This is a genomic window from Mesorhizobium sp. Cs1299R1N1 (assembly GCF_037179655.1).
GTDB lineage: Bacteria > Pseudomonadota > Alphaproteobacteria > Rhizobiales > Rhizobiaceae > Mesorhizobium > Mesorhizobium salmacidum.
In genome coordinates, this window is the sequence record NZ_JAPYKR010000003.1 from 55,794 (window position 1) to 165,818 (window position 110,025).

The following is a 110,025-nucleotide window of genomic DNA, read 5'->3' on the forward strand; positions in this document are numbered from 1 at the left end:
CATCCTGCCGGTTCTTGGTCTGATCGAGACACCGCGCAGGCTGCCGAACTCGATCACCGAGGCGGTGCTGGAGAAGAACAAGGGTGGCAGCGGACATCCGGTGGGCGCCACCGCAGCACCTGAGACCAAGGGCTGAGCGGTAGAGAATCTAAGGGGATTTGGCATGAAGAAGATTCTCACCTCGCTGGCGCTGATCGGCCTTGTGGCCGCCGGCACCGGAGTAGCAGGCACTTGGGCGTTCGCGGCCGAAGAGGCCCACAACGCGGCGGCACCGACGCATTTCCCGATCAACGAGCCGAAGGAAATGAGCTGGAGCTTCACCGGCCCATTAGGCACCTATGACAAGGCGCAGCTGCAGCGCGGCCTGAAGGTCTACAAGGAAGTCTGCTCGGCCTGCCATTCGATGAACCTGGTGGCGTTCCGCACGCTGTCGGACCTCGGCTATAGCGACGCACAGATCAAGACGCTGTCAGCCGAATACACCATCCACGACGGCCCCAACGATGCCGGCGACATGTTCGACCGTCCCGGCAAGCCGTCCGATCATTTCCCGGCGCCGTTCGCCAATGAGGAAGCCGCCGCTGCCTCCAATGGCGGCGCGCCGCCGCCGGATATGTCGCTGCTGGCCAAGGCGCGCGGCGTCGAGCGCGGCTTTCCCCAGTTCGTCTTCGATATCTTCACCCAGTATGACGCGGGCGGCCCCGACTATATCCATTCGCTGCTGACCGGCTACGACCAGACGCCGCCGGCCGGAATGGTCATCCCGGAAGGCACGCACTACAACCCGTATTTCATGTCCGCCGTGTCGCTGAAGATGCCCAAGCCGCTCTCCGACGGCCAGGTGACCTATGACGACGGGTCGCCGCAGACCATCGACCAGTATTCCCGCGACGTGGCTGCCTTCCTGACATGGGCGGCCGAGCCGCACATGGAAGACCGCAAGAAGATGGGCTTCCGCGTGCTGGTGTTCCTGCTTCTGTTCGGCGCCCTGGTCTACATGACCAAGCGCAAGGTGTGGGAAGCCGTCGCGCATTGAGCGATGCCGCAATCTGAAATTCAAGAAAAGGGCGCCGCGAGGCGCCCTTTTCTGCTTTTGAGGTGGATTGCGCCGCCACGTCTCGGCGGTGTCACATAGCCGTCACCACACATCGCGATCCTGCGGCGCTCTCATCAAAGGATCACGCCCATGAAAAGATACGCATCGCTAGCGGCAGGCCTGCTGCTGCTCGTCGTTGGTTCCACGGCCCGCGCCGAAGACGCAAAGCCCTTCATCACCAACAAGGACGTCGACCTGGCGATGATCCTGCCGCCGCCGCCAGCAAATGATTCGGCCGAGACCAAGGCCGAGCTTGGCGAGGTGCTGACCATGCAAGTCACGCGCACACCCGAAATGGAAGCCCGCGCCATCGCCGATGCCGAGGAAAACGTCTGGCGTTTCGCCGACGTCATGGGACCGAATTTCAACAAGGACAAGCTGCCGAAATTCAGCGCCTTCTTCGATCGCGTGGTGGAGACCGAAGGCGCCGTCGTCGATCCGGCGAAGGACGTCTGGAAGCGCCCGCGTCCGCACCAGCTCAGCGACCTCGTGAAGCCGGTGGTGAAGCTGTCGAGCTCCGGTTCCTGGCCGTCGGGCCATGCGACCGTCGGCACGATGATGGGCATCATCCTGTCTGACATGGTTCCGGAAAGGCGTGCCCAGATCATGGCGCGCGCGGCCGAGTTCGCCCATAACCGCATCGTCGGCGGCATCCACTATCCGTCCGACGTCGAGATGGGCAAGATTTCCGGCAGCGTCATCGCCGCGGTCCTGCTCAACCGCGATGACTTCAAGGCCGAGTACGAAGTGGCCAGGGCGGAGCTTCGTTCCGATCTCGGCATGTAAGCTTTCGCCAGCGGTCGATTTCGATGGAAAGGGGCTCCAGGCGCCCCTTTTTATGCCTGCTGCCCCGCCAACGCACAGCTTGCATTTAGGCCGTTGGCACGGCGACACCGGATTGATATTCGAATGCATGAGCGGCTGCGAGGGGCCGTCCTGATATGGCGTTTGGATTCGATGATGCGGCTGCAGGACTGTCACAACTTTTCCGATTTCCGTCGCATGGCGCAGCGGCGGCTCCCGGGGCCGATCTTCAATTACATCGATGGCGCGGCCGACGATGAGGTCACCTATCGCCGCAACACCCAAAGCTTCGAGACCTGCGACCTCGTTCCCAACGTCCTGCGCGGGGTGAGCGAGATCGACATGTCGGTGACTGTCATGGGCCAGAAACTGGCGATGCCCTTCTACTGTTCGCCGACCGCCCTGCAGCGGCTGTTCCACCATCACGGCGAACGCGCGGTCGCCAGGGCTTCCGCCAAGTACGGCACAATGTTCGGCGTTTCATCGCTCGGCACCGTCAGCATCGAGGAAACGCGCAAGATCGGCAGCGGTCCGCAGATCTACCAGTTCTATTTCCACAAGGATCGCGGCCTCAACCGGGCGATGATACAGCGGGCGAAGGCTGTCGGCGTCGAGGTCATGATGCTGACCGTCGACAGCATCACCGGGGGAAATCGCGAGCGCGACAAGCGTACCGGCTTTGCCATTCCCTTCAAGCTCAATCTTGCCGGAATGGCGCAGTTCGCGTTGAAGCCTGCCTGGGCAATCAACTATTTCACTCATGAGGGCTTCAAGCTGCCGCAGCTCGACGAGCATGTCGACATGGGCGGCGGCACGATGTCGATCAGCCGCTACTTCACCGAGATGCTCGACCCTTCGATGACTTGGGATGATGTCGCCGAGATGGTCGACCTGTGGTCAGGGCCGTTCTGCCTCAAGGGCGTCATGTCGGTGGAGGATGCCAAACGCGCCGTCGAGATCGGCTGCAGCGGCATCGTGCTGTCAAACCATGGCGGCCGTCAGCTGGACGGCTCCCGGTCGGCGTTCGACCAACTTGCCGAGATCGTGGACGCCGTCGGCGACCAGATCGACATCATCATGGACGGTGGCGTGCAGCGCGGCACGCATGTGCTAAAGGCGCTGTCGCTCGGCGCCAAGGCGGTCGGCATCGGCCGATACTACCTGTTCCCGCTGGCGGCGGCCGGCCAGCCGGGCGTCGAACGGGCGCTGGAACAGATGCGGGTCGAGATCGAGCGTGGCATGAAGCTGATGGGCTGCAGTTCGATCGGACAATTATCGCGCGAGAACCTGCGCTTCCGGTGATCAGCCGGCAAGCGGCTGGGAATGACAGGCAGCGCGTGGCCGAAAATCCTTACGCCAGTCGGAGCAATCCTTTGCCGGATGCGCTTGTCTCGACCGTCACATCGCGCTAGCCGTTGTCGGTCGCGCCGGGTTACGATCGGCCCCCGCGCCGTTTCGCTTCTGTCAGCTGGATCATCCGGAGCTGCTTCATGAAATCCTCGCTCGAAGACACGCTGCTGGCGTCGATCCGCACCATCCCGGACTATCCGAGGCCCGGCATCCTGTTTCGCGACATCACCACGCTGCTCGGCAACGCACGCGCTTTCCGCCGCGCCATCGACGAGTTGGTGCATCCCTATGCCGGGCAGAAGATCGACAAGATCGCCGGCATCGAAGCGCGCGGCTTTATCCTGGGCGGCGCCGTCGCTCACCAGCTCTCGGCCGGCTTCGTACCGATCCGCAAGAAGGGCAAGCTGCCTTATGAGACCGTGCGCGTCGCCTACAGCCTGGAATACGGGCTGGACGAGATGGAAATGCACAAGGACGGCGTCGCGCCCGGCGAGAAGGTGATCCTGGTCGACGATCTGATCGCCACCGGCGGCACGGCGGAAGCGGCGGTCAGGCTGCTGCGCCAGATCGGGGCGGATATTCTCGCCGCCTGCTTTGTCATCGACCTGCCGGATCTGGGCGGGCGCGCGAAGCTCGAAGCGCTCGGCGTGCCGGTGCGGACGCTGATCGGCTTCGAGGGGCATTGAGCATTTCTTCCTTCTCCCCCTGTGGGAGAAGGTGGCCTCGCGAAGCGAGGTCGGATGAGGGGTGTTCCAGGGAACGCCAAGGCCCCACTCCGCTGGAACACCCCTCATCCGTCTTGCCGCTGCGCGGCAATCCACCTTCTCCCACATGGGGAGAAGGAAGAAGCGCCTGCGCTACCCAACCCTCACCAGCACCGCACTTTCGAATTCCAGCACCTTGCCGCCGGTCGAATCGGAGGCCTCGCAGAGCAGCGCCAGCAACCGCCAGCCGGGGCGGGACGCGATGGGGCGGTGGGAAAGCGCCGTGCGGGTGAAGGTGATGGTTTGCCCGGCGTAGACGGGCTTCAGCCATTTCAGGTTCTTGAATCCGGGCGAGGGGCCGAATTCGGGCACCGGGCCGTCCCAGCCTTCGGCGTCCAGGCGGGTCTCCAGGTTCAGCTTCATCCAGATGGCCGCGGTGTGCCAGCCGGAAGCGCAGAGCCCGCCGAGCACGCTCTTCCTCGCCGCCTCCTCGTCGATATGAAAAATCTGCGGGTCGTATTTGCGGGCGAACGCCTTGATCGCCTCAGGTTCGAAAGTGTGCGAACCGAGTGTGACGGTCGTGCCGATGCGGAAGAATTCATCCAGCGTCATGACGCATTCCCCGCGGCATCGCGCGTCAGGAACATGACGGAGTTCTCCAGCTCGAAGACGCTTTCGCCGCGCTGGTTGACGAGTTCGCTGCGCATGGTCACGAAGCCGAGTTGCGGCTTCGACTTCGACAGGCGCCTGGCCAGAACCACGAGGTTGCCCCGCAGCGTATCGCCGGCGAGCACCGGCTTCTTCCATTTGACCTGATCGACGCCGGGCGCGCCCTGACAGGTGGAGTCCAGCAGGAAGGCATCGCACAGCATGCGCATGAACATGGCGCAGGTGTGCCAACCCGAAGCCGAGAGGCCACCGAGGATGCTGGCCTTGCCGGCCTCCTCGTCGAGATGCATCGGCTGGGCGTCGAATTCGCTGGCGAACTCGACGATCTCGGCCGCGCTCACCTGTTTGGTGCCGAGGTCGAACTTGGCCCCTTCGACGAAGTCCTCATACGCCCATGTCTTTCCGGTCATGGTCTGCAAATCCGGTTGTAGAATGCGCGATCCCTTTGGATCGGAAAACTCGGATGCAGGCCGCGGGCGGTTTGGTCAAGCCCTTTCTGCTGAGCCAGCCGGCGCGATCGGGCCCGCTAGATATCGGCCAGCGCGACCTCCAGGTCTGCGTATGCTCCAACGAGGCAATCCGCACCATGTCGCGATAGGGCAACGCCATGACTTCCGGTGCAATGATTGCCGGCGGTAAATCCGATGACGCGCATACCCGCTGCCTTGCCCGCCAAGACGCCGTTCACACTATCCTCGATCACGACGCATTCATCTGGATGAACACCCATCGTATCTGCCGCGTGCAAAAACAGGTCTGGTTCCGGCTTTCCGTTGGCGACCATGTCTGACGAAAAGATATAAGGATCGAAAAGGTCGATAAGGCCAGTAACTTCGAGTTTCCAATGCAACCTGGCGAGTGGTGTGCTCGATGCCACACATCGCGACGCGGAGAGCCGGTTGATTACATTCTGTGCGCCCGGCAAGGCCGCCAAATATTTCTGCAAGCGTTGGCTAGTGTAGTCAGCCAACTGCTCAAAAAAGCGCGGAGAGAGTGGCTTAGCTCGCTCCTGGCCAATTGCTTCGAGCTTTGCCTGCCACGTAGTGGGAGATAATCCCATAAAGGTCTGTTTATAAACGTCCGATTCGAAAATGAGCCCTGCCGATGCCAGATACTCAAGTTCGGCTGCTTGATATATCTCCTCGCTGTTCACCAGCACGCCGTCACAATCGAATATTACCAATTTCACAGACGACACTTTGGACAAAACCCTGCATTCGCATTTCTAAGTGGTGGAGTGTCGTCTCGGCTCACGTGTTGAACTTGAACATCATGACGTCGCCGTCCTGGACGACGTATTCCTTGCCTTCGTCGCGTGCCTTGCCGGCTTCCTTGGCCGCCACTTCGCCGCCCAGCGTGACGAAGTCGTTGTAGGCGATGGTCTGGGCGCGGATGAAGCCGCGTTCGAAGTCGGTGTGGATGACGCCGGCGGCCTGTGGGGCCTTGTCGCCCTTGTGGATGGTCCAGGCGCGCGTTTCCTTCGGACCGGCGGTGAAATAGGTGATCAGATGCAACAGGTCGTAGCCGGCGCGGATGACCTTGTTCAGGCCAGGCTCGTCGAGCCCAAGCGAGGACAGGAACTCCATCTCTTCCTCGTCCGAGAGCTGGGCGACTTCGGCCTCGATCGCGGCCGAGATCACCACGGTGCCGGCGCCCTGCGCGGTGGCCATCTTCTCCACGGCCCTGGTGTGCTCGTTGCCGGTCGCGGCATCGACCTCGGCGACGTTGCAGACATAGAGCACGGGATGCGAGGTCAAGAGGTTCAGGCCCTGCAGGATGCGCAGGTCCTCCGCCGAAATCCCCTTGAGCAGTATGCGGGTCGGCTTGCCGGCCTGCAGCAGCTCGAGTGCCGCCTCCATCATCGGCAATATGGTCGTCGCTTCCTTGTCCTTGCTGCCCGCGCGCTTGCGGATCTGGACGATGCGGCGCTCGATGCTGTCGAGGTCGGCGAGCATCAGCTCGGTCTCGACCGTCTCGGCGTCGGCGACAGGGTCGATGCGGCCCTCGACATGGGTGATGTCGTCATCCTCGAAGCAGCGCAGCACATGCACGATGGCATCGACCTCGCGGATGTTGGCGAGGAACTGGTTGCCCAGCCCTTCGCCCTTGGAGGCGCCGCGCACCAGGCCGGCAATGTCGACGAAGGAGATGCGCGTCGGGATGACCTCCTTCGATTTGGCGACCTCGGCGATCTTCTGCAGGCGCGGATCAGGCACCGCCACCTCGCCGGTGTTCGGTTCTATGGTGCAGAAGGGATAGTTGGCGGCCTGCGCGGCGGCCGTCCTCGTCAGCGCGTTGAAGAGCGTCGACTTGCCGACATTGGGCAAGCCAACGATGCCGCATTTGAAACCCATTTTGTCCGGTCCTATCGGGAAAAAGCGAAATTTGATGAGGGCTATGGGCGATAGGGGTTAGGAACGTCAAGCCCTGTAAGGCCACATGCGCCTGCGCTTCAGTCCTTGTTGCCGAAGAGTTTCTTCAGCATGGCGGCCATCGGGCCGGTCTCGGGCAGTTTGGCGGGCGCCTGCTGGGGGCGGGCCTGGCGGACATGGCTTTGCTGTTTCGGGCTTTGCTGTTTCGGGCTCGGCTGCTTCTGCGCCGGCTTTTCCGGTTCGACGCCCGCCTTACCCTGGACGGCAAGGGCGGCCTTGTTCATGAAGCCGGACTCGTCGCCCTTGACGATCATCGCCGCATTGTCGGCGATCGCGTCGAGCAGCGGGTCGAGCCAGTCGCGGTCGGCCTTGGCGAAGTCGCCGAGCACATGATGCTGGACCATTTCCTTGACGCCCGGATGGCCGACGCCGATGCGCACGCGCCGATAGGCGTTGCCGAGATGGCCGTCGATCGAGCGGATGCCGTTGTGGCCGCCGGCGCCGCCGCCGGTCTTGATACGCAGCTTGCCTTCGGCAAGATCGATCTCGTCATAGAAGACGGTGAGGGCGGAAAGGTCGAGCTTGTAGAAGCGCAGCGCTTCGCCGACGGACTGGCCGGACAGGTTCATGAAGGTCTGCGGCTTGATCAGGATGATCTTTTCGCCGCCGAGCGTGCCTTCGGAAATCAGGCCCTGGAACTTCTTCGACCAGGGCGAAAAGGAATGGCGGCGGGCGATAGCGTCCGCCGCCATGAAGCCGACATTGTGCCGGTTTTCAGCGTATTTCGCGCCCGGATTGCCGAGGCCTGCAAAGACAAGCATCGTCGCCTCCGGGCGTGAAAAGAGTTACTTCTCTTCGGCGGCGGGAGCCGCTTCGGGAGCCGCAACCTCGACCGTCTCTTCCGTCTCCGGCTTCATCGCCGACGAACCGGCAACGGTCGCGATGGTGAAGTCGCGGTCGGAGATGACCGGCTTGACGCCGGCCGGCAGCTTGACTGCCGAGATGTGGATCGAATCGCCGATGTCGGCACCGGTGAGATCGACGGTGATGAATTCCGGGATCGCATTGGCCGGGCAGTGGAACTCGACTTCGTGACGCACGATGTTGAGCACGCCGCCGCGCTTGATGCCGGGCGACTTGTCTTCATTGATGAAGTGCACGGGAACGTCGACGTTGACTTCGGTGTCCTTGCCGATGCGCAGGAAGTCGACATGGACAGGGAAATCCTTGACCGGGTCGAGCTGGAAGTCCTTCGGCAGGACCTGGATCTTCTTGCCGTCGACATCGATCGTGGCGACCGTGGTCAGGAACCCGCCGCCATGGATCTTGTAGTAGATGTCCTTGTAGGTGAGCGCGATCGCCAGGGGAGGCTGTCTGTCACCATAGATTACTGCAGGCACTTTACCGTTGCGGCGAACTGCACGGGCGGACCCCTTACCGACCTGTTCGCGCGCTTCGGCCTTGAGCTCGTAAGTATCGTGGCTCATGGCTTTTCCTTTCGCGTGTTATGGAGCGCCTACGGTTGGCGATGTGCCAGGCCGTAAACGTCGAAAGCCGCCAGACCTCGATGCCCGAATGCCGGAAACCGCAGCGAGCGGATCTTTGTTCGGGATCACAAGGGGAAGGCAGCCTTCCGCCGCGTTGCCTCCAAGGGTGTCTACGCGGGTGGCGGCTCTATAGCGGAAGGCGGGCAGGCGTGCAAGCGAAGGTGGGAAGGCCGTCGTTAACGGTCGCCGCTCAAGGCATCGCGCAGTGCCTGGACCTGCCGGTTCAGGGCGTCGAGCTCGGCCGGCGTCATGCCCGAGCGCTCAACCAGGGTCTCGTTCAGGCAATTGCACTGGACGAGCAGCTTGCGGCCGGCTGATGTCAGGTCGACCTGTACCTGGCGCTCGTCGGTCTGGCTGCGCTGGCGGGTCACCAGGCCGGATTGTTCCATGCGCTTGACCAGCGGCGTGACCGTGCTCGATTCCAGAGCGAGCCTGTGCGCGATCGTGCCGACCGACATGCCGTCGGCCTCGCCCAGCGCGTTGAGCACGAGATATTGCGGATAGGTGATGCCCATCTCGTCCAGCATCGGCTTGTAGGTGCGATTGATCGCCATGCTGGTGGCGTAGAGCGTGAAGCACAGCTGATTGTCCAACGGGAGAGGCACGACGCATTCCTTTGCCGATTAAACGCCTAAAATATGTACTACGAAAAATGATATCGCGATACATATTTTTTGTAGACACGGGGGTCGAGCTGCGCTAGCGATATCTATATCGCGATATTGTTTATCGCGATAGTAATCAAAAACGGAGATTGAGATGACCTCGCAGACCAAATCAGGCTCAGGCAGCGGCACGATCACCACCAAGGACGGCACGCAGATCTATTACAAGGACTGGGGAACCGGCCAGCCCATCGTCTTCCATCACGGCTGGCCGTTGAGCAGCGACGACTGGGACGCCCAGATGCTGTTCTTCCTGTCACAAGGCTACCGCGTCATAGCCCATGACCGCCGCGGCCATGGCCGGTCGACGCAGACGGATATCGGCAACGAGATGGACACCTATGCCGCCGATGTGGCTGAACTTGTCGCGCATCTCGACCTCAGGGATGCCATCCATGTCGGCCATTCGACCGGCGGCGGTGAGGTGGCGCGCTATGTCGCCCGGTATGGTGCGGGCGGCCGTGTCGCCAAGGCAGCGTTGCTCGGCGCGGTGCCGCCGATCATGCTCAAGACCCCAGCCAATCCCGGCGGCCTGCCCATCGAGGTCTTCGACGGCTTCCGTTCCGGCGTCGCCACCAACCGCGCGCAGCTTTACGTGGATGTTCCCGCCGGCCCGTTCTACGGCTTCAATCGCCCGGATGCGCAGGTTTCGCAGGGTGTGATCGACAACTGGTACCGCCAGGGCATGATGGGCGGCACCAAGGCGCACTATGACTGCATCAAGGCCTTCTCGGAGACCGACTTCACCGAAGACCTGAAGAAGATCGACGTGCCGGTGCTGGTCATGCATGGCGACGACGACCAGATCGTTCCCATTGCCGATTCGGCGCTGTTGGCCATCAAGCTGCTCAAGAAGGGCGAGCTCAAGGTCTACAAGGGCTTTCCGCACGGCATGGCCACGACCCACGCCGAAATCATCAACGCCGACCTGCTGGCCTTCTTCAAGGCCTGAATCCTTTCCGCCTGAATGGCAAAGGCACCCGCCATATGGCGGGTGCCTTTGCCTGGATACAGCTCGGATGATCTATGCGGCTGCCTGCGCCTTGCGGGCTTCCTTCATGTTGGGCAGGAACACCGTCAGCAGTCCCAGGAACGGCAGATAGGAGCAGATCTGGAAGACGAAATCGATGCCCTTCATGTCGGCGACGACGCCAAGCACGGCGGCCGCGATGCCGCCGACGCCGAAGGCGAAGCCGAAGAAGATGCCGGCGATCATGCCGACGCGGCCCGGCACCAGTTCCTGCGCGAAGACGACGATGTTGGAGAAAGCCGACGACAGGATGAGGCCGATCAGCACGGTCAGCACCATCGTCCATTCCATGTTGGCGTAGGGGAGCGCCAGCGTGAAGGGCAGGACGCCGACGATCGAGAACCAGATCATCGCCTTTTGTCCATAGCGGTCGCCGAACGGACCGCCAAGCAGGATGCCCAGCGCCGACGAGCCGAGGAAGAGGAACAGCATGACCTGCGACATCTGCACCGAAACGCCGAACTTGTGGATGGAATAGAAGGTGTAGTAGCTGGCCAGGCTGGCGATGTAGGCGTTCTTGGTCAGCACCAGCAAGGTCAGCACCGCCAAGGCCCACATCACCTTGCGGCGCGGGAAGGGCGAGACGAATCTTGCCGTCTTGCGATTGCCTTGCGCGGCGCGCAGGCGGCTGTACCAGCCGCCGACCTGCCACAGGATAACGATGCCGATTAGCGAGCCGACGGCGAACCAGGCGATGCTGGTCTGGCCGAAGGGCACGACGATGAAGGCGGCCAGCAATGGGCCCATGGACTGGCCGAAATTGCCGCCGACCTGGAACAGCGACTGCGCCAGGCCAAACCGGCCGCCGGATGCGAAACGGGCGATGCGCGAGGACTCCGGATGGAAGATCGCCGAGCCGATGCCGATCAGCGAGGCGCCGATCAGGAGGAGGTAGTAGTGCCCGGCATAGGCCAGCACGACCAGGCCGATCAGCGAAGACGCCATGCCCCAGGGCAGCGAATAAGGCATCGGCCGCTTGTCGGTAACCGCGCCGATGATCGGCTGCAGCAGGGATGCCGTCACCTGGAAGGTGAAGGTCAACAGGCCGATCTGCCAGAAGTCGAGGCCGTAATTGTCTTTCAGAAGCGGATAGATGGCCGATAGCAGCGACTGCATGATGTCGTTGATGGAGTGGCAGAGGCTCACCGCCAGGATGACGGTGAAGGCCGTCGCCTGGGCTGAAGCGTGACTGGCGGTCGCAGGCGGCGCGACGCTGGTGGCTGTCGTATCGGTCAAGATAGGCTCCGTAGTCTTTTTGGCGGTTTTTCCCGCAGGCGGTGTGGCGGGCGCTTCCCGCAGGCAGCCTTATAGTCCGGTTGCCAAGCGACTTCTTTCGTGGTTTGGTCCAATAGTTTCGCAAGTGGGCCATACCGAATGCCAAAAACCAGGGAGATTTTCGGCGCCGGCCACGCCGATCTCGAGCAATTGCACGGGCTGCGCTGGCAGTGGCTCGAGCAGGCGGTCGGGCCGGCGGTGGTGTTGCCGACCGAATATCCGGACGGCTACCACGTGCCGCACCACCACCACAGCCGCAGCCAGTTGTTGCATGCGCTGGTCGGCGTCGTGCTGGTGACGACGCGGCATGGCCGGTGGATGGTGCCGCCGGACCATGCGATGTGGATCCCGGCCGGCATCGAACATTCCGTCGAGATGCTGGGCGATGTCTCGATGCGCTCGGTCTATGTCATGCCGCAGGCGATTCCGGGCCTGCCGGAGGGCATGCGCGTCGTCGGCATCACCGACCTGATGCACAGTCTGATCGTGGAATCCGAGAAGCTGCCTCAAGGCGGCGAGCTTGAAGGGCGCGGCGGCCTGATCATGAACCTTCTCCTGCATGAGATCCCGCAATTGCCGGAGCGGCCGCTCGGCCTGCCGTTCCCGTCGGATCCCAAACTGGCGGCGCTCTGCCGGCGTTTCGTCGCCGCACCCTCGCCGCATGCGACGATCGACGAATGGGCCGATACGGTCGGCATGAGCCGGCGCTCCTTCACGCGCGCCTTCCAGCGCCAGACCGGCCTGTCGCTGTCGACATGGCGCCAGCAGGCCTGCCTGTTCGCGGCGCTGCCGAGGCTCGCCGACGGCGAGCCGATCACCCGGGTGGCGCTCGATCTCGGCTATGACAGCGTGCCGGCCTTCATCACCATGTTCAAGCGCATGCTGGGTTCCTCGCCGCGCGGCTATATGCGTGGCGCGCGCGATGCCGGCGAAGGCATGCGGCGAGCCCCGGCCCGGTTAGAGGCACAGACGCCATCGGCCTTGCCGCAGGGGTGACGGGTTTTCAGTCGAACAGGCTCGACACCGATTCCTCGGTCGCCGTGCGCGAGATGGCTTCGCCCATCAGGTCGGCGATCGAGATGACGCGGATGTTGGGCGCGTCGAGCACGCCCTGCGTCGGCTGGATGGAATCGGTGATCACCAGTTCCTGCAGCTTCGAGCCGCTGATGCGAGCGACCGCGCCGCCCGACAGCACGCCGTGGGTGATGTAGGCGGTGACGCTGGTGGCGCCGTTGGCCAGCAGCGCGTCGGCGGCATTGCAAAGCGTGCCGCCGGAATCAACGATGTCGTCGATCAAAAGGCAATCCTTGCCGGCGACCGCGCCGATGATGTTCATGACTTCCGATTCGCCCGGACGCTCACGGCGCTTGTCGACGATGGCGAGCTGCGCGTCGAAGCGCTTGGCCAGCGCGCGGGCACGCACCACGCCGCCTATGTCGGGCGACACCACCACGACATTGCCGAGCTGCTTGTATTTCGCCTTGACGTCGCGGGCCATCACCGGCACCGAGAACAGATTGTCGGTCGGGATGTCGAAGAAGCCCTGGATCTGGCCGGCATGGAGATCCAGCGTCAAAACCCGGTCGACGCCAGCGCGGGTGATCATGTTGGCGACCAGCTTGGCCGAGATCGGCGTGCGGCCGGAGGCGCGGCGGTCCTGCCTGGCATAGCCGAAATAGGGGATAACCGCCGTGATGCGCTTGGCCGAGGAGCGCATGAAGGCGTCGATCATGATGAGCAGTTCCATCAGGTGATCGTTGGTCGGGAACGAGGTCGACTGCAGGATGAAGACATCCTCGCCGCGCACATTCTCCTGGATTTCGACGAAGATTTCCTGGTCGGCGAAGCGCCTGACACTGGCCTTGCCCAGCGGGATGTTGAGATAGCGAGCGACCGCTTCGGCCAGCACCCTGTTGGAATTGCCCGCGAAGAGTTTCATGCACCGTTCCTGGTGGAGGACGGAGAGGCCTGGCGGACTCTCCTGCGCCTTTTAACCGGGCTTTTAGCGGCCCGCGCCGGTATTGCAAGCGCCGAGATCGTGAATCCGCCGGCTAAGCTCACGAAAACTGTTAGCCATCACCGACTGGCAACGGAGAGCTGCGGACTTCCGCTGATCCCTCTGCTCGTTCGAGCATCCGGATTTTCCCAAAACCGTTTTCCACTTTTGGGTTCTGGACTAGCTCGCCTTGCCGCTGAGAAAGGCCGCGAACTGGTCGATGGTCTGGTCGGCGATCGCCTGCATGGTGGCTGGCGAGACCGACTTCCAGCTGTCGGCGCCGGCGCTGTCGCCGGAACCGGTCGAAGGTGCCTTCATCTGGCCGTTGATGCGGTGCAGCCGGTTGCCGGATGGGTCGTAGACGTCCCAGACATAGATGACGGTGGTGTCCTTGCCCTCCGTCATCGCCGAGAAGTAACCCTTGAGCACATGGGTGGCGGTCTGGTCCTGGCTGCCGGCCAGCGTGATGCCGCGCTGCTTGGCACGTGTCTGCAGTTCCGCCGTCAGCGGCGTGGCGGCTTCCACCGAAGCGCCGACGATCGGCGCGATCTGCAGCCGGGTCTTCGACAGGATGGCGGCAGCCTGGGCGGAGGTGACGGGCGCGGCGGCGGGTGCGCCCGCTGTCGTGGTGGCCGTCGCGGCCGTAGATGGCGCCGGGGCGGGAACGGTGGCCGCCGAGATGCCCTGCGTTGCCGGCTGCGTCGAAGCCGCCGGCGGGGTGATGGCGGAAGGCTCGAGGACGTCCTTTGCGTTGGTGCAGGCAGCCAAAGCCAATGCCACAAGCAATGACACGGTCGTCACATGCGATCGTCTCATTTGCCTTCTAACTCCTTGGCGAAGAACGCCTCCCATTATGGATTCACTGCACGATCAAGTCGAGATCATGGCGGGACAGCGGCTTCGGCTGGGATTCGGTGGTCAGGTAGGTGCGGCCAAGCGTCATCGCCGTCTCGGTCTCGGAATCCATGATGATCATATGGGCAAACAGCGTCATGTTCGGCGCGATCGGTTCGGGATTGCCCTGGTAGAACATCGGCATATCCATCCAGGACGGCGTGAAGCGGGCCCCGACCGAATAGCCGCAGGCGTTCAGCCGATGCTTGGTCAGGCCGTGCGCTTCCATGGTGCGGGCGTGGGCGTCGAACACGTCGCCGAAGGTGTTTGCCGGCGTCATCGCCTTTTCGACGGCCAGAAGGGCGGCGCGTGCCGCATCAAACAGCTCCTGATGGCGCTTGGAGACCTTTCCGGTCAGCACCGTGCGCATCATCGGCGCGTGGTAGTGATGGAAGACGCCTGCCCATTCGAGCGTCAGCTGGTCGTTCTTGGTGAGCTTGCGGCGGCCGGCCTTGTAGCGGCACAGCAGCGCATCGACGCCGGAGCCGATGATGAACTCGTTGGCCGGATAGTCGCCGCCACCGGCGAAGATCGCGCCCTGCATGGCGGCGAGGATCAAGGCCTCGTCGCCGCCCTGCTTGATCAGCGGCAGCGCCGCGTCCAGCGCGTCGTCGGAGAGATTGGCGGCCTTCTCCGCCTTGGCGATCTCGGCCGGGCTCTTGAACAGGCGCAACCGCCCGACGATGCCGGAGGCATCGGCGATCTGGCCGAAGGTCTGCAACTGCTCATCCAGGCGGCGGCCATTATAGGCGGTCAGACCGTGAGTGTCGTATTCGACGCCGATCCGGGCGCCGAGCAGGTCGAGTTCGTTGAGCAGGTTGCGCAGGTCGACGGCCGGATTGGCGCCGTCGCGGTCGGTCCACAGCACGATGTTGTCGATGATCGAGGTCTGGCGCGCCTGGCGCAGGTCGGCCGAACGGGTCAGAAGCACCATGGAACCGTCGGCCTTCACCACCAGGCACTGGAAGAAGCAGAAGCCGAACGTGTCGTAGCCGGTCAGCCAGTACATGCTTTCCTGCGCGAACAGCAGGATGGCGTCGAGCTTCTTCTCGGCCATCTCGATCATCAGCCGGTCGCGCCGCGCGTCGAATTCCGATCGTTCAAAATGCAGCGCCATTATACCTTCTCCAAAACGATTGCCGAAACCTGCCGGCCATAATCGGGTTCCCTACGGTGCGTGGTGCGCCGGTAGGAGTAAAACAGATCTTCTTCGGCATAGGTGCAGCGGCCAAGGCCTTCGGCCGTAACGCCGGCCCTGGCCAGCCGGTCGATCGTATAGCCGTTGAGGTCGAACATCGAATGGCCGGCATGTGCCGAAGGCACGAAATATCGCGCATTTTCACTGTCGGCATCGACGAAGCGGGCGACGAATTCCGGCCCCACTTCGTAATTGTCGGGGCTGATCGAAGGGCCAAGCACGGCGAGGATGTTTTCGCGACGGGCGCCGAGGCTCTCCATGGCGGCAACGGTGTTTTCGAGCACGCCCGTGAAAGCGCCTTTCCACCCGGCATGCGCCGCGCCGATGATGCGCGCGCCGGCATCCGCGAACAGAACCGGGCCGCAATCGGCGGTCGAGGCGCCGATGGCGATGCCCGGCCGGTCTGTGACGATGGCATCGGCCTTGGGACGCTCGCCGGCGAAGGGTTCCCTGGCGATGACGACGTCGGGTGAATGGACCTGCCAGGCGGTCAGCAGATGGCTTGCGGGTACGCCCATCCAGGCGGCGACACGGGCCCGGTTCTCGGCGACCAGCGCCTGGTCGTCATCCGACCCAGTGCCGATGTTGAGGCCCCGGTAGATGCCCGTGGAGACGCCGCCGATGCGGGTGAAGTAGCCGTGGCGGATGCCTTGTGCCTGCGCCTGGTCCAGCAGCGGCGACCGAACGGGATCCGGTTTGGTCTGATTCAGCATGCGGGCGTTGTTGTCCGTGTGGGCGGTTTCGTCAAGGAAAAGCGGCCGGCGGTCCGACCGTCGTTTACCGGACGGGAGATTGGGAGGGGCAGCGACGAAAAGTCAATCCGCCGTGGCGAAGGACCTGACGGCTACGCCACGCGGAACGATGGCGAGGACCTTGAAAAGTTCACCCATGGCTTGCGGGCCGGCGAGGCGCTCGACGGCATCTGATAACTTGTCGCGTGCGGCCTGGTCGTGATCGGCGCCCAACTGGCCGGCACGCTCCAGAATGCCCATGCCGAGCAGGAAATTGCCCTGCGTCGACAGGTGGGCGTCGAGACCGTGCGCGCGCACGGTCGCTGCAAGGGCGGCGAAATCGACATGGGAGGTAAGGTCGGCTTCGCCGGGATTGGCCAGCACATCTTCGTGATTGTGCCGGCGCAAGGCCTGCAGCGTGTCGCCGACACCGGGCCGCAGATGGCCGTAGTCGAGGAACAGCCCGGCGCCGCCATGAGCGGCTATGCGCTCGGCGATGGCCGCCATCAGGGCGGCGCGGGCGGGCGCGATTTCGACGATCGCGCCTTGCGGCGCGTCGGCTGCATCCCTGGGCAGCAGCGTCGGATCGACCGAGCCGACGCCCGCGAAGAAGCAAAGATTGTCCGCATCGTCCAGGCCGACCATGCGCTCGCGCCACTCGGCGCCGGCGCGGACGAACTGGCGGATGGGCACGGCATCGAACAGTTCGTTGCCGACGATCAGCAGCGGTTGCCGCGGCAGCGCGTCGATGGTTTCGTGCCAGGAAACAGCGAATGGTGTCGCGCCGAGCGTCTGTTTCTGGATTTCCGTCAGGCGCGGGCTGGTCTCGATCATGGCGAAGGCGGCGCCATTGGCCAAGGCGGGGTCGAGCCGCGACAAGGTGCGCAGCATGTCCTTCATCAGCGTGCCGCGGCCAGGGCCGATCTCGGCGACGGTGACCGGCATCGGCCGGCCGATCGCTGCCCAAGCCTGATAGAGCCAGACGGCGACGAGTTCGCCGAACATCTGGCTGATTTCCGGCGCGGTGATGAAGTCGCCAGCCGCGCCGAACGGTTCGCGTGTGGTGTAGTAGCCATCGCGCGGATCGAACAGGCACAGCGCCATGTATTCGTTGACGGGCATCGGACCCACCGCCTCGATCAGGTCGACGATACGAGCCTTCAGCAGCGTCATGTCGCCTGCGGCTGCGCTTGCTTCACCGGCTTGGCTGTCGCCATCGCCCAGATGCCGGCCAGCACCATCGGCGTCGACAGGATCATGCCCATGGTCAGCCAGTTTGTGCCGAGGAGATAGCCGAGCTGCTGGTCGGGCTCGCGGAAGAACTCGACGAAAATTCGTGACAGGCCGTAGCCGCAGATGAAAGCGCCGCCGACAAATCGCGGCGTCTTCAGCTTGAGGCGCGAGTGGGTGAGGATGCGTAGCACCACAAACAGCACCAGCCCTTCGAGCAAGGCCTCGTAGAGCTGGCTCGGATGGCGGGTGAACGGTCCGCCATTGGGGAATTCGATCGCCCAGGGCACGTCGGTCGGCCGTCCCCAGAGCTCGGAGTTGATGAAGTTGGCGACGCGCACGAGGCCGAGGCCGACCGGCACGCCGGCTGCCACGACATCGAACAGCGACCAGGTGCGGATGCCGCGCTTAAAGGAAAACAGCGTCATGGCCAGGATGACACCGAGCAGGCCGCCATGGAAGGACATGCCGCCTTGCCAGACGGCGAAGATATCGAGCGGATGGGCGATATAGCGCGCCAGGTCATAGAACAGGACATAGCCGGTGCGGCCGCCCAGAACCACGCCGATGGCCGCCCAGACGATGAAATCGTCGAGGTCCTCCGGCTTCATCGGCGGGACGCCGTCGGGCCAGAGTTTCGGATTTGCGGCGAGCCGCTTGGCATACCACCAGGCAAACAGGATGCCGACGATGTAACCGATGCCGTACCAGTGTACCGCCAGCGGCCCGATCTGGATGAGGATCGGGTTGATGTTCGGGAAAGGCAGTGAAGCCAGCGGCAGCAGGAAATACTCGTTCAACGGGGAGCTCTCGGTTGCGATCGGCGCGGACCATGCGGCAGGGTTTTGGCAGGGTCAAGGCAAGGGCACGGCCGTCGATGGCTCGTGAACGGGATCGCTTCAAGGTCCGTCGCGCGGATGGACGTCCTCAACCCCTGGGCTTGCCGGCCACCACTTCACGCAAGGCGTCGTTGATCCTGTCCTGCCAGCCTGGACCATCTTCCTGGAAATGCTCGAGCACGGCCCGGTCGATCCTGATCGAGACAAGCTCGCGGACATTCGGGGCGGTGGAGGGTTCGCGAGGCGGGGCCGGTGCCGGCTTCTTCACCGGCTTGAAGACGGCTTCGGCGGCTTCCATCGGATTTGTCGGTCTGCGCGGGGGCGTTGCCATTGGTTATCCCGGGTTGAGCGTGCCTGAAGGGAGACGAGGGCGTCATAATAGGCGACTTGCCACCACCAAGTACAGCTTCGGAGCCGTTCGGGAGCCTCCTGTTGACGGCGGCGGTCGCCGTGCGGCTGTGCGCCAAAGCAACGCAGAGGTCGCACCAACCCCCAACGTTCTTGCATTCCTCGCGCCACGTCACTAATTCAAATCATGCAAGCGAGGATCTGCCATGTCGACCGGACCGAACCGCATTCTCGATGAATTCGCCAAGTTGATGACCGATGCCGCCGGTGCCGCTCAAGGTGTCCGGCGCGAGGTGGAGACGGCCTTCAAGGGCCAGGCGGAACGCATCCTCAACTCCATGGATGTCGTGCAGCGCGAGGAGTTCGAGGCCGCGCGCGAGATGGCGGCCAAGGCGAGAGAAGAGAACGGCAGGCTCGCCGAGCGCATCGAGACGCTCGAGGCCAGGATCGCCGAACTGACCGGTCATGCCACACCTGCGGCTCCGGCGAAGCCCAAGCCGAAAAAATAATTCGTTAAACTTTTCCACAAAGCACCAGCCTGAAAATCGCTTTGCCGTGAATCGCTTACCGGCATTGCGTGACTCTTTGTGACAGGCACCTTTCCACATGCGAATGACGCAGTGCGAAAAATTGGGCTGTTCACGCGACTCCCGATCAATAGACTGAATTTGTTGCATGATTCGGAGCAGGGGTCATGCGCCGGGCGGTGGGGTCCGGTCTGGGGTCTTTGCGTTGAGAAGTCCCGGCCGTCCGAGTTCTAGACAAGATTGTTCGTCGTGTGTGCCCCGCGGAGCGTGTGGCGCTCCCCCTGAACACAGGAAGCATTCCATGGAACTTCTCGAACTCGAATTTTCCCGCGAAATCCATCCGGTGGATGTGATCGAGCAGGTGGCCCACAACAATGACTGGTCCTTCGAACGGGCCGGCGACGACGAAATCTCGATCTCGGTTGCCGGCAGCTGGACCGACTATCACGTCTCCTTCTCGTGGATGGAGGATTTCGAGGCGCTGCACCTGGCCTGCGCCTTCGACATCAAGGTGCCGGAAACCCGTACGCTGGAAGTGATGCGGCTGTTGTCGCTGATCAACGAACAGATGCTGTTCGGCCATTTCGATCTCTGGGAGCAGGAAGGCGCGATCATGTTCCGCCAGTCGCTGCTCCTGGCCGGCGGGGTCGAACCCTCGAGCCAGCAGGTCGAAGTGCTTTTGTCCTCGGCGCTGGAAGCCTGCGAGTGTTACTTCCAGGCTTTCCAGTTCGTCGTCTGGTCGGGAACCTCGGCCAAGGACGCGCTGGCCGGCGTGCTGTTCGAGACCTTCGGCAACGCCTGAGCAAGAAGCGTTCGACATGAGTTCAAGCAAGGAGCGCAAGCCCGAGATCAGTTTTGCCGACTTCGATCGTGTCGACATCCGCGCCGGCACGATCGTCGAGGCTGAACCGTTTCCGGAGGCGCGCAAGCCGGCCTTCAAGCTGAAGATCGATTTCGGCGCCGAGATCGGCATCAAGAAGTCGTCGGCGCAGATCACCAAATATTATACGCCCGAGACTTTGATCGGCCGGCAGGTGTTCGCGGTGGTCAATTTCCCGCCGCGCCAGATCGGCCCGTTCATGTCGGAAGTGCTGACGCTCGGTTTCCCCGATGAAGAGGGCGCCGTCGTGTTGGGCGCCATCGAACGCAAGGTGCCGGACGGCGGGCGGCTATTCTGAAATAGCGGGCAGGAAGCCCCGGCAGACGCCATCACGGCGTCGCGGCCGATCGAATTGACGCGATAGCTGGAGGCCGAAACGCGCCGAGAATGGTTCCGACCGTTGCGGCCGAGAGCACAAGATGCAGGACGTCGAACGGCCACGCCAGTCCAAAATGCATCAGCACAAGGTTCAGGAAGGAAGGCGACGCCGCATCCGCCGGAATCAGGAGCAAACCTCCGACCAGGACCAGTCCATATTTGAATATGGCTACTGTCGCGAAAATGATGAGCATTATGGCGAGAAAACGCAGACGATTGTGGTCGAGCGCGCGCCAGCATCCGATTGGGTCAAACGATCCCGTCCATAGAAAATCGCCGACAAAGAGATATGTCCAGACAAGTACGAAACCGCCCGCGAACACGTTGAAGACTCCTATCGCCGACGCCCACGGCGCGACATCTTCAGGGTTGAGCGGGAGATCATGTGTGGCCAGCAGGCCGGCAACAAGCAGTCTGTGCTCGCTGGCGACAGCAAAGCCGTAAAGAAGCTGGATTGAAGCGAGAAGCAGCGCAGCCAGAAGAATGCGTTCGTCGAGCTCAAAGCGCATGCCTGGGATGGCGAAGCGTTTGACACGTTCAATGCCGCGCCGAACAACGACACGGCCATGCTCGGGCGCGTTTCCCATGCGGTCCAGAACGAATGCAAAGACCATCGCCGAGAATGGCGCGGCAACAATCGCGGAAAGCCAGGTCCCGGGGTCAAAGCCCCGCGACAGGAGCCATGTGGGCACCTGCGCCGGATCGGCAAAAAGAATAAGAGCAAGCGCCGTTAGACAGAGCGTCGTCAGAAAACAAGGAAACCATGCGGCCACAAAGAGTGGCCAAGCATTCGCACGGCAATAGTCAAACACCTTCGCAACGGTCTTGCTGATGCGCAAGACGCGACGCTTGGGCGATACGGCAGGCAACTCGTCCAGCGTTGAAATCGGCGTCAATCCCGGAGCGGACTTTACATGCAGGATAATGCACCGCAAGGAGTTGTCGCACAAGCTCTTGTAATCGCGCCTGCAAGACTAGTTAAAGCTCGCCGGTGGCGGCTCGGCTGTGTCGACCCTGTCAGGCGGCGATCGCGCGCTTCACGCCGAGCGCTTCCTCGACCGCGTCGAGAAACATTTCCGCGCTGGCCTTCCAGCTGTAGCGCATGGCGCGCTCGCGGGCCTGGTCGCGGCTGATGTTGAGAGCGGCAAGCGCCGCCTCGCGCAGGTCGTTCGAAACCGCGCCGCCAAAGCCGTCGCCAACGATGTCGATAGGTCCGGTCACCGGATAGGCGGCGACCGGCGTGCCGCTGGCCAGTGCCTCGATGATGACGTTGCCGAAGGTGTCGGTGCGGCTGGGGAAGACGAAGACATCGGCCGAGGCGTAGACTTCGGCCAGTTCGTCATTGGGACGATGGCCGAGAAAATGCGCCTGGGGATATTTGGCCTTGAGCTTGGCAAGCTCCGGACCTTCGCCGACGATCACCTTGCTGCCTGGCAGGTCGAGATCGAGGAAGGCGGAGAGGTTCTTTTCAATGGCGACGCGGCCGACGCACAGGAAAACCGGGCCGGGGAAGCCGAGGTCCTTGCGCTTGTCGGGCCGGAAATGCTCGGTGTCGACGCCGCGCGTCCAGGGCCTGAGCTTGTTGAAGCCGCGCGCCGTGAGATCGTCGGCGAGCGACTGGGTGGCGACAAGCGTGCCCTGGCCCGAATTGTGGAAATCGCGCAGCCAGCGATAGGTCCAGCTCTCGGGCACCGGCAGGCGGGCGCTGAGATATTCGGGAAAGCGGGTGTGATAGCTGGTGGTGAACGGCCGGCGGGCATTGCGGCAATAGCGCCGCGCCATGATGCCCAGCGGCCCCTCGGTGACGATGTGGATGTGGTCGGCCTTGTAGCCGTCGATCAGGCGCGCGACATGGCCGGGCGTGGTCAGCGCCAGGCGGATGTCGGGGTAGGTCGGCAAGGGCAGGGTGCGAAAGATGTTCGGGGTCAGGAATTCGACCGCGACGTCGAAGGATTTCAGGGTCTCGGTGAGCCGCTCCAGCGTGTGGACGACGCCATTGACTTGCGGGCGCCAGGCGTCGGTGACCATCAATATGCGCATGGCGGCCCTTTGCTCCGGAGGTCGGCGGTTGCCTTGAAACGATGCCGGAACGGCGACCATGCGGCCGCCCTCGCTTCGCTCCAGCGCACCCTGACGGGCACGAGGTCGAAGTGAGGCGGCAAGGACGAATCAAGTGCGGTCGCGCGATTCATGCGCACTCTTGACCATGGTTTCATGACGGGCGGATGAAGCAGGCGGTGATCCCGAAAAGTCGAAACCGGTTTTCAGGCAAGATCTTGCCCGGATAGTCAAATAGAAATCAGGCCGGAACCTTGATCACGACGCGCAGGCCGCCCATGGGACTGTCGTCGAGCGTGATGTCGCCGCCATGGCTGCGGGCGATGTCACGGGCGATCGACAGGCCGAGCCCGGTACCGCTGGCGTCAAGGTTACGGGCCGCGTCGAGCCGCACGAAGGGCTTGAACACGTCTTCGCGCCTGTCGGCCGGAATGCCCGGCCCGTCATCGTCGATGGTGACCAGAAGCGAGCCGCGGCCATGGTTGGCAGTGACCTCCACGGTGCGGGCATAGCGGAAGGCATTGCCGATGATATTGGACAGCAGGCGCGCGAAGGCGTTCGGCCGCACATGCACGGTCGGATCACCGGAAAGCGTCGTCGACAGTCTGCATTTACGCAAGCTCGCTTCCTCGCCGAGCTTCTGGAAATAGGCTTCGAGATCGAAACGTCCCGGATCCTCCGACGCCTCGCCCTTGGCAAAGGCGAGATAGCCTTCCAGCATCGACTGCATGTCTTCGATGTCCTGGTCCAGCGCCGCCTTGGTCTCGGCCTTGCCGCCGGCCAGCGCCAGCTGCAGCTTGAAGCGGGTGAGGATGGTCCTGAGATCATGGCTGACACCGGTCAGCATGGCCGTGCGCTGCTCGATCTGACGCTCGATGCGCTCGCGCATCTGGATGAAGGCAAAGCCGGCGCGGCGCACCTCCTCGGCCCCGCGCGGGCGGAAATCGCGCGGCATCGGCCGGCCCTTGCCGAAGCTTTCGGCCGCCTCGGCAAGGGCCAGGATCGGCCGGATCTGGTTGCGCAGGAAGGGGATGGCGATCATCAGGAGCACCAGCGAGGTGCCGACCATCCAGATCAGGAAAATGTGGGTGTTGGAGGCATAGGCCTGGCTGCGGCGCACGAAGACGCGCAGCACCTTGTTCTCAAGCTGGACGCGCACCTCGACGATGTTGGAATTGCCGACCGTGTCGATCCAGAAGGGCCGGTTGATCTGGCGGGTGATTTCGGCGGAGAGAACATCGTCGAGGATCGAGAAGAACGGTTTTGGACCGGGCGGCGGCAGCGGATCGGGCGGCAGGAGGTCGACCTTCAGCTGCATGCGGTCCTGCGCGATGCGGATGATGTTGGCGTAGTCGCCGTCGTGCGGGTAGGTTTCGATCAGGTCGATGATGGCGGCGATGTCGCGCACGGTGGCCTGCGACAGGCGTTGCGTCACGGTTGCCCAGTGACGTTCCATGAAATCGAAGGCGACGACCGACTGCAAAAGGATCATCGGCGCGATGACGATGATCAGCGAGCGCGCATAGAGGCGCTTGGGCATGTAAAGCGAAACGAGGCGCCAGAACCGGTTCCAGATGCGCGGCACCGCCTTGAGCGTCCGCGTGGCGCGCGCGCTCAAGCCGTCATTGTCCGGCTGTTCCAGTTCCGTGGTCGCCATTGGCTCTCTTCATCCGTCGGCGGTATTAGATCAGCATGACGTTTGGCTGAATCGTCATCCTGATCTAACTCTTTGTTGGAGCATAATCTTTTCCGAAAACCGATTCCCACTTTTCGGGATCATGCTCTTGGGCCCGCGGCCGGTATTCTATTCCACGCTGAGCCGATACCCAATACCGCGCACGGTCTGCAGCCAGACCGGGTTGGACGGATCGCGCTCGATCTTGCGGCGCAGCCGGTTGATCTGGACGTCGATGGTGCGCTCGCCGACTTCCGAATCGTCGCCGACCAGCTCGTGGCGAGGGATGGTTTCGCCGGCGCGCGCGGCGAAGATCGCCAGGATCTCCTGTTCACGGTCGGTCAGCTTCAGCGCCTCGCCGCCGCGCTTCAGTTCGCGCCTGGCGATCTGGAAGGTGTAGGGACCGAACACCAGCTGTTCGACCTTGGGCGTCGCCGCCGGGCCGCCCCGGCGCAGGATGTTGTTGATGCGCAGGATCAGCTCGCGCGGATCGAAGGGCTTTGGCAGGTAGTCGTCGGCGCCGGCCTCGAGCCCCGAGATGCGGCTGTCGGTCTCCGACAAGGCAGTCAGCATCAGGATCGGCACGTTCTTCTCGGCGCGCAGGGCCTTAGTGAGATCGACGCCGCTTTCCCCCGGCATCATGACATCGAGCACAAGCAGGTCGAAGTCGAGGCCGGCGAGCTTGCGGCGCGCCTCGCCGGCATTGCCGGCGACGGTGACGCGGAAGCCGTTTTCGGTCAGATATTGCTTGAGAAGATTGCGGATACGGGTGTCGTCGTCGACCACGAGCAGATGCGGCGCATCGTCGTCCGGTGCGGCCGCCTGGTCGATCCTCTCAGTGCTCTCCATGGCTTTTCCCTGACATTTTTGCGGACCCAACGTCGATCTGAGCTCTCAGTTCCGGATTGACCATCGCTTCGAGGAAGCGTTCCACCAAGGTCCGTTCGGCGGCACCGCAATCTTCCAATGCAGCACGGATGCGGCGCGACTGTGGCCGCGCCAGCGCCAGCGCCAGCGCACGGCCCTTGGCCGTCGGATAGAGTTCACGCTGGCGGCGGTCGCGCGGGCCCTGCAACTGCACGACGTGATCGGTGTCGATCAATTGCTTGAGCACACGCGCCAGGCTCTGCTTGGTTATCCTCAGCACATCGAGCAGTTCGGCGACGGTCAGGCCCGGTCGGCGGTTGACGAAATGCAGCACGCGGTGGTGGGCGCGGCCGAAGCCGTAATCGGCCAGGATCTGGTCGGGATCGGAAGTGAAATCCCGATAGGCAAAGAAGAAGAGTTCGATGATGGCGAAGTCGATGCCGTCCTCGCTTGTGATCGCGGTCCTGATCGGTTTTCCGGCAGGTGGGCTTTTATCCGTCATCATTTCTCCATCGGAACGGGAGATTATGTCAGTACTATTGACGTAATTTCCCTGCAATGGTAATTTTTGACAAGCTTTTGGGCGGATTGCGAACGAAAAGGCAAGGCGGGCCGGTTTTTCCGGAACTTCCTGAGTTTGCCAGAGCGCGATTATCCGCCTACGCTTCGAGACACCGGCCGGCGTCGCCAATCGCATGGCGCGGCCAAAAAAGAACACGCAACGATACTGAGATATGCGGACCGAGGTCCGCGGGAGGTTACCATGGCATCCGTTCCCTTCGATCAACTGGACGGCTTCATCTGGATGAATGGTGAGTTCGTCCCGTGGGGAGACGCCAAGATCCACGTTCTGACCCACGGCCTGCATTACGCCAGCGCGGTCTTCGAGGGCGAGCGTGCCTATGGCGGCGAGATCTTCAAGCTCAACGAGCATACCGAGCGCCTGCATGAATCGGCGCGCCTACTCGGCTTCAAGATTCCCTATTCGGTGGCCGAGCTCAACGACGCCTCGACCACGCTCCTGAAGAAGCAGGGCTTCCAGGACGCCTATGTCAGGCCGATCGCCTGGCGCGGCAGCGAGCAGATGGGCGTTTCGGCGCAGAACAACCGCATCAATGTCGCTATCGCCATCTGGCAGTGGCCGAGCTATTTCGACCCGGCGCAGAAGCTGAAGGGCATCCGTCTCGATGTGGCGGAATGGCGCCGGCCCGACCCGCGCACGGCGCCGTCGCGGTCGAAGGCCGCCGGCCTCTACATGATCTGCACCATGTCCAAGCATGCCGCGGAGGCCAAGGGCTACGCCGACGCCATGATGCTCGACTGGCGGGGCCAGGTCGCGGAAGCGACCGGCGCCAACATCTTCTTCGTCAAGGACGGCAAGATCCACACGCCCACGCCCGACTGCTTCCTCGACGGCATCACCCGTCGCACCGTCATTGGCCTGGCCAGGGATCGCGGCCTGGAGATCATCGAACGCGCCATCCTGCCGGAAGAACTGGAAGGATTCGAGCAGTGCTTCCTGACCGGAACGGCAGCGGAAGTAACCCCGGTTTCGGAGATCGGCCCCTACCGATTCGAAGTCGGCGAGATCGCCAAGAATCTCATGAACGACTATTCTATCGCCGTCCAACCCAAGCATGCTATCGCCGCAGAATAACGATAGTCACAGCTTTTCGGGCAAGCAGGGGCGGTTTTCGGGCCGCCCCTTTTATTTCAGCGTTTGTGCATTTGACTTTCGTCCAATTCGGCGTCTCTCATGATGGTGTCGGCCCGGGAGGCTGGCAGCTATGGAGGGACTAATCATATGGACATGAACACGCTTCTTCCGATCATCATTCAGATCATTACGGGCATTATTGGTGGTCAGGCGGTCGGCGCAGCGATCAAGACGGCGGCGATGGGTCAGCTTCCCAAAATCCTGGGCGGCGCCATTGGCGGTGTCGGCGGCGCGGCGATCCTCGGCAGCCTGCTCGGCCACGGTGCGATTTCTCCTGATGCGGCCGCGGCGGCGACCAGCGGCCTGGGCAGCGCGCTCAACCTGCAGAACATCGTCGGCGGCGCCGGCGGCGGCGCGATCCTGACCGGCATTCTGGGCGCGGTCATGGGCGCCATGAAGAAATAAGCCTGCCAATCTCGGGCTGGCAAAATGGGCGGCTTCGGCCGCCCATTTCTTTTTGGACACGCACTGTTTGACCTTCCGGCTGTGGACGGTTTTGACCGATGCCTCTACATGATCGCTGACACAGCGAAAGGACGATCATGGGTCAGCTCAATGCCGGCATCGTGCCGGTCACACCGTTCCAGCAGAACTGCACCATCCTGTTCGACATGGATGACAAGCACGGCGTGGTGGTCGATCCCGGCGGCGACATCGACAAGGTGCTGGGGGTGTTGAAGGACAATGCGATCACGGCCGAGGCGATCTGGATCACGCACGGCCATATCGACCATGCCGGCGGCGCCATGGAGTTGAAGGAAGCACTCGGCATCGAGATCATCGGCCCGCATGAAGCCGACAAGATGCTGCTCGACAATCTGGAGAACCAGGGCAGGCGCTACGGCGTCGGCGGTGTGCGCAATTGCGTGCCCGACCGGTTTCTTACAGAAGGCGAGACGGTGTCATTTGGCGGCCATGTGTTCGAGGTGCTGCATTGTCCCGGCCACGCGCCGGGCCATGTCGTCTACTACAACCGCGCCGCCAAATTCGCCCATGTCGGCGACGTCCTGTTTCGCGGCTCGGTCGGCCGCACCGACCTGCCGGGCGGCGACCACGCGGCACTCATCGCCTCGATCAAGGACAAGCTGTTGCCGCTTGGCGACGACATCGGCTTCATTTGCGGTCACGGTCCCGGCGGGCGCTTCGGCGAGGAACGGCGGACCAATCCGTTTTTGACCTGAATGAGATCTGGACCGGCTCCGGGTTCGAAAGTCTACAGCTTGTCGCGGCGAATAGGATTGCCCGACCTGCTGTAAACTTCTGATTATGCATGTCGTTATCCCGGAACCGAGGACACTTCCGGGCGACATGCATTAGCAAGCCGATAAAAAAAGCGCCGGCCTTGCGGTCAGCGCTTTTTGTTTGGGGCAGGGAAGCCTCAGTTGGCGGTGCAGAAATGCTGTTCGCCGTCACTGCCGGTGAAGGTGCCGGTCCGGGAATTGAAGCTGCGGTATCGGTCCGAGCAGTACTCGTACCAGCCGCGCGTCCACGGTTCGGCATAGCGGTCGGCATAGACCACCTGCGGCTCCACGTAGTAGCGGCGCACCGGGGCCGGGCGTATCCGCACGTCACGGTCGTAATAGCCATCATCGTAATAACGGTCGGAATCGGGCGGCGGCCGGTCATTGGCCAAAGCGCCACCGATCAGCGCGCCGGCGGCAAGGCCGAGAACGCCGGCCGCGACAGCATCGCCATGGCCATGGCCGTGATGGTGCCAACGGCGCCAGTCATCGGCATTGGCCGCCGAAAAGGTCCCCAGCGTGGTGGCGACCACGGCGGCGGACAGCACGGCTGTCTTGAAAATTCGGTTCATCTTGGTCTCCTTCGTGCCGGGCCGTGCAGTTTGCAGGGGATGCGGTCCGGCTTTACGAATGATTAATATGGGACCGTGGCTGAACGGGGGCTGAACGAAAATTTGACCGCACGCCTTGTTTCACGACATCAAACCCGCGCCTACGGGGCGCTGACCAGACCTGCCGGAGCCGGCGTCGGTGCGAAGCCGGCTCAGCCGACCGACAGGTTGACGGCCTTGGGTCCCTTGCCGCGCTTGTCCGGCTCGGTGTCGAACGTCACTTTCTGCCCATCTTCGAGACCGGGAAGACCCGACGCCTGCACGGCCGAAATATGGACGAAGACATCCTTCGCGCCATCATCCGGTGTGATGAAGCCGAAGCCTTTGGCATGGTTGAAGAATTTGACGGTGCCGGTCTGCGGCATGGGAAGCTCCTTTGATCCCATAAACTCCAGTCTCGGGCCGGCAAATGCCCGAATGGAAATTTGTCCTTTATTTTAGCGCTATCGGCAAGTGAAAGTTTTCCGGGCACTTGAAGCACGTGGCGCTTTAAGTGCTTGTTATGACGCGTGTCATTGGCCCGGACCGGATGAACTTCCAGATGACATGCGTTTATGCTGCGCCACGGACATGAAAAAGGCGCGACGAAAACCGCCGCGCCTTTCAAAAATCTGTCTGCCTGCCCAGGTGCTGGTCAAGCTCCTCGATCGCCCATCCGCCTGGGATGTGCGGCGCCGATCGCTCAGGCTGCGCGCAGGTTGACCGCCTTCGGGCCCTTGCCCATGCGGTCCGGCTCGACGTCGAAGGTGACCTTCTGGCCGTCGACCAGCGTGCGCAGGCCCGAGGCCTCGATCGCTGAAATGTGGACGAACACGTCCTTGGCGCCGCCGTCGGGCGTGATGAAACCGAAGCCTTTGGTCGCATTGAAGAATTTAACGGTGCCGGTCTGGGCCATTGGGGAAACTCCTTCACCCGTTCAGTCTTTGGTGGTCCTGCCCGCCACCTGGCGTCGAGGGCAGTTCCTGGTGGTTGCTTCGGCAGTCATGCATTGGCGCATGGTCAAAACCCCCCGCCGAAAAACGGGGCCGTCAGAGATTCACAGTATCGGGGAAAGGTCGTCCAAAACGTTCCGCTCTCCGGGTCGCAAATGCCCGAACACAGAATTTATCGCACGGAAACGTGAACGTTGCAAGATAGCGCCGCGGGCCGCCGCCACGAGCGCATCCCGACGCAAAAAATCGACCGATCAGAGCGTCGACCGGCTGCAAATAGGCTTCGTTGCCCGAGGGGTCATCGGCCCACGACCGCGGTCATATATAGGCCACAAGTGATGATTGCCGGCAGCGCGCGGCGAGGCCCTCACTGATCCCAGTCATTTCCCGACAGAGGCTGCGAACGGGGTTGCAATTGGCAATGGAATAGCGAGGATCATGCCATGGGCGACTGATTTAAATCTTGTTTTGATCGATATCATTGTCAGCGAACCGCCAGGCAGTCTTGGGCGGTATGGACCGAGACGGGGATCGAGGGAGAGACGATCATGAGGTTTCTTGCGGCAATCTTCTCACGGCAGGGTTTTACCATCCTGTTCCTGTCGGCAATTCTCGCCGCCTGTACGGTCGTCGTCGATGAAGGACCGGGGCCGCGCCCGCCGCGCCCTGATCCGCAATTCTGCACCAAACAGTACGAGCCGGTCTGCGCCCGGCGCGGCGGTGATCGCCAGACCTTCGCCAATGCCTGCCTTGCCGATCGGGCGGGTTACCGCATCGTGCGCGACGGCCCCTGCCGCGACGGCGGTGGTGGTGGCGGCGAGCAGACGTTCTGCACCCGCGAATACGCGCCGGTGTGCGCCCGCCGGCATGGCGAGATGCGCACCTTCCCCAACGCCTGCGAGGCCCGTGCCTCGGATTATCGCATCGTCGGCGACGGGCCGTGCTGACGGGGCTTAACCCGGCTCGCGCCTATAGCGAGTGTTTGAAGCCCTTCCGGTCAGCCGACCGGATTGTCGGCCAGTTCGAGATTGTCTTCCGTGGTGACCCGTTCGTGGGTCTCCTGCTCGCTGCGGATACGGTATTGCGGGGAACCGTCCTTGACCGGCAGCCTGCTCTTGATCTCGAACAGTTCCGCGGTCTTGTTGAGCAGGCCGGTCCGGCTTTTCATACGCACGGTCTGGCCGATGGCAAAGAGATGCGAGGGGGTGTCGGTGCGCGGACGCGCATTCTGCTGAAAACGGATCATGCTGCATTCTCCCGGTCGCGCACCAGCGCGGTCTCGAGGTCCAGGTAGTCGATGGCGACAAGCTGGCTGGTGAGCGGATTGTTCACCGCCCTTGCCGGCAGATGGATGAAAGTGGCGACGCGGCGCCAGGCAAGCCGCGCAATGCCCTCGATCAACTCTTCGTCGTGATCGATGTCGTAGTGGCCAGCCGGCAGTTGTCCTTCCAGGCCAGCGAGCACGAACGGTGCGGTGAAATGGGCGATGGAACGGGTGGTGCGGTCCGGCATTGTCCTGATATTTCCCGCCTTGTGGCGTCACGCAAACAGCGGCTTGAGAGCAAAAAAACAGGGACACGGCGAATGCGCGTCCGGTATCGGCATCTGGAATGAGATTGGCGGGTCTAGAACCTCTGACGCCGCGAGATGCCAATTCTGGCCCAAACGATATCTTCCTAAATAGCTCAATTTGGAGCTTCATTCAAGAAGAATTATGGAATTCCTCGCTTCGATTTTGAAAATAGACGGCTATAAATTTTAGAATAATTCTGCTGCGGTTCAGATATCTTCAAAAATTTCTCGGAAGCGCGCCGAATATTTACTCGGCGCCTGTACTTTTATTTTTTCTAAAGGGATAAAGCCATGGATTCATTCAGAACTTCGAAAGGGAAGAGCGTGGCGATCAATCCCATCGTCAAGCCAAGCGCCACGTACGCCATTGGCGCTGCCGGAAAGCCGATGGTCGTCCAATCGGCGCGGCTGACCATCAGAAGCGACGAGGCGGCAAGGCGAACGATCTCCGATACTGATGGCACTGTGAGGCGGGCCAGGCAGGTTGCCGAGACCAATCGCCGGATCTGATCGCTTTCGCCGCGATGTAGGGCACAGAACCAAGCAAAGCCTTGAACCTGTAGCGCCGATGGCCTAGATCGCGGCAGGCGCATAACACGGCAGGTGTCCCATCAACAGAGATCAGAGAAGAGCGGCGGGTGCGGGAGCCAAATCTGGCGCGGCCAAATCTGGCGCGGGAGGCCAGCCGCCGCTGGGCCTCGACCAGTATGTGCAGCAGGCGCTGCAACTGCACCAGGCCGGGCGCCGGCAAGAGGCCGAAGCGATCTACCGGCAGGTGCTGGCGCGTCAGCCCAAACATGCGGCCGCGGCGCATTTCCTGGGGTTGCTGTTGCACCAGACCGGGCGCAGCGAAGAAGGGATGGATTTCCTCGAACAATCGGTTCAGCTACAGCCGACGAACCCCGACTTCCTCAACAATCTCGGCACGGTGATGCGCGATCTGGGGCGTGTCACGGCGGCGATCGATTTCTTCCGCGGCGCGGTGGATCTGCGGCCGGAGCAGCTTGCGGCGCGCGACAATCTCGGCTCGTCGCTGAAGCAGATCGGCCGGTTCGAGGAGGCCGAGGACATCTATCGCGGCACGGTGCAGCGCAACCCATTCCACGTGCGCGCGCGGATCGGGCTTGCCGAAACCCTGCAGGAAGCCGGACGCCTCGACGAGGCGCTGGCTGTTTTCCAAGAGGCACTGACCATCCGGCCCAAGGATGCCGACCTGCTGCACGGACTGGGCGTTGGGCTGATGGAGAAGGGCAAGCTCGACGAGGCGGCCGACCTGTTCCGGCAGGCGGTGGCGGTCCAGCCCGCCATGGCCCGCGCGTGGCTGATGCTGACGCAGGTCAAGCGCCAGAAGGAGCGCGATGCCGAATTGGCCGGCATGGAGGCGCAGCACGCCAAGGCGCCGCAGGACAGCCTGGCACGCATGCAGCTGTCGTTTGGCCTCGGCAAGGCCAATGACGATCTGAAGGATTATGGCAAGGCGTTCGACTACTTCGCCGAGGGCAATGCCATCCGCCGCAAGGGCATCGACTATGATCCGGTGAAGACACGTGCCGAATTCGAGGCGATGAAGACGGTGTTCGATGCCGGCTTCTTCGAAAAGCACAGACCGAGCCCGATCACCGACGATGCGCCGATCTTCGTCGTCGGCATGCCGCGTTCGGGGACGACGCTGGTCGAACAGATCATCGCCAGCCACGCCCAAGTCTACGGCGCGGGCGAGCTCGGCATCTTGAAGACGGCGGTTGGCAGGCAGTTCCCGTCGAACATGCCGGGCGGCTTCCCCTGGGGCGTGGCCGACACGGACGATGCGGATTTCGCCGAGGCGGGGCAGGCCTATCTCGACATGCTCCATGCCCGCTATCCGCATATGCGCCATGTCACCGACAAGATGCCGGGCAACTTCCTGCTCGTCGGCTTCATCCACATGATGCTGCCGAAGGCCAAGATCATCCACTGCGCCCGCGATGCGGCGGCGACATGCCTGTCGATCTACAAGGTGCATTTCCGCGGCGACAGCCACCGCTATGGCTATGACCTCGGCGAGCTCGCCGATTTCCACAATCTCTATACCGACATCATGGCGCATTGGCACAAGGTGCTGCCCGGCGTCGTGCACGATGTGCGCTACGAGGATTTCGTCGCCGACCAGGACGGGCAGAGCCGGGCGCTGATCGACTATCTCGGCCTGCCATGGGAGGATGCCGTGCTGTCGTTCCACCAGACCGACAGGCCGGTGCGCACGGCATCCGCCGCGCAGGTGCGCCAGCCGATGTACCAGGGGTCGGTCGATCTGTGGAAACGCTATGGCGACAGGCTGAAGCCGCTGCTCGACAAGCTAGGTCGATATTGAGGTGAGACCGGCCTGCGAACGGTGGTTGCCTGCGCTTCCGGTACTCACGTACTCAAACGTACGCTCCGTTCCGGTTCTCGGAAACCATCGCTCTCGACTCGGCCTGACCTCAATCTCGACCTAGCTTGGCGTCAAGCTCCATGAAGGGCTGAAAGCCGCCGAAGATCATGCGCTTGGCATCGAAGGGCATGGTGCCCCAATCGGGTTTCAGGCGCGGGTCGGCCATCACCTTGGCCATCACAGCATCTCGATCCTGCCTGGATTTGTAGACGGCCCAGGAGAAAACGACGATCTCGTCGTCCTTGGCCTGAACGGCGCGCGGAAACGAGGTCAGCTCGCCATAGGGCACATCGTCGCCGATACATTCGACATAGGCGAGCGCGCCGTGTTCCATCCATATGGGGCCTGTGAGATTGGCCAGCTTCTTGTAGTCATCGAGATTTGCCTTCGGCACGGCAAGCACGAAGCCATCGACATAGGACATGGCGGTCTCCTCTTTGCTAGAAATGGGCGCCGGATCGGCGGGGATACAACCCGGCGCGGTTGGGCGCATCCCCTCGGCGAGGGCGCGCGCGCTGAAGCTTATTCCGTCGGTGCGTTCATTGCCCAGGCGACGCCGAAGGGGTCCTTCACCTGGCCCCAGCGGTCGCCCCAGAACATCACCTGCAGCGGCGTGACAATCTCGCAACCGGCGTCGACAGCGCGCTTCCACCAGGCGTCGATATCATCCTTGCCGAGATGGAGCTGCAACGTATAGCCCTGCGCCGCCTGGTGCGGATGGCCGTGTTCCGGATATGCGTCGCCGAGCATCAGCGTCGAGCCGTTGATGTAGAGATGGATATGCATGGTGCGGCCTTTTTCATCCGCCGGATAGGCAAAGACTTCCTCGGCCCCGAAAGCCTTCTTGTAGAACTCGGCGGCCTTGATGGCGCCGTCGACCTGCAGATAGGGGGTCAATCCACCAAGCACTTTTGGCCGGGGTGGGGTCTGGTCGGTCATTGCATGTTCCTCTTCACGTTTGGATTGGCCTTGCGGACCATAGGACGGACGAGAGGACGCCAATCCTACAGGGTCGCGAAAATTTTTCGCCTGATATCATCGGGCAACCGGCCGGCTGTGGAGGCCGGCGTACAGGCCAAGGTCATATGACCTTGGCCGAGGACGTGGCCGCGCGACGGCTGTCGCGGGCATCGAAGATTTCCGGAAAACCGATATCCTTGCGCAGTTCGGCCGGCAGCGACAGCAGGATGCGTTCGCTGCGGTGACGGGCGCGCGCCGCGGCATACCGGGTTGCGATGCGGCCGATGGATGACAGGACGGACATGACGACTTCTCCCTGGGTTGGCGCCGGCATCATCGTGTCGGCATCCCAAGGACGAGGCAGCAACGGGCGATCCGACAGATTGCCCGGAGAATTTTTATGTCGGTCTTTCGTTCAGGCGCCGCCGAGGAGGCCTATGCAACCTTGAGCGTGGGGATAGCCGAAACATCGACCTCACGCTCGGCGTGCCAGGCATCGAAAGCCGCCTGCATCCGAAGCCAGATCGCCGCGCCGTCGCCGAACAGCTTCCCAAGGCGAGCGGCCACTGCCGGCGAAACCGGCTTCCTTTCGCGGATAATGTCATAGAGCTGCTGCCGGGAGATGCCGAGCAGATTTGCAATTTCCACCTTGGTCTTTCCAGTTGCCGGGATAATGTCCTCAAGCAGTGCTCCCGGGTGGGAGGGGCAACGCTCGATCGGACGCGTCGGCTCGTGCACGGTCATAAGTCGAACTCTCCAATCTGGCCGCCTCAGTGATATTGCTCGAAGTCGACGCGGGCGGCGTCATTGCCGTCGAATTCAAATGTAATGCACCACGGCCCGTTGACGTGGACCGTGTAGCGGATGGGATCGAAGCCTCTCAGCGGGTGGAAGTCGAAGCCGGGAAGATTCATCTCCTCCGGCTTTTCCGAAGCTTCCAGACGGTCAAGCCGAACAAGGATGCGCTTGTGCATCTTGGCGTCGATCTTGCCGGTTTTTCCGGTTTGAAAGAGGTCGGACAGCGCCTTGTTCCTGAAGGACTTGATCATGACGTATGTAAACAGGTCGCTTACACAAATCAAGAACCTGTAAGCAAATAATTTACAGGCGCGGTGCTGCCGATCTCCCGCCCGTCATACCGTCCCTTCAGCCACCTTGCGGAAGAAATTCTCCGGATCCTCGACCTCGGCCAGCTTTCGCTTCTCGATCAGCCAGAAGCGGTTGCCGACAGCACGGATGAAGGAACGGTCGTGCGAGGCGAGCAGGCAGCTTGCCTGGTGCTTCAGCAACTCCTCCTCCAGCGCTTCCTGGCCGTCTATGTCGAGATGGTTGGTCGGCTCGTCGAGCAGATAGAAGTTGGGATTGGCGAGTCTCAGCGCCAGCATCATCAGCCGTGCCTTCTGGCCGCCCGACAGCACACCGATCCTGCGCTCCTGCATCTCGATGACCACGCCGGCGCCGGCAAGCAGCGAGCGGGCACGCTGTTCGCCGACATCGTAACGGCGCGAGACCATCGCCAGCGGCGTGTCGTCGCCGCTGATTCCGGACAGCGCCTGGTCGCTGTAGCCGAGCACGGTCGACGGCGTGACCTTCACATTCCGCACCGTGTCCGGCTCGAGAATGGCGTTGCGGATCAAGGTGACGAAGCGCGACTTGCCGACGCCGTTGCGGCCGAGCAGCACGATGCGATCGCCCTGGCAGATGTGGCGCTTGCCGGTCCTGAACAGCAGTGTGCCGTCCGGTGTCTCGACCGCCGCGTCGTCGAGCGTGATCAGCACCTTGGCGTGCGTTCCGCGATTGGCGAGTTTGATCGCGCCCGCCGATTTCTCGCGATGCGCCGGATTGGCGGCCTCTTCGAGCTTTTCCGCGCGCTGGTTGAGCTGTTTGGTCTTGACGGTCAGCAGGTCGCTGCCGGAATTGATGCCGATGTTGTTGAGCTTGGCCGCCTGCCGGCGCAATTGCTGGGCCACCTTCATGTCGCGCTGGAACTTTCGCTCAGTCGAGGCGTCGACCTCGTCCACCGCATCCCTGGCCCGCGAATAGGGGAGAGAAAACACCGGCGACTGTTCCGGGCGCAGGAACAGCGTCCGGTTGGTGGTGGCGTCGAGGAAGGCTCGGTCATGGCTGGCGATGATGACCGGCACCTCGCGCGGCAGCGCGTTGAGCCAGGTTTCCAACTGGCTGATGCGGGCGAGGTCGAGATGGTTGGTAGGCTCGTCGAGCAGCAGCACGTCGGGATCGGTGACCCAGACGCGGGCGATCAGCGCCAGCCGCTGCCAGCCGCCGCTCAGCGCCTGCATCTCTCGCTCGCGCATTGGTTCGGGCACGTCGAGCGAATCGAGAACGATATCGACGCGCCACATCTCGCTGTCGGCCTGCTCCGGCGGCAAGGCATCCGCCACCACCTGATAAAAGGTGCGGCCAAGCAGGGCAGGGGCAACGGACTGTTCGACATGGCCGACACGCAGGCCGCGCGTGCGGGTGATGTCGCCCGTCGTCGGCTCCAGCTCGCCGGTCAGGCATTTCAGCAAGGTCGACTTGCCGCGGCCGTTGGCGGCCACGATGCCGAGCCGGTCGCCAGTGCCGATGCTGAGGTCGAGATTGGAGAAGAGCGGCGCACTCATGGTGACGCCGAGGGATTTGAGGCTGATCAGGGCCATTATCGATTTCTCTGGTCTGTCCGGAAAATCCGGCTCGATGCACTTTGACGGTGCGCATGCCGGCCATCAGACCAGGCGTTGCGGCACCACGAAGGGCAGACCAAAAAATCGAAGCGGGAAAAAACCCGGACCGTCCCTGGTCAGCCCTGCAAGCAAGCTCGCAGGGCGGACATCGGGCCACGCTGACGATGGTGATCGAAAAACACGTTAGCCCTCCTTTCAAGACGTTCGAGTATGGGGACCGGTTACACCAAAGGCGGGGCCGATGGCAAGGCTTCCGCCTGTATCCGGCGCGGGAAGGGGTCCAGCACCAGTATGCAGCCGCCGATGATTGCCGCCGCGCCGAAGCCCTGGATCATGGTCAGCGACTCGCCGAGCACAGTCGTTCCGGCCAGCACGGCGATCGTGGTCACGGCGAATTCGACGCTGATGGTCCTGGTCGCGCCGATGCTGGCCACCAGCCGGAAATAGACGACATAGGTCAATGCGCTCATCACGCAGGCCAGTATCGCCAGATAGAGGAAGTCGACAGGGCGCGGCATTGCCGGCACCGGCACGGCGAGCAGCAGCGGCAGCGTCATCAGGCCGCCAAACAGGAAGGCGGCGCTGGTGAGTTCCAGCGAGCCGGCCGACCGCAAATGGCGATTGGCGTAGTTGCTGCCGAACGCCGCCGAGAAGGAACTGAACAGCGAGGCGGCACAGCCGACCGCAAAGGAAGCGGTGATCGGAACCGCGGGGAAACCGACCAGGACGATGATGCCGGCAGCGCCGAGCAGCAGCCCGGCAAGGCCGCGAACAGCGATGCGCTCGAGCCCCCAGAGCTGGCCGATGATCATCGAGAACAGCGGGATCGCGGCAACCAGGATGGCCGCCATCGCCGTGCCGATGCGCGGCGTGGCATAGGACAGGCCGATCAACTGCGCCGCGACCGTCGTTGCGCCGACCATGGCGAAATGCCGCCAGCCGGCGCTGAAATCCAGCCGTCGCCGCGTGGCGGCTGCAAGCAGAAAGAGCGTGATGCCGGCGATCAGTGCGCGCAAGGTGACCGCGCCGACCCAGCCAAAGGCATGCACCACCTTGAGCAGCACCAGGAAGGACAGCCCCCAGGTGACAGCCAGGAAGACGTAGGCGGCGATGTCTCTGGGTTTCATGGGGAAGTTGCGTGCGCTCAGAGGCAGAATTGCAGCCGTGCGTATCGTTTCCGCCACTTGGCGGCAACCGCGAGCGCATAGTCCAGAGGCTGTTCCGACTTTGACAAGCAGGATGTTAAGATGCGGCGCCGGCGCGCTTTTCCTTCTCCCACAAGGGGAGAAGGGAAGAGCGCTCTACTTTCCCGGCCTGCCTGTCTTCCCCGGCCGGCGCTTTTCGCGGCGGGCGTCGCCTGGGTCCTCGTAGGAGCCGATGCCGGCGCGCTGACGGACGATTGGCTTATCGGTGTCGCCGCGATCCTTCGCGCCCCCCTCTGTCCTGCCGGACATCTCCCCCACGAGGGGGGAGATTGGCTGTGGCTTCGCCGGCACTTTTCCCTCTACCGGTTTCTCGGTACGGCGCACCGTCATTTCGTCGAGCGAGTTCTTCTTGAACAACGGTTTGGCGGCGTCGCCCGGGATGCCGAAGTCGGAGCCGTGCGCTTCTTCGGCCGACTGCTTCTTGAACAGCGAGCGCGACACCGCCCCTGACGGCGTCGGCATGTCGGTACCAGGCTCCATATCGTCGAGCGAGGGCTTGGCGAACAGCGGCTTCTTCACCGGCACGGCGCCGTCCGCGCCCATCTCGTCGAGATCGGGCTTGCGGAAGAGGTTGGGCCTGGCGGCCTTGGCCGCCTCTTCGGCGGCGCGTGCCTGGTCGAGCTTGCGGAACCGCTCCTGTTCCTCCAACGTCCGATGCTTGGCCACGCCCTTGTTGTGCTTGCCCTTTTCGCGGCCCGAGGCCGGGCTTTGGCCTTCCACCTCGCGCGCCAGCGGATCGTCGGAGATCGACAGTTCCATCTCGCGCAGCCGCTTGATCTCGTCGCGGATGCGGGCTGCCTTCTCGAAGTCGAGGTTAGCGGCGGCATCGCGCATCTGTTTGTCCAGCGCGTCGAGATGGGCCTTGAAATTGTTGCCCATCATGGCGCCGGCACCGTCGGTGAACTGCGAGATGTCGGCGCGGACGTGGTCCTTCTCGTAGACCGAATCCAGAATGTCGGAGATGCGCGACTTGACCGATTCCGGCGTAATGCCGTTGGCGGCGTTCCATTCCATCTGCTTTTCGCGGCGGCGATTGGTCTCGGCCATCGCCCGTTCCATCGAGCCGGTGACCTGGTCGGCGTAGAGGATGACCTTGCCGTCGACGTTGCGGGCGGCGCGGCCGATGGTCTGGATCAGCGAGGTTTCCGAACGCAAAAAACCTTCCTTGTCGGCATCGAGAATGGCGACGAAGCCGCATTCGGGAATGTCGAGGCCTTCGCGCAGCAGGTTGATGCCGACCAGCACGTCGAAGGCGCCAAGCCGCAAATCGCGCAGGATCTCGATGCGTTCCAGCGTGTCGATATCGGAGTGCATGTAGCGAACGCGCACGCCCTGCTCGTGCAGATACTCGGTCAGATCCTCGGCCATGCGCTTGGTCAGCACGGTGACCAGCGTGCGGTAGCCGGCGGCGGTCGTCTCGCGGATTTCGCCGACGACGTCGTCGACCTGGCTCTTGGCCGGGCGCACCTCGACCGGCGGATCGATCAGACCTGTCGGGCGGATGACCTGCTCGGCAAAGACGCCGCCGGCCTGTTCCATCTCCCAGCCGCCGGGCGTCGCCGAAACGGCAACCGAGAGCGGCCGCATGGCGTCCCATTCCTCGAAGCGAAGCGGCCGGTTGTCCATGCAGGAGGGCAGGCGGAAGCCATATTCGGCCAGCGTCGCCTTTCGCCTGAAGTCGCCGCGATACATGCCGCCGATCTGCGGCACGGTGACGTGGCTTTCGTCGATGAAGACCAGCGCGTTGTCGGGAATGTATTCGAACAAGGTCGGCGGCGGATCGCCGGGCTGGCGGCCGGTGAGGTAGCGCGAATAGTTTTCGATGCCGGCGCAGGAGCCGGTGGCTTCCAGCATTTCGAGGTCGAAGCGGCAGCGTTGTTCCAGCCGCTGTGCCTCCAGCAGCCGGCCGGCGCGCTCCAGCTCGACCAAGCGGTGCTTGAGCTCTTCCTTGATGGACTTGATCGCCTGGTTCAGCGTCGGGCGCGGCGTCACATAGTGTGAGTTGGCGTAGATCTTGACGCTCTTCAACTCGCCCGTCTTCTGGCCGGTCAGCGGGTCGAACTCGGTGATCGCCTCGATCTCGTCGCCGAACATCGAGATGCGCCAGGCGCGGTCTTCCAGGTGGGCCGGGAAGATTTCGATCGTGTCGCCACGCACGCGGAATGAGCCGCGCACGAAATTGATGTCCTGGCGCTTGTACTGCTGCGCGACGAGGTCGGCGAGCAGGGCGCGCTGGTCGAGCCGGTCGCCGATCTGCATCTGGAAGGTCATCGCCGTGTAGGTCTCGACCGAGCCGATACCGTAGATGCAGGACACCGAGGCGACGATGATGACGTCGTCGCGCTCGAGCAGCGAGCGCGTCGCCGAATGGCGCATACGGTCGATCTGCTCGTTGATAGAGGATTCCTTCTCGATGAAGGTGTCGGTGCGCGGAACATAGGCTTCCGGCTGGTAATAATCGTAATAGGAGACGAAATACTCCACCGCGTTGTCGGGGAAGAATTTCTTGAACTCGGAATAAAGCTGCGCCGCCAGCGTCTTGTTGGGCGCCAGGATCAAAGCGGGCCGCTGCGTCTCCTCGATCACCTTGGCCATGGTGAAGGTTTTTCCGGAGCCGGTGACGCCGAGCAGCACCTGGGTGCGGTCGTTATTGTCGACGCCCTCGACCAAATCCTTGATGGCGGTCGGCTGGTCGCCCGCCGGTTCGAAGTCCGACACCATCTTGATGGCGATGCCGCCTTCGGATTTCTCCGGCCGGGCAGGGCGGTGCGGTGTCCAAAGCACGCCGTCCTTGTGCAGCGGATTGCCGGATTCGATCAGCGCCGAGAGCGCGGCCACCGTGGCGGTGACGCCACTGGACGACATCGTCTCGGCTTCTTCCAGCGAGATGTCGAGGCCGGCGACCGGATTAAGGCCGGCTGCCGTGCGTTCGCGGGCCGACGCGGCGCCGCCCATCGAGGTGCCGCGCGCGGTGCGGCCCGGCGCGGCGGAGCGCTCGGGTATCTTCTTCGGCGACTTGGCGCCGCCGCCTTTGCCCGTGGCGCGTCCTTCCCGTTCAGCCTCCTGCTCGATCTGCTCGGCCCAATCCGCGATCGAACCCGTCAGCGGCGTGCCCGACAGGTCGGCCTGCGGCAGTTCGGCGAAGCCGCCCTTGTGCAGCGGCTCCGAGGCGTCGAGGAAATCGGTCAGCGGGCTGCGCCGCTTCGGCGCGGCGCGGTCCTCATTCGCCGTCGGCGGCGTTTTTTTATCGGGGGATTTGGCCATGTCCCGAATATGGGAGGTCTTGGCGAAAATGGAAAGAGCACGATGAAGGCAGGCGTGCCGCCGGCTGCGGCTCCTGACAGCAGGCTGTCAGGAGTGGGCAGGTATCGCGCGCTTTCTGCTCGCAGGGGTCAGGCGCCGCTTCCGTTTGACGCCACGCGCGTCGCCGATCCATTCAGGCGCGGCACCACGACGAGCCGGGTGACCTTGCCCTTCTTGAACGCGGCGAGGAAGCGCGCATAGTCCTTGAAGGCGACGCAACCGCTCGACTGGGCGTAGCGGCCCCGAAGCAGGTAGGTATGGGCCAGCAGGCCGTCGCGATTGTATTTGTTGCGGCCATCGACCGGTGTTAGGCGCAAGGCCTCCACACCGTGGAAACGCGATTCGCGCAGCGACAGATTGTAGGTGTTGGGCGGTGTCGGTCCGCGGTTCTTCTGGTCGGCATAGCGCGGCTGGTCCGCCATGGCGCCTTTGCCCGAATGCGCCTCGAGCCTCGAGCCGTCAGGCATGTAGACGGTGCCGGCGCTGATGTCGTAGACGGCGACGCCGTTGCCTGCGCCACTGCCGCCGCGGGGGCCGCCGAACAGGTTCTTGAACGCCTGGCCGAGGCCGCCGGCGGGAACGTCCGGCTTGGCATAGGCCAGCACGTCGCCACCATCGCGGGTGCGGCCTTGCCGGGCCGGCTGCCTGGCTTGCTGGACGGGCTTCGGCTGGGGCGCCGGCTTCTGCTCCAAAGTCTTGGGCTGTGGGGCCGGCTTGTCCTCTTCCACGACCCTGGGCTGCTGCGGCGCGTCATATTGCGGGCGGCGGGTCGGCAGCGGCACGTCATCGGTGAGCGCATCCGGCAGCGAGGCGGCGTCGCCGGGCTGTTGCTGCTGTGTCTCGACGGGTGCAACCGCGACATCGGGCGAGGATTCGGTCATCGGCAGCGGCGAGGCGAAGGCTTCGTCCTCGACAGGCATCGACTCGACCAGGGCAAGCGCCAGCTGCGCGTTGTCGGGCGTTTCCGATTGGGCAAAGCCCATCGGCGCCGCTGCGGTCTGCACGACCGAACCCGTATCGGCGCGGGCGAAACGTTCCGCCGCCGGAGCTGGCATGTCGTTGGACAGGCTGGCCATGACCTGTAGGGACGGCACGAGGGACGCCTCGGTGATCTGCGGGGCGGCGCTGGAAATCAGGGGACGGGTGCTGGCCGTGGCCGCCGGCTTTCCCGCGCCGGCGAAGGCAGCAGCGAGCTTTGTCGGCGACAGCGACGCTTCCATCAGTTCGAAGCGCTGCTGCGATTTCGACTTCGCCGGCGTTGGCTTGGCCTGCGCTACCAGGCGCCCGGATTTCTCCGCCTTGGAGGTTATCGCCGCCAACTTGAAGCAGCTGGCGCCGCACTGTACGGCGTGGTCGTGCAGCGCTTGAGCGCCGCCATGGGCATTGGCTGTCACGAAGGGCGCCGAAGAGCTGAGGAAACGCTGTTTCAACGGATCGGCGAGAGCGAGCATGCCCGGCATGGACAGCGTCTGCGGCAGGCTGGTCGACGCCGCCGAGAGCGAGGCGCCGACGGAGCTGAGGCCGGCCATGGTGCCGATCAGCCATAGGCCGACGGCAGCGCTGACGCCCGGCACCGCGACCCAGCGGACAACCCGTTCAGGGGTGAAGGATGAGGCACGTGGCACTTCGAAAGCGGTCTCGCCGCTCCAACGCCTGTCCCCGACAATTTTACGACTCAAGAACGCCATGCAACCAATCTTGCTCCAAGCGGCTCCCACGTCCGCGGCTGTGATAGCCGCGACGACCATTCTGTGAGTGATCCCAGGTGGTCCCCGACGCGTTTGCCGCGCCTGTCGTTAGTTGCCGATTGCTTCAAAATATGGACAAAGTTGGTTAACCAATCCCTCTCAAAACCAATGGAGAGACGTGGACTTTGTGCCGAAAAAAGGCTCGTCCACGACCATGCACGCGGTATTGCAGCCCTTCCAAGGCTGTTTTGCTGCCTGTTTTTGCCTGCTGAGTCAAGCAAAACAGCCTTCGCTAATCTTCGCAAAAGGTGGTTCGGGGCGATTCCCTCGGCAATGAGGCACGCCGACATGCGTCGGCCGCGCCGCTGCTACGCCACCGGCTGCCTGCAAATACTGTTGCCGTCCTGCCACAATTCTTCGGCCTGAAGGATCGCCTCCCGGCGGCCGATTGACTCGTTTTGGGAGGCAGTGCAATCCGTTCAAGTGCTTGGTTTTAGGTGGCAAAGGCCACTTTTGGAGGCTTTTCCATGAAGCGTCGAGACTTCTTGGCGCTGTCGGCGGGAGCTGCGGCGTTTTCCATTCTTCCGGCCGCCGTCAAGGCCGCCGTGCCGGTTGCCTATGACCGCAATGCGGAAGTGCCGTTCAAGGACAAGAAATCATTCATCGACTGGATGGTGGCCAATCGCGGCGAGGATCCGAAGTTGCTGGCGGAGCGGTTCGATCGCTTCCAGATCATGGTCTACAACAAGGACGTGCTGGACGACCGCAACAAGCGCGCCTTCCTGCTGACGCCGCGCGAGGAGTTCGTGCTGCCGCAGAATATGGGCCGCGCCTATGATCATGCCTTCCTCGACATCGGTTATGGCGTGACGATTTCAGGCCCGCATCTGGTCGGGCGCATGACGACGTCCATCGACGTGCAGTTCGGCGAAGCCGTGCTCGAGATCGGCACCGGCTCGGGCTACCAGTCGGCCTACCTCGCCAACCTCACCGACAAGGTGCACACGATCGAGATCATCAATCCTCTGGCGCAGCGCACCCGCCGCACCTATGATGGGCTGATCGAGCGCGGCTACAGCGAATACGGCTCGGTCACCAGCCGCAATGCCGATGGCTATTATGGCTGGGAGAGCGTCGGCCCGTTCGACAAGATCATCGTCACCTGTGGCATCGACCACATCCCACCGTCCCTCCTGCAGCAGCTCAAGCCCAATGGCGTCATGGTCATTCCGGTCGGTCCGCCGGGCGCCCAGCATGTGCTCAAGGTGATCAAGCAGCAGCTTGCCGACGGCACGTTCAACATCGTCCGCTCGGACATCTACAACGGCAAGGTGGTGCCCTTCGTGCCCTTCACCAAGCTGGAAGGCGACCAGATCGTCGGTACGCATAACGGCTGAGTTGCCGCGCGGCGGCACCGGCCTTGCTGAATTTCGCACCAAGGGGCCTGAATGGCAGCCGTCGTATCGATTTCTCGACCAGGCATCGCCCCGCTGGAGGCGCCACGGCTTGCGCACTATCTCGCGGTCGGGCTGATCGCCGGCGCCATCATCGCCCTGCAGATCGCCGTCATGCGGGTGTTCGCCGTGGGCAGCTGGTCGCATTTCGGCTCGCTGGTGGTCAGCCTCGCCATGCTTGGTTTCTCCTTGTCCAGCGTCGTCATCTTCGCCGGCAAGGACTGGTTCGATCGCCACTGGCAAGGCGCGGCGACAGTGGCCCTGCTGCTGATCGGCCCGCTCGCCGTCGGCGCCAATCTCGCCGCCCAGACAGTGCCGTTCAACGCCATCTTCCTGGTTTCCGATCCCCAGCAGAAATGGCGGCTGCTCGCCAATTTCCTGCTCTATCTCCTGCCGTTCCTGGCCGGCGCCTTCTTCCTCGGCATCGTCTTCCTGAAAAGCCGCACCGCCTTCGGCCGCGTCTATTTCGCCGACCTGACCGGCTCGGGGCTTGCCGGCCTCGTCGTACTGGCGTCGCTGTATCTGTTCGCGCCTGAAACCATCATCGTCGTGCCGCTGCTTTTGTGGGCCGCCGGCTCGCTCATGTGGTTCGCCGCGTTCGGCGCCTGGAAGAGTGTTGTCGCTGGTGCCGTGGTCGCGGCGCTGTCGATCGCCGGCTACCTCATGCTGCCTGGGCTGACAGGCATACCCGACATCGCCGTCTCGCAATATAAGGGCGTCGCCTATGCCCGCAACTTCCCCGACGGCAAGCGCATCTACCGCAGCGTCTCGCCGTTCGGCGATTTGCAGGTCTATGCCAGCTCCTACATGCATTTCGCGCCTGGCCTGAGCGACAACGCCGCTTTCGGCATGCCCGAGGTTCCGGCCAACACCTATGTCGGCATGTATCGCGACGGCGACGGGCCGGAAGGCATCATGCGCAACCTGGCGCCGGCCGAGCAGGTCTATTTCCGCTATCTGCCGATGCACTATCCCTATGTCGTCAAGCAGAAACCCAAGACACTCGTCGTGCAGTTCGGCGGCGGCATCTCCACGCAGGCGGCGCTCAATGCCGGTTCGACATCGGTGACCGTCGCCGAAAGCAACCCGATGACGTTGCGGGCGTTTCGCGATTCGGTGCTCAGGGACGTGACCGGCAATATTCTGGCCGAGCCGCGGATCAAGGTGATCGACTATGACGGGCGCCTGTTCCTCGCCAATACGGCGGAGCGCTACGATGTCATCGACCTCAGCCTCGCCGACAGCGTCGGCCTGTCCAATCCCGGCGGCTTCGCCATTTCGGAGAAATACGCCTACACGCGTGAGGCGATGCTGAGCTACATGCACGCGCTTGCCGATGGCGGTGTGCTGTCGATCACCTTGTGGAACAAGGAAGAGCCGCCGAAATCGGTGCTCAAGCTTTATTCGACCGTCGCCGAAGCGGCCAAGACCTTCGACCGCCAAGATGCCGCCAACGATATCTTCGCCGTGTCGAGCTATCTCTCCACCACGACGGTGCTGTTCAAGCGCGGCGGCTTCACCGAAACCGAAATCAAGACGCTGCGCGACTACACCAAATCGATGTCCTGGGAGGAGGTCTACTATCCAGGAATAGTTTATGACGGCTCAGGCGCGCAAAAGGTACTCGATGATTACCGCGCCTCGATCTTCGGCAGCGGACAGGACGCGACGCTGACCCAGCCCGCCGATGCGTCAGCGCCTGCAAATCCTGACTGCGACCCGACGGCGCCTGCCGATCCGACACTCGATGCTTGTGCGGATGCCGGTGCCGATGCCGGTCCGCAGGTGCTGCCTGCAACCGCGTTGCAGCGCATGACCTGGCACGCGCTTTTGACCGGCGGCTGGGAAAAGCTCGCCAACGATTATGTCTTCGACGCGCGTGCGCTGAGCAACGACCAACCCTATTTCGCTGCCTATGTGAAGGTCGCCGACCTGCCGCGCACGCTCGACCGGCTCGACCTGTTCCAGGACGACTGGGGCTATCTCCTGATCTGGGCGACGCTCGGCATTGCCTGCATCACGGCGGCATCGCTGGTGCTGTTGCCGGTCATCTTCGGCTGGCGCGTCGTGTTCTCGCGCTCGCGCGGCAAGCTCGGCACCATCCTTTATTTCGCCTGCCTCGGCCTCGGCTACATCATGGTCGAGGTCGGGCTGATCAGCCGCTTTACCGTGGCGCTGGCCAACCCGACCGTTTCGGCCTCGGTTCTGATCTCCTCGATGCTGGTGTTTTCCGGCCTCGGCAGCCTGTTCGCCGAGCGCATCTTCGACCGCGCCAGGACGCTGCTGCCGGTTGTGCTGCTGGCCATCTGTGCGCTGCTGCTGGTCTACGGGTTCTATCTGTCACCTGTGCTCGACCGGATCGGCGCCTATCCCTATGCCGTGCGGCTGCTGCTCTGCTTCCTGCTGGTGTCGCCGCCGGCCTTCCTGATGGGCATGCCGATGGCCACCGCGATGACCTGGCTGGCGCGGCTGGGCAAGGAGCATCTGTTCGTCTGGGCCTGGGGCATCAATGGCTGTTTCTCGGTCATCGGCTCGGCCGCCGTGCCGATCGTCGCCACCAGCTTCGGGCTCAGTGCCGTGCTGCAATGGGCAGCGATGGCCTATGTCGTTGCCATCCCGGCGTTCTTTGCCGTGCTCCTGCCATCGAAGGCGCCCGCTCTCAGGGTGGTGCCCGCCTGATGCCGGACCGGCGCGCCATCGTCGCCGGACTGCTGGCCACGGCGGCGTTTCCGGCGGCAAGCCAGGGCGCGCGCTTGCACAAGGCTGTCTCGACCATCGTGCCGTTCAAGGCGTCACCGTTTCCATACCGGGGCAAGCTGCCCGACGGCTCCGGGCCGTTTCTCGACGTCGATGCGAACGGCCGCCACGGCCACACCTCGCCGCGCGGGGGAATCTATTGGGATGACGAGACCTATCGTGACCGCTCGACACTGCTCGCGATTCCCAAAGGGTTCGATCCCGCCAGGCCTGCTGTCATCGTGGTGTTCTTCCACGGCAATGGCGCGACCTTGCAGCGCGACGTGGTCGGACGCCAGCGCGTCGTCGCGCAGGTCGAGGCTTCAGGCCTCAACGCCGTGCTGGTGGCGCCGCAATTTGCCCGCGACGCGCAGGATTCCAGCGCCGGCAATTTCTGGACACCAGGCTATTTTGCCGGGTTCATGGCCGAGGCGGCGCAAGGCCTGGCCAAGCTGGCCGGCGCCAAGGCGGCAAAATTCGAGGCCATGCCGGTGGTGATGGTCGCCTATAGCGGCGGCTACAATCCGGCCGCTTCCGTGCTCGGGAATGGTGACATCGGCGGACGCCTGCTCGGGGTCATCCTGCTCGACGCCGTGTTCGACGAGGCCGGCATCTTCGCCGACTGGGTCGCGCAACACAGGAAGAGTTTCTTCGTCAGCGCCTATGGCAAATCATCGGCCTCCGGCAATGCCGAGATAAGGCGGTTGCTGGCGGGCCAAGGGATAGATGCCAGTTCCGATCCACCGCGCCGCCTCGAAGCCGGCACTGTCGCCCTGCTTGCATCGGACGCCGCGCACGACACCTTCGTCACGCGGGCCTTTGGCGGCAATCCACTGCAATGGCTGCTGGCCCGGCTGCACGGGTTCGCGCGCTGAGGCACCTCCGTCACCTTAGGGCGCCGCTCAGTTGAACCACAGCGCGAACGTCAAGAACCCGCCGCCGCCGAACTGGCGCTGGATCTGGTCGAAATCCTCGCTGGTCAGGATCTTGCCGGTTTCGAGATAAGGGGCGATGCCGGGACCGGTGATCGACAGCACGAGGTCGAAGGGTTTTGGCTCGTCGAAGAAGCGCTTCATGTTGATACCCTTGCCGGTGATGCGGAAATGCGGCAGCAGCGCCCGGCCTTCCAGGAGGTCCTCGGCCATGGTCAAGGTGGCGAGCCAGGCCTGGACCTGCTCCTCGCCGACTTCGAGGCCGGTGAGCGGGTTTTCGCCCTTCTGCTGCGGGCCGGGCAGCCATTCGCGGTCATTGTCGGTCTCGGCCCGGATCGCCTTCCAGTCCTCGCGCGACAGCCGGATCATTTCGAGCAACTCCTGGCGCGCCGCCTTGCGACGCTCCGGCTCGATCACCGGCCAGTTGATCATGTGCACCATCGAGATGAAATCGGCGATGCGCCATTCCGAGGAGAAGATGCTCGAGCCCATCTCGCTTGGCGGCGGCACGAGGATGTCCTGCAACGGCAGCTTGGCGCGCGGAAACAGCATGTGGAACGAGCCGTCGAACGTGCCCCTGAAATCATGCGCCAGCCAGAAATCGGCCTGCGCCATCAGGAACTCGGCATAGCCCTGCAGCCAATAGCCGTCGGCGCGATCGAAGCGGAAAGTGAGCGCCGGTGCGGCGGCGTCCGGCGCCATGCCGCCGTGCGACAGCGCGGCCATGATCGCGGCCATGCTTTCATCCGGCGCGATCGTGCCGTCCTCGTTGAGGTCGATGCCGACATGGGTAAGGTCGATGACCATGCCGACATCGGCATCGGCCGGCACCGAACCCAGTGTCGCGGCGGATTTGCCCAGCCGGTCGCGGAACGCGACCAGTATGGCGCGGAACTCTTCGTAGGTCAGCGGCTCGGGTTTGGGATTGGGCGGCACGGGCAGCTGCATCAGCGGCAGCATGAAGGATTGCGGGCTCTCGAAACCATGGCGGTGCAGGCCGCTGGCCAGCAATTCCAGCGCGGTGAAGAACTCGCCGGCGCCGGCGGCGTAGGCGGACGCCGGATCTTTCGGTGCGGCAGCTTCCAGGGTAGACAGCGCGCCGTCGCGCGCGGCCACGGTTTTTGCCTCGAACAAAGCGGTTGCCGCTTCCGGCATGGCGGCCGATGCGGACGATAGTGGCACGAGCAGAATGAAAGCCGATCCCAGCAGGCTTGCTATTCGCGTCATTTTTCCCTCCCATTTGTCGCCAGCGACCATATACAGATTTACGATGTCGCGCCTGTCGGTGCCGACACGCTGTCCACATCGTTGATTGCCGACGGCTTCAACCAGCCCGCCGGACAGTCTAAACAAGGCAAACGATTGGGCATTGCGTGTCGAACTATCCGCTCTCCTATAAACTGTCCTGGCTGCCGCATTTCCTGAAACCGTCGCTTGCCGGTGACGCCAGCGGGTTTGCGCCGGCATCGGGGACGCTGATGGACCGGCCACCGAGACAGACGGTGCGGCTGGCCTTCATCGGCGACATCTCGGCGGTCGCCAACCGGAGCGCGCCCGACTGCGATCCGGCGATCAAGGCGCTGCTGGGCACGGCCGACCTGATCATCGGCAATTGTGAAAGTCCTGTTGTCGACAGCCCGAGCGCGGTCCTGGGAACCAAGCTCGGTACGCATCATGCGATGAGCGAACGCTTTCTGGCCGAGGCGCTGGCGGCGGTCGGGATCGAGCGCGAAAAACTGGTGCTGTCGCTGGCCAACAATCATGTGTTCGACCAGGGCGTCGCCGGTTTCGACGCGACGGTGGCGGCGCTGAAGCGGCTCGATATCCGCACCATCGGTCTGGCCGCCAATGGTCCGGTCGAACGCTTCGCGGCCGGGCCGCTCGCTCTCGGCTTCGCCGCTTTCACGCTCTGGCGCAACGCCGATGAGAGCTTGTTTGCCGGCCGCGTCTTGATGGAAGGCGATCCGGCGCGCTGGCCTGGTGAAGCGGGCGCAGGGGTCGATCTGCTTTGTGCCGTGCCGCATTGGGATTGGGAATTCCGCCATTTTCCGCGCGCCGGAACACGGGCGCTGGCGCGGCGGCTGGCCGGGCAGGGCGTTGGGCTGATCGCCGGCCATCACGCGCATGTCGTGCAGCCGGTGCAGCGGATCGGCGACGCGATCATCGCCTATGGGCTCGGCGATTTCCTCGGCACCGCTTTTGCCCGCCAGCCATGGCCGGGGCGGATCGGCGGGATTTTCGTCGTCGATGTGAGTGCTGATGCCGATACGCGCGGCAGGATCGCGGCCTATTGGCTGCATCCATTCATGCGGCGACGCGTGGGCGACCATGAGCGGCTGGTGTCGGTGGAGGAATTGGAGAGTTCGATAAGGGGAAAGGTCGAAGGGCGGCTGGGCGCAATCTTCCCTTCTCACACAAGGGGATAAGGGATCACCGCTCTATCTGGCTGGCGTCATTCCTGCAAAAGCAGCTATCATAACGGCGCAAAGCGGGCTTCGGCAGCGGGGGATGGCGATGGAAAATTTCATGCCGGGCGCGGCCGACATCGCGGCCATCAAGAAGGACATCGAGACCTACGAAACGAAAAGGGCCTCGGTGGCGCGCGGAGTCAGGTGGCGCGTGCCGTTGTTTGTTGGCCTGGTGGTCGTCTTCGTCGCGCTCATTGCCTGGCTGTTCAACAAGGTCGCCGATCCCCACGAGCAATGGTTCTCGACGCCGCATGTGTTTCTCTATGGCATCGGTTTCGTGGTGGCGATCGTGGCCTATTTCAGGGCAATCAGGCCGGCGGCGAGACTGCAGCAATCATTTCGCCAGACGCTGATGCCGATCATCTTCGGCTTCATTGGCGATATGCGCTACCAGCACGACGTGACGCCGCATTCCTTTGACCGATTGCCGCGCGAGACGGTCGGCGGCTTCACCATGAGCCGCTTCGATGACATCATCTCCGGCCGCTATGACGGATTTGCCTTCGAACTGTACGAAGCCGATCTTTGGGACGGAGGCGCCGCCAAGAACAAGACCACCACGTTCAAGGGTGTCGTCGTCGCTTTCGAGGCCATCGAGCTGTTTCCTGGAATATTGGTGGCGGCGCGACGTGCCACTGGCGTCATCGGCTTCTTCCGCGGCATGTTCGCGACCAGGATGCAGGAACTGCCGTCCGGGGTCCCTGAACTCGACGCCGCCTACGAGTTCCGCACCGACAATGTCGAGGCGGCACGGCCGCTGGTGACCGGCCGGCTGGCGCAGGCACTGAAATGGCTCGGAGAAACCTGGCCGGACGAGCCGGCGCGTGTCGCGCTCAATGGCGGCGACGGTTTTTTGCTCCTGCCGCAACCGAAGAACTTCTTCGAACTGCCTGATATTTCGGTGCCGCTGGACTACCAGACCCACGTCGCGCCGATGATTTCGGATATGGGCGCCATGCTGGCGACGGCGGCCTTGGTGAGGAAGATCGGCGTGAGGGACGGGGCGATTTGACAGGCCGAAGCAGGCTCAGCAGTCGAAGCCGTATTTGCCGCGCATATAGTCCGCCTCTTCCTTGGACGTTCTCTTGAACATCACACAGACGGTGAAGCTGCCGACCTGGTGGCCGTCCCTGGTGTACCCCCAGTCGGAAATATCGTCGCGCGTGAATTCGATATTCTGGCCGAGCACGACGTTGCGCACTTGCTCCGGTTCGTTCGCCAATATGCCGACGAATCCTGTTTCCGTGCGACGGAAGGGAATGACCCAGAAATGCTCGGAGACGTCGCCGTCCCGCACCTTGACCTTCAGCTTGAACCTGTCCGTGCCGGACGGAGGGGTTTCGGACAAGGCCAGGAATTCATCCAGGCGGGCGAGCGCCCGCGCGGTCGCCGCCGCCATGTCGGGATCATCAGGAGCAAAGATCATCGTCTTGTCGTCACCCGGATCGGCGCCTTGCGCGCCAGCCAGGCCCGGCAAGATCGCCAGCATCAGGGATAGGGTGGTCCGGACGGCGATTTTCATGGAAGTCCCCCTCTACGACAACGCGACACCATCCCGCATTCGCTTCCAGTTTGCAACCTGAGCGCGAAATTCGTCTCTGCCGAATGGAAGCTCGAGCCGGGCGCACGACATAAAATGTGTACCGATGAAAATCGAAGTCCCTGTTTCGTGATGCGGCCGGGCAGGGATTGCGGCGGCGGCGTGATCGCCGACGGCGCGAGCCACAATCCGTCAAACGACTCTTTTCGTGCGGAGAAGAGCCTTCCATCAGGGCGGGAAAGCTATCGGCGCCGAAGGGCGTGGACGCTATTGTGTCGGAATTAAGCCAATGATTTCCTTTGCGAAAATACACCCAACGTGATTTGCGGACAGTGCGCTTTCCGCCCCAGTCTCGGGCCGTTCGGTGCTGCTCTCTCCCAAGCGGTGCCGGAAAACCGAAACAGCACGGAGTGCTATCCATGAAGAAGACCCTCGCAACCACCGCCGCTCTGCTCGCCTTCCTCGGCACGGCCTATGCCGCGACCGTTCAGGGCACAATCCAGGCGGTCGATCCGACAACCAAGTCGGTCACCCTCGACGACGGCAAGATCTACCAGCTGTCGCCCGATGCGTCAGTCGGGAAACTGAAGGTTGGCGCCAAGGTGGCGGTGACCGTCGACGACAAGACCGGCATGGTGACGTCGATCAAGAAGGCTTCATAGCGACTCCTGACCGGACTTTTGAGACCCTGCTCCAATCTGGCCGGTTCCTTCGGGGACCGGCCATTTTCATTACCTTGGGCACTCACCGCCAGGCGACGACGGTGGTGAAGCGCCGTTCCGGCAGCGCCGCTATGGTTTTTGCCAAAAGGCCGCGCTATTCCTTGGCTGACGGGGGATCTGCATGGCCGAGGTACAAAAGGGATTTCGCCTGTCGCGGCGGCTGCTGCTGGGGGCGGCTGTTTTCGGCGGCGCGGTACTGTGGGGTGGTACCACCGTGGCGCGGCTGGCGCGAGGCCCGTCAGGGCCGAAGAACACCGGACGCATCGCCGATATAGACGGCATCGCGCTGCCGCTGAAGCCGATCGCCAGCCCGCCAGCCTTCGAACCGTCGCTGCCCTGGCTGGCAAAAGGCGGCGACATCAACGACGCCAGCGGCCTGTCGAGGACGCCGGTCTATGGCGTGGTCGAGGTCAGCGAGGAAGAGCACATCGCCAGGGCGCTGGCCTTCGCGCGCGCCACCGGGCTGAAAGTGTCGCTGGCGGCGATCCGCCATTCGATGGGCGGGCATGCCTTCGACGACAATGCGCTCGTTCTCGACCTCAGAAAGTTCAACAAGGTCACGGTGGACGCCGCGGCCAAGACAATGACCTTGCAGCCGGGCGCGTGCTGGCACGACATCCAGAACATGCTGCATCCGCGCTTTGCCGTGAAGGCGATGCAGTCGACCGACATCTTTTCGGTCGGCGGCTCGCTGTCGGTGAACGCGCATGGCATGGACCACCAGGCGGGCTCTGTGGCCGGCTCGATCCGCTCGATGCGGGTGATGCTGGCCGACGGTTCGGTGACCACCTGCTCGCCAGCCGACAACAGCGAGCTGTTCCGCCATGTCGTCGGCGGCTACGGCCTGTTCGGCGTGGTGCTGGAGGCGACGCTCGATATTGTCGACAATGCCGTCTACCGCACTTCGCGCGAGATTATCAAATCCGACGATTTCCCGAAATTCTTTGCCGAGGTGCTGGAGCCGAACAAGGATATCGGCCTGTTCTACGGCCATCTGTCGACGGCGCCGGGCAATTTCCTCGAGGACATGATCGTCTACCGCTACGACAAGGTCGCCGAGCAGCCGCCCGCCGACCAGCCGGCGCTCGGCGAACCCGATGGCGTCGGCCTGAAGCGGGTGATCATGAACATGGCCAAATGGGGCAGTGCGTTCCAGGAACTGAAATGGTTCACCGAAAAGACGCTGGAGCCGAAATTCGAGAGCTGCACGGTGCCGCGTACCTCCGCGCTTGCCGAGGGCGAGGCCTGTCTCGTCACCCGCAACAACCCGATGCACGATTCGGTGCCGTATCTGTTCAACGACCTCATGAGTGAGACCGACATACTGCACGAATATTTTATTCCTCGCGCCGCCTATGTCGAATTCATCGCGGAAGCGCGCGAGATCCTGCGCAACCAGGATCTGCCGGTGCTCAACGCCTCGGTGCGCATCGTCCACAAGGAGGACGTGGCGCTGACCTATGCGCCGGAGCCGGCCTATTCGCTGGTGCTCTATATCAACCAGCCCGCCGATGCCGATGGCAATACCAGGATGCGCGCGCTGACGCGGGCTCTCATCGACGTGACGATCAAGCATGGCGGGCGGTTCTTCCTGCCCTACCAGCTGCACTATACGGCCAAGGAATTGCTGGCGTCCTATCCCGAGCTGCCCGCTTTCCTGGCGGCAAAGCGCCACTATGACCCGACGGAACTGTTTTCCTCGACCTTCTACCGTGCCATCAAGGCGCTGAGCGGGACGGCTTAGCAGTCAGAGGAGAATTCCATGCGGATGGGATCAGCGGCGGCGGTGCTCGCCTTCGTCGCACTTTGCCCCGGACCGGCCGGCGCTGAAGACCTGAAAGCCTTCAGGCTGACGATCGACGGCAAGGCGGTTGATATCGATGCCGGCGAGAGCGCCCATGTGACGTTGCCGGACGGCAAACAGGTCGAAGTGAAGCTCGACAGGAACGATTTCGCGACCTTTTCCGGCGACAGTTTCTCCTTCAACCATCCGAGCGGCATTTCGGTGACCAAGACCGATCTCGGCGAGAACATCACGCAATATCTGATGGCCTCGGCGCTGGGCACGATCGTCGTGGTGCAGGAATACGGCAAGATGAACCCGGTGTCGCTGAACCAGCTGATGCTGCAGGAGATGACGAAGGAATCGGTCAAGGCGGGTGCCAAGCTGACGCAGCAGCCGACGACGCGCAAGCTCGCGGACGGCAAGGAATTGACCGGCATCACCGCCGAGGTGAAGACCCGCACCGACACCGCTTATTTCGAGATCGTCGGCTACGGTCTCGCCGACCAGGGACTGCTGTTCATCACGCGTGTCGCGGGCGAGGACGCGGCGACCGAGAAGCCGCTGATCGACAAGTTCTGGCAGAGCCTGAAGCTGAAGATGTAGGCGAGGCCTACAGCTTGCCCGGCACCAGGCCGGACAGCCAGTTCACGGAGCGCTTTGCCGCGTCGGCGGTCGCCGAGACGGCGCGGCCGAGATCGGTCTTGACCACGGCGTAGCCATTCTTCGTGCGATAGAGCACGCCGGTGCCGCCATCGACCACCTGTTCATAGGCGACGGGGCGCGCAGCGGCGGCGTCCAGGGCCGTCGTGGGCGATCCGACCGGGACGCTCGGCCGATGGCTGAGCTCCGGCGGCAGCGGGCTTTCCGTTCTGACGTTCCGGCTGGCGGGCTTCAGTTCCGGGCCCGACGCGATCGCAGCCAGGTGCGATGAGGACGCCGAACCTTTCGCGCGACAGATGCCGGACACCAGCGGATAGTTGAAATTGCGGTCGTGCAGGATCTGGCTTTTCATCGCGGCTTCGCAATCGGCGATGGTCGACCACTTGGCCGGCGTTTCGCCGATATATTCGCACAGTTTGGCGTCGCAGTCGCAGCCGACGATGGTCATGGCGACAAGGGCGGTCTTGATCACGGTCTCGTCCCTTCGAGATGCCCCCCGGCAGCCCAGTCAGGCGCATGTCGCGTTCCAGGCGACATGCATTCTCCATTGCGCGCGAACAAGGCGGGATTTTGGCTTCGACCGTGGAATGTGCGTGGCGGCGCGTGCCTACCCGGTGCCCGGCAAGGTCCGTCTGAGGAAATTGGCGATCAGCCGCACCACGTCGTGCGGGCGCTCGACCTGCGGGATGTGGTTGACGCCGTCGAGGACGGTCAGTTCGGCGTGTGGAAACAGCGAGGCGATCTCTTCGCCCTGGGCCAGCGGCGTGGTCGAATCCTCTCGCCCCCAGATGACGAGAACCGGCGGCGTGAAGGCGCGATAATTCGCCTTGTTGGCGGCAAGCGATTTCCGCTCGTCATTGTAGAGGCCGCTGAGCAGCCAATGACCAACGGCATTGGTGGTGCCCCTGACGTTCAGCGGGCGCGTGTAGATGGCGATGCGCTCCGCCGTGACGAGATCGTCGTCCTCGATGAAGCGGCGCAAGCCGATCCCGGTCATGAGCGGATTGGTGAAGGTCGAGGCAGTCAGGAGCTGGCGTGGCCAGTCCCTTTTCAGGAGGGATGCGAACGGCAGGGCCGAAGCCTCGGTCTGGCCGAGGCCAATCGCCACGTCGAGCAGGATCAGCGCATCGATGCGATCCGGGGCCGAGAAGGCGGCTTCGATCACCCCGCCACCACCATAAGAGTGGACGCCGACGCTGAAATGCCGAAGGCCGAGCGCGTCGGCAAAGCCAAGGACACGCCTGGCGTGAGCGGCGCGCGAATAGTCCTGGTCGGCCGGTCTTTCCGAATAACCGAAGGGCGGCATGTCGACGGCGATTACGCGGAAGCCCTGTTCACCCAGGGGTGCCGCGATATCGCGGTAGGTCTCGGCCCACGACGCCGTGCCGTGGAACAGAAGCAGCGGCGGCCCGTCCGGCGGTCCCCAGACCTGGTAGTGCATCTTCAGCCCGCCGACCGTCGCGAACAATGCTCCCGCCGGAGCCGCTTCCCGCGGCGACAGGGTCTCGCGAAAAGCCGCCGCGCCGCGAAAGCCGACGAGCGCCACCACGACCAACACGACCAGCGTGAGCGCGAGCCAGCCGACAATCCGGATCAGTCGACGCATGGCAGGACTGTCGCCTCAATAGTCGTAGACGTGTTCGAGCCTGGCGCCGGCCTTCATCAGCGACGGCAACACCAGATGCAGCTTGCGCACGGCCACGACCATGCCGGTGCGGCGCGTCGAGGGATCCGCCGGGAGCGGATAGCTGAACAGGATACGCATGCCTTCGGGAACGGCGATCGAATCGGTTGACAGCACCGTGACCATGATCTCGTCATTGCCACCGATCTCGACGAAGGAGACACCCTTGTCGATCAGCCGCGGGATCATGTCGGTGAAGACCTGATAGCGCTTGGTGACGAAGATGGTGCCGTCCGGGCCCAGGTCCCGTTCCAGCAAGGTGTCGGGCTCGTCGCGGGTGGCCTCGCCGACCGGCCCCTTTGCCCAGACATGGACATCGAGGAAGGCCGGGTCGGAAGTCGCGGCAAGCGCCTTTTTAATGAGATCGGCATAGCCTTGCTTGATGGTGTCGGCGAGGCCGAAGGCGAGCTTGCGTTCGCTGGTGCGAATGGGACTGTCACCAGGTGCCGGCTGCACGGCGAACAGCCCGGCGCGCTTTTGCGCATAGGGAAACTGGTACCACGGCACCTGGTCGAGAAAGCCTGCATAATCCGCCGCCACCTTGGCCTGGTAGATGTCGGCGGCGGTGCGCTTGCCCGATGCCGCCTCGGTGATGCGGCCGACCGTGTTCTCATAGGCCCATTGCAGGATATGCTCGATCGAGTGGCTGGTGCCGATGATGACCAGCATCTGATGGTTGGCATAGTTGAACTTGTAGGCGGAACTGGCGCGCATCACCGTCGCGTAATCCTGCCAGAAGCGGCCGACATAGGACCAATAGGGAAAGCCGCTCGGCTGGTCCTTGGCGACGAAACCGGCATATTCGCGCGCGGCGTAGACGATCGCCCATTCCGGATAGGTGAGGAAGGTCGATTCCTCAGGCCGCTGGTAGCCGGGGATCTCGGCGCGCACCTTGTCGGCCAGCGCCTTGGGCGGCGCGCCGTCGGCAATGCCGGGCAGCGGCGTCCTGTCGAGCGACGGCGTCGTCAGGAAGCCATAGGCGAGCCCGACGATCGGGATCAGGATAACGATGACGATCAGCCAGAGGATCGCCTTGATGATGCGCTTTATCAAGCGGAACAGGGCCATGGCCGGTCAGGCCGTGGCGAAGTGGTCGTAGATGCGCTTCGACAGCCAGAAGCCGATATAGACGGCGATGCCGCCGATGACGATGTGCGGCAGGTTGGCGAAGAATCGGGTTGGGAATTCGATGTCGTTGAGGGAGCGGAAGCCGTTGATGAAGATGCCGGCATCGAGGCAGCCGGACCCGGTGATCAACCCGAGCACGCCGTCGAACAGATAGACCGATCCGAACAGCTTGAAATAGAACACCGCCTGGCGATGCGAGATGAAGGCGGCGGCCAGCGCCCAGACGCCGGAAAAGGCATGCAGCAGGTCGTCGTACCATTGCAGCGAGAACAGGCCGAACAGGTTGCCGTCGGCATCGTTGAAGGCTGGAATGTAGCCGATGGCCACGACCGCGAAGAACAGGAATGCACAGGCGACGGCAAGCTTCTGGATCAATGTCATGAAGTATCCCCCTTCAATTGACGTCGAACGTTAGCTGATTTTGTTTCCGGTTGCAGCCCCAACCGGAAACACCGCAACAATTGTGTGGGAGAGCCAAAAAACAGTCGGCGCCGGGATTTCTCCCAGCGCCTCCCTGTCAGATCAGGACACGGTCGTGGCAGCAACTTCCGTAAAGTCGTCGCGCCATGCCGGCCTTGATTTTGACGGTCCTGCCAGAAGCCGCCCGAGGGCGACGTCCGTTCCAGACCACGCCGGTCTTGGCCCTTGCGGGCTTTGCCCTGCGTGCCATCGAAGGTTTTTGCCGTCCTTCATGGCAGCATCGGTCCGCCGTCGGCGTTGGCACGCTTTCCGCGGCCCCGTAGGTCTCGGCTTCCGTCCCTCGAACAGGCAAGCCTGCTCTCGCTTCGGGCCGTACGGGCCTCAGGAAATCCGCCTTTCACGTCGCCTTTCGGCTTGATGATCGGTAGCCGCCTGAGATGGGTTGAACTTACGCCGGGTAAGGGGTTTGGGGAATGGCCGCGCCCCTGTGGATAGCGGGATTATCGGGGACCGATGCCAGAAGCCAAGGAAATTCAGGCGCGAACGCCCTAGACAGCCTGCCCCGCCTTTCGGCGAACGAACCGGCGGTGCCCCCTTGCCCTGCCGACAGGCGCGGGTTTCAATGCCGGCTAAGATCGGGGCCGGCAAAGGATCGGGCGCGGCATGTCCGGCGCTTTCCGGGGGAGGATGCATAGTGAAGGTCGGGGTGGTGCTCAATCCGATTGCCGGTGGCGGCCGGCTGAAACGGCACTGGCCCGATGTCGCCGCCGCGCTGAAAAAGCACTTCGGCGATTTCGAACTGCGCGAGACGCAGGCCGAGGGCGACGCCGAGCGGCTGGCGCTCGATCTCGCGGCAAACGGCTTCGACCTGGTGATCGCGGCCGGCGGCGACGGCACGGCCAGCGAAGTGGCCGACGGCCTGCTGCAGGCCCGCGAGGAGGGCGGCAGGACAACCGAGCTTGGCCTGCTGCCTTGCGGCGCCGGCATCGATTTCGCGCGCGGCCTTGGCCTGCCGAAGGAGATCGACGCAACGCTGAAACGGATCGCCGACGCCAAGGCAAGGGCGGTCGATGCCGGCCGCATCTGCTATGTCGACGATCATGGCGCGCTGGCCAGCCGGCACTTCATCAACATCGCCAGCCTCGGCCTCTCAGGCGCCACCGACCGCGCCGTCAATGCCGACAAGCGCAAGGGCAGGATGTCGGCCAAGGCGCTGTTCCTGTGGCGCACGGTGGTCGAGTTCATCCGCTACCGCTTCCAGGACGTACGGATCACCGTCGACGACGGCGATCCGGTCGAGGCGCGGATGGCGCTGGTGGCGGTGGCCAACGGCAAATTCTTCGGCGGCGGCATGATGATCGCGCCCGATGCGGAGCTGACCGACGGGCAGTTCGACATCGTCATCCTGCGCGCTGCCGGCAAGCTGAAGCTGATCTGGGATATCAGGCTGCTCTATGGCGGCAGGCACCGCAACCATCCGGCGATCACCATCCTGCGCGGCAGGAAAGTGGTGGTCGAACCGCTCGGCGATGTGGAAAAGAACGGCGCACTGGTAGACATAGACGGCGAATCCCCCGGGCGCATACCGGCGACCTTCGAGATCCTGCCTGGTGCGTTGATGGTGAGATATTGATTGAGGGAGCTGAGAGTCTGATTCAATTGGTTGGTAAAGTGATTCCGACGCGCCGCTCAACGGTCTGATAACGCTCGATGAATTAACTGGCTTTAAACTTCCAGCTTGGCCGGAAAGCCCGGCGCGCGCAGATCGGTGCCGACAGCATCTTCGAGCAATTTCACGATCTGGGTCGACCAAGCGCTGCCGCCATAGGCTGCCTTGCCTTGCTCGAAGATCGCCTTGACGCGCGATGCCAGATCGAGCTGCACGCCGGATTGTTCGGCCATGGCGAGCGCGAAGCCAAGGTCCTTCAATGCCAGGTCCATGGTGAAGCCGATGTCGTAGGAGCCGTTCAGCACCAACTGGCTTTCGGTCTCGTGGACGAAGCTGTTGCCGGAGGAGGCAACGATGGCGTGGTAGGCTTGCGCGAGATCGAGCCCTCCCTGCTTGGCCAGCATCAGCGCCTCGCCGGCGGCGACGAGATGGATGAAGGCCAGCATGTTGGTGATGACCTTGATCACCGCCGCCGAGCCGATCGGGCCCATCAGGAACGACTTCGCGCACATAGCTTCGATCGCCGGGCGGTGTCGCTCGTAGAGGGCCGCATCGCCGCCGACCAGCGCGGTGATTTTGCCGACCGCCGCCAGATGCACGCCGCCGGTGACCGGGCATTCCAACGTCTCGACGCCCTTGGCCGAGGCGAGGGCGGCAAGCCGTAAAATCTCGTCGCGGCCGTTGGTCGACATTTCGATCCATGTGCCGTCCTTGGGCAGACCTTCCAGCAACCCGCCCGGACCAGCCAGCACCGCCTCGCTGACTTTCGGCGAGGGCAGGCACGTGATGGCATTGCCGGCGCGGGCGGCGGCCTCGGCCGGGCTGTTGGCGGCCGCGGCGCCAAGCGCGATGAGGCGCTCGACGGCGGCGGGATCGCGGTCGACAACGGTGACGGCAAAGCCGTTGCGGATCAGGCTGGCGGCAAGGTTGCCGCCGAGATGACCAAGGCCGATGAAGGCGTAGCTTTCGCTCACGGCATCAACGGTGTCTGCATCATCTGCAGATGCAGGTCCTTGCCGGCATAGGGATGGGCATCGCAGACCGCCTCGTTGAGCTCAACGCCGAGGCCGGGCTCCTTCGACGGGATGACATTGCCGTCCTGCCATTCGATCTTCTTCTTCAAGAGCGTGGCGTGGAAACCGTCCCACTGCTTCAGCGATTCCAGGATGAGGAAGTTCGGCAGCGTCACCGCGAGCTGGATGTTGGCGGCACCGACGATCGGCCCGCAATAGCAATGCGGCGCGACCTGGATGTGGTAGGCCTCGGCCATGGCGGCGATCTTCTTGGTCTCCAGAATGCCGCCGGAGCGGCCGAGGTCCGGCTGCAGGATGGTGGCGGCGCGGTTCTCGATGACGCGGGCGAATTCGGATTTCGTCGTCAGCCGCTCACCGGTGGCGATCGGGATCGAAGTCGCTCGCGCCACCTGCGCCATCACTTCGGGCATGTCGGGCGGTACCGGCTCCTCGAACCACAGGGGATCATAGGGTTCGATGGCGCGCGCCAGGCGCAGCGCGCCCGATGCGGTGAACTGGCCGTGCGTGCCGAAGAGGATGTCGGCGCGGGTGCCGACCGCCTCGCGGATCGCCTTGATCATGCGGGTCGAGACATCGATGTCGATGAGGCGCGGCTGGTGGCCGTCGAAGGCGGTGTAGGGGCCGGCCGGGTCGAGCTTGACGGCGTTGAAACCCTGCTCGACATATTCGAGCGCGCAGGCCGCCGCCATCTCCGGATCGTTGTAGACGTTCCTGCCGTCCGGCGCGTCCTCGGAATGCACGCTGCCGGTGTGCGGATAGAGATAGGTGTAGGAGCGCAGCGTCTCATGCACCTGGCCGCCAAGCAGCTTATAGACCGGCTTGTCGGCCTCCTTGCCGACAATGTCCCAGCAGGCCATTTCGAGTGCGGAAAAACAACCCATGCCGGAAACATCGGGGCGCTGGGTGAAGCCGGAGGAATAGGCGCGGCGGAAGAAATTCTCGATGTCGTGCGGATCGCGGCCGACGAGATAGCGCTCGGCCATGTCCTCGATCATCTTCGCCGTGATGTGGGCGGAGAAGGTGGCGTTGTAGGCCTCGCCATAGCCGACCACGCCGCCATCGGTGGTCAGCTTGACGAAGATGAAATACTTGCCGCCGATGCCGGGCGGCGGATTGCCGACAACCCAGGTCTTGACGTCGGTGATCTTCATGTGTGGTCCTCCAGAACCAGTTCGGCGCCCTTCCACCCGGTCATGACCGAGGCGGCGTTGGTGTTGCCGGTGATGTTGTCGGGAAAGATCGAGGCGTCGATGACGCGCAAGCCTTCGAGCCCGTGCACCTTGAGGCGCGGATCGACGACGGAACGGGAGGGGTCGGGGCCCATGCGGCAGGTCGAAACCGGGTGATAGACCGTGCCGGAGCGCTTCCTGAAATCGGTGATCAGGTCGGCGTCGGACTGGATCGACGGGCCGGGCAGCACCTCTTCGGCGATGATCTCGGCCATGGCGGGCATCGAGGCGATCTTGCGCACGAATTTCACCGCCGCCAGCATCTCGTCGACATCGGCGTTGGTCGAGTAGGCGTTGGCGACGATTTTGGGATAATCCAGCGGATTGCTGGAGCGGATCATGATCTCGCCGCGGCTCGACGGACGGCAGTTGGACAGGCCGATGGAGAAGCCCGGCCACGGATCCGGCGTCAGGATCGGGCGCTCGCCGTTCTTCGGGATGAGCGTCGAGAAGGCCTGGAAATAGAGCTGCATGTTGGGTCGGGAAAACGCCGGGTCGGTGCGGAAGAAACCGCCGCCATGGTTCATCGACAGCGACAGCGGGCCGGAGCGGGTCAGGATGTACTGCATGCCGACCAAAAGCTTGCCCCACCAGGGGCGCAGGATCTGGTTGAGCGTCGGCAGCTTGCCCTTGAAGGTATAGTTGATGCCGACGTGGTCCTGCAGATTGGCGCCGACATTCTCATTGGCATGAGCCACCGGGATGCCCAATCCCTTGAGCAATGCAGCAGGGCCGACGCCGGAGAGCTGCATGAGCTGCGGCGAGTTGATCGAGCCTGCGGACAGGATGATTTCACGGCCGGCGCGGGCCGTCTTGGTCTCGCCGTTCCGTAGATATTCGACGCCGACGGCGCGCTTGCCTTCGAACAGGATGCGGCTTGCCAGCGCATTGGTCTCGACGCGGACATTGGCGCGCTTCATCGCCGGGCGCAGGAAGGCGCGGGCGGCCGACATGCGGCGGCCGTTTTTGGTCGAGATCTGGTAGATGCCGACGCCTTCCTGGGCAGCGCCGTTGAAGTCGGGATTGAGCGGCAGTCCAGCCTGCTGGCCAGCGGCGAGATAGCGTTTGGTCAACGGGTGGACGGCGCTGGCTGTATCGCTGATGTGCAGCGGGCCGCCGGTGCCGCGCCATCGGTCGGCGCCGGCCTCGTTGTCCTCGAGCGCCTTGAAGGCCGGCAACAGATCATCATAGCTCCAGCCGGGATTGCCGGCGGCGCGCCAGTCGTCGAAATCCTCGCGCGCGCCTCTGATCCAGACCATGGCGTTGATCGAACTCGAGCCGCCAAGCAGCTTGCCGCGCGGCCAGTGGTCGACATTGCCGCCAAGGCCGGGATCCGGCTCGGTCCTGTAGTTCCAGTTGACGGTGGGATCGAAGAAGGTCTTGCCGTAGCCGAGTGGCATCTGCACGTAAAAGCGGCGGTCGCTGCCGCCGGCCTCCAGCACCAGCACCGAGAAGCGGCCCGAGGCCGACAGTTTGTCCGCCAGCACCGAGCCAGCCGAGCCGGAGCCGACAATGATGAAATCGTAGGTCTGCATGGCGGACGTCGGTGGCTCCTGAATGTGGCACCAACCTAGGCGCGGCGGGTCCGCCAAGTCGCCGGGCCTTCCGGCATCGGTTGTGAAAAAAGCGACTGGTATATCCGGCCGGGTTGCCGGGAATACCGACAATCACGCTTGATATGCATGGGGTCGACGGATTATGCGAGGGCATCGGCCACTCTGCGCAAGGCAGGAGAACCCATGCGTGTCCTGTCGGATGCTTTTATTCCCGAACTGCCGGGCTATTACAAAGGCAAGGTCCGGGAGAATTACGACCTTGCCGACGGCAGGCGCATCATCATCGCCACCGACCGTCTCAGCGCCTTCGACATCATCCTGACCTCGATCCCGTTCAAGGGAGAGATACTGACGCAGACGGCGCGGTACTGGTTCCAGGAAACGGCCGATATCTGTCCGAACCATGTGCTGGAATATCCCGACCCGAACGTCGTCGTCGGCACAAGGCTCGACATCCTGCCGGTCGAGATCGTCGTGCGCGGCTATCTGGCCGGCACCACCAGCACCTCGATCCTGACCCGTTACCGGCGCGGCGAACGGGAGATGTACGGGATGCGCCTGGCGGAGGGCCTGCGCGACAATGAGAAGCTGGCCGAGCCGGTCATCACGCCGACCAGCAAGGCGGCGGACGGCGGCCATGACGAGCCGCTGTCCAGGGCCGAGATCATCGAGCAGGGTCTTCTTACGCAGGAGCAGTGGGATACCGTTTCGAGCTACGCCCTGAAGCTGTTCGCTCGCGGCCAGGCGCGCGCCGCCGAGCGTGGCCTGATCCTGGCCGACACCAAATACGAATTCGGCACCGACAGGGACGGGACCATCATTCTCGCCGACGAAATCCACACGCCCGACAGCAGCCGCTACTGGATTGCGGCGAGCTACGAACAGGCGCTGGCTGATGGTACGCGGCCGGAGAGCTTCGACAAGGATTTCATCCGCTCGTGGGTGACGGCGCGCTGCGATCCCTACAAGGACCCGATCCCGAGGATACCGGACGAGATCATCGAACAGGCCTCCACCGTCTATTCCCAGGCCTACGAGGCGATCACCGGCAAGGCTTTCATACCTGACCTTTCCGGGGAGACCGTTCTCGACCGTATCCGCTCGAACCTTGCAGGTTATTTTTGAGAGGTGCGATCTCTCGGGAACCGCGTTCCCCGGCGATTGGGATAAACCCTCCCTGACACCCGAAAGCCGCCAAAAATCAGGCACAACCCGGCGAGCAACCAATTCCGCGTCGAGCGGTCGACCCCCACTCCGTCGCCGCTTCGCGGCGCCACCTCTCCCCCGATCGACGGGGTAGAGGAAGGGGCGCTAGCCTTGCCCTGCCAGGCTCCCTTCCTCTCCCTCCGGAGGGGGGAGAGGTGGCGCTGCGAAGCAGCGACGGAGTGGGGGAAGCCCGCTCCAAAACCCGAAGCCGCTGAAAATCAGGCACAACCAGGGTTAGCCTATGGCCCTATAGAGGGAGGAAACAGCAGCCGCGGCGCGTTGACCTATTCCTGTAGCGGCGATACGGGATCGATGACCATCACCACTTGAGGATTCTGCCCATGGTGCAGTACGCGGATGGACGGCCGATCGGAGACCTGACGCTGCGCACGCTGGCCATGCCTTCGGACGCCAATGCCGCCGGCGACATTTTCGGCGGCTGGGTGATGGCGCAGATGGATCTTGCCTGCGGCATCCGCGCCGCCGAGCGCGCCAGGGGTCGCGTGGTGACGGCGGCGGTCAAGGAGATGTCCTTCGCCAAGCCGATGAAGATCGGCGACACGCTGTGCATCTACACCCATGTCGAACGCGTCGGCCGCACCTCGATGACGCTCAAGGTCGAGGCCTGGGCGCAGCGCTATCTCTCCGACCTGATGGAAAAGGTCACCCACGCCGATTTCATCATGGTGGCGCTGGACGGCGAGGGCAAGCCGAAGGCCGTTCCAGCCGAAAGCTGATTCGATACCGCCAATCCGGACATTTGTAACATCGCCCGTGCAAAGCGATGCGGTCAGCGACATCCTGCCGTTGCCTCCACGGCCAATTCTGCGGGCGTCGGAGGAAGACAATGCGTCAACGCCTATTGAACGGCTGGCTTGCGGTGGCTCTCGCCGCGCTCGCATGCCTGCTTGCCATAACCGCTTATGCCGAAGTCAAACAGGACCTTGGGCGCACCGCCTGTCTGGGAGGCACGGCTGGGGTGAAGGAGCGGACAGTGACGTGCGCGATCTGCAGCCCGACGCCTTGCGGGGCCATGGCGCGAAGAGCCTGACCGGCTGCCTTTGGAATGTGGTCACCGCCGCGCGTGAGCACACCTTGAGCGCCATGGACAAAATTCCCGGATCTCTTCGGCGAACCAGGACTTCTCGTTCAGGGAACCATGACTTCGCCTTAAAACGCGAAGCGCCGCTCAGTGCGAAACTCCGGACTCCTTGCCGCGCAAGGACTTCAGGCTTGCATCTCGTCGAATCTGGCGCGCGCCGACTGAACGCGCTGGGTGTTCTTGCGGGCCCATTCGCCGAGCGCGCCGACCGGGACCAGCAGCTCGTGGCCAAGCTCGGTCAGCTCGTAATCGACGCGTGGCGGGATGGTCGGAAACACCTTGCGGGTGACGAAGCCGTCGCGCTCCAGGCCGCGCAAGGTGGTGGTCAGCATCTTCTGCGAGATGCCGCCGACGGCCGCGCGCAACTCGTTGAAACGCAGCGGTCCGCGGCCAAGCTTGCCGACCACGAGCACGGTCCATTTGTCGCCGACGCGCTGCAGGATCTCCGACACGGCCCGGCAGTCCTCGGTGTTATGCGGGTGCCTCAGTAACAAAAACGTGCCTCCTTGCGCGCCGGTTTGTCAGTATCACATATGGCGCCGGTATCCAAACGATACCAAAAATTCCCGCAAGGAGAGCCCCTTATGTCCAAGCCCAAAATCGCCATCGTCATCGGTTCGACGCGCGCCGCCCGCTTCGCCGACGTGCCGACGCAGTGGATCGCCAAGATCGCCAAGGCACATGCCGATATCGATGTCGAAATCGTCGACCTGCGCGATTTTCCGCTGCCCTTCTTCGATGAGGTCGCGTCTTCCGCCTGGGCGCCGTCGCAGAACGAAGTCGCACAGCGCTGGCAGAAGAAGGTCGCCGGATTCGACGGCTTCATCTTCACCGCCGCCGAGTACAATCACGGCCCGACTGCCGTGCTGAAGAACGCCATCGACTACGCCGCCAACGAGTGGAACAAGAAGCCGGCCGGCTTTGTCGGATATGGCAGTGTCGGTGGCTCGCGCGCCGTCGAACAGCTTCGTCTCCACGCCGTCGAATTGCAGATGGCGCCGGTCAAGTCCGCCGTCCATATCGCCTGGGGCGATTTCCTTGCCGTCCGCCAGGGCGAGAAGAAGCTCGAAGATCTCGAGCACCTGAATCAGGCCGCCGCCGCGCTGGTCAACGACGTCGCCTGGTGGGCCAAGGTGCTGAAGGCCGCTCGTGCCGCCGATGCTATCGCCGGGGAAGCCCAGGCGGCCTGATCCGCCGGATCGGATTGTCCTCCCAAGGTTACGGGCGGTGCTTGCGCCGCCCTTTTTTGTTGGGGTTCTTGCAAAGAAGTTGCGGCGCGCCTGAAAGTTAGCTTGAAACGCCGCGCCGCACCAACCAAACCGCTTGGCGTTGCGGCGGATGCATAGGAGGTGAACTGTCACCGGACGTGCTGAGGGGCCAGCCTGCCCATGCGGTTCCAACTGGCGGCGAACGGACAGCTAAAGGGCGCGACCGGCTGCCCCCGCGGCGCGGGCGAGCAGCAGGGCGCGTTCCCTGTCGTTGCCGGTCAATTGGGCGGCGTGGCGGAACGCGGCACTGGCTTCCGCCTGATGGCCGAGCTTCTGCAGGAGATCGCCGCGCACCGTGGGCAGGAGATGCGAGTCTTTCAGGCGCGGCTCGTCCTTCAGCGCCTCGACGATGGCAAGGCCTTGCGCCGGGCCGAACGCCATGCCGACCGCCACGGCGCGGTTGATTTCGACGATGGGCGAGGGGGCCGTGAGCGCAAGCGCCTGATAGTAAGCCGATATCGCGATCCAATCGGTGTCGGCGGCAGTCACCGCGCGGGCATGGCAGGCCGCGATCATCGCCTGCAGCAGATAGGGTCCAGGCGCAGATGTCAGGGCCATGGCGCGGTTCAGGCCGTCGAGGGCGCGCCGGATGAGCGACCAATCCCATCGGCCGCGATCCTGGTCGAGCAGCAGGATCGGGTCGCCCGCTTTGCCGGTGCGGGCCACGAAGCGCGAGGCGTTGAATTCCATCAGCGATACCAGCCCCTGCACCTCGGGCTGATCCGGCATCAGCGCCGCCAACGAGCGGCCGAGGCGCAGCGCTTCGCCGCACAGGTCGGCGCGCAGCCAGTCCAGTCCGGTGGTGGCCACATAGCCCTCATTGAAGATGAGATAAACCACCTCCAGCACAGCACTGAGGCGTTCGCGCCGCTCTTGCGCCCGCGGCGTCTCGAACGGGATGGCGGCATCGCGAAGGGTTCGCTTGGCGCGCACGATGCGCTGGGCGGCGGTGGCTTCGGGCACCAGGAAGGCGCGGGCGATCTCCGGCGTCGACAGTCCGCCCAGCAGCCGCAAGGCGAGTGCGGCACGCTGCTCGGTGGGCAAGACGGGATGACAGGCGGTGAAGATCAACCGCAAAAGGTCGTCGTCGATATCCTCGTCGAGCGCCGCCTCGATGTCGGGCATCTCGCGCTCCAGTTCGGTGAGGTCTACGGCGAGTTCGCGATGCTTGCCGTCGATCATGGTGGTGCGGCGCAGCCGGTCGAGCGCGCGGTTCCTGGCGACCTGCGTCAACCAGGCGGCCGGATTGCGCGGAATGCCGTCGCGAGGCCAGCGCTCCAGCGCCAGCAGGAAGGCGTCCTGCGCGATTTCCTCGGCCAGCCCGACATCCCTGAGAGTGCGTGCCAATCTGGCGGTGAGCTTCGGCTGCTCGATCCGCCAGACGGCTTCGATGGTTGCGTTGGGGGTCAATCCTTCAGCCTGCCGAGGCGGTCCGCCACCTTCTGGACGTCCTCGGGAAATTCGCTCATTTCAAAGACCTGGCGGATTTCGATCACGTCACTCTCCCCCGCGGGGCAGCGGCGGGCCCATTCGATGGCCTCGTCGCGCGAGCGTACATCGATCACCCAATAGCCGCCCAGAACTTCCTTGACCTCGGCGAAGGGGCCGTCGACCACCACAGGCTTGCCGCCCTTGAAGCTGACCCGCGCCCCGGAGGATGGCGGATGCAGGCCGTCGAGCGCCAGCAACACGCCGGCTTTCTTCAGCTCGTGATTGTATTTCATCATCCCTTCCACCGCCTCGGCGCCGGGCATGACATCGGGCGCGGCGTCCGCGTAGCCGGCGGGGATCATCAGCATCATGAACCGCATGGTCTTTCTCCTGGGTTGGGTTGGTTCAATCATATGACGAACGGGCAATGGCGAAATCGACACGCGCGGCAAGAAAGTTCAGGTCGCCAGCAGTTCAGTTCGCCAGCAGTTCAGGTCCGCAGTAGTCGTGCCCCCAGTAGTCGTGCCCCCAGCCAGGCCACAAGCCGGCTTGGTTGGACCGCCATATCGGCGGGGCTGCCATCTGGCCCCGCCGGTCGGCCCTGATATATCCGGCTGCGATCCATCACATGAGGGGCCTCGTGAAGTCATCCAGCCTGGCAGGCGCCGTTTCTCCCATGGTCCCGGTGCTTGTCTGCGCGCTTGGCATCTTCCTCCTGTCGGGGATGGACGCGGCCATGAAGGTCCTGGTCATCGCCGTCGGCGTCTACAACACGGTGCTGTGGCGCAGCATGCTCGCGACCGTGGTTGCGGGCGCCGGCTGGTCGGCGGGGCCGCGCACGCTGCCCACGCCTTCCGTGCTCAAGCTGCACGCATTGCGTGCCGCCGTCGTCGGCGTTGTCTTGCTGTCCTTCTTCTGGGGGCTCGCCAGACTGCCGCTGGCGGAGGCGATCGGATTGAGTTTCGTAGCGCCGCTGTTTGCCCTGCTGCTGGCCGCGCTGCTGCTGGGCGAACGAATCCAGCGCCAAGCGATCTGGGCATCGCTGGCCGGCATTGCGGGCGTGGCAATCATCGTCGGCGGCCAGTTCGGGCAGACAAGCCATGCCAGGGATGCCTTGCTCGGCACGGCGGCGGTGCTGGTGTCGACGGTGTTCTATGCCTACAATTTGATCCTTGCGCGGCAGCAGGCGCTGTTGGCCAAACCGATCGAGATCATGCTGTTCCAGAACCTTTGCGTGGCGGTCATCCTCGGTCTCGCCGCACCCTGGCTCGCCATTGCCCTGCCGCGCGAGCTCTGGCTTCCGCTGGCCGGAGTGACGGCACTGTCGCTCGCCGGCCAGTTCCTGATGAGCTGGGCCTACGCGCGGGCCGAAGCGCAGTATCTGATCCCGACGGAATACTCCGCCTTCATCTGGGCGATCGCGCTTGGCTTCCTCTTCTTCGACGAGGCGGTGACCTGGACCACGCTGGCGGGAGCGGGCCTCATCGTGGCCAGTTGCCTGATCGCGGCACGTTCAAATCCCAGGCTTGCCGAGCCGATCGAAGCCGCTGTCTGAGGGCGTAAGCTTCCCGCCCCACCGCAGGATCTGGCGCCGAGAAGGGAGGCAGCGATGGGCCGGGTGGATACCCTTCATCCAATATGGATCCTTCATCTAAGTAGATCCTTTGCAATTTCTGGTTTATACACAATTTTACTAAATAGCTGCGATTAAGCGACGCTCTCTTCACGGATAATAAGTATATGTCTTCGGAAAGATCGATGTTATGGTGGATTGTGTAATGATTCCCCGGAACGATATCGTTCCTTTCAGCATTGATCCAATGCGGCCATCCGAAGTTCGTATCGAACGATTCGAGCTGGCCCGGCATCGCGAGGAGGATTTATCCGATGAGCTTCTTCGTCAACGCCGTGGGTGTTCCTCTTCCCTATAGCGGCACGTCCAACCACTGGTACTCAGCGACAGGGGCCGGGCCGGACATGTACGGCAGCGCCGGAAACGATTCCTTCTGGGGAGCAGGTGGTGTCAACGTCACGATGCACGGTGGCACGGGCGATGACATCTATTACCTCTATGGGGCGGGCAACAAGGTGGCCGAGGCCGCCGGGGCAGGCATCGACACGATCAGCACATGGATGAGCTACAAGCTCCCCGACAATGTCGAGAACCTCATCGTCACAAACCCCAATAACTACGCCTTCGGAAATGGGTTGGACAACATCGTCACCGCCACGGCCGGGCACCAGACGCTGGACGGCGGCCGGGGAAACGACGTTCTGATCGACGGCGGCGGCGGCTACGACACCTTCATCATCTCGAAAGGCAACGGAAGCGACCTGATCGCCAATTTTGCCGCCACCGACACCGTCCGCCTCAATGGCTATGGGTTCACGTCGTTCGACGCCATCCACTCGAACATGGTCCAGGCGGGATCGAACGTGCTGTTGAACCTCGGATCCGGCGAGATCCTCGAGTTCAAGGATACGACCGTCGACAAGCTGCATTCCAACCAGTTCCAGTTGCCGATCGACATGTCCGGAATGAAGCTGTCCTTCAGCGACGACTTCAACACGCTCAATCTTCACAATGCCCAGGGTGGCACATGGGATACCAATTTCTCATGGGGGGCGCCGAACGGCAGCACATTGACCGGCAATGGCGAGCTGCAATGGTACATCGACGCCAATTACGGGCCGACGAGCTCCGTCCATCCGTTTAGCGTGAACAACGGCGTGCTGACCATCACCGCCGCGCAGGCGCCGGCCGACATCAAGCCCCTGATCAACAATTACGAATACACGTCAGGCATCCTCAACACACACAGCACTTTCTCGCAGACCTACGGCTATTTCGAAATGCGCGCCGACCTGCCCGAGAACGCCGGCGCCTGGCCGGCCTTCTGGCTGCTGCCGGCAGACGGCTCGTGGCCGCCGGAACTGGATGTGATCGAAACGCGCGGACAGGACCCGAACTCGTTGATCATGACGGCGCACTCGAATGAAACGGGAACGCACACCAAGGTGACGTTGACGGTGAATACCATGGATACCGCCGGCTTCCACACCTATGGTGTGCTGTGGACGCCGGACAAGCTCGTCTGGACCTATGACGGTGTCCAGGTCGCGGAAACGGCGACGCCGTCCGATATGCACAAGCCAATGTACATGCTGGCCGATCTCGCGGTCGGCGGCATTGCCGGCGCGCCTCCCGATCATCTGGCGACGCCTGCCGAGATGAAGATCGACTACATCCGCGCCTATACGCTGGACAACGCGCCGGCGAGCGCTCTGCACCTCACCAGCAGCACCGCCACGCACAGCATCGCCAGCAGCACGCAGCACGGCGGTTCCGAATTCGGGGGCCACGTATAAGGTCTCGGGATCATGCAGCGGCGGGAAATGCGGAAATGACTGAACCCTCCGGCCTGCGGCCGGTCCTCATGCGCGCCATCGCCGATGTCGGCGTCTTCTCGCTGCTGATCAACATACTGCTGTTGGTGATTCCACTCTACCTGCTGCAGGTCTATGATCGCGTGCTGCCGTCCTCCAGCGTCGAGACGCTTGTCTATCTTTCGGCCATCGCGGTTCTCGCGCTCGCCTTCCTCGGGCTGCTGGACGCGATCCGCGCCGTTTACACGCAGCGCGTCGCGGCGGCCGTCGACCGCAAGCTGGGTGCCAGCATCTTCGCCGTTTCCCTCGGCGCAAGATATGCCGGCGGCCTGTCGCCGCTGCGCGACCTCGCCTCGGTCTGCGCCTTCATCAGGTCGCGCGGCGTGGCGGTGTTGTTCGACCTGCCCTTTGCCCCTGTCTTCCTCGCCTTGCTCTATCTCATCCATCCGGTGCTGTTCTGGGTGACGGTCGCCGGCGCGGTGCTTCTGCTTTTCCTGGTCGTGGCCAACCAGCTTGCCATCGGCAGGAACGATGCCTTGTCCACGGAGCGTTCGGCCTTGGCCAGCCAGGCGGAACAGGCCTTTGCCCGCAATGCGGAGACGCTGCGCGCCATGGGTATGGTGGAGAACGCCGCGCGGGTCTGGGGACGGCATGTAGGGGCGGCGCTCACCTTCCATGACCGTTCCTCGAGCGCCAATGCGATCTTCAGCGGCGCCTCGCGGGCGTTGCGCATGATGCTGCAACTGGCGATCCTCGGCGCCGGCGCATGGCTGGTGCTTCAGGGGCAGATGACGGCCGGCATGATCTTCGCCTCTTCGCTGGTCTCGTCGCGCGCGCTGCAGCCGCTCGACCAGCTGATCGGGGCCTGGCGGCAGATCGCCGACGCCCGGCGGGCGTGGGCACGGCTGGAAAAGGCGCTTGCGGCACGTCCGGCCGGGTCGCGAAAACTGATCCTGCCCGATCCGGCAGGCGCGATTTCCGCGCAGGACGTTTTCTTCATGGCGCCGAATGCCCGACCCGGCACGGAGCCCCTCCTCAAGCGGCTGACCTTTGCGATCGGCGCCGGCGAAGCGTTGGCCATCGTCGGCCCGAGCGGGGCCGGCAAGTCGACGCTGGCGAGGTTGCTCGTGGGTGCCGCCCAACCGACCGGCGGCTCAATCAGGATCGACGGCGCCGACCTCGGGACCTGGGACGAAAGCCAGCTCGGAAAGCATATCGGCTACCTCTCGCAGGAGGTCGAGCTCTTTCCAGGATCGATCGCGCAAAACGTCGCCCGCTTCGACCCGGAGGCGGACGACGGAGCGATCGTCGAGGCGGCAAAGCGCGCCCAGGTGCATGAGTTGATCCTGGCGCAGCGCGACGGCTACCAGACCATGATCGGCCCGTCGGACAGGGCGCTGTCGGGCGGCGAGCGCCAGCGAATAGGGCTGGCGCGCGCCTTCTACGGCAATCCGCGGTACCTGGTGCTCGACGAGCCCAGCTCCCATCTCGACGGTAGCGGCGAGGCCGCGCTCGAGGCGGTGCTTTCGGCCGCGCGGACGGCGCGCGTCACGGTCGTCGTGATCACCCATCAGCCTTCGATCGCCGCCGCTTGCGACCACGTGATGCTTTTGCGCGGCGGCATGATCGAAGCCTTCGGTCCAAGCGGCGAGGTGCTGCGGCGCTCGGTCACCGGCAAGGCGGTCCAGCAGAGCACGGTGGTGACCGGGTCGTTCGCCCCGACGATCCGCGCGGGTGGCAGTTTCGGATCCTGAGATGACGACACGGAGCCTCGCCTGGGACAGTCAGCCACGCACCGACATAAGACGCGTGGCCCTCACCGGCTATGCCGCCATAGCGCTGCTGGCGGGCGGCTTCGGCTACTGGGCCGTCAGCGCCCCCTTGGCGGGAGCGGTGATCACGCAAGGCACGATCTCGGCAACCGGCGGAAACATCCAGATCCAGCATCGCGAGGGCGGTATCGTCCAGGCGTTGCTGGTCCATGAAGGCGATCGCGTGCAACTGGCCCAGGATCTGATCGTGCTGGACCCAACGGCCGCGCAGGCCGAACTCAACCGGCTGACGAGACAGTCGATCGCGCTCAGGGCGAGTGCGGCGCGGCTGGAGGCGGAACGCGACGGGTTGGACAGGCTGGCGCCAATCACCGAAGCGGCGCCGGCACCTTTCCAGCCCGATTTCGAGATCCTGATTCGAGAACAGCAAAAGGAATTCGACGCCAGGCTCGCTCGGTTCCGGTCGGAAAAATCGATCCTGGCACAACGGGTCGCCATGCACCGGCAGTCGGTGGTGGGGTTACAGGCCCAGAAACAGGCCGTTCAGCAACAAGCCGAAGTCGTAAAGAAAGAACTCGGCATCAAGACCGGCTTGCTGGACAGGGGCCTCACCAACCGTACCGAATACTCCCAGCTATTGCGTAGCGAGGCCGATCTCGTCGGGCAAGCCGGAGCGCTGGAGGCCAATCTCGCGACGGCCAACACCCAGATCGTCGAAGGCCAGGAGCAGACCGAGCGCCTGACCACGCAACGCGTCGAGGAGGCGCTGACGAAACTGGACGACGTTCGCTCCAATCTGGCCGACGTCGACGAACAGATCAGGGCGGCGGAGGCGGTGCTGCGGCGCACGACGATCAAGGCGCCGGCAGCGGGCATCGTGGTGTCGTCGACCTACAATTCCAAGGGCAGCGTGATTGCCCCGGGCGAGAAGATCATGGAGATCCTGCCCACTGCGTCGGGCCTGGTCGTCGATGCGAAGCTGCGGCCGAAGGACATCGATCAGGTCCGTGTCGGCCAGCCGGCGAAACTGCGATTGTCCGCGTTGAACTCACGGCTCACGCCGGAGGTTTCAGCCACCGTGACGCAGATTTCGGCGGATCGGCTCATCGACCAGACCACGCGTGAGCCCTATTTCCGCGCCAAGCTGACGATTGCCGCCGACCTGCCGCCCGGCGTGAGGCGCGATCAACTTTATCCCGGCACGCCGGTCGAGGCGTTCATCAGCACCGGCGACCGGACTTTTTTCGAGTATCTCGCGCGGCCGATGCTCGATTCATTCGCGCGCGCCTTCGCTGAGCAGTAGATCTCTTTACACATTTGAACGATCAGCGTGCCATCTCGCGGTGGCCGCTGGGCAGGCGGGTGGCGATCAGCTTGTCGATGCGGCGTCCGTCGAGGTCGACCACCTCGAAGCGCCAGCCCTGCGCGTCGACGCATTCGCCGGTCGCCGGCAGATGGTGCATGTGCGACAGCACATAGCCGGCGACGGTCTCGTAGTCGCGGTTCTCCGGCAGGTCGATGCCCAGCACCTCGGCCATCTCGTCGGCCTGCATGTAGCCGGCGAGCAGCCATGAGCCGTCATCGCGCTGGACGGCGTTTTCCTCCTCGCCGGCCTCGAGGTCCGAGCGGAAGACGCCGGTGATGGCTTCCAGAATGTCGGCGGGGGTGACGATGCCTTCGAAGTGACCGTATTCGTCATGCACCAGCGCCATCGGCACGTTGCTCTCCTTCAGCTTCTGCAGCACGTCCAGCGCATCGGCCTGGTCGTGCACGATGGGTGCCGCGCGCACATATTTGCGCGGGTCGAGCGCGCGGCCGCCGAGCAGTGCGGCCAGCACGTCGCGTGTCTGGATGACGCCGATCATGGCGTCGACCCCGCCGTCGCCGGCGGGCAGGCGCGAATGCTGGGTGTCCATCAGAAGCTTGCGGATCGTGGCTTCGTCGGACTGCAGGTTGATCCAGTCGACATCGGTGCGCGGCGACATGACGGCGCGCACGGCGCGGTCGCCAAGCCGCATGACGCCGGCGATCATGCGCCGCTCGTCGGATTCGATGGTGCCGTGATGCTCGGCCTCGGCGACCAGCATCTTGATCTCCTCGTCGGTGACCTTTTCCTCGCTTTCGCCGCGATGGCCGAGCAGCCAGAGCACGGAACGGCCCGAAATATCGAGCAGGAAGACCAGAGGGGCCGAGACGGAGGCAAGGATGGTCATTGCCGGGGCCGCGCGCGCCGCGACCCGCTCGGGATCGCGCAACGCAATCTGCTTGGGCACCAGTTCGCCGATGATCAGCGAGGCATAGGTGATGATGGCCACGACGATGCCGACGCCGAGCGGATCGGCGATGTTCTCGCGGATGCCTGTCGAAGCCAGATAATGCGCCAGCCTCTGGCCGAGCGTGGCCCCGGAAAAGGCGCCCGAGAGCACGCCGACCAGCGTGATGCCGATCTGCACGGAGGACAGGAATTTGCCCGGATTGGAACCAAGCGCCAAAGCGCGGCCGGCGCCTTTGACGTTGCGGTCGATCATCGCCTTCAGGCGAGCCGGCCGCGACGAGACGATGGCGAGTTCGGACATCGACAGAAGGCCGTTCACGCAGATGAGGACGACCACGGTGGCGATTTCAACGTATAGCATGAGGGCTCAATAGCATTGCCGCACGGCATTCGAAAATAGTCGGCCACCATTTTAGAAAGATGACGGCGGATGCGGGGCGATCAGACGGCGTCCCAGGGTGGCGACGAGAAATGCGCGACCAGCGCGTCGACGACGACCCGCACCTTGGGCGTCAAGGCCCGTGTCACCGGCCAGATGGCATGGACGGAAATATTTTCGACCAGCGTGTCCACAAGCACCATTTCGAGCGCGCCGCTCCTGAGGCTTTCCGCCACCAGCCAGGTCGGCAGGAAGGTGATGCCGCAACCGGCAAGGACCGCGCCGAGCATCGGTTCGCCATTGTCGAGCACCAGCCTTGCCCGCGGCGTGAACTTCACGACATGGCCATTGGCCTGCCTGATGCTCCAGGCGTGGGCGACGCCGTTGCGGGTGTAGCCGATCAGGTCATGGCCGGCGAGATCCTCGATCGTCCGTGGCCTGCCGTTTCCGTCGAGATAGGCGGGGGCGGCGCATATCGCCGAACGCTGGGTATAGAGCCGGCGTGCGGCGAGCGACAGGCTGTCGTCGAGGTCGCCCATGCGGATCGCAAGGTCGATGCCTTCCTCGATGAGGTCGACGCGGCGGTCGTTGAAGGAAATCTCCATGGCCAGATCGGGAAATCGCCTGGAAATGTCGAACAGCACGGGAGCCACGCAGCGGTGGCCGAAGGCCGAGGGCAGGTCGACCCGAAGCCGGCCCGAGGGCACCTGCCGGCGCGAGGCAAGCAGCGCCTGGGCGGCTTCGATCTCGGACAGCGCCCTGACGCAGGCTTCATAATAGGACAGGCCTTCACTTGTCGGGCTGAGGCTGCGCGTGGTGCGGTTGAGCAAGCGAATGCCAAGCCGCTGTTCCAACTGCGCGACCGATTTTCCGACCGCCGATTTCGTCACGCGCAGCCGCTCTCCGGCGCCGGTGAAGCTTCCTGCCTCGATCGTTTGAACGAAGGCGACGATGCCTTGCAGATCCGCGGATTCCATCGATCTGTTCCCATTGTAGAAATCTGATCACCAACTCGTTTCCAATTATGGATCATAGAAGCGCTTTTTTCCACAGTGAAACAGCGTAAATATCGCCATGCAATCGGGAGCAGACGCAATGAGCAGCGACATCAACAGATCCTGGCGGATGACCGGGTTCGGCCTGCCCGGGCTGGAATTGGCCGAAGGGAGGGTCCCCGAGCCCGGGCCGCATGACCTGCTGGTGCGGATCAAGGCCATATCGCTGAACTACAAGGACAGGATGATCGTCGATGGCGTGCTGATCCCCGACCTTGGCTTTCCGTTCGTCCCGACATCGGATGCGGTTGGCGAAGTGGTGGCGGTCGGCGGCGATGTCAGCCGTTTCCGGACCGGCCAGCGCGTGCTGGGGCACGTGATTGCCGACTGGCCGGATGGCGATGCGCCGCCGGTGCTGCACAAGCACACGCTGGGATCGTCGCTGCCCGGCACGTTGAGCGACTACCTGCTCCTGCATGAGGATGCCGCTGTGTTGGCGCCGCCATCGCTCAGCGACGCGGAGGCTTCGACGCTGCCGATCGCGGCGCTGACGGCCTGGTTCGCCATGGCAGAGGCGACAAGACCTGTGCCTGGCCAGACCATTCTCATCCAGGGCACGGGCGGCGTCTCCCTGTTTGCGCTGCAATTCGCCCACGCCTTCGGCTTGCGCGCCATCGTCACGTCAAGCAGCGACGGCAAGCTCAAGCAGGCAAAGAGGCTCGGCGCATGGGAAGTGATCAACTATCGCACCAGGCCGGCATGGGACGAGGCGGCGCGCGAGCTGACAGGTGGCGCCGGCGTCAACCATATCCTCGAAATGGTCGGCGGCGACAATGCGCGGCGCTCGCTCGACGCGCTGGCCGCCGACGGCCGACTGTCGATCATCGGCCTCCTGGGCAGCATGGAGCTCAGCTTTCCGATCGTGCCCTTCCTGCGCAACCGGATTGTCGTGCAAGGCATTTCGATCGGCCACCGCCGCGCCTTCGAACGGATGAACCAGGCGATCGAGGCGCTGGCGATCAAGCCGGTCGTCGACAAGATCTTTGGGTTCGACGAGGTGCCGCGGGCCTTCGAGCATCTCGAGAAGGGGCCGTTCGGCAAGATCGTCATCACCACGACCTGACTTTTTGCGATCGGCTCCACGGACTGGCGAAGCCGGCAGTTAGCCGGCTCTTTGGGAAAGAGTGCTGTTGGCAAGCCCTGCCGCGGTCTCATCGACCATTGCCTTGACGATCGCGACAGTCTGCTCGTCGGCCGGGAAAAGCATCTCCATCGTCAGCTCAGACAGCGTGACGTCTGTCGGCGTGCCGAAAACCATGTTCGTGTTCAACAAGGAGATACTGCCCAGGCGCGTGGCGATCCGTAGCGGCGTTGCATAGCGTTGCGGTGCATCATGTGCTGCGGGCTCGTCGCTGCCGAGGGGGGCTGGATAGGCCATGATTTCTGCCAGTAGCGAATGAATGACGGGGTCTTGCCTCGCCTCGATCTGCTGCCTCAGAACGGCGACCGTGTGCGCCCGCCATTCGGCGAAGTTGACGATCCGCAACCCCATGCCGAGCGGATGCAGGATAAGGCGTACTGCGTTGATTGGCGGGCGCAGCAGTTCAGGCGAGCAACCCTCGTAGAGCTGCGGGAGCGCGCCATTCGAAAGCACGACATTCCAGTGCCGGTCGATCGCGAAGGCCGGGTAGGGTTTGTGGGCCTGGAGAACCTGGTCGATCGCCTGACGGGCCGACGCGAGTTCCGCCAGCGATCGTTCCTGGAACGAGGGCGCGAAACCCGCTGCGAGCAGCAGTGTGTTGCGGTCTCTTAGCGGCACATCAAGATGTTCCGCTAAGAGAAGAACCATGTCGCGGCTCGGCTGCGATCGTCCTGTCTCCAGGTAGGAGAGATGGCGCGTCGAACTGTCGGCGCTGAGCGCAAGGTCTGCCTGGGTCATGCGCCGCCGCTCTCGCCACCGGCGCAGCAGCACTCCAAATGGAAGCGGTTGAGAGGTCATGGACCCATCTTAATACGCCGGGAAACCGTGGGCCATGACCTCGCAGGTCAAACGGCGGGGTTCGCAACATTCGCTTTTTGACCTGACGGGTCATCGATTTCGGGCTGGGCCGGGCGCCATATTTGCCGCGTCGAAAGCGAAGACCGCCGAAGGAGCATGTCATGGACAAAGTACAGCAACTTGCCGACCGCTATGTGGCTGTCTGGAACGAAACCGATGACGAACGCCGCCGCCAGGCGATCGCCGATCTCTGGGCGCCTGAGGGAGAGCACTATGTCGGCACGCAGGAAGTGCGCGGCTATGCGGCGCTCGAAAAGCGGATAGTCGACTCGCATACGAAGTGGGTCCGGAATGGCGGTTACCGCTTCCGGGCGGCGAAGGATATTCGCGCTCTGCACGATGTCGTCACCTTCCACTGGGAAATGGTGCCCAGGAACGGCGAAAACATTGCAGCGATCGGGCTCGAGTTCCTGGTCGTCGACAAGGAGAACCGTATTCTGACGGACTACCAGTTCCCGCTCTAACCAAGTCCTTGCGTAAGACAGGGCCGAACCGTGGCGATCACATACACCATCCAATTCCAGGTCGTGCCGGAGCGGCGCGGCGAATTTCTGGCTCTGCTGGAAGGAGTGCTCGATGCCATGCGGGCAGAGCCGATGTTCCACGAGGCTGTCCTTCATCGGGATCCGGCCTCGGAAAACCGGTTCATGCTCTACGAGACATGGGAAAGCCACGAGGACGTCCTGACCGTCCAACTGCATCGGCCCTACCGTCGCGCCTGGCATGAGGCGCTCGCCTCCGTGCTTGAGAAAGACCGGGAAATCGCGATCTGGGAACCCATGCGCTCGGACCGGAAAGCCGGCCTGGTGGATGGTCGGGGAGGAACCTAACCCTTTCAGCGCCCTAGTCCCAGTACACCGATTACCGCCATTCCGTCGGTGAAATACGGATCGCCGCCGCCATTCCTCCCACTTTTCGTGGCGCCGATCCCCGGCATCTCGCTGGTCGAGGTCAGGAGGCCGGCGGCATTGAGATCGCCGATCACAAAGTCGCGTTCGGCATCGAGGTCCGGACCGATATGATGGGTGATGGCGCCCGTGTCGTGGCTCAAGCCGACGCCGCGATCGAAGCTGGCGGCGCCCAGCCAGAGTGGCCTTCCGTCGTCGCCGACCGTATCCGTCCGCCAGAAGCGGACATGGTGGCGCCGGTCGGCACTGTCGCCGACCGGCTTTTCGAAAGCGAGTTGCTGGGCGCGGCCCTCGAACAGCAGGCGGCTCATCGGCGCGTCGGGATAGGGCCGGGAAAACAGGACGCTTTCGCCGATGTCGATGGCGGTCCTCAAGGTGACGGCGTCGGCGGTGTCCCAGCCGGCGACGGCGAAAGCGTGCACCAGCTCCTTCTCCGTGCCGACCAGGCCGATATTGATGGGGTCGCCGGGAATGCCTTGCGGCGTGTGGGTGACCATCTCGAAGCGCTGGTTGCGAAAGCCGCGATCGCGGTATGTCCAGAATTCCGGCGCGGCGACATAGGCGAGCGCCACATACCCGGCCAATAAGGCCGGTATCCAGATCGCAATGCGTCGCCGAAGACTTCTGTGGGTCATCTACTCACTGTCTCGTTGCGGCCACCATGCCTTCGTCATCCTAGGGTCTACGCTGCGTCGCTACGCTCCTTGCTCCGCCCTAGGATGACGAAGCATGGGTTCCGGCTAAACTCCATCGTCTTTGATTGCCGTGCTCTACCGGCAGGCGCGATAACCGTTCTTGCGGTTCTTGATGTCGAAGTGGAAATGGTTGCGGTGATCGTAATTGTAGCCGGGGCCGAGCACGGTGGTGAAATACTGGCAGCCGTCGGCGCGCACATTGTTGAGGAAGCCCCGGGTGCGGAAGGCGAACAGCCCGGGCTTGCGCACGTCGATGTCGTCGCCATTGTTGAGTTCGATGCTCATGACGTCGAGTGCGTTGCCCTTGCCGTGCTCCGACAGCACGCCTTCACCGGCAATGTTGCGGCAGGAATAGCTGGAGCCCTGGTGGATGGTCCTGACGCCGGAGAAGTAGCGCCAGCGGGCGGAGGGAACGAGTTCGTTCTTCGTCCAGGCGGCGAAGGTGGCGGCCATGTCGCAGGTCAGCGTCGCCGCGGGTTTCATCTGGATGCCGCCGATGGCCGAGACCTTGACCGGATAGTCGATGCCGCACTGGCCCTCGTGGATCGGTGCCAGGTCGGTGTAGGCGACATCGAGGCGCTTCAGCTGCTGGCGGCAATCGGCTTCGCTGGCTGGGATCTGCTCGACCGGCGACATCGGCTCATCCATCCGCGGATAGGCGGCCTGCGTCATATAGGGATTGGACGGAACAAGCTTCTGCATGCCCGTATATTGCGGCACGGCCGCGGTCTGCGAGCCGACATCGACGGCAGGCTGCAACGACAGCACGCTGCCGGTGTTGCAGGCCGAAACCGCGGCCAGTGCAAGGCTGGCGGCCAGCAACACAGCAGGTTTCAATTGGCGTGCGGCGAGGAAAACGGCGCGAAATGTGCCGGCCATTGGCGGAATCCCAATTCTGGATATCCGGCATTTTAACGATCAAGGGTAAAGAAAAACTCAGCGCCCGCGTTCACGCCTGCGGCTGAAATGCGGCGGAGGTTCCGCTCACTGGCAAAACGTACCGCCATGCCGGCGCGGTTCGAGATCGAAATGAAAATGCAGCGCGTGGTCGGCGTCGGCGCCGGGGCCGAGTACGGTCTTGAACGGGCCGCAGGCGGCCTTGCGCACCGCGTCGAGGAATTTGCCGTCCTTCTCGGGCGGTGCCGGGCCAACCTCGATCGTCTTGCCGTCGGCAAGCGTAAAGCTGGCAATGTCGAGCGCGTTGCCGAAAGCATGTTCCGACAGTTTGCGCGTGCCGTTACGCGGCCGGCAGATGAAGGCCGACGCCTGGCCGATCGATTTCAGGTCGGCGCCGAATTCGGCTTTCGCCGCCGGCTGGATGACGTCGGCGGCAAAACGCGCCGCCGCCTCGGCCATCGGGCAGTTGAGTTCGGTGCCGGGGGCAATCGCGATCGACTTGCCGAGCGTCTTCAGCACGATCGGGTAAGGGATCGAGCAGCCGATTTCGGGGTTGCTCTCGGCTTTGTGCTCCTCGAATTCGACGCCGAGCGTCTTCAGGCGCTCGCGGCAGGCGACTTCCTCCGCCGGCATCTTGTCGGCGGGAAGATCGGCCGAGCGTGGATCGGGCAACATCTTCTCCTCGTCGGCCGCATCGGCCGGTTTTGGCGTCGGCTGAGGGGCGACGGCCGGCGGCTGAGGCTCGGGCGTCGTGGTGCCCGGCTTTGGCGTCGGTATTGGCACCACGGCTGGCGGCTCTGGCTCGCTTTCCGTTTCGGCTGGTGGAGGTGTCTGGCTTTTCCGATGGGCCTCTTCGTCCTTGAGCAGATCGGGGTCCTTGAGCAGACCGGGGTCTTTGAGCAGATCGGGGTCTTTGAGCAGATCGGGGTCCTTGAGCAGATCGGGCGCTTCGCCGTTCTTTGGGCCTCCAGCGTTCCGGTCTTGCGTCTTTGGAGCGTCGACCTTTGGAGTGTCCGCCGGACGTGGCTCGGGCACCGGAACATCGGCGGATGGCTGGGCATCCTGCGTTTTCCGCGGTGCTGGATTTGGCGCCGGATGCTGCCTGGCCCGCGCTCTCGACTGCCGCTTGCCTCGCGGGTTCAGCGGCTGATCGGCCCGCTGTGTCAGCGGCTGCTCCACGCGCGGGCTTAGCGGCCTGTGATGTTTGTGACGATGTTTGGCCTCGGCCGGCATGACCAGCAGAGCCGTGACGGCCATCGCCGATGCAATCATCCTGGATCTACGGGAAGAGCTCAGCTTTGCCATCACCCACGAAACGGCGCCGGTCGGCTGAAGTTGCCTGGACAGGCGCTTCGACCCGATCACAATCGGTTACCTCCGCGTTACGCGCCGATCGCTTCCAGTCCCTCTTCCAGCAAGTCGGCGAGCAGCGGCATGCCGAGCAGGTATTTCGCCGTGCGCTTGTTGGCCCGCTCTCGCGCCGCCGCCACCGCGTCGGCCCATTCCGAGGCGTCGTAGTCGCCGCGGCCGACCCAGGCCAGCGCGATCAGCTCGGCCGCCTCGTCGATATTGAGGTCGTTGATCAGCTCGCGCAGCTCTTCCTCGGTGAGGTTTTCCGAGCTTTCCTCGGCAAGGCCGTCATGGTGGTGGTTGTCATGCCTGTCGCCGTCGAACTCGACCTCGTGTTCGGCGCCGCCGGCATAGTCCTCATTGACGGCCGCGCTCAGCGCCTTGGCCTTGAGAATGAACAGCCGCACGGTGTCGGGGCCGATCGTGAGATCCCAGTCTTTGTCAAGCCGCCGCTGCACGGGCCCTCTCCGTGGATCAGTCTCATTCGAGGGCGATGATACCGGATTTGCGGCATCCGTCACCTCATGTTCTCCAGACGGGCTTTTTCCGGGATGAAACGCGGACCGCTCGGCGTTAGTGTTGCATTGTCACACCCTCAGGAGGTTTTCCATGCATAAAAGAATGCTGATCCAGGCAGCCGCCGCGCTTGTCGCCGTGCAGTTCCTTGCCGTTCCGGTGTTTGCGGCCGGTAGCGGTGGCGGTAACGACCAGACCGTCACCCAATGCAAAAAGGGTGAAGTCTGGGACAAGAAGAAGCAGAAATGCGTGGCGCCCAAGGAAGGCATGCTGGACGACGACAGCATCTATGATGCGGGCCATGCGCTGGCGATGGCCGGCCGCTATGACGAGGCGATCTCGGTCCTCGTTCTTGCCGCCAACAAGCAGGATCCGCGCATCCTCAACTATCTCGGCTACTCGCACCGCCATTCCGGCCGCGTCACCGTCGGCCTCGGCTATTACGAGGAAGCGCTGCGGATCGACCCGAATTACACGCTGGTGCGCGAATATCTCGGCGAGGCGCATCTGCAGATCGGCGACCTGGCCGGCGCCCAGCAGCAGCTGACGGAGATCGAAAAGCGCACCGGCAAGGGTTCGCGCGAATACGGCATGCTGGCCGAGCAGATCGAACATTTCATGAGAAGCTGATCGGGCTTCATGGTTTCGAAACGGCCGCGAGCAATCGCGGCCGTTTTTTGTTCGCTCCATCCCACAGCCACCTTCGCTGACAAAAGAAGGGATGATTTTTGCAAAACCGATTTTTGAGCGTGAAAAGCCCGCAAAGATTGCTATATTCAGGGAAATTGCGGTGAAACGGTTCCGTTAGCCCGAGGCTGCCGGACCGTTTTCTTTTTATACCCAACGACAAGGCTTCCCCCGAAACGCGGGGGCGGCGGCAGGAAAGGTCAGGCACTATGAACAAGGTCCCGATGACAGGCGAGGGGTTCGCGTCATTGAAGGAAGAACTGCGCTGGCGCCAGCAGGAAGAGCGGCCGCGCATCATCGAGGCGATCTCCGAGGCGCGCTCGCATGGCGACCTGTCCGAAAATGCCGAATACCATGCCGCGAAAGAGGCGCAGAGCCTCAATGAGGGCCGCGTCAACGAGCTCGAGGATTATATCGCGCGCGCCGAGGTGATCGACGTCACCAAACTCAGCGGCGACAAGGTCAAGTTCGGCGCCACCGTCGTGCTGGTCGACGAGGACACCGAGGAGAAGAAGACCTACCAGATCGTCGGCGACCAGGAAGCCGACGTGAAATCGGGCCGCATCTCGATCTCCTCGCCCATCGCCCGCGCGCTCATCGGCAAGGAAGTCGGCGACGCCATCGAGGTCAATGCGCCTGGTGGCGCACGCGGGTACGAGATCGTCCAGGTGCAGTTTATTTAGGACCCTTGATAATTCTACTCTGGCGGCCAACTAGCCCGGTTTTCTGCGCTTCCGGTGCTCAGGTACTTTAAAGTACGCTCCGCTCCGGTTCTCGAAGAACCACGCTATTTGACTCGCCAGAGCGAATTCTGAAAGGTCCTAAGCCGGCGCTTGTAATTTCAGTGCCAACAGTTTCTCCGCCTCAGCCACAACCTCGGTCGGCGTCACGCCCCCGCCGGCTGGCGCCAGCAAAGTCGACGCATAAGGCCCACGCGGCCCGGTCAAGCCCGGCTCAGTCGCCAAAAACACCGCGACCGTCGGCAAGCCGAAAGCGCTGGCGAGATGGGTCAATCCCGTATCGGCGCCGATGACCAGTGTCGAGCGCCCGAGGATGGCCGCGATGTTGGCCAGCGGCGATTTCGGCACCACGACCGTGGATGGCACGGCCTTGGCGATCGCCTCGGCCACCGTCTTCTCACGCTCGTTCGACCAGGTGGTGACCGGCGTCATGCCGCGCTCGACCAGCAGGCGGGCTGTTCCGATCCAGTCCTCGACCGGCCATTTCTTGTCCTCGCGGCTGGTGCCGTGCAGCAGGAAGGCGGTTTTGCCGTCGATGCTGGCCAGACTGCCGGAGGGTGGCACAATGCCGGAGTCGAGGGTCGATAAATCGGGCTGATAGCCAAGCGCCAACCCGAACAGCCGCCGTGTCCGCTCGATGGCGTGCAGGTCGCGCGGCACGGCGTGGGTGATGTCGTAGAACAGCGTCGCCGAGGGTTCGCGCGCACTCGACCGGTTGAAGCCGGCAATCGGCGCACGCGCCTGGCGCGCCACCAGGGCCGACTTCAGCAAGCCTTGCGCATCGATGACGAGGTCATACCGGCAGGCGCGCAAAGCACGGCGCAAGGCCGCCGCCTCGCGCCAGGTGTTCGTGTCGAAAAGGGTCTTTCGCCAGCGCCTTATCGCCACCTTGTGGATGGTGCCGATCGCCGGATGCAGTGCGACGATGCCGGCAAAGGCCTCCTCCACGCACCAGTCGAAAGCGATATCGGGCCGTGCGCGGCTGGCATCCTCGAGTGCCGGAAAGGTGTGGATGACGTCGCCCATCGACGATGTCTTGACGATCAGCACCTTCATGCCGCGGCCGGAAGTTCCAGCAGCCGGTCGGCCGCCGCGGCGACCTGCCGGACTTCCAATGTCTTCAGGCAGTTAAGGTGGCCGAGCGGACAGATTTTCCGGTGGCAGGGCGAACAGGACAGGCCGAGCCAGACCAGTTCGCGTCGCTCCGCCAGCGGCGGCGTATTTTCAGGCGAGGTCGAGCCATAGACGGCAACGATCGGGGTGCCGACGGCGGCCGCGACATGCATCAGCCCGCTATCATTGGAGACCGCGAGCCTTGCCGCCGCGATCAGGTCGATGGCGTCCTCCAGCCGTGTCTGGCCGGCGAGGTCGACGACACCGGGGGCAAGGGCGGCGATCTCCGCCGTCACGTCGCGGTCGTTCTTCGAACCGAACAGGGCGACCTTCAAGCCTTTGCCCATGAATTCGCGGGCAAGGCCGGCATAGCTTTCACTTGGCCAGCGCTTGGCCGGACCAAACTCGGCGCCGGGCATGAGGGCCACGAATTCCCGCTGCGCAAGACCGAAACGGTCGAGCAGGGCGGCTTGGTTTTTTGGATCCACGGTCAGCCGGGGCGCGCGGAAACTGCCGCCCTGGGCGAGCCCGAAATAAGCCTGAGCGGTGCGCCGTTTCACGGCATCGGGCAATGGCACGATATCGGTCAGCAGGCCGTAGCGCATTTCCCGAAGGTGGCCGAAACGACGCGGAATGCGGGCAAAGAACGGGATCAGCGCCGACTTCCAGCTGCCCGGCAGGACGTAGGCCATGTCGTAGCGGCCGCGCAGCAGGCGGCCGAAGCGGCGGCGATGGCTGAATTCGAGCGCGCCGGGCTGCAGCGGAAAGTCGATCTGCTGGCGGATTTCGGGCATGCGCTTGACCAGTGGTGCCGCCCAGGCGGGCGCCAGCACATCGATCGCGGCGTCGGGATGGCGTTCCTTCAGCGCCGAGAACAGGCACTGCGCCATCACCATATCGCCCACCCAGCGTGGGCCGATCACGAGGATCGTTGGGCTTTCAGCCATTCGACATAGTCTCTGACGCCGGTTTCTACTGTGCGGAATTGCCCGTTATAGCCGGCTGCGCGCAAGCGGGACATATCAGCCTGGGTAAAACTCTGGTAGCTGCCCTTGAGATGGTCGGGGAAGGGGATGAACTCGATCTCGCCCTTGCCCAGCGTGTCGATAACCGTTTCGGCGATGGCGCGGAACGGCTGGGCGTGCCCGGTGCCGCAGTTGAAGATGCCGCTCGCGCCGCGCTTCCACAGCCACAGATTGACGTCGGCGACATCGCCGACATGGATGAAGTCGCGGCTCTGTTCGCCGGGTCCGAAGCCGTCATGGGCACCGAACAGCTTCGGATTTTCACCGCGCTCGACCTGGTTGAACAGATGGAAGGCGACCGAGGCCATGGCCCCTTTGTGCGCTTCGCGCGGGCCATAGACATTGAAGTAGCGCAGCCCCGCGACCTGCGAATGATCGCTGTCGAACACCGTGCGCCTGACATAGTCGTCGAAGAGTTTCTTGGAATAGGCATAGACGTTGAGCGGCCGCTCGAGCGCAGCCTCCTCGCGAAATTCGGTGCCGCCACCATAGACCGAAGCGGAGGAGGCGTAGAGGAAGGGCACGCGCAGCGCCTGGCAGCCATGCAGCAGCCGTTTCGAATAGGCGTAATTCACCTCCATCATGAACTTGCCGTTCCACTCGGTGGTGGTCGAACAGGCGCCCTGATGGAACACTGCCTCGATGCGGCCGAGCGAGCCGGCCTCCATGCGGGCCAGGAAATCGTCCTTGTCGAGATAGTCAGCTATCGTCAAATCGGCCAAGTTGGCGATCTTGTGACCGTCGGTGAGGTCGTCGACGACGAGGATGTCGTCATGGCCTTCCGCATTGAGCGCGGCGACGATGTTGGAGCCGATCATGCCGGCGCCGCCCGTGACGATGATCATGAAGGCCTCTGGTTGCTTGCGATTCCGGCCCTTATAAGGGAGGCTGGCCGGGCTGTCGACAAAGCAGGTGATTGCGCCACAGTGGCGCCGCAAAGCTTCCACTCAGTTGGCGCCTGCTGGGGCTGACCCACGACAAGGGGACAAAAATGCCGTCGACCGAACTGCTGATCGCGTTTTTCGCCACCACGGCGATCTTCGCCTACATTCCGGGTCCCGCCATGCTCTACGCCGCCGCGCAGACGATGGCGCGTGGGCGTTGGTCGGGGCTGACGGCGGCACTCGGCATCCATCTCGGCGGCTATGTGCATGTCTTCGCCGCCGCCGCCGGCTTGTCCGTGCTGTTCCACGCCGTGCCGCCGCTCTACGTGGCGGTCAAGCTGGTCGGCGCGCTTTACCTCATCTGGCTCGGCATTTCGCTGTTTCGCAAGCGCGTAGAGGGCGACGTGGCGCTGCCGGCGATCGAGCGCAAATCGGCCCGCCGGGCGTTTTTCGAGAGCATCACCGTCGAGGTGCTCAACCCCAAGACCGCGATCTTCTTCATGGCATTCCTGCCGCAGTTCATCGATGCCTCGGCTACCTTGCCGGTCTGGCTGCAATTCGTCGTGCTGGGTACGATCGTCAACCTGATGTTCTCCTCGGCCGACATCGTCTGCGTGTTCCTGGCCGGCCTCGTGATCGGACGGCTGCGGCGTTCGAGCCGGGCGCAGCGCCTGATGCGGCGGGCCGGCGGCGCGGTACTGGTCGGGCTCGGCGTCCACGTCGCCCTGCAGAAAACCTGACCTGTCCGGGTTTGCCTCTGCCCCTGCCGTTGCGCTGTGCCGAATTGCGGTATATCGGCAGGCATGACCGGCCGGCCTCGCAAATCTGGTGTTTCGACCTATCTGAGATCGGCGTTTTCCGCGCGTGGCAGATGACATGATCAAGCACAATCCGCCTTCACCCGAGCCCCTGCACCGCGCCATCGCGCGCTTCGGCGACGTCGCCGTGCTGGTGGCCGGCGACCTCATCCTCGACCGCTTCGTCAATGGCGTCATCGAGCGGATCTCGCCGGAAGCGCCGATCCCGGTGCTGCATGGGCGGGGCGAAAGCTCGGCGATGGGTGGCGCCGGCAATGTCGTGGCCAACATCGTCTCGCTTGGCGCACGCGCCGTTCCGGTCTCGGTGATCGGCACTGATCCCGCCGGCGACAGCCTGGTGCGGATGCTGGGCGAGCTTGGCGCCGATACGGCGGGGCTTCTGCAGCAGCGCGGCCGCATGACCTCGTCGAAGAGCCGCTTCAGCGCCCTCAACCAGCAGGTGCTGCGTTTCGACGAGGAAGAGATCAAGCCGCTCGGCGAGGCCGAACGGGGGGATCTGGTCCGCCGTTTCCGGGACGCGTTGAAACAGGCGGACATTGTCATCCTGTCCGATTACGGCAAGGGCATATTGCTGGACGGCGTCGCCGCCGAACTGATTGCCATCTGCCGCGAGGCGGGCAAGCCGGTGCTGGTCGACCCGAAGGGCCGCGACTATGCGCGCTATGCCGGCGCGACCGCCGTCACGCCCAACCGCAAGGAGCTTGGCGAGGCCGTCGGCCATGCGGTGTTCGCCGATGACGAGATCGTCGCGGCGGCACGCGAGCTGATTTCGGCGCACGGCTTCGACTTCGTCGTCGCCACCCGCAGCGAAAAGGGCATGAGCGTGGTCGGCCCCGACGAGGCACGCCACATCGCCACCCAGGCGCGCGAGGTGTTCGACGTCTCGGGCGCCGGCGATACCGTGATCGCGACCTTCGCGCTGGCGCTTGCGGCCGGTGCCGATCCTGTCGCCGCGGCCTCGATCGCCAACGCCGCCGGCGGCGTCGTGGTCGGCAAGCGCGGCACCGCGCGGCTGAGTGTCGAGGAACTCACCGGCGCGCTGTTCCGCTCGCACGGACCGACCGCGCACAAGGACGCCATCCTCGACGCTACTTCGGCCGCGCGCATGGTGGCGGGATGGAAGGCGGAAGGCCTGAGCGTCGGCTTCACCAATGGCTGCTTCGACATCCTGCATGCCGGCCATGTCAGCCTGCTGCACGCGGCGCGCAGCCAGTGCGACCGGCTGGTGCTCGGGTTGAACAGTGATGCCTCCGTGCGGCGGCTGAAAGGGCCGGGCCGCCCGGTCAACGACCAGCATGATCGCGCCTGCGTGCTCGCCGCGCTCGCCTCGGTCGATGCCGTGGTGGTGTTCGAGGAGGATACGCCTTTGGCGCTGATCGAGGCGCTTCTGCCCGACATACTGGTGAAGGGCGCCGACTACACGATCGACACCGTGGTCGGCGCCGATGTGGTGCGGAAGGCGGGCGGCCGCGTCGTGCTGGTCGACCTGGTCGCCGGCAAGAGCACCACTGGCACCATCGGCAAACTACGCGCCGGCAGCGCCACCAACTGAGGGATCTCATGTCCGAATTGAACGATTATCTGGTCCGCTCGGCGGCCGCCATCACCGCCACGGTCGAGCGAGATTTGACCAGCGAGATGGAACGAGCGGTGAGCGCCGTCGTGTCGGCGCTTTCCTCTGGAAAGGCATTGCTGGTCTGCGGCAATGGCGGCTCGGCCAGCGACGCCATCCATATCGCCACTGAACTGGTCGGCCGTTTCCTGAAGGAGCGCAAGGCCTACAATGTGATTGCGCTGCCGGCCAACGCCGGGATGCTGACCGCCTGGGGCAATGATTACGGCTTCGATACGGTGTTTTCGCGCCAGGTCGAAGCGCATGGCGCTGCAGGCGGCGTGCTTTTGGCGATCTCGACCAGCGGCAATTCGCCGAGCATTCTCGCCGCGGCCGAACAGGCGCGCATGATGGATATGACGGTGGTCAGCCTGACCGGCGATACCGGCGGCAAGCTGAAGCCGCTCACCGACATCCTGCTCAACGTACCCTCGACCTCGACGCCGATCATCCAGCAGGGCCATTTGTGCCTCTATCATTATCTGTGCGAGGTGGTCGAAGCGCGCCTGTCGAATGGCTGACAGGATCGGGAAGCCGCACCCATTGACCGAACCGGGCCTGTGGGTGGAGCGGATAGGCGGCCGGGTTTTCCCGGCACGGTCGCCGGCGCTGTTCCTGGACCGCGACGGCACCATCAATGTCGACACGGACTATCCCAGCGATCCGGCCGAGATCGAGCTGAGGCCGCAGATGCTGCCGGCGATCGCCGCCGCCAACCGGGCCGGAATTCCGGTCGTCATGGTCACCAACCAGTCCGGCATCGCGCGCGGCTATTTCGGCTGGGGCGTTTTCGCATCGGTCAACGGCCGCGTGCTCGATCTGCTGCGCGGGCAGGGCGTGTCCGTCGACATGGTGCTGGCCTGCGCCTATCACGAGGCGGGCGTCGGGCCTCTCGCTGTAGCCAATCATCCGATGCGCAAGCCCAATCCGGGCATGCTGATCGAGGCGGGCAGGCGCCTTGACCTTGACCTCCAACGCTCCCTGATGGTCGGCGACAAGCTGGCCGACATGCAGGCGGGCCAACGCGCGGGCCTTGCGCAGGGGTGGCTGGTCGATGGAGAGGCGGCACTTCAGCCCGGCTTCGCCATCAGGCGCTTGCATGACGACCACGATCTCGGCGGCCTGCTCGCCGCCATCGACGCGCTCGGATCGTAGGCCCTACGCCTGGTCGTTGCGCTGCGAGGCTTCGTAGAGCTTGGCCTCGGTGGCGAAGGAATAGATCATCACCGACATCGAGTAGACGAAGCCATGGCGGCCGCACAGGAAGTAGCGCTTGGCCAGGTAGAATTTGAGGAAATTGCCGAACGGCGATAGCACCAGCCGCACCAGGCCGGGCTTCTTGCCTTTCTCGACCAGCGAGACCGCCTTGAGGCCGGAATAGGCGTTGGCCCTGGCAAGATCCTCCTCGACCGATATTTCACGGCGATGCAGCAGGACACCGTCTTCGATCGTGTCGGTCTCGCCCGGCACGCGAACGGATTCATGCACCCGCGCGGTGAGATCCATGGTGGCGCCTTCCCTGCGGAAAAGCCTGAGCAGCCTGTTGTGCAGCACCCAGCGATGGGCATAGCCGTAGCCCTTCAGCCAGTCGCGGCGGCGCATGTACCATCCGCTGGCCTTGCCGCCGGCCGCCTGGGTGATGGCCACGATCGACTGCCGCAACCGGTCGTCGACGCGCTCGTCCGGGTCGATCGAAAGACACCAGGGCTGGTTGGCGTGGTCGAGCGCGAATTGCCGTTGGCGGGGAAAGCCCGGCCAATCATTGTGCAGCAGCGTTATCGGATAGCCCTTTGCGATATAGCTTTCAATGCATTCGACGGTGCCATCCGTCGAGCCGGAATCAACGATGATGATCTCGGCACAGAAATCGATGCTTTCCAGGCACGGGCCGATCATATCGGCCTCGTTCACGCAGATGATGAGCGCCGAGACCGGACTTGCAAAACGGGTCATGGTCCCCTTCCCATGGCGGATTATCTCGGAATTCACGCTGCTCGTTCCATCTGTTCTCAAGCAATTCCGGGCGGAAAACCGTTACACACCCTTCCTGGAATTGCTTGAGAAACCAGTCAAGCGCCCAGTCGAGCAGTGAAGTCCGGCAGAGCCGTTCAGCCTTGCATACCGGCGTCTTTCGAATACCAACGCGGCGCCGATGTGGCGAACGCAAGGAATTCGCCCAGCGCACGGGCGTTCGCCTGGCCTCAGGGGCGTTCGAACGACACCAAACCCTCATCCTTGACGCGGCGGATGGTGAGCGCCGTGCGCACCGTGTCGACGTTCGGCGTCGAGGTCAGTTCCTCGATGACGAAGGTCTGGAAGCTGCCGAGGTCGCTGGCCACGCAATGCAGCAGGAAGTCGGACTCGCCCGACACCATCCAGGCATCGCGCACGATCGGCCAGCCTCGCGTGCGCTCGGCGAAAATGCGCAGTTCGGCATCGGCCTGATGATGCAGCCCGACCAGGCAAAAGGCGACGACATCGAGGCCGAGCGCAGGCGCGTTGAGCAGCGCGCGGTAGCCGCGGATGATGCCGGCTTCCTCCAGCCGCTTGACCCGGCGCAGGCAGGGCGGTGCGGAAATGCCGACGCGGTTCGAGAGCTCGACATTGGTCATGCGCCCGTCCGCCTGAAGCTCGCGCAGGATCTTCCAGTCGATGGCGTCAAGGTCGGCCTTGAGGGGCATTGGGGTTCTCGATGATCAGTGGCGCAAGAATCTTTCGCGATTTTGTAATTAAACGACTTTTGTGGCGAAGCCAGCCCTCGTCGACGCGATTTTAGAGAGGTAACGAAAGCGCTCGTCGCGCGAATATCCGCGTGGGCCGAAGCTTTCCGGGGACGACGGTCCGTTCGTCTTGCTGGCGTGGCTGGCAGCCCTTACATTAAGCGCGATATTCCACGTCTTTTTCCAAGGCACACCCGTGTCCGCCCCGCAGAGGCTCCAGATGATCACCAAGCATGCGCCCGTTCTCATCATCGGTTCCGGTCCGGCCGGCTATACGGCGGCGGTCTATGCCGCGCGTGCGATGCTGAAGCCGATGCTCGTCGCCGGCCTGCAGCAGGGCGGCCAGCTGATGATCACCACGGATGTCGAAAACTATCCCGGCTTCGCCGATCCGATCCAGGGGCCGTGGCTGATGGAGCAGATGCTCAAGCAGGCCGAGCATGTCGGCACCGACATCATCAACGACATCATCACCGAGGTCGACCTCAATGTGCGGCCGTTCCGCGCCAAGGGCGATTCCGGCACGACCTACACGGCCGATGCGCTGATCATCGCCACCGGCGCGCAGGCCAAGTGGCTGGGCATTCCGACCGAGCAGGACTTCATGGGCTTCGGCGTTTCCGCCTGCGCCACCTGCGACGGCTTCTTCTATCGCGGCAAGGATGTCGCGGTGGTCGGCGGCGGCAATTCGGCGGTGGAGGAGGCGCTCTATCTGTCCAACCTCGCCAAGAGCGTCACCGTCATCCACAGGCGCTCGGACTTCCGTGCCGAGCGCATCCTGCGTGAGCGGCTGTTGAAGAAGGACAATGTCCGCGTCATCTGGGACACGATCGTCGACGAGATCACCGGGCGCCCCGGCAAGGCACCGCTGCCGCCTTCGGTCGAGGGGCTGAAGCTCAGGCATGCCGTGACCGGTGCCGAGAGCCACCTCAAGGTCGACGGCGTCTTCGTGGCCATCGGCCATGCGCCCGCGGTCGAGCTGTTCGCCGGCAAGCTGAAGCAGAAGCCGAACGGCTATCTGTGGACAGCACCGGATTCGACGCGCACCGACGTGCCTGGCGTCTTCGCCGCCGGCGACGTGACGGACGATATCTACCGGCAGGCGGTGACGGCGGCGGGGCTCGGCTGCATGGCCGCGCTCGAAGCGGAAAAATATCTGGCCGGCATCGAGGTGCATCGCGAGGCAGCGGAATAGGCGGCTCGCAAAACTGTTAGAAAATCGGCTTAGAAGCGCCGTGTAAAAGCCTGATTTTTCATTCAAACGCCAACCGGAACGAGGGGAAATCATGGCGTTGGACTGGGACAAGCTACGCGTGTTTCACGCTGCGGCGGAAGCGGGGTCGTTTACCCATGCGGCCGAGACCCTGCATCTGTCGCAATCGGCGATCTCGAGGCAGGTCAGCGCGCTCGAACACGATGTCGGCGTGCCTCTGTTCAACCGCCATGCACGCGGCCTGGTGCTGACCGAACAGGGCGAGATGCTGTTCCGCACGGCGCATGACGTGCTGATGAAGCTGGAAACCATCAAGTCGCGGCTGACCGAGACCAAGGACCGGCCGTCCGGCGTGCTCAGGGTAACGACGACCGTCGGCCTCGGCGCCGGCTGGCTGACCGAACGGGTGCAGGAGTTCATCGAACTCTATCCCGAAGTCAGCCTGCAGCTGATCCTTGCCAATGAGGAGCTCGACCTCACCATGCGCCAGGCCGATTGCGCCATCCGGCTGCGCCAGCCGCAGCAGCCGGACCTGATCCAGCGCCGCCTGTTCACCGTGCATTTCCATCTCTACGCGGCGCCATCCTACGTCGCCAAGCACGGCAAGCCGGGCTCGATCGCAGAGTTGAGAAGCCATCGCATCGTCACCTTCGGCCTGCCCGTGCCGTCGCATCTGTCGGAGTTGAACTGGCTGGAGACGGTCGGCGATTTCGAGAGCGGCCAGCGCGTGCCGTCGCTGCAGATCAACGACATCCTGTCGATCAAACGCGCCGTGCAGGGCGGCGCCGGCATCGCCATGTTGCCGGACTATGTGATCAGCAAGGATTCCGGCCTGGTGCAGCTGCTGCCGGAAACCGAGGTGCCGTCCTTCGACACCTATTTCGCTTATCCCGACGCGATGAAGAACCAGGCCAAGCTGCACGTGTTCCGCGACTTCATCATCGCCAAGGCCAGAAGCTGGTCCTTCTGATCCAAGGTCAGCTCCGCGAGCCTATTCTTTCCAGGGCGTAATCCGCGGCAGCCAGCCCGGTACGTTGCGGCGGTAGGCTTCGTATTCGGCGCCATAGCGGCCGGCGAGCGTCGGCTCCTCATAGAGCCTGACGAAGGTCACCATGGCGGCCGCCGCGATTGCCGCGTAGGCCGCGATCGACCAGCTCGAGAACAGCAGCGCCTGGCCGAGAATGATCGACAGCACGGCGACATACATCGGATTGCGGACATGGCGGTAGATGCCGCCGATCACCAGCCTTTCGGTCGGTGCGACAGGGGCGGGCGTGCCCAGCCCCTCCAGCGCGAAGCGGGCGAAGGCATGCAGCAGCACGGCGGCGGCCGCGACGATGAGCACGCCGCCGGCGAAGACAAGGCCGGGCAGGGGCGACCATGGCAGGCCCCAGCGAGCGCTGAGCAGCCAGGGGATCAGCCCGGCGACTACGCCGGGGGCCGCAATCAGGAAAATGCCGCTGCCGGCAATCGCCGAAAACCTGCGCATTGGTTGATCTCCGCTTGACTGCCTTTGAATTAAACCGCTGCTGCCTCATTCCACATCATCAGTGTTTTTCGGCATTTGGGGAGCAGAATCGGCCAGGATCGGCGTTTTCGAGACGACAATGACCCGAAAGCGAGCTTCATTTTCACGATTCTGCTGGTCCTATTGGCTTCTGGAACGGGTTGGACCACAGCCTGTGCCTTTTTGCATGCGTGTGTTGCAAAATAGATGCTTGTTTCTTGGGCATGATGAGCACATATATAGATCATCTCCTGGGCGCGTTCTCCTCCCATTAGCGCCCTCGAGTGTTCCCCTCTGGAGGTTAGCCTTAACAGGCACTTCCAATCAAACTCAGCCGGATCTTCATTGATCCGGCTTTTTTGTTGCCTGCATGCCAATGGGATGGCTGAAAAATTCACCAGAATTGCCGCGTAACAGTGTCATGTAACCTCTGGTAACATGACAAGGACACCCCTCATCTGCTAAATGGATCATAGGACGCGGTGTGGTTCGGACGGGAGATGGGGGCATCACTCGGACGGCCCGGGCTCAGGCGGCTACCGCGTCCGAACCTTTTCCCGCCGAAGCGCGGCGATCTTGCACGCGGCGGACCTGCCGTTTTTCCTCCCAAGAAAACGGTCCGCAAAACAAAACGGCGTCCGGCCCCCCCGGGCGTCGTTTTTGGTTTGTGCCCCCCTCGATCCTTCGAAGGGGGGCGCTTCACATGCATTCCAAATCGGCCACAGGGCGAAATCAGGCGGCCTTGCCTTTGGCGTTCATCGCCTCGTCGGCGAGACGGCCAGTCAGCTCGGCCATATGGTCGAAGGCGGCCCGGTAGCTGGCAACGCCTGAAGTGGCCGACCGCAGCTCGATGATCAGATCACCGATCTCGGCCTGCGGCATGGTCGCCTCGACGACATCCCATCCAGGCCAGTCGGGCCGCGCGTCATAGCCGAGGATCTGGCCGCGCCGTTGCGGGATCAGCGCAATGATCTTCGACGTCGCGTCGGACGGCGTGACGATCTCGACCTTCATCACCGGCTCCAGAAGCACCGGCGAGCAGGCGGCCATGCCTTCCTTCATGGCGAGCTTGGCCGCCATCTGGAAAGCCATGTCGGAGGAATCGACCGCATGGTACGAGCCGTCCGACAGGTTGACCGCGACGTCGACAACGGGGAAGCCGAGCGGGCCGGACTTGAGGTAATCGCGTATGCCTGTTTCAACCGACTGGATGTAGGTCTTGGGCACGACGCCGCCGGTGATGGTGTCGGTGAACTGGAAGCCGGAGCCGCGCGGCAGCGGCTTGATCTCGATCACCACATCGCCGAACTGGCCGTGGCCGCCCGACTGTTTCTTGTGGCGGCCGCGCTGCTGCACCGGTTTGCGGATCGTCTCGCGATAGGGCACCGCCGGCGCATGGCCCTCGACCGGGATCTGGTTCTTGCCCTCCAGCCGCTCGCGCACGACGCGCAGATGCATCTCGCCATGGCCAGACAGCACGGTCTCGGCCGAGTCCTGGTTGTGGTGCAGGCTGAGCGAGGGATCTTCCTCGGCCAGGCGCTGGATGGCGGCCGACATCTTGACCTCGTCCTTGCGCTCCTTGGGGCGCAGCGCGAAGGCGAAGACCGGCTGCGGCGGCTCGACATCGAAGAGCTGTTTGGCCCCGCCCTTGGCTGAAGTCAGCGTCTGGCCGGTCTTGACCGCGTCCAGCTTGCCGAGCGCCACGGTATCGCCGGCCCTGGCGGCGGTCAGCTTGACCTGGTCCTTGCCCAGCATCCTGTAGATGCCGGAAACCTTGGCGGTGTCGCCGCCGGGCAGCCATAGTTCCGAGCTGTCGGCGACCTGGCCGGACAGGATGCGCGACACCGACAGCTTGCCGCCATGCGGCGTGTGGATGGTCTTCATCACCTGGACCACCGCCGCGTTGCCGTCCGGGGCGCCGAGCCGCTTGCGGGTCGCGTCGATGTCGGGCGCGTCGTGGCGGATCGTCTTCAAGAGGCGCAGCACGCCATTGCCTTTCTCGGCGGTGCCGATCAGCACCGGCGTCACCGCGCCGTCGCGCAGATCGGCGGCGAGGTCGTCGAAGATCGCGTCCTTCGGCGGTTCGATCTCTTCCAGTAACTGCTCCATCAGCTGGTCGTCATGGTCGGCCAGCGTCTCCAGCATGGAGAAGCGGGCCTCCAGTTCGCGCGCCTTGTCGTCGCCCGGTATCTGAGCCACCTCGCTTTCGGCATATTCGCGATAGATGTAGGCGCGTTCCAGCGCCAGATCGATCGAGCCGATGACGACGCCGTCCTTGCGCAGCGGGATCTGACGCAGAAGCAGCGGCGCGGCACTTGTCGGCTGCAGCATCTTCAGCGTGTCGCGCACGCCCGCGATCGCCTTGTCGACCTTGTTGAGGAACAGGATGCGCGGCACGCCGAGATCGTCGAGCTTGCGCATGATGAGCTGCAAAGCGGGGATCTTCTTTTCGTCGGCCTCGGCCACGACCACCGCGACATCGCAGGCGGCCAGCACCGGTTCGGCCTCGAAGGAGAATTCGATCGACCCGGGGCAGTCGATGAAGGTGAACTGTTCGCCCATGAATTCGGTGGTGGCGATTGACGCCTCGACGCTCATGGCGTGGGCGCGGGCTTCGGGCGAATGATCTGAAACGGTATTGCCAGAGGAAACCGGGTTCTGGCGGGGAATGGCGCCGGTACGGGCCAATATGGCTTCGAGAAGTGTCGTCTTACCGCTTGCGAAGGGACCGACTATGGCAATGCATTTCGGTCCCGTGCGTCGTCCTCCGGCGCGATTACCCATGGCTGACCTCCACTCAGGCGTTTTCCTGGGGACCGACTGGCATTCATGGTTCAGGCCAAGGTCAATCGGTCCTGAGCGGCGGCCGGCCTGTTCGACCGTCGCGGGCGGGCCTGTTTCGACCTGCCCGCGATTATCGTCCCATTTGTTTGCCGGGAGGGCAAGGAAAATAGGAGGCCGGCGGGGCTGGCCGGCTCAGGCGCTGAGCGCGAGCGGTTCGACCGAGCGGCCGGCAAGCAGCGCGGCGGTCCCATGCGGGCAAGGTTCGTGGTCAAGAAAAAATCAGGCCTTCGTCCGAGCGAGGTGACCCGGCCGGTTGCGTCCGGGCCCATCCGGGCCGAGAATGCATTTGACTTCAAGGGGCCGGCGCCTCGCCAGCTCCCACCAACTCCAGGGACAGACGATGAAGATCATTGCTTGCGGCAGCGTGCCGACCATCATAGCCCCGGACAAATACTTCACCGGCCGGGTTCTGCAGACGCCGATCATCGAGACGGAGGCGCCGGCGCGGCTCAGGGCCACGTTGGTCAGTTTCGAGCCCGGCGCGCGCACCCACTGGCACACGCATCCGCTTGGCCAGACGCTTTATGTGACCGCTGGCGCCGGCCTGGCGCAGACATGGGATGGACCAATCCAGGAAATCAGGGCCGGTGACGTCATCTCATTCGAGCCTGGCGAGAAGCATTGGCATGGCGCGGCGCCGAAATCGGCGATGACGCATATCGCCATGCAGGAGGCGCTTGACGGCATCCATGCCGACTGGCTGGAAGCGGTGACGCCGGCGCAATATGGCGGCTGAGTGCTCAGCCTGGATTGACAAAACCCGGCGGTAACGCCTGAAAGCGGCGACGCCGGGTTTGTTTCGGACTTACCTGATCAGGTCAGCGATGCCGTGAAGCGCTGGATGCGCGTGCAGGCTTCCTCCAGCAACGTCTCCGAGGTGGCGTAGGAGATGCGGAAGTTGGGGCCGAGGCCGAAGGCCGAGCCGAACACCACCGCGACGCCCTCTGCCTCGAGCAGTTCCGAGCAGAAGGTCTCATCGGTGTCGATCAGCTTGCCGGCCTTCGTCTTCCTGCCGATCAACTGGGCGCAGGACGGATAGACATAGAAGGCGCCTTCCGGCGACGGGCACGTGATGCCGCGCGCCTGGTTGAGCATCGATACGACGAGGTCGCGCCTGCCTTGAAAGATCGCCTTGTTCTTGGCGATGAAGTCCTGCGGGCCGTTGAGCGCCTCGACGGAAGCCCATTGCGCGATGGTGCAGGCGCCAGAGGTCTGCTGGCCCTGGATCATGTCCATCGCCTTGATCAACTGGACGGGACCGGCGGCATAGCCGATACGCCAGCCGGTCATCGCATAGGCTTTCGAGACACCGTTCATGGTCAGCGTGCGCTCGTAGAGCCTGGGCTCGACCTCGGCGATGGTCTTGAAGACGAAGTCGCCATAGGTCAGGTGCTCGTACATGTCGTCGGTCAGCGTCCAGACCTGCGGATGCTTCAACAGCACATCGGCCAGCGCGCGCAATTCGGCCTCCGTATAGGCCGCGCCCGACGGGTTCGACGGCGAGTTCATCAAGAGCCATTTGGTCTTGGGCGTGATCGCCTTTTCCAGCACCGCGGGGGTCAGCTTGAAGCCGTTGTCGATCGAGGTGTCGGCAAACACCGACGTGCCGCCGCAGATCGCCACCATTTCGGGATAGCTGACCCAGTAGGGGCGAGGGATGATGACCTCGTCGCCGGGGTTCAGCGTCGCCATGAAGGCGTTGAACAGGATCTGCTTGCCGCCGGTGCCGACGATGGTCTGCTCGGGCCTGTAGTCGAGATTGTTCTCGCGCTTGAACTTCTTCGCGATCGCCTCGCGCAGCGGCACGATGCCCGAAACCGGCGGATATTTGGTCTCGCCACGGCGAATGGCCTCGATCGCCGCATTCTTGATGTTGTCGGGCGTGTCGAAATCAGGCTCGCCGGCGCCAAGGCCAATGATGTCCCTGCCGGCATTTTTCAGCTCGCGGGCTTTCTGCGTCACCGCGATGGTGGCGGAAGGCTTAACGCGGGAAAGGGTGTCGGCAAGAAAGGCCATGACCTTTTGTCTCTCCAAAGGATCGGCGCGGCCAGGAGCGGCCGCGGCGCTTCTCATGTCGCAACATTCCCGTCAGTGCAAGCCTTGTCGGCTGGGCCAGGTGGGACGGCGCCGTCAATGAGGCGTGATCGGCAACAATAAATTCATTAACGGGCGGTAGAGGCTTGCATGGCAGGATCGCCGTTCAATTCCGCCTGGTCGCGGAGCGAGGAACCCTTGTCACGCAGCATCGGACTTGCCCATATCATCCGTCATGATGACGGCACCTCGAGCGGTGTCTGGGGCATTTATACGCTGCAAAGCGCCTTCCAGCCGATCTTTGCCTTCAACGAGGGCAAGCTGTCGGTCGCCGCCTTCGAAGGGCTGATCCGCCCATTTCGCGACGGCGAGCCGCAATCGCCGATGACCTTCTTCTCGACATGTCCAGCGGCCGACCGCCTGCATGTCGAAGCGCTGACCAGAACACTGCATCTGCTCAATGCCGGCGCCTGCCTGCCGCGGGAGGCATCGATCTTCGTCAATTTCGACCCGTCGGTGTTCACCGAGCGATCGATCGTCGACAACGCCTTGCGTGACATGCGGCTGGTGCTGCACGAAGCCGGTATCGATCCGGGCCGCGTCGTTTGCGAGGTGACGGAGCAGAGATCGGCATCGCAGGAGACCCTGCACGGCTTCGTCGCCGCGCTCAGAGCCAACGGCTTCCGGATCGCCGTCGACGACTATGGCGCCGACGATTCCGACATCACCCGCGTCAAGGAGCTGAGCCCCGACATCGTCAAGTTCGATGCGCACTGGATCACGCAACTGATGGAATCGGGCGCCGGTTTCGCGCTGCTGACGTCGATGGTGAGGAGCTTCGAGGACCAGGGCATCCGCACCGTGTTCGAGGGTATCGAGGAAGGCTGGCAACTGGAGCTGGCCGAGCGATCGGGCGCCTCGATGGTCCAGGGTTACGTGCTGGCCCGTCCCGAACTGGCGCCGACGAGTTTCCGCGCTTTCGCAAAGAGCAGTCCGGAACCTGCCTCCGCCGCAAGCCATGCGTCCGCTCCCGTCACCGCGACGCCGCGCAAGGGGCGGCCCGCAAAAGCCTTCGGACGCAGGGTATCGCCATGAGCGTCGAGCGGCGGCGCACCATGGGCGATGCGATCTTCGCCGACGAGATCGGCATCGAATATGGCGTCCATGGCGACTTCCGCCTGCGCAGCGCCTATCAGCCGATCTACGCCCCGCGCGGCGGCAGCTTGCAAGCGGTGGCCGTCGAAGGCCTGATCGAGCCGCACCGCGCCGGCCGGCCGGGGTCGCCGCGGATGTTCTTCGACAGTGTCGCGGCTTCGGACCGGCTGTTCGTCGAAACCATGTGCCGCGTGCTGCATCTCAGGAATTTCCACAATATCGGCGTCGACGGGCTCGACCTGTTCTTCAACTACAATCCACTGGTCAACGACCATGCTGGACGGGCGCTGGCCGAGATCCGGCTGATGAGCCGGCATCTCGACGAACTCGGCCTGGCGGCAGCCATGCTGGTCTGTGAAATCACCGAACAGGCGGCGGACGATGCGCTGCTGGCAAGGCTGGTTCGTGAAATGCGACGCGACGGCATCCGCATTGCCATCGATGATTTCGGGACCGGCCATTCGACCGAGGAGCGGGTGAGCCTGCTTCAGCCCGACATCGTCAAGATCGATGGCGGCTGGTTCGCTGAATTCTGCCGCCACGCCGCCGCGGAACGCTTCTTCCGCCCGCTGGTGTCCAGCCTGCACGACCGCGGCGCAAAGGTGCTGGTCGAAGGCATCGAGCAGCCCACGCACCTGCGTGTCGCGCTCGAAGGCGGGGTCGATTTGCTGCAGGGTTTTCTTCTCGGGCGTCCCGCGCTTGCCGGCACCATCTTCAACGAAGAGCCGCTTGCGGTCGACGCGCTGCTGGGCTTCGACAACAAGGTGGTGCCGTTGCATAAGCGGCGTTGATGGTCGCGCCAAAAGAAATCACTGGTTGAGGATGGCGCCGCTGCGATAATCCGCACGCAGAAGCAGCGCTCCGGGGAACGGCAATGATACTCTACAGCATGATCGACAGCGGCAATTGCTATAAGCCGCGGCTGCTGATGGCCAAGCTCGGCCTCGCCTTCACCACTGTCGAGGTGAGTTCCCATACCGGCGATACGCGCAAAGCCGATTTCGTCGCCAAGAACCCGAACGCCATGGTGCCGCTGCTGGAGCTGGACGATGGCCGGCGGCTGGCCGAATCCAACGCCATCCTGCTCTATCTCGCCGAAGGCACGCGCTTGCTGCCGGCTGACAAATACGAGCGTGGGCTCGCCTATCAATGGCTGTTCTTCGAGCAGTACAGCCACGAGCCCTATATCGCGGTGCGCAAGGCGCTGCTGACCTTTCCCGAACGCGCCGCCGATGCCACGCCCGAGCGGCTGGCGGTGACGCTGGAGCGCGGTAACAAGGCGCTTGGCGTCATGAACACATATCTCGAAAACAACGACTTCTTCGCCGGTGCGTTCAGCATCGCCGACATCGCGCTTTATGCCTACACGCACACGGCGGAGCAGGGCGGCTTCCAGCTCGACGCCTATCCCGCGGTGGCCGCCTGGCTCAGCCGCGTGGAGGCGGACCTGGGGCATGTGCCGATCGAGAGGGTACCCTCAACTACTTGAGAAGGCGGTCATATTCGGCGTGGGTGCCGATCCGGAACCAGACGAAGTCGTCCTGGTCGCGGATAGCGACTGCGCGGTGTTGAGATCAATTCGCGCCGACCAGTAACGGCCGACCTGTTTGAAATGCAGCGATGGGTAAAATGGATCGGCGCGGAGTTTGGCAAAGCTGGTGTCTGCCTTCGCCTGAATTGCCGAGGATAATTTGCCATGTGCCTCCCAGAAAAAGGGAGCGGCAAAGTGATTCAATGGGGCCTGGTCCGACCGGCGCGATGATCGGCCAAAGCTTGTGCGGCAAGCTTGTCCAGCCGGCCTGCCTTGGCATCAGCTTCAATCTGCTTGTCCCATTGAGCGGCCCGCAGCGCCTCAAACCAGGCGGCAAACGCCTTCAGTTCTTCCGGGCTCAACTCGGTGATGGATTTTTCGATTTGTTCGAGCTTCGTCATGACGGAAAGGTACCACCATTGGGCCTATACCACCGCCCGCGCCGTTGGGCGCGATCTGGCATCCAAAATCCAGACAAATAAAAAGGCGGGATGAATCCCGCCTTCCCATTTCGGTAGCCTGATCGGGAGCGTCCGGTCCGGGCTGGCAGCTATCTGCTGTTCCAGCTTGTCGGGTCTTTTCACTCCGGCGCGCTTCTCGCGCGACCGTCAGTACATCCGTGACTTGCCGCGCGCCCCGAACTCTCGTCCGGCGCGCGCCATTTTCAAAATCAGGCTGCCTTGCTCAGAGAACCAGCGGACGACTTGCCAGTGCGGCGGTCCTGCTCGATCTCGAAGTTGATCTTCTGGCCTTCGACCAGGGTCGACAGTCCAGCGCGCTCGACAGCCGAGATGTGGACGAAAACGTCCGCGCCGCCGCTGTCAGGCTGGATGAAGCCGAAACCCTTGGTGGCATTGAACCACTTGACCGTTCCAGTTGCCATATAAATAGTCCTTCACATTTGCTTTGGTATGACCAGACCGAAGTCCAGCCGGTGTGCATCGAGATTTTGGAGATAGACGTCAGCAAACGCGAAGATCGCGAGGCCCGGATCGATCGGCCGAAATATCAATGGGGCTGATATAGGCTGCTTTCGCACAAAAAACAAGACTGCGTGAAAAAGCCGTGATCGGGGCCGCCCAACGGCCGCCCCAATCTGGTGAAACCGTGGCGCAAGATCGCGCCGTCCCCGGGCGGCGGATCGAGGGGAGGGACCATGAAAACCATCCTGCTTGCCGCCTGCCTCACGCTGGTGGCCGCCCAGGCGCAGGCGATCTCGCGCTACGACCCGACGCGTCTGAGCTGCGGCAAGGTCCAGTCGACGATCGCGCGCCAAGGTGCGGTCATCCTGCGTTATCAGTCGACGCGGGTACCGGGGCTGCCGCTCTACGACCGCTATGTCCTGAGCCAGCAGTTCTGCACCATGGGCGACGTGAGGACGCGTGCCTACGTGCCGAGCGCCGACACCAAGTCCTGCCCGGTCTATATCTGCAAGCGGCCGGACAATGAGCGTTTCAGGCACCGGTTCATCCGGCGCCATTAGGGGTGTATCGATATTCAGGTGGATGCCGGCCTGCAAACAGCGACTTTTGGCGCTTCCCGTGCCGGAAGCGGTTACTGCTCTCAAAACCCGAAGGACACCTGCGCCGGCGGCGGCGGGCCGACGCGCACGCCTTCCATGGCCAGCATCTTTTCCTTGGTGACCGAGCCGCCGGGCGCCGAGAAGCCGCCGATCTTGCCGCCGGCGGCCAGGATGCGGTGGCACGGGATGACCAGCGGCACCGGATTGGCGCCAAGGGCCGCACCGGTTTCGCGTGGCAGGCCGGCATGGCCGGCGCGCTTGGCGAGTTCGCCATAGGTGGTGGTTTCGCCATAGCTGAGTTTTCGTGCCGCGTCGTAGACGGCGAGGCGGAAGTCGTCGATGCCGTCGAGATCGACGGGAAAGCCGGTGAAATCGACGTCCTCGCCCGCGGCATAAGCCTTGATCGAGGCGATCAGCTCGACCACCCATGACGGCTGGGCAGTGGAGGCGGAAACGCCGGGGTGGCGCATCAGCCGCCGCTCCACCGCTTCGCGGCTGCGTTCGGGCAGGCAGAGCCGGATCAGGCCCTTTTCGCTCCAGGCGATGCCCATGAAACCGATCACTGTTTCTAACACTGCGTGGCCAGCCGTGATCGAAGATGCCGTTTTCATGCTGAGCTCCTTTCCACAAAGCGGCGGAATCCGGGATTCCCGCCGGTACATATCAGGAACAATATGGCATCGCTGCCTGCGTCTCGCCACCCGAAAACCACCAGATGGCCCCGATTGCTACCCAAGAATCGCTGGTGTAAGGGAAATCTTAATAACCCGACAAACCGGACTCCGAGCGCGGCTTGCCAGCAAAACAAACCCTTATCGCCATCGGCGTGATCGTGGCGGCAGCCGGCATGAGCGGCTGCACCTCGACCTCGCAGATGAAGGCCGCGCCGTCCCTAACCGAAACCGCGACCACGGCAGGCAACGATGCCGGCTTCACCGTGCCGCTGCCGGACACGGTTTCGGTGCTGCCGCAATCCTCCGGAATCACACCGGTTCAGACCGCTGAGTTGACCCCGAGCCCGGCTACGCCCGCACTCGATCCGGCCGTCCGGCCGGCCGCGGCGACCGCCGCCTTTGCCGGGGCGACCCCAACCTCGCCGGCTATGCCCGCGGTGATGGCCGCCAGTGCCTGGCAGGCGCCGCCGCCTTCCAAGGCTGGCCAGCCGATCGAGGCGGCCGGGACCTACACGACCGCCGGGCTTGTCATGCCGGCGGTTGCCAAGGGCGGTCAGAAACTGCCCGGCGTGCAGCAGGTGGCCTATGTCGTGCCGCAGAACCCGGCCGCGCTGGTGCAGTTCCCGTCGGCGCCCGTCGAGCCGGAGCAACATGCGACCGGCATGCGCGGCGACGTCGACCGGCTGATCGTCAAATACGCGGCCTTCTACCAGGTGCCGGTGGATCTGGTGCGCCATGTCGTCAACCGCGAAAGCACCTTCAATCCCAAGGCCTACAATAACGGCCATTGGGGGCTGATGCAGATCAAGCATGCGACGGCGCGCGGCATGGGCTATGACGGGCCGGCCAAGGGCCTGTTCGACGCCGAGACCAACCTCAAATACGCGGTCAAATATCTGCGCGGCGCCTGGCTGGTGTCGAATGGCAACGCCAAGAAGGCCGACTGGCTCTACCAGACCGGCTATTATTTCGACGCCAAGCGCAAGGGCCTGCTCGAGGCGACCGGCCTCGGTGTCGACCGCAGGCGCGGGCGTCTTCAGCCCGACGCCTGAGCGCGATGCCCGAACCGCGCCCGCCGGCTCCAAACGACATCCGGCTGCGCAAAATCCTGGATGAGACGCTGGTTGCGCCGCACTGGCCGGACGGCTTTGCCATGCGCTGCTTCGGACATGGCGACGCTCTGCCCCTGCATGCGTTGCTGGGCGAAGTGTTCGACGATGGCACCGACGGCCCCTTCGACGAATGGTGGCCGCGCATTTCCGAAGACCCCGAATTCGACCCGGCGTTGTGTTTCCTCGTCATCGATGCCAAGGGCCGGCTGGCGGCTGCTGCACTGTGCTGGACCTCGGCGTTCGTCAAGGACTTGGCCGTTCATCCCGAGGCGCGCGGCAGAGGGGTCGGCGAGGCGCTGATGTGGCACGCATTCGCCATTTTTCGCGACCGGGGTGCCGCCCATGTCGACCTCAAGACCAATACGCTCGAGAACACCGCCGCCGTGCGGCTCTACGAGCGGCTGGGCATGAGGCCCGTCGCCTGGGAAGGCTGACCAGCGACGCTGATCGGTGCCGTCATCGCCACCGGGGATGGCCTGTTCGGGAACCCAAAGCGCTGCTCCGCATTCAATGAATGGTGGGGTCTGACCGGCTGCCGGCGCTGTGCGCCGCCGGCTGCCAAGGGAGATCCACCGATGAAGGTTTTCCACGCATTGCTGGCGTTGAGCGTCGCTGCCGTTCTCGCGACAGGTTCGGCGCGCGCGGTCGAGCTGTCGATCGTGTCGGGCGACACCGGCAACGGCATCAAGATGCTGCGCGAGATCCTCGACCGCTATGAGAAAGAGAGCGGCAACAAGGTCACCATCGTCGCCATGCCGTCGTCCGGGACCGACCAGTTCGGCCAGTACAGGCTGTGGCTCGCTGCGGGCAACAGCGATGTCGACGTCTACCAGACCGACGTCATCTGGGCGCCGCAGCTCGCCAGCCAGTTCGTCGACCTGACCGAGGCGACCAGGGATGTCGTGGCCAAGCATTTCCCGTCGATCATCCAGTCGCAGACCGTCGACGGCAGGCTGGTGGCGCTGCCGATCTTCACCGATGCGCCGGCGCTCTACTACCGCAAGGATCTGCTCGACAAATACGGCGCCAAGGTGCCGGCCACCTGGAAGGAGCTGAGCGACACAGCCCGTCTGGTGATGGACAAGGAGCGGGCCTCGGGCAACAGGGATATCTGGGGCTTCGTCTTCCAGGGCAATGCCTATGAGGGGCTGACCTGCGACGCGTTCGAATGGGTGGTGTCGAACGGCGGTGGCCATATCGTCGAGCCGGATGGCGCCATCTCCATCAACAACGCCCGGGCGGCGGCCGCGCTCGACATGGCCAAGGCCTGGATCGGCACCATCGCGCCGCCGGGCGTGCTCGCCTACCAGGAAGAGGAATCGCGCGGCGTGTGGCAGACCGGCAATGCGGTCTTCATGCGCAACTGGCCCTATGCCTATGCGCTGGGCAACAGCCAGGGGTCACCGATCAAGGGCAAGTTCGACGTCGCGCCGCTGCCGGCGGGCACGGGCGAGGGCGCCCGGCCGGCGGCGACGCTCGGCGGCTGGAACCTTGCGGTCTCGAAATATTCCAGGCACCCGGATGCGGCGATCGAACTGGTCAAGTTCATCGCCTCGCCGGCAATGCAGAAATACCGCACGCTCAAGACCGCCAACCTGCCGACCATCCAGGCGCTCTACGACGATGCCGACATCGCCAGGCAACAGCCGATCATTCCGCACTGGAAAGAGGTCTTCCTCAATGCCGGGCCACGACCCTCGGCGGTGACCAGGAACAAGTACAACGAGGCGTCGAGCCAGTTCTGGAACGCGGTCCACAAGACCTTGTCCGGCGAGGGCAGCGCCGCCGACAACCTGGCCGACCTCGAGGCGACGCTGACCCGGCTGAAAGGCAAGGGCTGGTGAGCGCGCGACCGGCCGCCGACCGGCGCCCAGGCTCGCGGCTGATGCGCCAGCGTGTGCGCTCGGCATGGCTGTTCCTGACGCCGATGCTTCTGGTGCTCGCCGCCGCTGCCGGCTGGCCGCTTGCGCGCACGGTCTATTTCAGCTTCACCGATGCCTCGCTGTCCGATCTCGACGCCCGCCAATGGGTCGGCTTCGCCAATTATGTCTCGGTGCTGCGCATGCCGAGCGGGCGGGTCATCTACGACGGGCTGCTTCTCGATCCGGTCTGGTGGGGTG

At 63.6% G+C, this 110,025-nt stretch carries 116 protein-coding genes (2 of these 116 running past the window's edge); 52 read left to right on the forward strand and 64 right to left on the reverse strand.

The window, feature by feature from the left end; genetic code table 11:
• The 5 genes from O7A70_RS07070 to O7A70_RS07090 form a co-directional block, all read left to right on the forward strand.
• Window positions 1-136, forward strand: the 3' end of a protein-coding gene (locus O7A70_RS07070) for a cytochrome b (RefSeq protein ID WP_337139744.1). Its footprint begins 1,166 nt before the window's first position; the window shows 136 of its 1,302 coding nt (coding positions 1,167-1,302); its start codon lies beyond the left edge, outside the window; its stop codon occupies window positions 134-136.
• 27 nt (window positions 137-163) lie between these two features.
• On the forward strand, window positions 164-1,036 hold the full coding sequence (locus tag O7A70_RS07075; RefSeq protein WP_337139745.1) for a cytochrome c1: 873 nt from the start codon (window positions 164-166) through the stop codon (window positions 1,034-1,036).
• 150 nt (window positions 1,037-1,186) lie between these two features.
• Window positions 1,187-1,882 (forward strand): acid phosphatase, encoded by a 696-nt coding sequence (locus O7A70_RS07080; RefSeq protein ID WP_337139746.1) that lies wholly within the window; start codon window positions 1,187-1,189, stop codon window positions 1,880-1,882.
• A 174-nt stretch (window positions 1,883-2,056) separates the two neighbouring features.
• Window positions 2,057-3,202, forward strand: a complete 1,146-nt coding sequence (locus tag O7A70_RS07085; protein ID WP_337139747.1) for an alpha-hydroxy acid oxidase — start codon at window positions 2,057-2,059, stop codon at window positions 3,200-3,202.
• 188 nt (window positions 3,203-3,390) lie between these two features.
• Entirely contained in the window at window positions 3,391-3,936 is a 546-nt protein-coding gene (locus tag O7A70_RS07090) for an adenine phosphoribosyltransferase (protein WP_337139748.1), read from the forward strand.
• Window positions 3,937-4,107: 171 nt separating this feature from the next.
• Here O7A70_RS07090 and O7A70_RS07095 read toward each other — a convergent pair whose 3' ends face one another.
• From O7A70_RS07095 to O7A70_RS07125, 7 genes are all read right to left on the reverse strand, one after another.
• Window positions 4,108-4,566 carry a MaoC family dehydratase gene (locus O7A70_RS07095; RefSeq protein WP_337139749.1) on the reverse strand — a complete coding sequence of 153 codons (459 nt, stop codon included), beginning with the start codon at window positions 4,564-4,566 and terminating at the stop codon, window positions 4,108-4,110.
• Entirely contained in the window at window positions 4,563-5,033 is a 471-nt protein-coding gene (locus O7A70_RS07100; protein WP_337130853.1) for a MaoC family dehydratase, read from the reverse strand. Before O7A70_RS07100 ends, O7A70_RS07095 begins: the two co-directional genes overlap by 4 nt.
• A gap of 116 nt (window positions 5,034-5,149) precedes the next feature.
• A complete protein-coding gene (locus O7A70_RS07105) occupies window positions 5,150-5,821 on the reverse strand; it encodes an HAD family hydrolase (RefSeq protein WP_337140202.1) in 672 nt (223 codons plus the stop codon).
• Between the two features lie 52 nt (window positions 5,822-5,873).
• The gene (ychF, locus tag O7A70_RS07110; protein WP_337139750.1) at window positions 5,874-6,977 is read right to left on the reverse strand and encodes a redox-regulated ATPase YchF; all 1,104 of its coding nucleotides are present in this window, start codon (window positions 6,975-6,977) and stop codon (window positions 5,874-5,876) included.
• A gap of 98 nt (window positions 6,978-7,075) precedes the next feature.
• Window positions 7,076-7,816 (reverse strand): aminoacyl-tRNA hydrolase, encoded by a 741-nt coding sequence (gene pth / locus O7A70_RS07115; RefSeq protein WP_337139751.1) that lies wholly within the window; start codon window positions 7,814-7,816, stop codon window positions 7,076-7,078.
• 24 nt (window positions 7,817-7,840) lie between these two features.
• Window positions 7,841-8,482, reverse strand: a complete 642-nt coding sequence (locus O7A70_RS07120; RefSeq protein ID WP_027143359.1) for a 50S ribosomal protein L25/general stress protein Ctc — start codon at window positions 8,480-8,482, stop codon at window positions 7,841-7,843.
• A 236-nt stretch (window positions 8,483-8,718) separates the two neighbouring features.
• Window positions 8,719-9,147, reverse strand: a complete 429-nt coding sequence (locus O7A70_RS07125; protein WP_337139752.1) for a MarR family winged helix-turn-helix transcriptional regulator — start codon at window positions 9,145-9,147, stop codon at window positions 8,719-8,721.
• A 154-nt stretch (window positions 9,148-9,301) separates the two neighbouring features.
• Between O7A70_RS07125 and O7A70_RS07130 the strand changes: the two genes are divergently transcribed.
• Entirely contained in the window at window positions 9,302-10,159 is an 858-nt protein-coding gene (locus O7A70_RS07130) for an alpha/beta fold hydrolase (protein WP_337139753.1), read from the forward strand.
• Window positions 10,160-10,231: 72 nt separating this feature from the next.
• Here the strand turns inward: O7A70_RS07130 and O7A70_RS07135 are convergent, their stop codons facing one another.
• Window positions 10,232-11,473 (reverse strand): MFS transporter, encoded by a 1,242-nt coding sequence (locus O7A70_RS07135; protein ID WP_337139754.1) that lies wholly within the window; start codon window positions 11,471-11,473, stop codon window positions 10,232-10,234.
• 138 nt (window positions 11,474-11,611) lie between these two features.
• On the opposite strand from O7A70_RS07135, the gene O7A70_RS07140 reads away from it, so the two are divergent.
• The gene (locus O7A70_RS07140; protein ID WP_337139755.1) at window positions 11,612-12,508 is read left to right on the forward strand and encodes an AraC family transcriptional regulator; all 897 of its coding nucleotides are present in this window, start codon (window positions 11,612-11,614) and stop codon (window positions 12,506-12,508) included.
• Between the two features lie 7 nt (window positions 12,509-12,515).
• Here the strand turns inward: O7A70_RS07140 and O7A70_RS07145 are convergent, their stop codons facing one another.
• The 7 genes from O7A70_RS07145 to O7A70_RS07175 all read right to left on the reverse strand — a co-directional run bounded on the left by O7A70_RS07145 (window position 12,516) and on the right by O7A70_RS07175 (window position 18,731).
• Window positions 12,516-13,451: a ribose-phosphate pyrophosphokinase gene (locus tag O7A70_RS07145; protein WP_019860650.1), complete on the reverse strand. Its 936-nt coding sequence runs from the start codon at window positions 13,449-13,451 to the stop codon at window positions 12,516-12,518.
• A 237-nt stretch (window positions 13,452-13,688) separates the two neighbouring features.
• Window positions 13,689-14,324 carry a hypothetical protein gene (locus tag O7A70_RS07150; RefSeq protein ID WP_337139756.1) on the reverse strand — a complete coding sequence of 212 codons (636 nt, stop codon included), beginning with the start codon at window positions 14,322-14,324 and terminating at the stop codon, window positions 13,689-13,691.
• 43 nt (window positions 14,325-14,367) lie between these two features.
• The gene (locus O7A70_RS07155) at window positions 14,368-15,519 is read right to left on the reverse strand and encodes a M24 family metallopeptidase (protein WP_337105830.1); all 1,152 of its coding nucleotides are present in this window, start codon (window positions 15,517-15,519) and stop codon (window positions 14,368-14,370) included.
• On the reverse strand, window positions 15,519-16,313 hold the full coding sequence (gene pgeF, locus O7A70_RS07160) for a peptidoglycan editing factor PgeF (protein ID WP_337139757.1): 795 nt from the start codon (window positions 16,311-16,313) through the stop codon (window positions 15,519-15,521). The genes O7A70_RS07155 and pgeF overlap by 1 nt, the downstream gene beginning before the upstream one ends.
• 102 nt (window positions 16,314-16,415) lie before the next feature.
• On the reverse strand, window positions 16,416-17,504 hold the full coding sequence (locus tag O7A70_RS07165; RefSeq protein ID WP_337139758.1) for a class I SAM-dependent methyltransferase: 1,089 nt from the start codon (window positions 17,502-17,504) through the stop codon (window positions 16,416-16,418).
• Window positions 17,501-18,361, reverse strand: a complete 861-nt coding sequence (gene lgt / locus O7A70_RS07170; RefSeq protein WP_337139759.1) for a prolipoprotein diacylglyceryl transferase — start codon at window positions 18,359-18,361, stop codon at window positions 17,501-17,503. The genes O7A70_RS07165 and lgt overlap by 4 nt, the downstream gene beginning before the upstream one ends.
• A gap of 127 nt (window positions 18,362-18,488) precedes the next feature.
• Complete coding sequence (locus O7A70_RS07175) at window positions 18,489-18,731, reverse strand: BrnA antitoxin family protein (protein ID WP_027143349.1); 243 nt, start codon at window positions 18,729-18,731, stop codon at window positions 18,489-18,491.
• A 223-nt stretch (window positions 18,732-18,954) separates the two neighbouring features.
• On the opposite strand from O7A70_RS07175, the gene O7A70_RS07180 reads away from it, so the two are divergent.
• The 3 genes from O7A70_RS07180 (at window position 18,955) to O7A70_RS07190 (ending at window position 20,453) form a co-directional block, all read left to right on the forward strand.
• Complete coding sequence (locus O7A70_RS07180) at window positions 18,955-19,257, forward strand: accessory factor UbiK family protein (RefSeq protein ID WP_337139760.1); 303 nt, start codon at window positions 18,955-18,957, stop codon at window positions 19,255-19,257.
• A gap of 319 nt (window positions 19,258-19,576) precedes the next feature.
• Window positions 19,577-20,077 (forward strand): YbjN domain-containing protein, encoded by a 501-nt coding sequence (locus O7A70_RS07185; protein WP_027143347.1) that lies wholly within the window; start codon window positions 19,577-19,579, stop codon window positions 20,075-20,077.
• Window positions 20,078-20,093: 16 nt separating this feature from the next.
• Window positions 20,094-20,453 carry a tRNA-binding protein gene (locus O7A70_RS07190; protein WP_140759364.1) on the forward strand — a complete coding sequence of 120 codons (360 nt, stop codon included), beginning with the start codon at window positions 20,094-20,096 and terminating at the stop codon, window positions 20,451-20,453.
• Window positions 20,454-20,484: 31 nt separating this feature from the next.
• On the opposite strand, the gene O7A70_RS07195 is transcribed toward O7A70_RS07190, so the two are convergent.
• The 5 genes from O7A70_RS07195 to O7A70_RS07215 all read right to left on the reverse strand — a co-directional run bounded on the left by O7A70_RS07195 (window position 20,485) and on the right by O7A70_RS07215 (window position 25,635).
• Entirely contained in the window at window positions 20,485-21,429 is a 945-nt protein-coding gene (locus tag O7A70_RS07195; protein ID WP_337139761.1) for a hypothetical protein, read from the reverse strand.
• Window positions 21,430-21,550: 121 nt separating this feature from the next.
• Window positions 21,551-22,573 (reverse strand): glycosyltransferase family 4 protein, encoded by a 1,023-nt coding sequence (locus O7A70_RS07200; RefSeq protein WP_337139762.1) that lies wholly within the window; start codon window positions 22,571-22,573, stop codon window positions 21,551-21,553.
• Between the two features lie 259 nt (window positions 22,574-22,832).
• Window positions 22,833-24,248 (reverse strand): ATP-binding protein, encoded by a 1,416-nt coding sequence (locus O7A70_RS07205; protein WP_337139763.1) that lies wholly within the window; start codon window positions 24,246-24,248, stop codon window positions 22,833-22,835.
• Between the two features lie 147 nt (window positions 24,249-24,395).
• Window positions 24,396-25,115 (reverse strand): response regulator transcription factor, encoded by a 720-nt coding sequence (locus tag O7A70_RS07210; protein ID WP_337139764.1) that lies wholly within the window; start codon window positions 25,113-25,115, stop codon window positions 24,396-24,398.
• A complete protein-coding gene (locus O7A70_RS07215; RefSeq protein WP_337140203.1) occupies window positions 25,102-25,635 on the reverse strand; it encodes a MarR family winged helix-turn-helix transcriptional regulator in 534 nt (177 codons plus the stop codon). Before O7A70_RS07215 ends, O7A70_RS07210 begins: the two co-directional genes overlap by 14 nt.
• Window positions 25,636-25,896: 261 nt before the next feature.
• On the opposite strand from O7A70_RS07215, the gene O7A70_RS07220 reads away from it, so the two are divergent.
• The 3 genes from O7A70_RS07220 to O7A70_RS07230 all read left to right on the forward strand — a co-directional run bounded on the left by O7A70_RS07220 (window position 25,897) and on the right by O7A70_RS07230 (window position 28,031).
• A complete protein-coding gene (locus tag O7A70_RS07220) occupies window positions 25,897-26,790 on the forward strand; it encodes a branched-chain amino acid aminotransferase (RefSeq protein WP_337139765.1) in 894 nt (297 codons plus the stop codon).
• A 147-nt stretch (window positions 26,791-26,937) separates the two neighbouring features.
• Window positions 26,938-27,255 carry a hypothetical protein gene (locus O7A70_RS07225; protein WP_140759373.1) on the forward strand — a complete coding sequence of 106 codons (318 nt, stop codon included), beginning with the start codon at window positions 26,938-26,940 and terminating at the stop codon, window positions 27,253-27,255.
• 137 nt (window positions 27,256-27,392) lie between these two features.
• On the forward strand, window positions 27,393-28,031 hold the full coding sequence (locus tag O7A70_RS07230; RefSeq protein WP_337139766.1) for an MBL fold metallo-hydrolase: 639 nt from the start codon (window positions 27,393-27,395) through the stop codon (window positions 28,029-28,031).
• A gap of 197 nt (window positions 28,032-28,228) precedes the next feature.
• On the opposite strand, the gene O7A70_RS07235 is transcribed toward O7A70_RS07230, so the two are convergent.
• The 3 genes from O7A70_RS07235 to O7A70_RS07245 form a co-directional block, all read right to left on the reverse strand.
• Window positions 28,229-28,663 (reverse strand): BA14K family protein, encoded by a 435-nt coding sequence (locus O7A70_RS07235; protein ID WP_140712449.1) that lies wholly within the window; start codon window positions 28,661-28,663, stop codon window positions 28,229-28,231.
• Between the two features lie 191 nt (window positions 28,664-28,854).
• Window positions 28,855-29,067: a cold-shock protein gene (locus tag O7A70_RS07240; RefSeq protein ID WP_008877668.1), complete on the reverse strand. Its 213-nt coding sequence runs from the start codon at window positions 29,065-29,067 to the stop codon at window positions 28,855-28,857.
• Window positions 29,068-29,384: 317 nt separating this feature from the next.
• Window positions 29,385-29,597 carry a cold-shock protein gene (locus O7A70_RS07245; RefSeq protein WP_006202520.1) on the reverse strand — a complete coding sequence of 71 codons (213 nt, stop codon included), beginning with the start codon at window positions 29,595-29,597 and terminating at the stop codon, window positions 29,385-29,387.
• A gap of 585 nt (window positions 29,598-30,182) precedes the next feature.
• Between O7A70_RS07245 and O7A70_RS07250 the strand changes: the two genes are divergently transcribed.
• On the forward strand, window positions 30,183-30,581 hold the full coding sequence (locus O7A70_RS07250; RefSeq protein ID WP_337139767.1) for a Kazal-type serine protease inhibitor family protein: 399 nt from the start codon (window positions 30,183-30,185) through the stop codon (window positions 30,579-30,581).
• 50 nt (window positions 30,582-30,631) lie between these two features.
• Here O7A70_RS07250 and O7A70_RS07255 read toward each other — a convergent pair whose 3' ends face one another.
• Both O7A70_RS07255 and O7A70_RS07260 read right to left on the reverse strand, forming a co-directional pair.
• Window positions 30,632-30,880, reverse strand: coding sequence for a hypothetical protein (locus tag O7A70_RS07255; RefSeq protein ID WP_337139768.1), 249 nt, complete (start codon window positions 30,878-30,880; stop codon window positions 30,632-30,634).
• Window positions 30,877-31,146 (reverse strand): hypothetical protein, encoded by a 270-nt coding sequence (locus O7A70_RS07260; RefSeq protein ID WP_337105815.1) that lies wholly within the window; start codon window positions 31,144-31,146, stop codon window positions 30,877-30,879. The genes O7A70_RS07255 and O7A70_RS07260 overlap by 4 nt, the downstream gene beginning before the upstream one ends.
• A gap of 351 nt (window positions 31,147-31,497) precedes the next feature.
• Between O7A70_RS07260 and O7A70_RS07265 the strand changes: the two genes are divergently transcribed.
• Together O7A70_RS07265 and O7A70_RS07270 are read left to right on the forward strand one after the other, a co-directional pair.
• Entirely contained in the window at window positions 31,498-31,716 is a 219-nt protein-coding gene (locus O7A70_RS07265) for a hypothetical protein (protein ID WP_337139769.1), read from the forward strand.
• A 199-nt stretch (window positions 31,717-31,915) separates the two neighbouring features.
• Window positions 31,916-33,556, forward strand: a complete 1,641-nt coding sequence (locus O7A70_RS07270) for a tetratricopeptide repeat-containing sulfotransferase family protein (protein ID WP_337139770.1) — start codon at window positions 31,916-31,918, stop codon at window positions 33,554-33,556.
• Between the two features lie 109 nt (window positions 33,557-33,665).
• Here O7A70_RS07270 and O7A70_RS07275 read toward each other — a convergent pair whose 3' ends face one another.
• The 9 genes from O7A70_RS07275 to O7A70_RS07315 form a co-directional block, all read right to left on the reverse strand.
• Window positions 33,666-34,040, reverse strand: coding sequence for a DUF1428 domain-containing protein (locus tag O7A70_RS07275; protein ID WP_337139771.1), 375 nt, complete (start codon window positions 34,038-34,040; stop codon window positions 33,666-33,668).
• A 98-nt stretch (window positions 34,041-34,138) separates the two neighbouring features.
• Window positions 34,139-34,555, reverse strand: a complete 417-nt coding sequence (locus O7A70_RS07280; protein WP_337139772.1) for a VOC family protein — start codon at window positions 34,553-34,555, stop codon at window positions 34,139-34,141.
• A gap of 142 nt (window positions 34,556-34,697) precedes the next feature.
• A complete protein-coding gene (locus O7A70_RS07285; RefSeq protein ID WP_023770253.1) occupies window positions 34,698-34,880 on the reverse strand; it encodes a hypothetical protein in 183 nt (60 codons plus the stop codon).
• A 131-nt stretch (window positions 34,881-35,011) separates the two neighbouring features.
• A complete protein-coding gene (locus tag O7A70_RS07290) occupies window positions 35,012-35,320 on the reverse strand; it encodes a HigA family addiction module antitoxin (protein ID WP_015316118.1) in 309 nt (102 codons plus the stop codon).
• A 26-nt stretch (window positions 35,321-35,346) separates the two neighbouring features.
• Window positions 35,347-35,625 (reverse strand): type II toxin-antitoxin system RelE/ParE family toxin, encoded by a 279-nt coding sequence (locus O7A70_RS07295; RefSeq protein ID WP_337139773.1) that lies wholly within the window; start codon window positions 35,623-35,625, stop codon window positions 35,347-35,349.
• An 84-nt stretch (window positions 35,626-35,709) separates the two neighbouring features.
• Complete coding sequence (locus O7A70_RS07300; RefSeq protein ID WP_337139774.1) at window positions 35,710-37,236, reverse strand: ABC-F family ATP-binding cassette domain-containing protein; 1,527 nt, start codon at window positions 37,234-37,236, stop codon at window positions 35,710-35,712.
• 245 nt (window positions 37,237-37,481) lie between these two features.
• Window positions 37,482-38,387, reverse strand: a complete 906-nt coding sequence (locus O7A70_RS07305) for a DMT family transporter (protein ID WP_337139775.1) — start codon at window positions 38,385-38,387, stop codon at window positions 37,482-37,484.
• 174 nt (window positions 38,388-38,561) lie between these two features.
• Window positions 38,562-41,729 (reverse strand): excinuclease ABC subunit UvrB, encoded by a 3,168-nt coding sequence (gene uvrB / locus O7A70_RS07310; protein WP_337139776.1) that lies wholly within the window; start codon window positions 41,727-41,729, stop codon window positions 38,562-38,564.
• Window positions 41,730-41,857: 128 nt separating this feature from the next.
• Window positions 41,858-43,456: a DUF2778 domain-containing protein gene (locus tag O7A70_RS07315; protein WP_337139777.1), complete on the reverse strand. Its 1,599-nt coding sequence runs from the start codon at window positions 43,454-43,456 to the stop codon at window positions 41,858-41,860.
• A gap of 527 nt (window positions 43,457-43,983) precedes the next feature.
• On the opposite strand from O7A70_RS07315, the gene O7A70_RS07320 reads away from it, so the two are divergent.
• The 3 genes from O7A70_RS07320 to O7A70_RS07330 are packed head-to-tail and all read left to right on the forward strand — an operon-like array spanning window position 43,984 to window position 48,521.
• Complete coding sequence (locus O7A70_RS07320) at window positions 43,984-44,853, forward strand: protein-L-isoaspartate O-methyltransferase family protein (protein WP_337139778.1); 870 nt, start codon at window positions 43,984-43,986, stop codon at window positions 44,851-44,853.
• A 51-nt stretch (window positions 44,854-44,904) separates the two neighbouring features.
• Window positions 44,905-47,589: a hypothetical protein gene (locus O7A70_RS07325; RefSeq protein WP_337139779.1), complete on the forward strand. Its 2,685-nt coding sequence runs from the start codon at window positions 44,905-44,907 to the stop codon at window positions 47,587-47,589.
• Window positions 47,589-48,521 (forward strand): hypothetical protein, encoded by a 933-nt coding sequence (locus tag O7A70_RS07330; protein WP_337139780.1) that lies wholly within the window; start codon window positions 47,589-47,591, stop codon window positions 48,519-48,521. Before O7A70_RS07325 ends, O7A70_RS07330 begins: the two co-directional genes overlap by 1 nt.
• A 27-nt stretch (window positions 48,522-48,548) precedes the next feature.
• Here O7A70_RS07330 and O7A70_RS07335 read toward each other — a convergent pair whose 3' ends face one another.
• Window positions 48,549-49,805 carry a hypothetical protein gene (locus tag O7A70_RS07335; RefSeq protein ID WP_337139781.1) on the reverse strand — a complete coding sequence of 419 codons (1,257 nt, stop codon included), beginning with the start codon at window positions 49,803-49,805 and terminating at the stop codon, window positions 48,549-48,551.
• Window positions 49,806-49,951: 146 nt separating this feature from the next.
• On the opposite strand from O7A70_RS07335, the gene O7A70_RS07340 reads away from it, so the two are divergent.
• On the forward strand, window positions 49,952-51,004 hold the full coding sequence (locus O7A70_RS07340; RefSeq protein ID WP_337139782.1) for a CapA family protein: 1,053 nt from the start codon (window positions 49,952-49,954) through the stop codon (window positions 51,002-51,004).
• Between the two features lie 82 nt (window positions 51,005-51,086).
• Window positions 51,087-52,058 (forward strand): hypothetical protein, encoded by a 972-nt coding sequence (locus O7A70_RS07345; RefSeq protein ID WP_337139783.1) that lies wholly within the window; start codon window positions 51,087-51,089, stop codon window positions 52,056-52,058.
• Between the two features lie 15 nt (window positions 52,059-52,073).
• On the opposite strand, the gene O7A70_RS07350 is transcribed toward O7A70_RS07345, so the two are convergent.
• The gene (locus O7A70_RS07350; protein WP_337139784.1) at window positions 52,074-52,568 is read right to left on the reverse strand and encodes a YegJ family protein; all 495 of its coding nucleotides are present in this window, start codon (window positions 52,566-52,568) and stop codon (window positions 52,074-52,076) included.
• Window positions 52,569-53,005: 437 nt separating this feature from the next.
• Here O7A70_RS07350 and O7A70_RS07355 point away from each other — a divergent pair, with 437 nt between their 5' ends.
• The 3 genes from O7A70_RS07355 (at window position 53,006) to O7A70_RS07365 (ending at window position 55,697) form a co-directional block, all read left to right on the forward strand.
• The gene (locus O7A70_RS07355; protein ID WP_015316128.1) at window positions 53,006-53,248 is read left to right on the forward strand and encodes a DUF1344 domain-containing protein; all 243 of its coding nucleotides are present in this window, start codon (window positions 53,006-53,008) and stop codon (window positions 53,246-53,248) included.
• A gap of 181 nt (window positions 53,249-53,429) precedes the next feature.
• Window positions 53,430-55,052: an FAD-binding oxidoreductase gene (locus O7A70_RS07360; protein WP_337139785.1), complete on the forward strand. Its 1,623-nt coding sequence runs from the start codon at window positions 53,430-53,432 to the stop codon at window positions 55,050-55,052.
• A gap of 18 nt (window positions 55,053-55,070) precedes the next feature.
• Window positions 55,071-55,697 (forward strand): hypothetical protein, encoded by a 627-nt coding sequence (locus O7A70_RS07365; RefSeq protein WP_337139786.1) that lies wholly within the window; start codon window positions 55,071-55,073, stop codon window positions 55,695-55,697.
• 7 nt (window positions 55,698-55,704) lie between these two features.
• Here O7A70_RS07365 and O7A70_RS07370 read toward each other — a convergent pair whose 3' ends face one another.
• The 4 genes from O7A70_RS07370 to O7A70_RS07385 form a co-directional block, all read right to left on the reverse strand.
• Window positions 55,705-56,226, reverse strand: coding sequence for a hypothetical protein (locus tag O7A70_RS07370; RefSeq protein WP_337139787.1), 522 nt, complete (start codon window positions 56,224-56,226; stop codon window positions 55,705-55,707).
• Window positions 56,227-56,361: 135 nt separating this feature from the next.
• Window positions 56,362-57,360 carry an alpha/beta fold hydrolase gene (locus tag O7A70_RS07375; RefSeq protein ID WP_337139788.1) on the reverse strand — a complete coding sequence of 333 codons (999 nt, stop codon included), beginning with the start codon at window positions 57,358-57,360 and terminating at the stop codon, window positions 56,362-56,364.
• Between the two features lie 15 nt (window positions 57,361-57,375).
• Window positions 57,376-58,506: a hypothetical protein gene (locus tag O7A70_RS07380; RefSeq protein ID WP_337139789.1), complete on the reverse strand. Its 1,131-nt coding sequence runs from the start codon at window positions 58,504-58,506 to the stop codon at window positions 57,376-57,378.
• Window positions 58,507-58,512: 6 nt separating this feature from the next.
• Window positions 58,513-58,947, reverse strand: a complete 435-nt coding sequence (locus tag O7A70_RS07385; protein ID WP_337139790.1) for a DUF4383 domain-containing protein — start codon at window positions 58,945-58,947, stop codon at window positions 58,513-58,515.
• Window positions 58,948-59,680: 733 nt separating this feature from the next.
• Between O7A70_RS07385 and O7A70_RS07390 the strand changes: the two genes are divergently transcribed.
• Entirely contained in the window at window positions 59,681-60,619 is a 939-nt protein-coding gene (locus O7A70_RS07390; RefSeq protein ID WP_337139791.1) for a diacylglycerol/lipid kinase family protein, read from the forward strand.
• Window positions 60,620-60,711: 92 nt separating this feature from the next.
• Here the strand turns inward: O7A70_RS07390 and O7A70_RS07395 are convergent, their stop codons facing one another.
• From O7A70_RS07395 to O7A70_RS07405, 3 genes are read right to left on the reverse strand one after another with little or no spacing between them, the layout of a single operon-like run.
• On the reverse strand, window positions 60,712-61,629 hold the full coding sequence (locus O7A70_RS07395) for an NAD(P)-dependent oxidoreductase (protein WP_337139792.1): 918 nt from the start codon (window positions 61,627-61,629) through the stop codon (window positions 60,712-60,714).
• A complete protein-coding gene (locus O7A70_RS07400; RefSeq protein ID WP_337139793.1) occupies window positions 61,626-62,840 on the reverse strand; it encodes a mandelate racemase/muconate lactonizing enzyme family protein in 1,215 nt (404 codons plus the stop codon). Before O7A70_RS07400 ends, O7A70_RS07395 begins: the two co-directional genes overlap by 4 nt.
• Window positions 62,837-64,453: a GMC family oxidoreductase gene (locus O7A70_RS07405; RefSeq protein ID WP_337139794.1), complete on the reverse strand. Its 1,617-nt coding sequence runs from the start codon at window positions 64,451-64,453 to the stop codon at window positions 62,837-62,839. Before O7A70_RS07405 ends, O7A70_RS07400 begins: the two co-directional genes overlap by 4 nt.
• Window positions 64,454-64,657: 204 nt before the next feature.
• Between O7A70_RS07405 and O7A70_RS07410 the strand changes: the two genes are divergently transcribed.
• Window positions 64,658-65,599 (forward strand): phosphoribosylaminoimidazolesuccinocarboxamide synthase, encoded by a 942-nt coding sequence (locus O7A70_RS07410; protein ID WP_337139795.1) that lies wholly within the window; start codon window positions 64,658-64,660, stop codon window positions 65,597-65,599.
• Window positions 65,600-66,021: 422 nt separating this feature from the next.
• Window positions 66,022-66,417, forward strand: a complete 396-nt coding sequence (locus O7A70_RS07415) for an acyl-CoA thioesterase (RefSeq protein ID WP_027143305.1) — start codon at window positions 66,022-66,024, stop codon at window positions 66,415-66,417.
• A gap of 490 nt (window positions 66,418-66,907) precedes the next feature.
• Here O7A70_RS07415 and O7A70_RS07420 read toward each other — a convergent pair whose 3' ends face one another.
• Window positions 66,908-67,276, reverse strand: coding sequence for a winged helix-turn-helix transcriptional regulator (locus O7A70_RS07420; RefSeq protein WP_140751139.1), 369 nt, complete (start codon window positions 67,274-67,276; stop codon window positions 66,908-66,910).
• Between the two features lie 90 nt (window positions 67,277-67,366).
• Between O7A70_RS07420 and O7A70_RS07425 the strand changes: the two genes are divergently transcribed.
• Window positions 67,367-67,972 carry an NADPH-dependent FMN reductase gene (locus O7A70_RS07425; RefSeq protein ID WP_140712396.1) on the forward strand — a complete coding sequence of 202 codons (606 nt, stop codon included), beginning with the start codon at window positions 67,367-67,369 and terminating at the stop codon, window positions 67,970-67,972.
• Between the two features lie 228 nt (window positions 67,973-68,200).
• Here O7A70_RS07425 and O7A70_RS07430 read toward each other — a convergent pair whose 3' ends face one another.
• On the reverse strand, window positions 68,201-69,460 hold the full coding sequence (locus O7A70_RS07430) for an RNA polymerase sigma factor (RefSeq protein WP_337139796.1): 1,260 nt from the start codon (window positions 69,458-69,460) through the stop codon (window positions 68,201-68,203).
• A complete protein-coding gene (locus O7A70_RS07435; RefSeq protein WP_337140204.1) occupies window positions 69,457-69,861 on the reverse strand; it encodes a YciI family protein in 405 nt (134 codons plus the stop codon). Before O7A70_RS07435 ends, O7A70_RS07430 begins: the two co-directional genes overlap by 4 nt.
• Window positions 69,862-70,109: 248 nt before the next feature.
• Between O7A70_RS07435 and O7A70_RS07440 the strand changes: the two genes are divergently transcribed.
• The 4 genes from O7A70_RS07440 to O7A70_RS07455 all read left to right on the forward strand — a co-directional run bounded on the left by O7A70_RS07440 (window position 70,110) and on the right by O7A70_RS07455 (window position 75,943).
• Complete coding sequence (locus O7A70_RS07440) at window positions 70,110-71,036, forward strand: DMT family transporter (protein WP_337139797.1); 927 nt, start codon at window positions 70,110-70,112, stop codon at window positions 71,034-71,036.
• Between the two features lie 332 nt (window positions 71,037-71,368).
• Window positions 71,369-72,850: a family 16 glycosylhydrolase gene (locus O7A70_RS07445; protein WP_337139798.1), complete on the forward strand. Its 1,482-nt coding sequence runs from the start codon at window positions 71,369-71,371 to the stop codon at window positions 72,848-72,850.
• A gap of 35 nt (window positions 72,851-72,885) precedes the next feature.
• Window positions 72,886-74,622 (forward strand): type I secretion system permease/ATPase, encoded by a 1,737-nt coding sequence (locus O7A70_RS07450; protein WP_337139799.1) that lies wholly within the window; start codon window positions 72,886-72,888, stop codon window positions 74,620-74,622.
• A gap of 1 nt (window position 74,623) precedes the next feature.
• On the forward strand, window positions 74,624-75,943 hold the full coding sequence (locus tag O7A70_RS07455) for an HlyD family type I secretion periplasmic adaptor subunit (protein ID WP_337139800.1): 1,320 nt from the start codon (window positions 74,624-74,626) through the stop codon (window positions 75,941-75,943).
• 22 nt (window positions 75,944-75,965) lie between these two features.
• On the opposite strand, the gene O7A70_RS07460 is transcribed toward O7A70_RS07455, so the two are convergent.
• Together O7A70_RS07460 and O7A70_RS07465 are read right to left on the reverse strand one after the other, a co-directional pair.
• Window positions 75,966-77,276: a hemolysin family protein gene (locus O7A70_RS07460; protein ID WP_337139801.1), complete on the reverse strand. Its 1,311-nt coding sequence runs from the start codon at window positions 77,274-77,276 to the stop codon at window positions 75,966-75,968.
• 80 nt (window positions 77,277-77,356) lie between these two features.
• A complete protein-coding gene (locus O7A70_RS07465; RefSeq protein WP_337139802.1) occupies window positions 77,357-78,271 on the reverse strand; it encodes a LysR family transcriptional regulator in 915 nt (304 codons plus the stop codon).
• A gap of 118 nt (window positions 78,272-78,389) precedes the next feature.
• Between O7A70_RS07465 and O7A70_RS07470 the strand changes: the two genes are divergently transcribed.
• Complete coding sequence (locus tag O7A70_RS07470) at window positions 78,390-79,412, forward strand: zinc-dependent alcohol dehydrogenase family protein (protein WP_337139803.1); 1,023 nt, start codon at window positions 78,390-78,392, stop codon at window positions 79,410-79,412.
• A 39-nt stretch (window positions 79,413-79,451) separates the two neighbouring features.
• Here the strand turns inward: O7A70_RS07470 and O7A70_RS07475 are convergent, their stop codons facing one another.
• Window positions 79,452-80,288, reverse strand: a complete 837-nt coding sequence (locus O7A70_RS07475; protein WP_337139804.1) for a helix-turn-helix transcriptional regulator — start codon at window positions 80,286-80,288, stop codon at window positions 79,452-79,454.
• A 161-nt stretch (window positions 80,289-80,449) separates the two neighbouring features.
• Between O7A70_RS07475 and O7A70_RS07480 the strand changes: the two genes are divergently transcribed.
• Entirely contained in the window at window positions 80,450-80,812 is a 363-nt protein-coding gene (locus tag O7A70_RS07480) for a hypothetical protein (RefSeq protein WP_337139805.1), read from the forward strand.
• 30 nt (window positions 80,813-80,842) lie between these two features.
• Window positions 80,843-81,178: a putative quinol monooxygenase gene (locus tag O7A70_RS07485; RefSeq protein ID WP_337139806.1), complete on the forward strand. Its 336-nt coding sequence runs from the start codon at window positions 80,843-80,845 to the stop codon at window positions 81,176-81,178.
• Between the two features lie 5 nt (window positions 81,179-81,183).
• Here the strand turns inward: O7A70_RS07485 and O7A70_RS07490 are convergent, their stop codons facing one another.
• The 4 genes from O7A70_RS07490 to O7A70_RS07505 form a co-directional block, all read right to left on the reverse strand.
• Window positions 81,184-81,891 (reverse strand): LssY C-terminal domain-containing protein, encoded by a 708-nt coding sequence (locus O7A70_RS07490; RefSeq protein ID WP_337139807.1) that lies wholly within the window; start codon window positions 81,889-81,891, stop codon window positions 81,184-81,186.
• 135 nt (window positions 81,892-82,026) lie between these two features.
• Window positions 82,027-82,830, reverse strand: a complete 804-nt coding sequence (locus tag O7A70_RS07495) for an extensin-like domain-containing protein (RefSeq protein WP_337139808.1) — start codon at window positions 82,828-82,830, stop codon at window positions 82,027-82,029.
• A 105-nt stretch (window positions 82,831-82,935) separates the two neighbouring features.
• Entirely contained in the window at window positions 82,936-83,883 is a 948-nt protein-coding gene (locus O7A70_RS07500; protein ID WP_442921170.1) for an extensin-like domain-containing protein, read from the reverse strand.
• A 347-nt stretch (window positions 83,884-84,230) separates the two neighbouring features.
• A complete protein-coding gene (locus O7A70_RS07505) occupies window positions 84,231-84,656 on the reverse strand; it encodes a DUF3775 domain-containing protein (protein WP_027143289.1) in 426 nt (141 codons plus the stop codon).
• Between the two features lie 151 nt (window positions 84,657-84,807).
• Here O7A70_RS07505 and O7A70_RS07510 point away from each other — a divergent pair, with 151 nt between their 5' ends.
• Together O7A70_RS07510 and greA are read left to right on the forward strand one after the other, a co-directional pair.
• A complete protein-coding gene (locus tag O7A70_RS07510; RefSeq protein WP_337139809.1) occupies window positions 84,808-85,344 on the forward strand; it encodes a tetratricopeptide repeat protein in 537 nt (178 codons plus the stop codon).
• A 266-nt stretch (window positions 85,345-85,610) separates the two neighbouring features.
• Window positions 85,611-86,084: a transcription elongation factor GreA gene (greA, locus tag O7A70_RS07515; protein ID WP_023671981.1), complete on the forward strand. Its 474-nt coding sequence runs from the start codon at window positions 85,611-85,613 to the stop codon at window positions 86,082-86,084.
• A 138-nt stretch (window positions 86,085-86,222) separates the two neighbouring features.
• On the opposite strand, the gene waaC is transcribed toward greA, so the two are convergent.
• The 3 genes from waaC to rfaD are packed head-to-tail and all read right to left on the reverse strand — an operon-like array spanning window position 86,223 to window position 89,124.
• Window positions 86,223-87,197, reverse strand: a complete 975-nt coding sequence (waaC, locus tag O7A70_RS07520; RefSeq protein ID WP_337139810.1) for a lipopolysaccharide heptosyltransferase I — start codon at window positions 87,195-87,197, stop codon at window positions 86,223-86,225.
• The gene (gene waaF, locus O7A70_RS07525) at window positions 87,194-88,201 is read right to left on the reverse strand and encodes a lipopolysaccharide heptosyltransferase II (RefSeq protein WP_337139811.1); all 1,008 of its coding nucleotides are present in this window, start codon (window positions 88,199-88,201) and stop codon (window positions 87,194-87,196) included. The genes waaC and waaF overlap by 4 nt, the downstream gene beginning before the upstream one ends.
• Window positions 88,174-89,124, reverse strand: a complete 951-nt coding sequence (gene rfaD, locus O7A70_RS07530) for an ADP-glyceromanno-heptose 6-epimerase (RefSeq protein ID WP_337139812.1) — start codon at window positions 89,122-89,124, stop codon at window positions 88,174-88,176. Before rfaD ends, waaF begins: the two co-directional genes overlap by 28 nt.
• A gap of 146 nt (window positions 89,125-89,270) precedes the next feature.
• Here rfaD and O7A70_RS07535 point away from each other — a divergent pair, with 146 nt between their 5' ends.
• The 4 genes from O7A70_RS07535 to gmhB all read left to right on the forward strand — a co-directional run bounded on the left by O7A70_RS07535 (window position 89,271) and on the right by gmhB (window position 92,748).
• Window positions 89,271-89,903 (forward strand): LysE family translocator, encoded by a 633-nt coding sequence (locus tag O7A70_RS07535; RefSeq protein WP_337139813.1) that lies wholly within the window; start codon window positions 89,271-89,273, stop codon window positions 89,901-89,903.
• A gap of 136 nt (window positions 89,904-90,039) precedes the next feature.
• Window positions 90,040-91,533, forward strand: a complete 1,494-nt coding sequence (rfaE1, locus tag O7A70_RS07540) for a D-glycero-beta-D-manno-heptose-7-phosphate kinase (protein WP_337139814.1) — start codon at window positions 90,040-90,042, stop codon at window positions 91,531-91,533.
• 8 nt (window positions 91,534-91,541) lie between these two features.
• A complete protein-coding gene (locus O7A70_RS07545) occupies window positions 91,542-92,114 on the forward strand; it encodes a D-sedoheptulose-7-phosphate isomerase (protein ID WP_337108158.1) in 573 nt (190 codons plus the stop codon).
• Window positions 92,107-92,748: a D-glycero-beta-D-manno-heptose 1,7-bisphosphate 7-phosphatase gene (gene gmhB / locus O7A70_RS07550; RefSeq protein WP_337139815.1), complete on the forward strand. Its 642-nt coding sequence runs from the start codon at window positions 92,107-92,109 to the stop codon at window positions 92,746-92,748. The genes O7A70_RS07545 and gmhB overlap by 8 nt, the downstream gene beginning before the upstream one ends.
• Window positions 92,749-92,751: 3 nt before the next feature.
• On the opposite strand, the gene O7A70_RS07555 is transcribed toward gmhB, so the two are convergent.
• Window positions 92,752-93,546, reverse strand: coding sequence for a glycosyltransferase family 2 protein (locus tag O7A70_RS07555; RefSeq protein WP_337139816.1), 795 nt, complete (start codon window positions 93,544-93,546; stop codon window positions 92,752-92,754).
• A 248-nt stretch (window positions 93,547-93,794) separates the two neighbouring features.
• Complete coding sequence (locus tag O7A70_RS07560) at window positions 93,795-94,274, reverse strand: Lrp/AsnC family transcriptional regulator (protein WP_337139817.1); 480 nt, start codon at window positions 94,272-94,274, stop codon at window positions 93,795-93,797.
• A gap of 259 nt (window positions 94,275-94,533) precedes the next feature.
• Here O7A70_RS07560 and trxB point away from each other — a divergent pair, with 259 nt between their 5' ends.
• Together trxB and O7A70_RS07570 are read left to right on the forward strand one after the other, a co-directional pair.
• Entirely contained in the window at window positions 94,534-95,508 is a 975-nt protein-coding gene (gene trxB, locus O7A70_RS07565; RefSeq protein WP_140505032.1) for a thioredoxin-disulfide reductase, read from the forward strand.
• A 91-nt stretch (window positions 95,509-95,599) separates the two neighbouring features.
• On the forward strand, window positions 95,600-96,496 hold the full coding sequence (locus O7A70_RS07570) for a LysR family transcriptional regulator (RefSeq protein WP_027143277.1): 897 nt from the start codon (window positions 95,600-95,602) through the stop codon (window positions 96,494-96,496).
• Between the two features lie 21 nt (window positions 96,497-96,517).
• On the opposite strand, the gene O7A70_RS07575 is transcribed toward O7A70_RS07570, so the two are convergent.
• Both O7A70_RS07575 and O7A70_RS07580 read right to left on the reverse strand, forming a co-directional pair.
• Entirely contained in the window at window positions 96,518-97,015 is a 498-nt protein-coding gene (locus O7A70_RS07575) for a methyltransferase family protein (RefSeq protein WP_337139818.1), read from the reverse strand.
• 750 nt (window positions 97,016-97,765) lie between these two features.
• Window positions 97,766-99,817, reverse strand: a complete 2,052-nt coding sequence (locus tag O7A70_RS07580) for an elongation factor G (RefSeq protein WP_337139819.1) — start codon at window positions 99,815-99,817, stop codon at window positions 97,766-97,768.
• A 400-nt stretch (window positions 99,818-100,217) separates the two neighbouring features.
• On the opposite strand from O7A70_RS07580, the gene O7A70_RS07585 reads away from it, so the two are divergent.
• The gene (locus tag O7A70_RS07585) at window positions 100,218-100,613 is read left to right on the forward strand and encodes a (R)-mandelonitrile lyase (protein ID WP_337139820.1); all 396 of its coding nucleotides are present in this window, start codon (window positions 100,218-100,220) and stop codon (window positions 100,611-100,613) included.
• A gap of 77 nt (window positions 100,614-100,690) precedes the next feature.
• Here O7A70_RS07585 and O7A70_RS07590 read toward each other — a convergent pair whose 3' ends face one another.
• A complete protein-coding gene (locus O7A70_RS07590; protein ID WP_337139821.1) occupies window positions 100,691-101,893 on the reverse strand; it encodes a pyridoxal phosphate-dependent aminotransferase in 1,203 nt (400 codons plus the stop codon).
• Window positions 101,894-102,109: 216 nt separating this feature from the next.
• Here O7A70_RS07590 and O7A70_RS07595 point away from each other — a divergent pair, with 216 nt between their 5' ends.
• The 3 genes from O7A70_RS07595 (at window position 102,110) to O7A70_RS07605 (ending at window position 104,555) form a co-directional block, all read left to right on the forward strand.
• Complete coding sequence (locus tag O7A70_RS07595) at window positions 102,110-103,006, forward strand: EAL domain-containing protein (RefSeq protein ID WP_337140206.1); 897 nt, start codon at window positions 102,110-102,112, stop codon at window positions 103,004-103,006.
• Window positions 103,003-103,857 (forward strand): EAL domain-containing protein, encoded by an 855-nt coding sequence (locus O7A70_RS07600; protein WP_337139822.1) that lies wholly within the window; start codon window positions 103,003-103,005, stop codon window positions 103,855-103,857. The genes O7A70_RS07595 and O7A70_RS07600 overlap by 4 nt, the downstream gene beginning before the upstream one ends.
• A gap of 83 nt (window positions 103,858-103,940) precedes the next feature.
• Window positions 103,941-104,555, forward strand: a complete 615-nt coding sequence (locus tag O7A70_RS07605; RefSeq protein ID WP_337139823.1) for a glutathione S-transferase family protein — start codon at window positions 103,941-103,943, stop codon at window positions 104,553-104,555.
• A gap of 242 nt (window positions 104,556-104,797) precedes the next feature.
• On the opposite strand, the gene O7A70_RS07610 is transcribed toward O7A70_RS07605, so the two are convergent.
• Window positions 104,798-104,998, reverse strand: coding sequence for a hypothetical protein (locus O7A70_RS07610; protein ID WP_337139824.1), 201 nt, complete (start codon window positions 104,996-104,998; stop codon window positions 104,798-104,800).
• Between the two features lie 269 nt (window positions 104,999-105,267).
• The gene (locus O7A70_RS07615; protein ID WP_015316174.1) at window positions 105,268-105,480 is read right to left on the reverse strand and encodes a cold-shock protein; all 213 of its coding nucleotides are present in this window, start codon (window positions 105,478-105,480) and stop codon (window positions 105,268-105,270) included.
• Between the two features lie 273 nt (window positions 105,481-105,753).
• On the opposite strand from O7A70_RS07615, the gene O7A70_RS07620 reads away from it, so the two are divergent.
• On the forward strand, window positions 105,754-106,080 hold the full coding sequence (locus tag O7A70_RS07620) for a hypothetical protein (protein ID WP_337139825.1): 327 nt from the start codon (window positions 105,754-105,756) through the stop codon (window positions 106,078-106,080).
• An 80-nt stretch (window positions 106,081-106,160) separates the two neighbouring features.
• On the opposite strand, the gene O7A70_RS07625 is transcribed toward O7A70_RS07620, so the two are convergent.
• A complete protein-coding gene (locus tag O7A70_RS07625) occupies window positions 106,161-106,730 on the reverse strand; it encodes a methylated-DNA--[protein]-cysteine S-methyltransferase (RefSeq protein ID WP_337139826.1) in 570 nt (189 codons plus the stop codon).
• Window positions 106,731-106,912: 182 nt separating this feature from the next.
• Here O7A70_RS07625 and O7A70_RS07630 point away from each other — a divergent pair, with 182 nt between their 5' ends.
• From O7A70_RS07630 to O7A70_RS07645, 4 genes are all read left to right on the forward strand, one after another.
• The gene (locus tag O7A70_RS07630) at window positions 106,913-107,845 is read left to right on the forward strand and encodes a lytic transglycosylase domain-containing protein (protein WP_337139827.1); all 933 of its coding nucleotides are present in this window, start codon (window positions 106,913-106,915) and stop codon (window positions 107,843-107,845) included.
• A 5-nt stretch (window positions 107,846-107,850) separates the two neighbouring features.
• Window positions 107,851-108,339 carry a GNAT family N-acetyltransferase gene (locus O7A70_RS07635; protein WP_337139828.1) on the forward strand — a complete coding sequence of 163 codons (489 nt, stop codon included), beginning with the start codon at window positions 107,851-107,853 and terminating at the stop codon, window positions 108,337-108,339.
• A gap of 141 nt (window positions 108,340-108,480) precedes the next feature.
• Window positions 108,481-109,749: an ABC transporter substrate-binding protein gene (locus O7A70_RS07640; RefSeq protein WP_337139829.1), complete on the forward strand. Its 1,269-nt coding sequence runs from the start codon at window positions 108,481-108,483 to the stop codon at window positions 109,747-109,749.
• Between the two features lie 41 nt (window positions 109,750-109,790).
• A protein-coding gene (locus O7A70_RS07645) for a carbohydrate ABC transporter permease (RefSeq protein ID WP_337140207.1) crosses the window boundary here: on the forward strand, window positions 109,791-110,025 show its 5' end (the start). It continues 680 nt past the right edge of the window; only the first 235 of its 915 coding nucleotides appear in the window; the start codon lies at window positions 109,791-109,793; the stop codon falls past the right edge of the window.

Excerpts from the sequence above, each read along its gene's own strand:
- O7A70_RS07075 (WP_337139745.1), top strand. The coding sequence starts at position 164 with ATGAAGAAGATTCTCACCTCGCTGGCGCTGATCGGCCTTGTGGCCGCC.
- O7A70_RS07080 (WP_337139746.1), top strand. The coding sequence starts at position 1,187 with ATGAAAAGATACGCATCGCTAGCGGCAGGCCTGCTGCTGCTCGTCGTT.
- O7A70_RS07085 (WP_337139747.1), top strand. The coding sequence starts at position 2,057 with ATGCGGCTGCAGGACTGTCACAACTTTTCCGATTTCCGTCGCATGGCG.
- O7A70_RS07090 (WP_337139748.1), top strand. The coding sequence starts at position 3,391 with ATGAAATCCTCGCTCGAAGACACGCTGCTGGCGTCGATCCGCACCATC.
- O7A70_RS07095 (WP_337139749.1), bottom strand. The coding sequence starts at position 4,566 with ATGACGCTGGATGAATTCTTCCGCATCGGCACGACCGTCACACTCGGT.
- O7A70_RS07100 (WP_337130853.1), bottom strand. The coding sequence starts at position 5,033 with ATGACCGGAAAGACATGGGCGTATGAGGACTTCGTCGAAGGGGCCAAG.
- ychF (WP_337139750.1), bottom strand. The coding sequence starts at position 6,977 with ATGGGTTTCAAATGCGGCATCGTTGGCTTGCCCAATGTCGGCAAGTCG.
- pth (WP_337139751.1), bottom strand. The coding sequence starts at position 7,816 with ATGCTTGTCTTTGCAGGCCTCGGCAATCCGGGCGCGAAATACGCTGAA.
- O7A70_RS07120 (WP_027143359.1), bottom strand. The coding sequence starts at position 8,482 with ATGAGCCACGATACTTACGAGCTCAAGGCCGAAGCGCGCGAACAGGTC.
- O7A70_RS07130 (WP_337139753.1), top strand. The coding sequence starts at position 9,302 with ATGACCTCGCAGACCAAATCAGGCTCAGGCAGCGGCACGATCACCACC.
- O7A70_RS07140 (WP_337139755.1), top strand. The coding sequence starts at position 11,612 with ATGCCAAAAACCAGGGAGATTTTCGGCGCCGGCCACGCCGATCTCGAG.
- O7A70_RS07145 (WP_019860650.1), bottom strand. The coding sequence starts at position 13,451 with ATGAAACTCTTCGCGGGCAATTCCAACAGGGTGCTGGCCGAAGCGGTC.
- O7A70_RS07150 (WP_337139756.1), bottom strand. The coding sequence starts at position 14,324 with ATGAGACGATCGCATGTGACGACCGTGTCATTGCTTGTGGCATTGGCT.
- O7A70_RS07155 (WP_337105830.1), bottom strand. The coding sequence starts at position 15,519 with ATGGCGCTGCATTTTGAACGATCGGAATTCGACGCGCGGCGCGACCGG.
- pgeF (WP_337139757.1), bottom strand. The coding sequence starts at position 16,313 with ATGCTGAATCAGACCAAACCGGATCCCGTTCGGTCGCCGCTGCTGGAC.
- O7A70_RS07165 (WP_337139758.1), bottom strand. The coding sequence starts at position 17,504 with ATGACGCTGCTGAAGGCTCGTATCGTCGACCTGATCGAGGCGGTGGGT.
- O7A70_RS07175 (WP_027143349.1), bottom strand. The coding sequence starts at position 18,731 with ATGGCAACGCCCCCGCGCAGACCGACAAATCCGATGGAAGCCGCCGAA.
- O7A70_RS07180 (WP_337139760.1), top strand. The coding sequence starts at position 18,955 with ATGTCGACCGGACCGAACCGCATTCTCGATGAATTCGCCAAGTTGATG.
- O7A70_RS07185 (WP_027143347.1), top strand. The coding sequence starts at position 19,577 with ATGGAACTTCTCGAACTCGAATTTTCCCGCGAAATCCATCCGGTGGAT.
- O7A70_RS07190 (WP_140759364.1), top strand. The coding sequence starts at position 20,094 with ATGAGTTCAAGCAAGGAGCGCAAGCCCGAGATCAGTTTTGCCGACTTC.
- O7A70_RS07200 (WP_337139762.1), bottom strand. The coding sequence starts at position 22,573 with ATGCGCATATTGATGGTCACCGACGCCTGGCGCCCGCAAGTCAATGGC.
- O7A70_RS07205 (WP_337139763.1), bottom strand. The coding sequence starts at position 24,248 with ATGGCGACCACGGAACTGGAACAGCCGGACAATGACGGCTTGAGCGCG.
- O7A70_RS07210 (WP_337139764.1), bottom strand. The coding sequence starts at position 25,115 with ATGGAGAGCACTGAGAGGATCGACCAGGCGGCCGCACCGGACGACGAT.
- O7A70_RS07215 (WP_337140203.1), bottom strand. The coding sequence starts at position 25,635 with ATGACGGATAAAAGCCCACCTGCCGGAAAACCGATCAGGACCGCGATC.
- O7A70_RS07220 (WP_337139765.1), top strand. The coding sequence starts at position 25,897 with ATGGCATCCGTTCCCTTCGATCAACTGGACGGCTTCATCTGGATGAAT.
- O7A70_RS07225 (WP_140759373.1), top strand. The coding sequence starts at position 26,938 with ATGGACATGAACACGCTTCTTCCGATCATCATTCAGATCATTACGGGC.
- O7A70_RS07230 (WP_337139766.1), top strand. The coding sequence starts at position 27,393 with ATGGGTCAGCTCAATGCCGGCATCGTGCCGGTCACACCGTTCCAGCAG.
- O7A70_RS07235 (WP_140712449.1), bottom strand. The coding sequence starts at position 28,663 with ATGAACCGAATTTTCAAGACAGCCGTGCTGTCCGCCGCCGTGGTCGCC.
- O7A70_RS07240 (WP_008877668.1), bottom strand. The coding sequence starts at position 29,067 with ATGCCGCAGACCGGCACCGTCAAATTCTTCAACCATGCCAAAGGCTTC.
- O7A70_RS07245 (WP_006202520.1), bottom strand. The coding sequence starts at position 29,597 with ATGGCCCAGACCGGCACCGTTAAATTCTTCAATGCGACCAAAGGCTTC.
- O7A70_RS07250 (WP_337139767.1), top strand. The coding sequence starts at position 30,183 with ATGAGGTTTCTTGCGGCAATCTTCTCACGGCAGGGTTTTACCATCCTG.
- O7A70_RS07255 (WP_337139768.1), bottom strand. The coding sequence starts at position 30,880 with ATGATCCGTTTTCAGCAGAATGCGCGTCCGCGCACCGACACCCCCTCG.
- O7A70_RS07260 (WP_337105815.1), bottom strand. The coding sequence starts at position 31,146 with ATGCCGGACCGCACCACCCGTTCCATCGCCCATTTCACCGCACCGTTC.
- O7A70_RS07265 (WP_337139769.1), top strand. The coding sequence starts at position 31,498 with ATGGATTCATTCAGAACTTCGAAAGGGAAGAGCGTGGCGATCAATCCC.
- O7A70_RS07275 (WP_337139771.1), bottom strand. The coding sequence starts at position 34,040 with ATGTCCTATGTCGATGGCTTCGTGCTTGCCGTGCCGAAGGCAAATCTC.
- O7A70_RS07280 (WP_337139772.1), bottom strand. The coding sequence starts at position 34,555 with ATGACCGACCAGACCCCACCCCGGCCAAAAGTGCTTGGTGGATTGACC.
- O7A70_RS07285 (WP_023770253.1), bottom strand. The coding sequence starts at position 34,880 with ATGTCCGTCCTGTCATCCATCGGCCGCATCGCAACCCGGTATGCCGCG.
- O7A70_RS07290 (WP_015316118.1), bottom strand. The coding sequence starts at position 35,320 with ATGACCGTGCACGAGCCGACGCGTCCGATCGAGCGTTGCCCCTCCCAC.
- O7A70_RS07295 (WP_337139773.1), bottom strand. The coding sequence starts at position 35,625 with ATGATCAAGTCCTTCAGGAACAAGGCGCTGTCCGACCTCTTTCAAACC.
- O7A70_RS07300 (WP_337139774.1), bottom strand. The coding sequence starts at position 37,236 with ATGGCCCTGATCAGCCTCAAATCCCTCGGCGTCACCATGAGTGCGCCG.
- O7A70_RS07305 (WP_337139775.1), bottom strand. The coding sequence starts at position 38,387 with ATGAAACCCAGAGACATCGCCGCCTACGTCTTCCTGGCTGTCACCTGG.
- uvrB (WP_337139776.1), bottom strand. The coding sequence starts at position 41,729 with ATGGCCAAATCCCCCGATAAAAAAACGCCGCCGACGGCGAATGAGGAC.
- O7A70_RS07315 (WP_337139777.1), bottom strand. The coding sequence starts at position 43,456 with ATGGCGTTCTTGAGTCGTAAAATTGTCGGGGACAGGCGTTGGAGCGGC.
- O7A70_RS07320 (WP_337139778.1), top strand. The coding sequence starts at position 43,984 with ATGAAGCGTCGAGACTTCTTGGCGCTGTCGGCGGGAGCTGCGGCGTTT.
- O7A70_RS07325 (WP_337139779.1), top strand. The coding sequence starts at position 44,905 with ATGGCAGCCGTCGTATCGATTTCTCGACCAGGCATCGCCCCGCTGGAG.
- O7A70_RS07330 (WP_337139780.1), top strand. The coding sequence starts at position 47,589 with ATGCCGGACCGGCGCGCCATCGTCGCCGGACTGCTGGCCACGGCGGCG.
- O7A70_RS07335 (WP_337139781.1), bottom strand. The coding sequence starts at position 49,805 with ATGACGCGAATAGCAAGCCTGCTGGGATCGGCTTTCATTCTGCTCGTG.
- O7A70_RS07345 (WP_337139783.1), top strand. The coding sequence starts at position 51,087 with ATGGCGATGGAAAATTTCATGCCGGGCGCGGCCGACATCGCGGCCATC.
- O7A70_RS07350 (WP_337139784.1), bottom strand. The coding sequence starts at position 52,568 with ATGAAAATCGCCGTCCGGACCACCCTATCCCTGATGCTGGCGATCTTG.
- O7A70_RS07355 (WP_015316128.1), top strand. The coding sequence starts at position 53,006 with ATGAAGAAGACCCTCGCAACCACCGCCGCTCTGCTCGCCTTCCTCGGC.
- O7A70_RS07360 (WP_337139785.1), top strand. The coding sequence starts at position 53,430 with ATGGCCGAGGTACAAAAGGGATTTCGCCTGTCGCGGCGGCTGCTGCTG.
- O7A70_RS07365 (WP_337139786.1), top strand. The coding sequence starts at position 55,071 with ATGCGGATGGGATCAGCGGCGGCGGTGCTCGCCTTCGTCGCACTTTGC.
- O7A70_RS07375 (WP_337139788.1), bottom strand. The coding sequence starts at position 57,360 with ATGCGTCGACTGATCCGGATTGTCGGCTGGCTCGCGCTCACGCTGGTC.
- O7A70_RS07380 (WP_337139789.1), bottom strand. The coding sequence starts at position 58,506 with ATGGCCCTGTTCCGCTTGATAAAGCGCATCATCAAGGCGATCCTCTGG.
- O7A70_RS07385 (WP_337139790.1), bottom strand. The coding sequence starts at position 58,947 with ATGACATTGATCCAGAAGCTTGCCGTCGCCTGTGCATTCCTGTTCTTC.
- O7A70_RS07400 (WP_337139793.1), bottom strand. The coding sequence starts at position 62,840 with ATGAAGATCACCGACGTCAAGACCTGGGTTGTCGGCAATCCGCCGCCC.
- O7A70_RS07405 (WP_337139794.1), bottom strand. The coding sequence starts at position 64,453 with ATGCAGACCTACGATTTCATCATTGTCGGCTCCGGCTCGGCTGGCTCG.
- O7A70_RS07410 (WP_337139795.1), top strand. The coding sequence starts at position 64,658 with ATGCGTGTCCTGTCGGATGCTTTTATTCCCGAACTGCCGGGCTATTAC.
- O7A70_RS07415 (WP_027143305.1), top strand. The coding sequence starts at position 66,022 with ATGGTGCAGTACGCGGATGGACGGCCGATCGGAGACCTGACGCTGCGC.
- O7A70_RS07425 (WP_140712396.1), top strand. The coding sequence starts at position 67,367 with ATGTCCAAGCCCAAAATCGCCATCGTCATCGGTTCGACGCGCGCCGCC.
- O7A70_RS07435 (WP_337140204.1), bottom strand. The coding sequence starts at position 69,861 with ATGCGGTTCATGATGCTGATGATCCCCGCCGGCTACGCGGACGCCGCG.
- O7A70_RS07440 (WP_337139797.1), top strand. The coding sequence starts at position 70,110 with ATGAGGGGCCTCGTGAAGTCATCCAGCCTGGCAGGCGCCGTTTCTCCC.
- O7A70_RS07445 (WP_337139798.1), top strand. The coding sequence starts at position 71,369 with ATGAGCTTCTTCGTCAACGCCGTGGGTGTTCCTCTTCCCTATAGCGGC.
- O7A70_RS07450 (WP_337139799.1), top strand. The coding sequence starts at position 72,886 with ATGACTGAACCCTCCGGCCTGCGGCCGGTCCTCATGCGCGCCATCGCC.
- O7A70_RS07455 (WP_337139800.1), top strand. The coding sequence starts at position 74,624 with ATGACGACACGGAGCCTCGCCTGGGACAGTCAGCCACGCACCGACATA.
- O7A70_RS07460 (WP_337139801.1), bottom strand. The coding sequence starts at position 77,276 with ATGCTATACGTTGAAATCGCCACCGTGGTCGTCCTCATCTGCGTGAAC.
- O7A70_RS07465 (WP_337139802.1), bottom strand. The coding sequence starts at position 78,271 with ATGGAATCCGCGGATCTGCAAGGCATCGTCGCCTTCGTTCAAACGATC.
- O7A70_RS07470 (WP_337139803.1), top strand. The coding sequence starts at position 78,390 with ATGAGCAGCGACATCAACAGATCCTGGCGGATGACCGGGTTCGGCCTG.
- O7A70_RS07475 (WP_337139804.1), bottom strand. The coding sequence starts at position 80,288 with ATGACCTCTCAACCGCTTCCATTTGGAGTGCTGCTGCGCCGGTGGCGA.
- O7A70_RS07480 (WP_337139805.1), top strand. The coding sequence starts at position 80,450 with ATGGACAAAGTACAGCAACTTGCCGACCGCTATGTGGCTGTCTGGAAC.
- O7A70_RS07490 (WP_337139807.1), bottom strand. The coding sequence starts at position 81,891 with ATGACCCACAGAAGTCTTCGGCGACGCATTGCGATCTGGATACCGGCC.
- O7A70_RS07495 (WP_337139808.1), bottom strand. The coding sequence starts at position 82,830 with ATGGCCGGCACATTTCGCGCCGTTTTCCTCGCCGCACGCCAATTGAAA.
- O7A70_RS07510 (WP_337139809.1), top strand. The coding sequence starts at position 84,808 with ATGCATAAAAGAATGCTGATCCAGGCAGCCGCCGCGCTTGTCGCCGTG.
- greA (WP_023671981.1), top strand. The coding sequence starts at position 85,611 with ATGAACAAGGTCCCGATGACAGGCGAGGGGTTCGCGTCATTGAAGGAA.
- waaC (WP_337139810.1), bottom strand. The coding sequence starts at position 87,197 with ATGAAGGTGCTGATCGTCAAGACATCGTCGATGGGCGACGTCATCCAC.
- waaF (WP_337139811.1), bottom strand. The coding sequence starts at position 88,201 with ATGGCTGAAAGCCCAACGATCCTCGTGATCGGCCCACGCTGGGTGGGC.
- rfaD (WP_337139812.1), bottom strand. The coding sequence starts at position 89,124 with ATGATCATCGTCACGGGCGGCGCCGGCATGATCGGCTCCAACATCGTC.
- O7A70_RS07535 (WP_337139813.1), top strand. The coding sequence starts at position 89,271 with ATGCCGTCGACCGAACTGCTGATCGCGTTTTTCGCCACCACGGCGATC.
- rfaE1 (WP_337139814.1), top strand. The coding sequence starts at position 90,040 with ATGATCAAGCACAATCCGCCTTCACCCGAGCCCCTGCACCGCGCCATC.
- O7A70_RS07545 (WP_337108158.1), top strand. The coding sequence starts at position 91,542 with ATGTCCGAATTGAACGATTATCTGGTCCGCTCGGCGGCCGCCATCACC.
- gmhB (WP_337139815.1), top strand. The coding sequence starts at position 92,107 with ATGGCTGACAGGATCGGGAAGCCGCACCCATTGACCGAACCGGGCCTG.
- O7A70_RS07555 (WP_337139816.1), bottom strand. The coding sequence starts at position 93,546 with ATGACCCGTTTTGCAAGTCCGGTCTCGGCGCTCATCATCTGCGTGAAC.
- O7A70_RS07560 (WP_337139817.1), bottom strand. The coding sequence starts at position 94,274 with ATGCCCCTCAAGGCCGACCTTGACGCCATCGACTGGAAGATCCTGCGC.
- trxB (WP_140505032.1), top strand. The coding sequence starts at position 94,534 with ATGATCACCAAGCATGCGCCCGTTCTCATCATCGGTTCCGGTCCGGCC.
- O7A70_RS07570 (WP_027143277.1), top strand. The coding sequence starts at position 95,600 with ATGGCGTTGGACTGGGACAAGCTACGCGTGTTTCACGCTGCGGCGGAA.
- O7A70_RS07575 (WP_337139818.1), bottom strand. The coding sequence starts at position 97,015 with ATGCGCAGGTTTTCGGCGATTGCCGGCAGCGGCATTTTCCTGATTGCG.
- O7A70_RS07580 (WP_337139819.1), bottom strand. The coding sequence starts at position 99,817 with ATGGGTAATCGCGCCGGAGGACGACGCACGGGACCGAAATGCATTGCC.
- O7A70_RS07585 (WP_337139820.1), top strand. The coding sequence starts at position 100,218 with ATGAAGATCATTGCTTGCGGCAGCGTGCCGACCATCATAGCCCCGGAC.
- O7A70_RS07590 (WP_337139821.1), bottom strand. The coding sequence starts at position 101,893 with ATGGCCTTTCTTGCCGACACCCTTTCCCGCGTTAAGCCTTCCGCCACC.
- O7A70_RS07600 (WP_337139822.1), top strand. The coding sequence starts at position 103,003 with ATGAGCGTCGAGCGGCGGCGCACCATGGGCGATGCGATCTTCGCCGAC.
- O7A70_RS07605 (WP_337139823.1), top strand. The coding sequence starts at position 103,941 with ATGATACTCTACAGCATGATCGACAGCGGCAATTGCTATAAGCCGCGG.
- O7A70_RS07610 (WP_337139824.1), bottom strand. The coding sequence starts at position 104,998 with ATGACGAAGCTCGAACAAATCGAAAAATCCATCACCGAGTTGAGCCCG.
- O7A70_RS07615 (WP_015316174.1), bottom strand. The coding sequence starts at position 105,480 with ATGGCAACTGGAACGGTCAAGTGGTTCAATGCCACCAAGGGTTTCGGC.
- O7A70_RS07620 (WP_337139825.1), top strand. The coding sequence starts at position 105,754 with ATGAAAACCATCCTGCTTGCCGCCTGCCTCACGCTGGTGGCCGCCCAG.
- O7A70_RS07625 (WP_337139826.1), bottom strand. The coding sequence starts at position 106,730 with ATGAAAACGGCATCTTCGATCACGGCTGGCCACGCAGTGTTAGAAACA.
- O7A70_RS07635 (WP_337139828.1), top strand. The coding sequence starts at position 107,851 with ATGCCCGAACCGCGCCCGCCGGCTCCAAACGACATCCGGCTGCGCAAA.
- O7A70_RS07640 (WP_337139829.1), top strand. The coding sequence starts at position 108,481 with ATGAAGGTTTTCCACGCATTGCTGGCGTTGAGCGTCGCTGCCGTTCTC.